The 115,343-nt window shown below is 60.1% G+C and carries 92 protein-coding genes, 3 tRNA genes, 1 other RNA gene and 2 pseudogenes (2 of these 98 running past the window's edge); 41 read left to right on the top strand and 57 right to left on the bottom strand.

Translation table 11 applies throughout. The features are described from left to right. The 4 genes in view from AC1M7R_RS15375 to AC1M7R_RS15360 are tightly spaced (at most 10 nt apart) and all read left to right on the top strand, a layout consistent with a single transcriptional unit that may run on beyond the window. Window positions 1-746, top strand: partial view of an ABC transporter permease subunit gene (locus tag AC1M7R_RS15375; protein ID WP_072388476.1) — the 3' portion only. Its footprint begins 265 nt before the window's first position; the window shows 746 of its 1,011 coding nt (coding positions 266-1,011); the start codon falls outside the window, past its left edge; its stop codon occupies window positions 744-746. 10 nt (window positions 747-756) lie between these two features. Further along, window positions 757-1,668, top strand: a complete 912-nt coding sequence (locus tag AC1M7R_RS15370; RefSeq protein ID WP_072388478.1) for an ABC transporter permease subunit — start codon at window positions 757-759, stop codon at window positions 1,666-1,668. A gap of 10 nt (window positions 1,669-1,678) precedes the next feature. After that, a complete protein-coding gene (locus tag AC1M7R_RS15365) occupies window positions 1,679-2,647 on the top strand; it encodes an ABC transporter ATP-binding protein (RefSeq protein ID WP_072388480.1) in 969 nt (322 codons plus the stop codon). Then, complete coding sequence (locus AC1M7R_RS15360; RefSeq protein WP_072388482.1) at window positions 2,647-3,627, top strand: peptide ABC transporter ATP-binding protein; 981 nt, start codon at window positions 2,647-2,649, stop codon at window positions 3,625-3,627. Before AC1M7R_RS15365 ends, AC1M7R_RS15360 begins: the two co-directional genes overlap by 1 nt. Before the next feature lie 186 nt (window positions 3,628-3,813). Here the strand turns inward: AC1M7R_RS15360 and AC1M7R_RS15355 are convergent, their stop codons facing one another. The 6 genes from AC1M7R_RS15355 to AC1M7R_RS15330 form a co-directional block, all read right to left on the bottom strand. Further along, window positions 3,814-4,275 carry a hypothetical protein gene (locus AC1M7R_RS15355; RefSeq protein WP_337349502.1) on the bottom strand — a complete coding sequence of 154 codons (462 nt, stop codon included), beginning with the start codon at window positions 4,273-4,275 and terminating at the stop codon, window positions 3,814-3,816. Window positions 4,276-4,445: 170 nt separating this feature from the next. After that, window positions 4,446-4,673 (bottom strand): hypothetical protein, encoded by a 228-nt coding sequence (locus AC1M7R_RS15350; protein WP_072388486.1) that lies wholly within the window; start codon window positions 4,671-4,673, stop codon window positions 4,446-4,448. A 200-nt stretch (window positions 4,674-4,873) separates the two neighbouring features. Further along, window positions 4,874-6,157, bottom strand: a complete 1,284-nt coding sequence (gene dctM, locus AC1M7R_RS15345) for a C4-dicarboxylate TRAP transporter large permease protein DctM (RefSeq protein WP_072388488.1) — start codon at window positions 6,155-6,157, stop codon at window positions 4,874-4,876. Next, window positions 6,154-6,786, bottom strand: coding sequence for a TRAP transporter small permease (locus AC1M7R_RS15340; protein ID WP_072388490.1), 633 nt, complete (start codon window positions 6,784-6,786; stop codon window positions 6,154-6,156). The genes dctM and AC1M7R_RS15340 overlap by 4 nt, the downstream gene beginning before the upstream one ends. A 66-nt stretch (window positions 6,787-6,852) precedes the next feature. Next, on the bottom strand, window positions 6,853-7,848 hold the full coding sequence (locus AC1M7R_RS15335; RefSeq protein ID WP_072388492.1) for a TRAP transporter substrate-binding protein: 996 nt from the start codon (window positions 7,846-7,848) through the stop codon (window positions 6,853-6,855). Window positions 7,849-8,131: 283 nt separating this feature from the next. Continuing rightward, on the bottom strand, window positions 8,132-9,715 hold the full coding sequence (locus tag AC1M7R_RS15330) for a peptide chain release factor 3 (RefSeq protein ID WP_072388494.1): 1,584 nt from the start codon (window positions 9,713-9,715) through the stop codon (window positions 8,132-8,134). A gap of 351 nt (window positions 9,716-10,066) precedes the next feature. Here AC1M7R_RS15330 and AC1M7R_RS15325 point away from each other — a divergent pair, with 351 nt between their 5' ends. The 5 genes from AC1M7R_RS15325 (at window position 10,067) to AC1M7R_RS15305 (ending at window position 15,263) form a co-directional block, all read left to right on the top strand. Next, window positions 10,067-10,783 (top strand): ABC transporter permease, encoded by a 717-nt coding sequence (locus AC1M7R_RS15325; protein WP_072388496.1) that lies wholly within the window; start codon window positions 10,067-10,069, stop codon window positions 10,781-10,783. Between the two features lie 24 nt (window positions 10,784-10,807). Continuing rightward, a complete protein-coding gene (locus AC1M7R_RS15320) occupies window positions 10,808-11,701 on the top strand; it encodes a glycine betaine ABC transporter substrate-binding protein (RefSeq protein WP_072388498.1) in 894 nt (297 codons plus the stop codon). A 12-nt stretch (window positions 11,702-11,713) separates the two neighbouring features. Beyond that, entirely contained in the window at window positions 11,714-12,406 is a 693-nt protein-coding gene (locus AC1M7R_RS15315) for an ABC transporter permease (RefSeq protein WP_072388500.1), read from the top strand. 123 nt (window positions 12,407-12,529) lie between these two features. Further along, on the top strand, window positions 12,530-13,687 hold the full coding sequence (locus AC1M7R_RS15310; protein ID WP_072388502.1) for an osmoprotectant ABC transporter ATP-binding protein OsmV: 1,158 nt from the start codon (window positions 12,530-12,532) through the stop codon (window positions 13,685-13,687). Between the two features lie 412 nt (window positions 13,688-14,099). Further along, window positions 14,100-15,263 carry a type III PLP-dependent enzyme gene (locus AC1M7R_RS15305; RefSeq protein ID WP_072388504.1) on the top strand — a complete coding sequence of 388 codons (1,164 nt, stop codon included), beginning with the start codon at window positions 14,100-14,102 and terminating at the stop codon, window positions 15,261-15,263. Window positions 15,264-15,351: 88 nt separating this feature from the next. Here the strand turns inward: AC1M7R_RS15305 and AC1M7R_RS15300 are convergent, their stop codons facing one another. Continuing rightward, window positions 15,352-16,116, bottom strand: a complete 765-nt coding sequence (locus tag AC1M7R_RS15300; RefSeq protein WP_072388506.1) for a tetratricopeptide repeat protein — start codon at window positions 16,114-16,116, stop codon at window positions 15,352-15,354. A gap of 3 nt (window positions 16,117-16,119) precedes the next feature. After that, on the bottom strand, window positions 16,120-16,800 hold the full coding sequence (locus AC1M7R_RS15295; protein ID WP_072388508.1) for a Fe2+-dependent dioxygenase: 681 nt from the start codon (window positions 16,798-16,800) through the stop codon (window positions 16,120-16,122). Between the two features lie 209 nt (window positions 16,801-17,009). On the opposite strand from AC1M7R_RS15295, the gene AC1M7R_RS15290 reads away from it, so the two are divergent. Then, complete coding sequence (locus AC1M7R_RS15290) at window positions 17,010-19,328, top strand: TonB-dependent receptor (RefSeq protein ID WP_490609732.1); 2,319 nt, start codon at window positions 17,010-17,012, stop codon at window positions 19,326-19,328. A 190-nt stretch (window positions 19,329-19,518) separates the two neighbouring features. Continuing rightward, window positions 19,519-22,044, top strand: coding sequence for a PepSY domain-containing protein (locus AC1M7R_RS15285; protein ID WP_176776499.1), 2,526 nt, complete (start codon window positions 19,519-19,521; stop codon window positions 22,042-22,044). Window positions 22,045-22,176: 132 nt separating this feature from the next. Here AC1M7R_RS15285 and AC1M7R_RS15280 read toward each other — a convergent pair whose 3' ends face one another. From AC1M7R_RS15280 to ptsP, 4 genes are all read right to left on the bottom strand, one after another. Further along, window positions 22,177-23,718: an alkaline phosphatase D family protein gene (locus tag AC1M7R_RS15280; protein WP_072430740.1), complete on the bottom strand. Its 1,542-nt coding sequence runs from the start codon at window positions 23,716-23,718 to the stop codon at window positions 22,177-22,179. 202 nt (window positions 23,719-23,920) lie between these two features. Next, on the bottom strand, window positions 23,921-25,663 hold the full coding sequence (locus tag AC1M7R_RS15275; RefSeq protein WP_072430739.1) for a PTS fructose-like transporter subunit IIB: 1,743 nt from the start codon (window positions 25,661-25,663) through the stop codon (window positions 23,921-23,923). Window positions 25,664-25,677: 14 nt separating this feature from the next. Then, window positions 25,678-26,619, bottom strand: a complete 942-nt coding sequence (gene pfkB / locus AC1M7R_RS15270) for a 1-phosphofructokinase (protein ID WP_072388519.1) — start codon at window positions 26,617-26,619, stop codon at window positions 25,678-25,680. Then, window positions 26,619-29,483, bottom strand: a complete 2,865-nt coding sequence (gene ptsP / locus AC1M7R_RS15265; RefSeq protein ID WP_072388521.1) for a phosphoenolpyruvate--protein phosphotransferase — start codon at window positions 29,481-29,483, stop codon at window positions 26,619-26,621. The genes pfkB and ptsP overlap by 1 nt, the downstream gene beginning before the upstream one ends. A 292-nt stretch (window positions 29,484-29,775) precedes the next feature. Here ptsP and cra point away from each other — a divergent pair, with 292 nt between their 5' ends. Further along, a complete protein-coding gene (gene cra / locus AC1M7R_RS15260; protein WP_072388523.1) occupies window positions 29,776-30,771 on the top strand; it encodes a catabolite repressor/activator in 996 nt (331 codons plus the stop codon). A gap of 18 nt (window positions 30,772-30,789) precedes the next feature. Beyond that, window positions 30,790-31,566 carry a TatD family hydrolase gene (locus AC1M7R_RS15255; protein WP_072388525.1) on the top strand — a complete coding sequence of 259 codons (777 nt, stop codon included), beginning with the start codon at window positions 30,790-30,792 and terminating at the stop codon, window positions 31,564-31,566. 37 nt (window positions 31,567-31,603) lie between these two features. Here AC1M7R_RS15255 and AC1M7R_RS15250 read toward each other — a convergent pair. The 4 genes and pseudogenes from AC1M7R_RS15250 to AC1M7R_RS15235 form a co-directional block, all read right to left on the bottom strand. Beyond that, window positions 31,604-32,176, bottom strand: a pseudogene (locus AC1M7R_RS15250) (methyl-accepting chemotaxis protein); the annotation flags it as partial. 1,749 nt (window positions 32,177-33,925) lie between these two features. Beyond that, window positions 33,926-34,762, bottom strand: a complete 837-nt coding sequence (gene ampE / locus AC1M7R_RS15245) for a regulatory signaling modulator protein AmpE (protein ID WP_072430737.1) — start codon at window positions 34,760-34,762, stop codon at window positions 33,926-33,928. After that, entirely contained in the window at window positions 34,759-35,319 is a 561-nt protein-coding gene (gene ampD / locus AC1M7R_RS15240; protein ID WP_072458702.1) for a 1,6-anhydro-N-acetylmuramyl-L-alanine amidase AmpD, read from the bottom strand. Before ampD ends, ampE begins: the two co-directional genes overlap by 4 nt. Window positions 35,320-35,383: 64 nt before the next feature. Beyond that, the gene (locus AC1M7R_RS15235; protein WP_072388533.1) at window positions 35,384-37,588 is read right to left on the bottom strand and encodes a DUF1631 domain-containing protein; all 2,205 of its coding nucleotides are present in this window, start codon (window positions 37,586-37,588) and stop codon (window positions 35,384-35,386) included. 292 nt (window positions 37,589-37,880) lie between these two features. Here AC1M7R_RS15235 and nadC point away from each other — a divergent pair, with 292 nt between their 5' ends. After that, the gene (gene nadC / locus AC1M7R_RS15230) at window positions 37,881-38,729 is read left to right on the top strand and encodes a carboxylating nicotinate-nucleotide diphosphorylase (RefSeq protein WP_072388535.1); all 849 of its coding nucleotides are present in this window, start codon (window positions 37,881-37,883) and stop codon (window positions 38,727-38,729) included. 39 nt (window positions 38,730-38,768) lie between these two features. Here nadC and AC1M7R_RS15225 read toward each other — a convergent pair whose 3' ends face one another. After that, window positions 38,769-39,074, bottom strand: coding sequence for a DUF6388 family protein (locus tag AC1M7R_RS15225; RefSeq protein ID WP_072388537.1), 306 nt, complete (start codon window positions 39,072-39,074; stop codon window positions 38,769-38,771). A gap of 300 nt (window positions 39,075-39,374) precedes the next feature. Here AC1M7R_RS15225 and AC1M7R_RS15220 point away from each other — a divergent pair, with 300 nt between their 5' ends. Further along, entirely contained in the window at window positions 39,375-39,923 is a 549-nt protein-coding gene (locus AC1M7R_RS15220) for a hypothetical protein (RefSeq protein WP_072388539.1), read from the top strand. 11 nt (window positions 39,924-39,934) lie between these two features. On the opposite strand, the gene AC1M7R_RS15215 is transcribed toward AC1M7R_RS15220, so the two are convergent. The 16 genes from AC1M7R_RS15215 to rlmE form a co-directional block, all read right to left on the bottom strand. Continuing rightward, a tRNA-Thr gene (locus AC1M7R_RS15215) sits at window positions 39,935-40,010 on the bottom strand. 125 nt (window positions 40,011-40,135) lie between these two features. Next, window positions 40,136-42,241 (bottom strand): polyribonucleotide nucleotidyltransferase, encoded by a 2,106-nt coding sequence (pnp, locus tag AC1M7R_RS15210; protein WP_072430735.1) that lies wholly within the window; start codon window positions 42,239-42,241, stop codon window positions 40,136-40,138. Between the two features lie 175 nt (window positions 42,242-42,416). After that, complete coding sequence (rpsO, locus tag AC1M7R_RS15205) at window positions 42,417-42,686, bottom strand: 30S ribosomal protein S15 (RefSeq protein ID WP_039592311.1); 270 nt, start codon at window positions 42,684-42,686, stop codon at window positions 42,417-42,419. A gap of 142 nt (window positions 42,687-42,828) precedes the next feature. Beyond that, window positions 42,829-43,746, bottom strand: a complete 918-nt coding sequence (truB, locus tag AC1M7R_RS15200) for a tRNA pseudouridine(55) synthase TruB (protein ID WP_072388543.1) — start codon at window positions 43,744-43,746, stop codon at window positions 42,829-42,831. A 3-nt stretch (window positions 43,747-43,749) separates the two neighbouring features. After that, window positions 43,750-44,145, bottom strand: a complete 396-nt coding sequence (gene rbfA, locus AC1M7R_RS15195) for a 30S ribosome-binding factor RbfA (RefSeq protein WP_072388545.1) — start codon at window positions 44,143-44,145, stop codon at window positions 43,750-43,752. 160 nt (window positions 44,146-44,305) lie between these two features. After that, on the bottom strand, window positions 44,306-46,825 hold the full coding sequence (gene infB / locus AC1M7R_RS15190; RefSeq protein ID WP_490609731.1) for a translation initiation factor IF-2: 2,520 nt from the start codon (window positions 46,823-46,825) through the stop codon (window positions 44,306-44,308). A gap of 27 nt (window positions 46,826-46,852) precedes the next feature. Then, complete coding sequence (gene nusA / locus AC1M7R_RS15185) at window positions 46,853-48,334, bottom strand: transcription termination factor NusA (RefSeq protein WP_072388549.1); 1,482 nt, start codon at window positions 48,332-48,334, stop codon at window positions 46,853-46,855. A 59-nt stretch (window positions 48,335-48,393) separates the two neighbouring features. Then, complete coding sequence (gene rimP / locus AC1M7R_RS15180) at window positions 48,394-48,852, bottom strand: ribosome maturation factor RimP (RefSeq protein WP_072388755.1); 459 nt, start codon at window positions 48,850-48,852, stop codon at window positions 48,394-48,396. Window positions 48,853-48,991: 139 nt separating this feature from the next. Further along, a tRNA-Met gene (locus AC1M7R_RS15175) sits at window positions 48,992-49,068 on the bottom strand. A gap of 97 nt (window positions 49,069-49,165) precedes the next feature. After that, window positions 49,166-49,251, bottom strand: a tRNA-Leu gene (locus AC1M7R_RS15170). Between the two features lie 22 nt (window positions 49,252-49,273). Then, window positions 49,274-49,657 carry a preprotein translocase subunit SecG gene (gene secG, locus AC1M7R_RS15165; RefSeq protein WP_072388551.1) on the bottom strand — a complete coding sequence of 128 codons (384 nt, stop codon included), beginning with the start codon at window positions 49,655-49,657 and terminating at the stop codon, window positions 49,274-49,276. Window positions 49,658-49,661: 4 nt separating this feature from the next. Continuing rightward, window positions 49,662-50,417 (bottom strand): triose-phosphate isomerase, encoded by a 756-nt coding sequence (gene tpiA, locus AC1M7R_RS15160; RefSeq protein WP_072388553.1) that lies wholly within the window; start codon window positions 50,415-50,417, stop codon window positions 49,662-49,664. A 66-nt stretch (window positions 50,418-50,483) separates the two neighbouring features. After that, window positions 50,484-51,821 (bottom strand): phosphoglucosamine mutase, encoded by a 1,338-nt coding sequence (gene glmM, locus AC1M7R_RS15155; RefSeq protein WP_490609730.1) that lies wholly within the window; start codon window positions 51,819-51,821, stop codon window positions 50,484-50,486. Between the two features lie 16 nt (window positions 51,822-51,837). Next, complete coding sequence (folP, locus tag AC1M7R_RS15150; protein ID WP_072388557.1) at window positions 51,838-52,689, bottom strand: dihydropteroate synthase; 852 nt, start codon at window positions 52,687-52,689, stop codon at window positions 51,838-51,840. A gap of 8 nt (window positions 52,690-52,697) precedes the next feature. Continuing rightward, a complete protein-coding gene (gene ftsH, locus AC1M7R_RS15145) occupies window positions 52,698-54,608 on the bottom strand; it encodes an ATP-dependent zinc metalloprotease FtsH (protein WP_072388559.1) in 1,911 nt (636 codons plus the stop codon). Between the two features lie 191 nt (window positions 54,609-54,799). Further along, window positions 54,800-55,450, bottom strand: a complete 651-nt coding sequence (gene rlmE, locus AC1M7R_RS15140) for a 23S rRNA (uridine(2552)-2'-O)-methyltransferase RlmE (RefSeq protein WP_053152126.1) — start codon at window positions 55,448-55,450, stop codon at window positions 54,800-54,802. A gap of 106 nt (window positions 55,451-55,556) precedes the next feature. On the opposite strand from rlmE, the gene AC1M7R_RS15135 reads away from it, so the two are divergent. Then, the gene (locus AC1M7R_RS15135; RefSeq protein ID WP_072388561.1) at window positions 55,557-55,865 is read left to right on the top strand and encodes a YhbY family RNA-binding protein; all 309 of its coding nucleotides are present in this window, start codon (window positions 55,557-55,559) and stop codon (window positions 55,863-55,865) included. Between the two features lie 13 nt (window positions 55,866-55,878). On the opposite strand, the gene AC1M7R_RS15130 is transcribed toward AC1M7R_RS15135, so the two are convergent. The 8 genes from AC1M7R_RS15130 to grpE all read right to left on the bottom strand — a co-directional run bounded on the left by AC1M7R_RS15130 (window position 55,879) and on the right by grpE (window position 66,356). Further along, entirely contained in the window at window positions 55,879-56,283 is a 405-nt protein-coding gene (locus AC1M7R_RS15130; protein WP_072458704.1) for an MFS transporter, read from the bottom strand. 28 nt (window positions 56,284-56,311) lie between these two features. Further along, window positions 56,312-56,788, bottom strand: a complete 477-nt coding sequence (gene greA, locus AC1M7R_RS15125; protein WP_072388757.1) for a transcription elongation factor GreA — start codon at window positions 56,786-56,788, stop codon at window positions 56,312-56,314. A gap of 2 nt (window positions 56,789-56,790) precedes the next feature. Then, the gene (gene carB, locus AC1M7R_RS15120) at window positions 56,791-60,012 is read right to left on the bottom strand and encodes a carbamoyl-phosphate synthase large subunit (protein WP_072388565.1); all 3,222 of its coding nucleotides are present in this window, start codon (window positions 60,010-60,012) and stop codon (window positions 56,791-56,793) included. A 105-nt stretch (window positions 60,013-60,117) separates the two neighbouring features. Next, window positions 60,118-61,254, bottom strand: a complete 1,137-nt coding sequence (gene carA / locus AC1M7R_RS15115; protein WP_072388567.1) for a glutamine-hydrolyzing carbamoyl-phosphate synthase small subunit — start codon at window positions 61,252-61,254, stop codon at window positions 60,118-60,120. A 256-nt stretch (window positions 61,255-61,510) separates the two neighbouring features. Continuing rightward, window positions 61,511-62,317 (bottom strand): 4-hydroxy-tetrahydrodipicolinate reductase, encoded by an 807-nt coding sequence (gene dapB, locus AC1M7R_RS15110; RefSeq protein WP_072388569.1) that lies wholly within the window; start codon window positions 62,315-62,317, stop codon window positions 61,511-61,513. 9 nt (window positions 62,318-62,326) lie between these two features. Next, window positions 62,327-63,451: a molecular chaperone DnaJ gene (dnaJ, locus tag AC1M7R_RS15105; protein WP_072388571.1), complete on the bottom strand. Its 1,125-nt coding sequence runs from the start codon at window positions 63,449-63,451 to the stop codon at window positions 62,327-62,329. Between the two features lie 319 nt (window positions 63,452-63,770). Beyond that, window positions 63,771-65,687 (bottom strand): molecular chaperone DnaK, encoded by a 1,917-nt coding sequence (dnaK, locus tag AC1M7R_RS15100; RefSeq protein ID WP_072388573.1) that lies wholly within the window; start codon window positions 65,685-65,687, stop codon window positions 63,771-63,773. A gap of 102 nt (window positions 65,688-65,789) precedes the next feature. Further along, window positions 65,790-66,356, bottom strand: coding sequence for a nucleotide exchange factor GrpE (gene grpE / locus AC1M7R_RS15095; RefSeq protein ID WP_072388575.1), 567 nt, complete (start codon window positions 66,354-66,356; stop codon window positions 65,790-65,792). Window positions 66,357-66,599: 243 nt separating this feature from the next. Between grpE and recN the strand changes: the two genes are divergently transcribed. Then, complete coding sequence (gene recN, locus AC1M7R_RS15090; protein WP_072430731.1) at window positions 66,600-68,273, top strand: DNA repair protein RecN; 1,674 nt, start codon at window positions 66,600-66,602, stop codon at window positions 68,271-68,273. A gap of 54 nt (window positions 68,274-68,327) precedes the next feature. Here the strand turns inward: recN and fur are convergent, their stop codons facing one another. After that, window positions 68,328-68,732 (bottom strand): ferric iron uptake transcriptional regulator, encoded by a 405-nt coding sequence (gene fur / locus AC1M7R_RS15085; protein WP_072388579.1) that lies wholly within the window; start codon window positions 68,730-68,732, stop codon window positions 68,328-68,330. 97 nt (window positions 68,733-68,829) lie between these two features. Here fur and AC1M7R_RS15080 point away from each other — a divergent pair, with 97 nt between their 5' ends. After that, window positions 68,830-69,357, top strand: coding sequence for an outer membrane protein assembly factor BamE (locus tag AC1M7R_RS15080; RefSeq protein ID WP_072388581.1), 528 nt, complete (start codon window positions 68,830-68,832; stop codon window positions 69,355-69,357). 61 nt (window positions 69,358-69,418) lie between these two features. Here AC1M7R_RS15080 and AC1M7R_RS15075 read toward each other — a convergent pair whose 3' ends face one another. The 3 genes from AC1M7R_RS15075 to AC1M7R_RS15065 are packed head-to-tail and all read right to left on the bottom strand — an operon-like array spanning window position 69,419 to window position 71,572. Further along, complete coding sequence (locus tag AC1M7R_RS15075; RefSeq protein ID WP_072388583.1) at window positions 69,419-69,721, bottom strand: RnfH family protein; 303 nt, start codon at window positions 69,719-69,721, stop codon at window positions 69,419-69,421. Beyond that, window positions 69,718-70,161: a type II toxin-antitoxin system RatA family toxin gene (locus AC1M7R_RS15070; protein WP_072388585.1), complete on the bottom strand. Its 444-nt coding sequence runs from the start codon at window positions 70,159-70,161 to the stop codon at window positions 69,718-69,720. The genes AC1M7R_RS15075 and AC1M7R_RS15070 overlap by 4 nt, the downstream gene beginning before the upstream one ends. A 7-nt stretch (window positions 70,162-70,168) precedes the next feature. Beyond that, the gene (locus AC1M7R_RS15065; RefSeq protein WP_072388587.1) at window positions 70,169-71,572 is read right to left on the bottom strand and encodes a sodium-dependent transporter; all 1,404 of its coding nucleotides are present in this window, start codon (window positions 71,570-71,572) and stop codon (window positions 70,169-70,171) included. 118 nt (window positions 71,573-71,690) lie between these two features. Here AC1M7R_RS15065 and smpB point away from each other — a divergent pair, with 118 nt between their 5' ends. Further along, complete coding sequence (gene smpB, locus AC1M7R_RS15060) at window positions 71,691-72,173, top strand: SsrA-binding protein SmpB (RefSeq protein ID WP_072388589.1); 483 nt, start codon at window positions 71,691-71,693, stop codon at window positions 72,171-72,173. Between the two features lie 115 nt (window positions 72,174-72,288). Here the strand turns inward: smpB and AC1M7R_RS15055 are convergent, their stop codons facing one another. Then, complete coding sequence (locus AC1M7R_RS15055) at window positions 72,289-73,056, bottom strand: GntR family transcriptional regulator (RefSeq protein WP_072388591.1); 768 nt, start codon at window positions 73,054-73,056, stop codon at window positions 72,289-72,291. A 263-nt stretch (window positions 73,057-73,319) separates the two neighbouring features. Between AC1M7R_RS15055 and AC1M7R_RS15050 the strand changes: the two genes are divergently transcribed. From AC1M7R_RS15050 to AC1M7R_RS15000, 11 genes and pseudogenes are all read left to right on the top strand, one after another. Further along, window positions 73,320-75,011 (top strand): lactate permease LctP family transporter, encoded by a 1,692-nt coding sequence (locus AC1M7R_RS15050; RefSeq protein WP_072432028.1) that lies wholly within the window; start codon window positions 73,320-73,322, stop codon window positions 75,009-75,011. Between the two features lie 150 nt (window positions 75,012-75,161). Beyond that, window positions 75,162-75,986: a (Fe-S)-binding protein gene (locus tag AC1M7R_RS15045; RefSeq protein ID WP_337349880.1), complete on the top strand. Its 825-nt coding sequence runs from the start codon at window positions 75,162-75,164 to the stop codon at window positions 75,984-75,986. Continuing rightward, window positions 75,983-77,440 carry a LutB/LldF family L-lactate oxidation iron-sulfur protein gene (locus AC1M7R_RS15040; RefSeq protein ID WP_490609729.1) on the top strand — a complete coding sequence of 486 codons (1,458 nt, stop codon included), beginning with the start codon at window positions 75,983-75,985 and terminating at the stop codon, window positions 77,438-77,440. Before AC1M7R_RS15045 ends, AC1M7R_RS15040 begins: the two co-directional genes overlap by 4 nt. Continuing rightward, window positions 77,437-78,108: a LutC/YkgG family protein gene (locus tag AC1M7R_RS15035; RefSeq protein ID WP_072388599.1), complete on the top strand. Its 672-nt coding sequence runs from the start codon at window positions 77,437-77,439 to the stop codon at window positions 78,106-78,108. Before AC1M7R_RS15040 ends, AC1M7R_RS15035 begins: the two co-directional genes overlap by 4 nt. Beyond that, a complete protein-coding gene (locus AC1M7R_RS15030; RefSeq protein WP_490609728.1) occupies window positions 78,105-80,915 on the top strand; it encodes an FAD-binding and (Fe-S)-binding domain-containing protein in 2,811 nt (936 codons plus the stop codon). The genes AC1M7R_RS15035 and AC1M7R_RS15030 overlap by 4 nt, the downstream gene beginning before the upstream one ends. Window positions 80,916-81,029: 114 nt before the next feature. Further along, the gene (locus AC1M7R_RS15025; protein WP_072388604.1) at window positions 81,030-81,320 is read left to right on the top strand and encodes a PA2433 domain-containing protein; all 291 of its coding nucleotides are present in this window, start codon (window positions 81,030-81,032) and stop codon (window positions 81,318-81,320) included. A 96-nt stretch (window positions 81,321-81,416) separates the two neighbouring features. Then, window positions 81,417-81,810: a transfer-messenger RNA gene (gene ssrA / locus AC1M7R_RS15020) on the top strand. Window positions 81,811-81,993: 183 nt separating this feature from the next. After that, window positions 81,994-83,249: pseudogene (locus AC1M7R_RS15015) on the top strand (integrase domain-containing protein). A gap of 138 nt (window positions 83,250-83,387) precedes the next feature. Beyond that, the gene (locus tag AC1M7R_RS15010; protein WP_490609727.1) at window positions 83,388-84,548 is read left to right on the top strand and encodes an STY4528 family pathogenicity island replication protein; all 1,161 of its coding nucleotides are present in this window, start codon (window positions 83,388-83,390) and stop codon (window positions 84,546-84,548) included. Between the two features lie 58 nt (window positions 84,549-84,606). Further along, on the top strand, window positions 84,607-84,909 hold the full coding sequence (locus tag AC1M7R_RS15005) for a transposase (protein WP_076405275.1): 303 nt from the start codon (window positions 84,607-84,609) through the stop codon (window positions 84,907-84,909). Beyond that, a complete protein-coding gene (locus AC1M7R_RS15000; RefSeq protein WP_076405277.1) occupies window positions 84,906-85,742 on the top strand; it encodes an IS3 family transposase in 837 nt (278 codons plus the stop codon). The genes AC1M7R_RS15005 and AC1M7R_RS15000 overlap by 4 nt, the downstream gene beginning before the upstream one ends. A gap of 34 nt (window positions 85,743-85,776) precedes the next feature. On the opposite strand, the gene AC1M7R_RS14995 is transcribed toward AC1M7R_RS15000, so the two are convergent. From AC1M7R_RS14995 to AC1M7R_RS14980, 4 genes are all read right to left on the bottom strand, one after another. Beyond that, window positions 85,777-86,007: an AAA family ATPase gene (locus tag AC1M7R_RS14995; protein WP_490609726.1), complete on the bottom strand. Its 231-nt coding sequence runs from the start codon at window positions 86,005-86,007 to the stop codon at window positions 85,777-85,779. A 698-nt stretch (window positions 86,008-86,705) separates the two neighbouring features. Beyond that, entirely contained in the window at window positions 86,706-90,617 is a 3,912-nt protein-coding gene (locus AC1M7R_RS14990; protein WP_490609725.1) for a hypothetical protein, read from the bottom strand. 482 nt (window positions 90,618-91,099) lie between these two features. Then, on the bottom strand, window positions 91,100-91,960 hold the full coding sequence (locus tag AC1M7R_RS14985; protein ID WP_490609724.1) for a DUF4435 domain-containing protein: 861 nt from the start codon (window positions 91,958-91,960) through the stop codon (window positions 91,100-91,102). Beyond that, window positions 91,957-93,363 carry an AAA family ATPase gene (locus tag AC1M7R_RS14980; RefSeq protein ID WP_490609723.1) on the bottom strand — a complete coding sequence of 469 codons (1,407 nt, stop codon included), beginning with the start codon at window positions 93,361-93,363 and terminating at the stop codon, window positions 91,957-91,959. The genes AC1M7R_RS14985 and AC1M7R_RS14980 overlap by 4 nt, the downstream gene beginning before the upstream one ends. A 1,250-nt stretch (window positions 93,364-94,613) precedes the next feature. Between AC1M7R_RS14980 and AC1M7R_RS14975 the strand changes: the two genes are divergently transcribed. After that, window positions 94,614-96,332 (top strand): hypothetical protein, encoded by a 1,719-nt coding sequence (locus AC1M7R_RS14975; protein WP_490609722.1) that lies wholly within the window; start codon window positions 94,614-94,616, stop codon window positions 96,330-96,332. Beyond that, a complete protein-coding gene (locus tag AC1M7R_RS14970; protein ID WP_490609721.1) occupies window positions 96,325-97,380 on the top strand; it encodes a hypothetical protein in 1,056 nt (351 codons plus the stop codon). The genes AC1M7R_RS14975 and AC1M7R_RS14970 overlap by 8 nt, the downstream gene beginning before the upstream one ends. Before the next feature lie 147 nt (window positions 97,381-97,527). Here AC1M7R_RS14970 and AC1M7R_RS14965 read toward each other — a convergent pair whose 3' ends face one another. The 3 genes from AC1M7R_RS14965 to AC1M7R_RS14955 form a co-directional block, all read right to left on the bottom strand. Continuing rightward, complete coding sequence (locus AC1M7R_RS14965; protein WP_490609720.1) at window positions 97,528-98,127, bottom strand: hypothetical protein; 600 nt, start codon at window positions 98,125-98,127, stop codon at window positions 97,528-97,530. Further along, on the bottom strand, window positions 98,124-98,837 hold the full coding sequence (locus tag AC1M7R_RS14960) for a hypothetical protein (protein WP_490609719.1): 714 nt from the start codon (window positions 98,835-98,837) through the stop codon (window positions 98,124-98,126). The genes AC1M7R_RS14965 and AC1M7R_RS14960 overlap by 4 nt, the downstream gene beginning before the upstream one ends. A gap of 107 nt (window positions 98,838-98,944) precedes the next feature. Further along, on the bottom strand, window positions 98,945-100,117 hold the full coding sequence (locus AC1M7R_RS14955) for a hypothetical protein (RefSeq protein ID WP_490609718.1): 1,173 nt from the start codon (window positions 100,115-100,117) through the stop codon (window positions 98,945-98,947). 199 nt (window positions 100,118-100,316) lie between these two features. On the opposite strand from AC1M7R_RS14955, the gene AC1M7R_RS14950 reads away from it, so the two are divergent. Continuing rightward, complete coding sequence (locus tag AC1M7R_RS14950; protein ID WP_490609717.1) at window positions 100,317-100,928, top strand: hypothetical protein; 612 nt, start codon at window positions 100,317-100,319, stop codon at window positions 100,926-100,928. 144 nt (window positions 100,929-101,072) lie between these two features. Here the strand turns inward: AC1M7R_RS14950 and AC1M7R_RS14945 are convergent, their stop codons facing one another. After that, window positions 101,073-101,777 carry a DUF6602 domain-containing protein gene (locus tag AC1M7R_RS14945; protein WP_490609716.1) on the bottom strand — a complete coding sequence of 235 codons (705 nt, stop codon included), beginning with the start codon at window positions 101,775-101,777 and terminating at the stop codon, window positions 101,073-101,075. A 610-nt stretch (window positions 101,778-102,387) separates the two neighbouring features. Continuing rightward, window positions 102,388-102,801, bottom strand: a complete 414-nt coding sequence (locus tag AC1M7R_RS14940; protein ID WP_315641695.1) for a hypothetical protein — start codon at window positions 102,799-102,801, stop codon at window positions 102,388-102,390. 294 nt (window positions 102,802-103,095) lie between these two features. On the opposite strand from AC1M7R_RS14940, the gene AC1M7R_RS14935 reads away from it, so the two are divergent. After that, a complete protein-coding gene (locus tag AC1M7R_RS14935) occupies window positions 103,096-103,635 on the top strand; it encodes an AAA family ATPase (protein ID WP_490609715.1) in 540 nt (179 codons plus the stop codon). A gap of 94 nt (window positions 103,636-103,729) precedes the next feature. Here AC1M7R_RS14935 and AC1M7R_RS14930 read toward each other — a convergent pair whose 3' ends face one another. Then, on the bottom strand, window positions 103,730-104,647 hold the full coding sequence (locus AC1M7R_RS14930; protein WP_072388629.1) for a LysR substrate-binding domain-containing protein: 918 nt from the start codon (window positions 104,645-104,647) through the stop codon (window positions 103,730-103,732). A 185-nt stretch (window positions 104,648-104,832) separates the two neighbouring features. Here AC1M7R_RS14930 and AC1M7R_RS14925 point away from each other — a divergent pair, with 185 nt between their 5' ends. The 7 genes from AC1M7R_RS14925 to AC1M7R_RS14895 all read left to right on the top strand — a co-directional run bounded on the left by AC1M7R_RS14925 (window position 104,833) and on the right by AC1M7R_RS14895 (window position 112,877). Beyond that, complete coding sequence (locus tag AC1M7R_RS14925) at window positions 104,833-106,353, top strand: ABC transporter substrate-binding protein (protein WP_072388632.1); 1,521 nt, start codon at window positions 104,833-104,835, stop codon at window positions 106,351-106,353. Window positions 106,354-106,456: 103 nt separating this feature from the next. After that, complete coding sequence (locus tag AC1M7R_RS14920) at window positions 106,457-107,374, top strand: ABC transporter permease (protein WP_072388634.1); 918 nt, start codon at window positions 106,457-106,459, stop codon at window positions 107,372-107,374. A 9-nt stretch (window positions 107,375-107,383) separates the two neighbouring features. Then, complete coding sequence (locus AC1M7R_RS14915) at window positions 107,384-108,286, top strand: ABC transporter permease (RefSeq protein ID WP_072388636.1); 903 nt, start codon at window positions 107,384-107,386, stop codon at window positions 108,284-108,286. A 16-nt stretch (window positions 108,287-108,302) separates the two neighbouring features. Further along, on the top strand, window positions 108,303-109,319 hold the full coding sequence (locus AC1M7R_RS14910; protein WP_103894000.1) for an ABC transporter ATP-binding protein: 1,017 nt from the start codon (window positions 108,303-108,305) through the stop codon (window positions 109,317-109,319). Then, a complete protein-coding gene (locus AC1M7R_RS14905; RefSeq protein WP_490609714.1) occupies window positions 109,316-110,305 on the top strand; it encodes an ABC transporter ATP-binding protein in 990 nt (329 codons plus the stop codon). Before AC1M7R_RS14910 ends, AC1M7R_RS14905 begins: the two co-directional genes overlap by 4 nt. Further along, on the top strand, window positions 110,302-111,726 hold the full coding sequence (locus AC1M7R_RS14900; RefSeq protein WP_076405602.1) for a M20 family metallopeptidase: 1,425 nt from the start codon (window positions 110,302-110,304) through the stop codon (window positions 111,724-111,726). Before AC1M7R_RS14905 ends, AC1M7R_RS14900 begins: the two co-directional genes overlap by 4 nt. After that, window positions 111,723-112,877 (top strand): M20 family metallopeptidase, encoded by a 1,155-nt coding sequence (locus AC1M7R_RS14895; RefSeq protein ID WP_072388643.1) that lies wholly within the window; start codon window positions 111,723-111,725, stop codon window positions 112,875-112,877. The genes AC1M7R_RS14900 and AC1M7R_RS14895 overlap by 4 nt, the downstream gene beginning before the upstream one ends. A 119-nt stretch (window positions 112,878-112,996) precedes the next feature. On the opposite strand, the gene mdeB is transcribed toward AC1M7R_RS14895, so the two are convergent. Next, window positions 112,997-115,343, bottom strand: the 3' portion of a protein-coding gene (mdeB, locus tag AC1M7R_RS14890; protein ID WP_490609713.1) for an alpha-ketoglutarate dehydrogenase. It continues 350 nt past the right edge of the window; the window shows 2,347 of its 2,697 coding nt (coding positions 351-2,697); its start codon lies beyond the right edge, outside the window; its stop codon occupies window positions 112,997-112,999.

Raw genomic sequence — 115,343 nt, 5'->3', positions numbered from 1 at the left:
GGACCGAGTTCAGCTCCCTGTTTCCCGCGACCCTGGAACTGTCCATGGCCGCCCTGTTGTTCGCCGGTATCCTGGGCCTGCTGGCCGGGGTGATCGCGGCACTCAAGCGAGGGTCCCTGTTCGACCATGGGGTGATGGGCGTCTCCCTGGCGGGTTATTCCATGCCGATCTTCTGGTGGGGCCTGATCCTGATCATGTTCTTCTCGGTGTCCCTGGGCTGGACCCCGGTGTCCGGACGGATCGACCTGCTCTACGACATCGAGCCGAAAACCGGCTTCATGCTGATCGACACCTTGCTGGCCGATGAGCCGGGCGCCTTCCTCGATGCCTTGCACCACCTGATCCTGCCGGCCATCGTGCTGGGCACCATTCCGCTGGCGGTGATCGCCCGGATGACCCGCTCCTCGATGCTGGAAGTGCTGCGCGAGGACTACATCCGTACCGCCCGGGCCAAAGGCCTTTCGCCGGCGCGCGTGGTATTCGTCCACGGCCTGCGCAACGCGCTGATCCCGGTACTGACCGTGGTCGGCCTGCAAGTCGGCACCCTGCTGGCCGGCGCGGTCCTGACCGAAACGATCTTCTCCTGGCCGGGCATCGGCAAGTGGCTGATCGAAGCCATCGGCGCCCGGGATTATCCCGTGGTGCAGAACGGCATCCTGTTAATCGCCTGCCTGGTGATTCTGGTCAACTTCGTCGTGGACATCCTCTACGGCTTTGCCAACCCACGTATCCGTCACCAGCGCTGAGATCAAATCAATGAGTACTCCAACTACCTCGGTAGCAGTCGATCAAAGCCTGCTGTACCCGTCCCCCTACAAAGAGTTCTGGCAGGCGTTTTCCCGCAACAAGGGCGCCGTGGCCGGGCTGATGTTCATGATCCTGGTGGTGTTCTGCGCGATCTTCGCGCCTTGGGTCGCCCCCCATGACCCGAGCGAGCAGTACCGCGACTTCCTGCTGACTCCGCCGGCCTGGCTCGAAGGCGGGCAGATCCAGTTCCTGCTGGGCACCGACGAACTGGGTCGCGACCTGCTGTCGCGCCTGATCCAGGGTTCGCGCCTGTCGCTGCTGATCGGTTTGTCGTCGGTGGTGATGTCGCTGATCCCGGGCATCCTGCTGGGGCTGTTCGCCGGGTTCTTCCCGCGGGTCCTCGGCCCGACCATCATGCGCCTGATGGACATCATGCTGGCCCTGCCTTCGCTGCTGCTGGCCGTGGCCATCGTCGCCATCCTCGGCCCAGGCCTGATCAACACCGTGATCGCCATCGCCATCGTTTCCCTGCCGTCCTACGTGCGCCTGACCCGCGCCGCGGTGATGGGCGAACTGAACCGCGACTACGTGACCGCCGCACGCCTGGCCGGCGCCGGCCTGCCGCGCCTGATGTTCATCACCGTGCTGCCCAACTGCATGGCGCCGCTGATCGTCCAGGCCACCCTGAGCTTCTCCTCGGCGATCCTCGACGCCGCCGCCCTGGGCTTCCTCGGCCTTGGCGTCCAGCCGCCCACCCCGGAGTGGGGCACCATGCTGGCTTCGGCCCGCGACTACATCGAACGCGCCTGGTGGGTGGTGAGCCTGCCCGGTTTGACCATTTTGCTCAGCGTGCTGGCAATCAACCTGATGGGCGACGGCCTGCGCGATGCGCTGGACCCGAAACTCAAGAATGCCGCCTGAGGAGATTCCCATGTCACTGCTAGAAATCAAGAATCTCAACGTCCGCTTCGGCGATGCCAACGCCGTTCCAGTGGTCGACGGCCTGGACCTGACCGTGGAAAAGGGTGAAGTGCTGGCCATCGTCGGCGAGTCGGGATCCGGCAAGTCCGTGACCATGATGGCGTTGATGGGTCTGATCGATCATCCCGGTATCGTCACGGCCGACGCGCTGAACTTCGACGGCAAGAACATGCTCAAGCTCAACAGCCGCCAGCGTCGGCAGATTGTCGGCAAGGACCTGGCGATGGTGTTCCAGGACCCGATGACCGCGCTCAACCCCAGCTATACCGTGGGTTTCCAGATCGAGGAAGTGCTGCGCCTGCACCTGAAGATGACCGGCAAGGCGGCCCGCAAGCGCGCCATCGAACTGCTGGAAAAAGTCGAGATCCCCGGCGCCGCCAACCGCATGGACGCCTACCCTCACCAACTGTCCGGTGGCATGAGCCAGCGCGTGGCGATTGCCATGGCCATCGCCGGCGAACCGAAGCTGCTGATCGCCGACGAACCCACCACCGCCCTGGACGTGACCATCCAGGCCCAGATCATGGACCTGCTGCTGGCGTTGCAGAAAGAGCAGAACATGGGTCTCGTGCTGATTACCCACGACCTAGCCGTGGTGGCCGAAACCGCCCAGCGCGTGTGCGTGATGTATGCCGGGCAGGCCGTGGAAGTGGGCAAGGTCCCGCAGTTGTTCGACATTCCCGCCCACCCGTACAGCGAAGCGTTGCTGGCGGCGATTCCGGAACACAGCATGGGTGCCGAGCGCCTGGCCACACTGCCGGGCATCGTCCCCGGTCGCTACGACCGTCCCCAGGGCTGCCTGCTGTCGCCGCGCTGTCCGTACGTGCAGGATAACTGCCGCCAGCAACGTCCCGCCCTCGACCCGAAAACCAACAGCCTCGCCCGCTGCTTCTACCCGTTGAACCAGGAGGTGGCGTGATGGCCGTCGTACTTACCGCCCGTGACCTGACCCGTCACTACGAAGTGTCCCGCGGCATGTTCAAGGGCCACGCCACCGTGCGCGCCCTCAATGGCGTGTCGTTCGAACTGGAGGCCGGCAAGACCCTGGCCGTGGTGGGCGAATCCGGTTGCGGCAAATCCACCCTCGCCCGGGCCCTGACGCTGATCGAGGAGCCGACCGCCGGTTCCCTGAAAATCGCCGGGCAGGAAGTGGCCGGCGCCAACAAGGCCGAGCGCAAGCAGTTGCGCAAGGACGTGCAGATGGTGTTCCAGAGCCCCTATGCGTCCCTCAACCCACGGCAGAAGATCGGCGATCAACTGGCCGAGCCGTTGTTGATCAACACCAGCCTGTCGGCTTCCGAACGGCGGGAAAAAGTCCAGGCGATGATGAAGCAGGTGGGCCTGCGCCCCGAGCATTACCAGCGCTATCCGCACATGTTCTCCGGCGGCCAGCGCCAGCGCATCGCCCTGGCCCGCGCCATGATGCTGCAGCCTAAGGTACTGGTGGCGGACGAACCGACTTCGGCCCTGGACGTGTCGATCCAGGCCCAGGTGCTGAACCTGTTCATGGACCTGCAGCAGGAATTCAACACCGCCTATGTGTTCATTTCCCACAACCTGGCGGTGGTGCAGCACGTCGCTGACGATGTGATGGTGATGTACCTCGGCCGTCCGGTGGAAATGGGCCCCAAGGAAGCCATCTACAGCCGCCCGCTGCACCCGTATACCCAGGCGCTGCTGTCGGCTACCCCGACCATCCATCCGGACCCGAACAAGCCGAAGATCAAGATCGTCGGCGAGCTGCCCAACCCGCTCAACCCACCACCCGGCTGCGCCTTCCACAAGCGCTGCCCTTACGCCACCGAGCGCTGCAAGACCGAAGAGCCGGCCCTGCGCCTGCTGGATAACCGTCAGGTAGCGTGTCACTACGCCGAGCAGTTCCTCGGCGGTGCGGCATAAGAGCCTGATTGGAAGGGCGGTATTGTCTATCAATGACACACCGCCCTTGTGGCGAGGGGATTCATCCCCGTTGGGCTGCGCAGCCCCCCTGAAAACTGACCATTCAATGTTCCAGACAAAAATCATGTCTGAAGTTTTGGGGGCTGCTTTGCAGCCCAGCGGGGATGAATCCCCTCGCCACAGGGTTCAGGCCAAGGCAAACCGCTGACGCATGCTCTTACCCCAGGGCGATGCCCCAATGGCCTGCCCCTCTCCTTTAATCCACACAGCCTGCCCATCGAGATTGACTTCAAAATTGAACCCCAGCAGCACCTGCCATTGCGCTGAGTCGGACGACGTAAAATCCACCCGCTCCCGGGTAATGGAACCGCCCTGCCAGTCCATGGTTCGCTCTCCCGCGATCTCATAGTAGGCGCCCGCGCCTTCAATAGAAGGAAACCGATAGACCTTCGGCTCCCGACCGCGCTCGGGAATATAGAAGATCAGCTCTCTCTGACGCCTATCGCCGCCTCTCCAACTGGCCTGGATCACAAAATCCTCACTGCTCTCGTCAGCCATCAACGTGAGCGAAGTTGAATCAAACGCGACGCCGCCTACCCATCCCTTCAAGTATCCCATCGCTTGTGCTGATTGGTCGTTGATGCTCATTTTTCTGCTCTCCACTCCCAGCTGAATCGCATTCGAGTTATAAGAGCCAACCGCACAAGCGTCTACTGTCAGACCTGACAGTGAATGATGGGTTTACCCGGACGCACACATAAAAAACGCCCTGTTACCAGGGCGTTTTTTATTGAAAGCAGCGAACCGCGACGCCTGGATCAGGTCTGGCTATCGCCCTCTTCATCCGTATCGATGGACGAGTCGTCATCGTCCGTATCGCCGGATGTCCCTTCGTCATTCGTCGCGATCATCATCGCGCCCTGCGTCACCTGGCCATTGAGCGCCTGCTTGTCATGTTCATCGCACTCGGCCCAGGCGAGCGATGAACCGAGGGACAGCATCACCAGCACTTTCAATACGAACATCATGTGCAGAAACCTGTTCATAGCCGATTCCTCTTGTCTGAAATGAAGCCGTGACCCGACGGCATCCGGGATACCACTCCCCTAGAGGCTGGCTCCTAAGGATTAGGACGCGCAACCCGAGGCAGAATGCCCTGAACCTACAGACCACTTTCGAATAACGCTTATTTCCAAGCGTTATGCTGTGTAGCGGCCCGCAGGCCGGTCTCCCGACAGAATCAGGCTCAGCTCATGCCCATCCAGTTAGGCAGCACCAGGGAAATCCACGGCACATAGGTAATCAGGACCAGGAACGCCAGCAGAATCATCAACCAGGGCATGGCCGCCCGAATGGTGGCGGGCAGGGACATGCCGGTCACGGCAGACGTGACGAACAGATTCAGCCCCACCGGCGGCGTGATCAAGCCGATTTCCAGGTTCACGACCATGATGATGCCCAGGTGGATCGGATCTATGCCCAGCTTCATGGCGATGGGAAACAGGATCGGTGCCAGGATCAGGATGATCGCCGAAGGCTCCATGAACGCACCGGCAATCAGCAGCACGATGTTCACCACCAGCAGGAACGTCACGGGGGTCAGGCCGGCATCGAGCACCCACGCGGTGATTTGCTGCGGCAATTGCTCGGTGGTCAGCACATGAGCGAAGAGCATGGCGTTGGCGATGATGAACATCAGCATGATGCTCAACTTGGCCGATTCCAGCAGCACCTTGGGCGTCTCGCGGAACGAGAGGTCCTTGTAGACGAACAATGCGATGAACGCCGAGTACACCGCAGCCACGGCGGCCGCCTCGGTCGGTGTGAACATTCCTGAATAGATCCCGCCAAGAATGATGACCATCAGCAACAGGCCCCAGATCGCCTGGCGCGCGGTGCTCAGCCACTCCCGCAGTGTCGCCCTGGGCATGGCCGGCAGGTTTTTCTTCACCGCGACGATGTAGATCGCCACCATCAATGCAAACCCCAGCAGCAGGCCTGGGACGACACCGGCCATGAACAGCTTGCCCACCGACGTTTCTGTCGCGGCGGCATAGACCACCATGACGATCGATGGCGGGATCAATATCCCCAGGGTGCCAGCATTGCACACGATGCCCGCCCCAAACGCCTGTGGATAACCCGAGCGCACCATCCCCGCAATGGCGATGGAGCCAACCGCCGCCACGGTTGCCGGGCTGGAGCCCGAGAGTGCCGCAAACAGCATGCACGCCAGCACCGCCGCGATCGCCAGCCCGCCACGGATATGTCCGACGCAGGCGTTGGCGAAATCGATCAGCCTTCGTGCCACGCCGCCCGTGGTCATGAACGCACCCGCCAGCAGGAAGAATGGAATCGCCAGCAACGTATAGTGTTCGGACGTTTCGAACAGCTTGATCGCCAGCGAACGCACCGAGTCGGGGCTGAAGAAGATGATGGTCAGCGAACCGGCCAACCCCAACGAAATCGCAATGGGCACGCCGATGAACATCAGCACGAACAGCGCCACGAACAGGAAGGCAATGGTCATGGTCTGTCTTCCTCGTGTTCGGTCAGCTTGACGGCTTCGGCCGCTTCATCGGCCAGGCCCAGGCCCGTCTGGCGATTGCCCAGGATCCGGACAAGAATTTCGGCGAACCGGATGAACACCAGGGCGAAGCCGACCGGCACGATCAGGCCGATGTGCCATTGCATGATGCCGAAATGGCCCAGGTCCTCGGCGCCGATCTGGGCAATCATCAGGGTGTTGATCCATTCGAAGCTCGCCACCGCCAGCAACCCGGCGTAAGCGAGGCAGCACAGGCAAGCGATGACACCGATGAAGCGTTGCACCGGCTTGCTGGCCAGTTTCACCAACGCATCGACACCGATGTGCCCGGCGGTGCGGACACCGTAGGACAGCCCGAAAAAAATCAGCCAACCAAACAGTGCCTTGGTCAGGGACGTGCTCCAGGTCATGGCCTGAGCCATGGCCATGATGGAATCGCCCGTGGCGAACAGCAGCTCACTGGCGCCCGGCCAACGGTCACCCAGGCTGTAGAAGACGCTGTAGAGATTGTTGAGCACCACATAGACGAAGGTAACCAGCGTCATGGCGGCGAGGAGGAAGGCGATGAACCCTTCCTCGAAATGTTCCCAGGTGCGCCGAAGGGCGTTCATGGCGTGACCTCTGCTGTGGAAGACGACGACAGGCCGACGCTGCCGGACGGCAGCGCGGCCAACCAATCACTGGGCCTTGTTGGAGGCTTCGGCCGCCTTGATCAGGTCAGCGCCGATATCGCTTTCGAACTTTTTCCACACCGGCTTCATCTTGTCGCGCCATGCGTTGCGCTCTTGCGGGGTGAGCGTAATGATCTCGGTGGTCTTGGCGTCGAGGATGCGCTGCTTGTCGTGCTCGTTCAGTTGCGCCGCTTCCTTGTTCACGTGGGCAGTGACTTCGACCAGGATCTTGTCCAGCTCAGTGCGGATGTCAGCCGGCAGGTCGTTCCAGAACTTGGTGTTGGTGATCAGCATGTAGTCGAGTAAGCCGTGGTTGGACTCGGTGATGTACTTCTGCACTTCATGCATTTTCTGGCTGTAGATGTTCGAGTACGGGTTTTCCGCACCGTTGACCACACCGGTCTGCAACCCTTGGTACACCTCGGCAAAACTCATCTTGCGCGGGTTGGCATTGACGGCCTTGAACTGCTCCTCCAGAACAGCCGAAGCCTGTACCCTGAATTTCAGGCCACGCGCATCCTTGGGTTCGCGCAGCGGTTTGTTGGCCGACAACTGTTTCATCCCGTTGTGCCAATAAGCCAGACCCGTGATGTTCTTGCTCTCCATGGACTTGAGCAACTTCTGCCCCTCGGGGCTCAACTGAAAACGGTCCACCGCGGCAATGTCATCGAACAGGAACGGCAGGTCGAACAACTGCACCGTCTTGGTGTACTGCTCGAACTTGGCCAGCGAGGGCGCAATCATCTGCACGTCCCCCAACAGCAGGGCTTCCATTTCCTTGCCGTCGCCGAACAGCGAGGAGTTGGGGTAGACCTCCACCTTCACCTTGCCTGGCAGCCGCTCTTCCACGAGTTTCTTGAACATCAGCGCGCCTTGGCCTTTGGGCGTCTGCTCGGCGACCACATGGGAAAACTTGATGACCACCGGATCTGCGGCCATGACCGTGCTCAACGCACTGAGGGCCAACATGCAGACGAGCGCTTTCCATACAGGTTTGAACATGGCAGGACTTCCTCTTGGTTTTATTTTTTTCGTACGGCTCATTCAAAACGCGGTGCACGGCGAAACAATCTGAGTCTAGGCAGAAAAACGGCTTGCCGGAGGGCGATGAAGATTTTCAAACGGTTGGCGAACAAACGCCGCAGGGGAGGCAAGCCACGGAGGCAGGCCCCTATGACGCGCAGATTCGGATCTGATGGGATTTTTCGGCGATTCGACGGTATCGCCTGGATGACTTGGAATGGGGGAGCCAGGCCAGCCCCCCCATTTTTTGCCGCTTTGACGTTTAGTGATGCTCGCGGGTCGCGCGGAATTTCACATCCGGCCAGCGCTCTTCCATCAGCGCCAGGTTGACCCGGGTCGGTGCCAGGTAGGTCAGGTGACCGCCACCGTCCAATGCCAGGTTTTCCACGGCCTTGTTGGAAAATTCCTCGAGCTTCTTCTTGTCGCTGCAATCGACCCAGCGGGCCGAGTACACGGTGATCGGCTCATAGGAACATTCGACCTTGTATTCCTCTTTCAAGCGACTGGCGACCACATCGAACTGCAGCACACCCACGGCGCCGAGGATGATGTCGTTGCTGCGCTCCGGGAAGAACACCTGGGTGGCACCCTCTTCGGCCAGTTGCTGCAAGCCCTGGCGCAGCTGCTTGGACTTGAGCGGGTCCTTCAGGCGTACGCGGCGGAACAGCTCCGGGGCGAAGTGCGGGATGCCGGTGAAGCCCAGGGTTTCGCCTTCGGTGAAGGTGTCGCCGATCTGGATGGTGCCATGGTTGTGCAAACCGATGATGTCACCGGCGAAGGCTTCTTCCAGCTGCTCGCGTTCCGAGGAGAAGAAGGTCAGGGCGTCGCCGATGCGCACGTCCTTGCCGGTGCGCACGTGGCGCATCTTCATGCCTTTCTCGTATTTGCCCGAGCAGATGCGCATGAACGCGATACGGTCGCGGTGCTTGGGGTCCATGTTCGCCTGGATCTTGAAGATGAAGCCCGAGAACTTCTCCTCCACCGGTTCCACGGTGCGCTCGTTGGCAACCCGTGGCAGTGGACGCGGGGCCCAGTCCACCACGGCATCGAGCACATGGTCCACGCCGAAGTTGCCCAGGGCGGTGCCGAAGAACACCGGCGTCATCTGGCCGTCGATGAAGGCCTGCTGGTCGAATTCGTGGCAGGCGCCCTGCACCAGCTCCAGTTGCTCGATGAAGCGTTCGTACTCGTCCCCCAGATGTGCGCGCGCCTCGTCGGAGTCCAGGCGTTCGATGATCTTGGTTTCAGTGCGCTCGTGGCCGTGACCGGCGGTGTAGACGATGATGTAGTCGCCAGCCAGGTGGTACACGCCCTTGAAGTCGCGGTAGCAGCCGATCGGCCAGGTGATCGGCGCCGCCTTGATCTTGAGCACCGCTTCGATCTCGTCGAGCAGCTCGATCGGATCACGGATGTCGCGGTCGAGCTTGTTGATGAAGCTGACGATCGGGGTATCGCGAAGGCGGCAGACGTCCATCAGGGCGATGGTCCGCGGCTCGACGCCCTTACCGCCGTCGAGGACCATCAGCGCCGAGTCCACCGCCGTCAGGGTGCGGTAGGTATCCTCGGAGAAGTCTTCGTGGCCCGGGGTGTCGAGCAGGTTGATCATGTGATCGCGATACGGGAACTGCATCACCGACGTGGTAATCGAGATACCCCGCTGCTTTTCCATCTCCATCCAGTCGGAGGTGGCATGACGGTCGGACTTGCGGGATTTCACCGTGCCGGCGACCGCAATGGCCTTGCCCATCAGCAAGAGCTTTTCGGTGATGGTGGTCTTACCCGCGTCGGGGTGGGAAATAATGGCGAAAGTGCGGCGTTTCGCGACTTCGGCGGCCTGTTTGGTCATGGGAAATCGCCTGGCAGGTGGTTCAAAAAAGGGCGGCGAGTATAGCCCAAAACCACTGCCCTGGACCACCGTACGTAAGGGCAGCCCCCGCCCGGACGCCCAATCTGCCGGAGCCCGACGACATCCCGGGAGGGAACCTTTTCGACAGCACGCACGTCCACTCCCCTGTTACGGCTTCGCCAGGGCCTGAAAAATCAGCACGTTAGCCTGGCGAGGCTGCGCTCATGGCTCCAATGACCTGCCGTTCGCCGGCATTGGCAGAGCCGCTTCTCGCGCCCCTTTTCCCGACACCCCTCATGGGGCTGCCGCCAGGGAAAGCGGGTGCCGACCGAAAGAAAAAGGAGTCCGCCTGTGGCTATCCGCTATGGCAAAGGGCTGACAGGAGGCGTGGTCGTCGTCGCGCTCCTGGCCCTGTTGGTCCACTGGATCGGCATCGATACGATCCAACATTATCGCGACGACTTGCTGTTCTATCTCCAGGCTCACCTGATGCTGGTCGTGGTTTCCATGCTGGCGGCCCTGGTCGTCGGCCTTCCCGCCGGCGTCGTCCTCAGCCGTCCCGCCATGGCCGGGCGCGCCGAGCGCTTCATGCAACTGTTCAACATCGGCAACACCGTGCCGCCCCTGGCCGTACTGGCCATCGCCCTGGGCATCCTGGGCATCGGCAGCGGGCCCGCCATCTTCGCCCTGTTCCTCGCCTCGCTGCTGCCCATCGTGCGCAACACCTATGAGGGTCTGAAGAACGTCCAGGGTTCTCTCAAGGAAGCCGCCACCGGCATCGGCATGACCCCGCGCCAGGTGCTGTGGAAAGTCGAGCTGCCCAACGCCGTGCCGATCATCGTCGGCGGCGTGCGCGTGGCACTGGCCATCAACGTCGGCACCGCACCGCTGGCCTTCCTGATCGGCGCCAACAGCCTCGGCAGCCTGATCTTCCCCGGCATCGCCTTGAACAACCAGCCGCAACTGCTGCTCGGCGCGGCCTGCACCGCCCTGTTGGCGCTGCTGCTCGACGGCCTGGTGACACTGGCCAGCCGCCTCTGGCTGGAACGCGGCCTGCGCCCGTCATAAACCGGGTTGGATAAAGGAATCGTGATGAAGAAGACAAGCTTGTTGCTGGGCTGCCTGCTGCTGTTCGCAGGGATAGCCCAGGGCGCGGAAAAACCACTGATCCGCCTCGGCGCCCGGGTGTTCACCGAACAGACCCTGCTGGCGGAAATCACTGCCCAGTACCTGCGCGCCAAAGGCTACGACGCGCAGATCACCGGCGGCCTGGGCAGCAACCTGGCCCGCAGCGCCCATGAGACCGGGCAACTGGACCTGCTTTGGGAATACACCGGGGTGTCACTGGTGTCCTACAACCATGTCACGGAAAAACTCGACAGCGCCCAGTCCTATGCCCGGGTGAAAGAACTCGATGCGAAAAAAGGCCTGGTCTGGCTTTCGCCGTCGAAATTCAGCAACACCTACGCACTGGCCTTGCCCGAGAAAGTCGCCCGGCAGTACCCGCAGATCAACAACATCAGTCAGCTCAACGCCGTGCTGCAGGCCGAAGCCGACGACAATCACCTGGTGGCGCTGGATACCGAATTCGCCAACCGCTCCGACGGTCTGGCGGGCATGGTGGAACAGTACGGCATGAACCTGACCCGCAAGAACATTCGGCAGATGGATGCGGGCCTGGTCTATACCGCGCTGCGCAACAGCCAGGTATTCGCCGGGCTGGTCTACACCACCGATGGCCGGCTGAACGCCTTCAAGCTGAAACTGCTGGAAGACGACAGGCACTACTTCCCCGACTACACCGCCGCGCCGGTGGTGCGCCAAGCCTTCCTTGACGCGCATCCGCAACTGGCTGCCCAGCTCAAGCCACTGGCCGAACTGTTCGATGACCAGACCATGCGGCAGCTCAACGCCCGTGTGGACGTCGACCACGAGAGCCCTTCCGCTGTCGCCGCCGATTTCCTGCGCCAACACCCAATCGACTGAGGAGGAAAAGTCATGGAATTATTGAACGCCTTTTCCCATCTCGACTGGCAACAGGTCCTGCACCTGACCTGGCAACACATCACCCTGGTCGGCATTGCCGTGACCCTGGCGATCGTCATCGGCGTACCGCTGGGCATTTTCATGACCCGTTTCCCTGCCCTCGCCGGCCCGTTGCAGGCCAGCGCCACCGTACTGCTGACGATTCCGTCGATTGCCCTGTTCGGCCTGCTGCTGCCGTTCTATTCCACTTTCGGCCAGGGCCTGGGACCGCTGCCGGCGATCACCGCAGTGTTCCTTTATTCCCTGTTGCCCATCATGCGCAACACCTACCTGGCCCTCACGGGCGTGGAGCCGGGCATCCGTGAAGCCGCCCGAGGCATCGGCATGACCTTTGGCCAGCGCCTGCGCATGGTCGAACTGCCCATCGCCGTGCCAGTGATCCTGGCCGGTGTGCGCACCGCCGTGGTCATGAACATCGGCGTCATGACCATCGCCGCCACCATCGGCGCCGGTGGCCTGGGCGTGCTCATCCTCGCTTCCATCAGCCGCAGCGACATGTCGATGCTGATCGTCGGCGCCGTGCTGGTCAGTCTCCTGGCCATCTTCGCCGACCTGCTCCTGCAATGGCTGCAACGCTCGCTGACAAGTAGGGGGTGTTCGCCGCAAATGACGGGCGCGCCGACGCCCCACAAAGCGCAAGACTAGGCGCGAGGAGAGAAGTTTGGTTTTTTCAAATGAACGACGAGCAACGACGGATTGCGCTTTGTGGGGCTCGGCTCCAACGCGCCCGTCATTTGCGGCGAACACCCCCTATACAGGACTCCTCAAATGATCGAACTTCAAAACCTCAGCAAAACCTTCAAGAGCAACGGCAAGGACGTCAAGGCCGTGGACTCGGTGAACCTGACCGTCAACGAAGGCGAGATCTGCGTGTTCCTCGGGCCGTCGGGCTGTGGCAAGAGCACCACCTTGAAGATGATCAATCGCCTGATCCCGCCCACCTCGGGCAAGGTATTGATCAACGGCGAAGACACCACCAACCTGGACGAAGTGACCCTGCGCCGCAACATCGGCTACGTGATCCAGCAGATCGGCCTGTTCCCGAACATGACCATCGAGGAAAACATCACCGTGGTCCCGCGCCTGCTGGGCTGGGACAAGCACAAATGTCACGACCGCGCCCGCGAGCTGATGAGCATGATCAAGCTCGAGCCCAAGCAGTACCTGCATCGTTATCCCCGTGAACTGTCGGGTGGCCAGCAGCAGCGGATCGGGGTGATCCGCGCCCTGGCGGCCGATGCGCCGTTGCTGCTGATGGACGAACCCTTCGGCGCGGTGGACCCGATCAACCGCGAGATGATCCAGAACGAGTTCTTCGAGATGCAGCGGGCACTGAACAAGACCGTGATCATGGTCAGCCACGACATCGACGAAGCCCTCAAGCTGGGGGACAAGATTGCGATCTTCCGTGCCGGCAAGCTGATCCAGTGCGATCACCCGGACACCCTGCTGGCACATCCGGCGGATGAGTTTGTCAGCAACTTCGTCGGCCAGGACAGCACCCTCAAGCGCCTGCTGCTGGTCAAGGCCGAGGACGCGGCGGACAACGCGCCGTCGGTCAGCCCGCAAACGCCGGTGGCCGAAGCGCTGGAGCTGATGGACGAGCACGACCGCCGCTACGTGGTGGTCACCTGTGCCCAGAACAAGGCCCTGGGTTATGTCCGACGTCGCGACCTGCATCGCCAGACCGGCACCTGCGCCCAGTTCCTGCGTGAGTTCAATGCCACGGCGGCGTATGACGAGCACCTGCGGATCCTGCTGTCGCGCATGTACGAGTTCAACCGCTCGTGGCTGCCGGTCATGGACGCCGAGCGGGTGTTCCTCGGAGAAGTGACCCAGGAATCCATCGCCGAGTACCTGAGTTCCGGTAAGTCCCGTGGGGGCAAGACCAGCATCGTTTCGCCGGCGGAGATTGCGCAGGTCTGATCACCCCAACGAACCCACAGTTTCCGGGGCGGTCACCAAAATGGTGTCTCTGCCCGAAACGCACCGATTATCCATCCAGCGGGAACATCAATCCGTCACACAGGTCGGTTACATCAGGAGCTGTCGCGCGCCGCACGACAGACGCGTGCAAAAACGCGACATTTTTAGTTGATCTCAGGCCCCTCACGCCCTAAAGTTCGCGCCGAACGTCCATGCTGGAAACGATCCATCCGGCTCAAGTACTGACGACGAGACAGCAAGGCCAAGGGAACATGCGTCCCATGGCCTTTTTGCTTTCGGCGACATGCCTTGGGAAGTAGGCGAACCAAAGTGGGGATACGGAGGACGTTCACGAGGGCTGCCAGCCCTCAAACCCATTGATCCTGATGTTTGCCAGTAGGAGTCCCAACGTATGTCGATCCAGGTCGAAGATTATTTCGCGCGCGAAACCTTTCAGAAAATGAAGGCTTTCGCCGACAAGCAGGAAACCCCGTTCGTAGTGATCGACACCGCGATGATCGCCCAGGCCTATGACGACCTGCGCGCCGGTTTCGAATTCGCCAAGGTCTACTACGCCGTCAAGGCCAACCCGGCGGTGGAAATCATCGACCTGCTCAAGGAAAAGGGTTCGAACTTCGACATCGCCTCGATCTACGAGCTGGACAAGGTCTTGAGCCGCGGTGTGGGACCCGAGCAGATCAGCTACGGCAACACCATCAAGAAATCCCGGGACATCCGCTACTTCTACGACAAGGGCGTGCGCCTGTACGCCACCGACTCCGAAGCCGACCTGCGCAACATCGCCAAGGCCGCGCCGGGCTCGAAAGTCTATGTCCGCATCCTCACCGAAGGCTCGACCACCGCAGACTGGCCGCTGTCGCGCAAGTTCGGTTGCCAGACCGACATGGCCATGGACCTGCTGATCCTGGCCCGTGACCTGGGCCTGGAACCGTACGGCATCTCGTTCCACGTCGGCTCGCAACAGCGCGATATCAGCGTCTGGGACGCGGCGATCGCCAAGGTCAAGGTGATCTTCGAGCGTCTGAAGGAAGAAGATGGCATCGTCCTGAAGCTGATCAACATGGGCGGTGGCTTCCCGGCCAACTACATCACCCGCACCAACAGCCTGGAAACCTATGCCGAGGAAATCATCCGCTTCCTCAAGGAAGACTTCGGCGAAGATCTGCCGGAAATCATCCTCGAGCCAGGCCGCTCGCTGATCGCCAACGCCGGCATCCTGGTGAGTGAAGTGGTGCTGGTGGCGCGCAAGTCCCGCACCGCGGTGGAGCGTTGGGTGTACACGGACGTGGGCAAGTTCTCCGGCCTGATCGAAACCATGGACGAAGCCATCAAGTTCCCGATCTGGACCGAGAAGAAAGGCGAGATGGAAGAAGTGGTCATCGCCGGCCCGACCTGCGACAGCGCCGATATCATGTACGAGAACTACAAGTATGGCCTGCCACTGAACCTGGCCATCGGCGACCGCCTGTACTGGCTCTCGACCGGAGCCTACACCACCAGCTACAGCGCCGTGGAATTCAATGGCTTCCCGCCGCTGAAGTCGTACTACGTATAACGCGTCGCTGGCCTGAGCTGAAAAAGCCCGTGACGGTTGTCACGGGCTTTTTTCATGCCTGCGATCCGGTCGATGTCCCCCCTGGCGCTCAAGCGCGAGCCGAATCTTCCAATACACCCAGCCGCGCCTGGTAGGCCTCGATGAGTGACCCCAGGCCGGGCAACCGGGCGCCCTGCAGGATGGGCGTGGCGCGGCGAAGGAAGTTCAGATTGCCGGCGTGCAGCGCACGCCACAACCACACCAGGCCCTCTTCGAACTGTCCTTGCGCCAACAGCACGCAACCGTGGCTGAACTGCCCACGAAAATCGCCGGCCTCGGCCGAACACCGGTACCAGTATGCTGCCGCCGACGGATCCGCCGGACAGTGGCGACCGTCTTCCAGATAACGCCCCAAGAGATTCATCGACTTGGCATGGCCCAACTCCGCGGCTCGCCGATAGAGGGCCAGGGCTTGAGCCTGGTCTTGCATCACGCCGCGCCCGGTGGCCAGCAGGTTGGCGTAGTTGTACATCGCCCAGTCCAACCCCGCCTCGGCGGCCAGGCGATAGTGCGCTGCGGCGGTGGCGGCATCGCTGGCGCACCCCCAACCGTGTTCATGACAGCGCCCCAGCATATTGCGCGCCATCAGGTGTCCGCGTCGGGCCGCGATGCCGAACCAGCGCACCGCCAGCGGTTGGTCTTGGGCGATGCCACGGCCGTCGAGCAGAATCTGCCCCAGCAAAGCCTGGGCATCGAGCACGCCCTGGCCGGCGGCGAGCAGAATCGCCTGGGCCGCTCGCGAAGGGCTGTCGTCGAGCATGGCAGCCCAGTCGTTAGCGTCGAGCACCTGCTGGCGGCGCAGACGCAAATCCATGCCCTATACCTCTACCCAGCGACGCAGCAGATTGTGGTAGGTGCCAGTCAGGCGGATCAGCGAGGGGTGGTCGGGCATGTCGCGGGTCAGCTCCTGGATCGCCCCGTCCATTTCGAAAAGCAACGCTCGCTGGCTGTCTTCGCGTACCAGGCTCTGGGTCCAGAAGAAGGAGGCATAACGCGCGCCGCGAGTGACCGGGTTGACCTTGTGCAGGCTGGTGCCTGGGTAAAGCACCATGTCCCCCGCCGGCAGCTTGACCCGCTGGGTGCCATAGGTGTCCTGGATTTCCAGCTCGCCGCCGTCGTAGTCCTGCGGATCACTGAAAAACAGCGTGGCGGAAAGATCGGTCCGGACCCGCTCGGCGCTGCCCTTGGGCTGACGCACCGCGTTGTCGATGTGAAAGTCGAAACTGCCGCCGGCGGTGTAGCAATTCACCAGCGGTGGAAACACTTTGTGGGGTATCGCCGCCGACATGAACAGCGGGTTCTGCCACAGCCGCTCGATCATGGCCGCGCCAATCTCCTTGGCCAGAGGATGGCCTTCGGGCAGTTGCAGATTGTGCTTGGCCTTGGCCGATTGATAGCCGGCGGTGATCTTTCCATCCGCCCACTCGGTGTGCTCCAGCGCCTCGCGGATGCGCTGCACTTCTTGTGGAGAAAACACGCCGGGAATGTGCAGCAACATGACATCGGGCCCTGTGGATAAAATTGGGCGCAAATGATAGTGATTATTATTGACTGTGCACAACCTCCATGACGTTCCAGAACTCAAAACCGTATGAAATCTGTGTAAATAAAATGTAAAGCCATCTCAAATAGCAATGTATCTCAATTGATATATAAAACCATTTACCCTATATTCCGCCGCCTCGAAACCCTGGGGAGGGGAATTTCATGTCGCGTCAATCGATACAATTACCAGCCAATTCGCCGCGTTTGCTGGCGTCCGCCATCGGCGTCGCCCTCAGTGCGACATCCGTGACACAAATGGTTCAAGCGGCACAAAACAACGATGAGCAGGCCCCGCGCGAGGCCATTTCCCTGGAAGCCACCAGCATCACCGGCGAGATTCAGGACAACGCTTCCTATCAGGTCGAGAAAGCCTCGTCGCCCAAGTACACCGCCCCGCTAGTGGAAACGCCGCGCTCGGTGACGGTCATCCCGCAGCAGGTCCTCAAGGACACCGGCGCGCTCAACATGCAGGACGCATTGCGCACAGTGCCGGGCATTACGTTCGGTGCCGGGGAAGGCGGCAACCCCCAGGGCGACCGTCCGTTCATCCGGGGTTTCGATGCCCAGGGCGACACTTACCTGGACGGCGTGCGCGACACCGGTTCGCAAAGCCGTGAAATCTTTGCCGTGGAGTCCATTGAAGTCAGCAAGGGCCCGAATTCGGCCATTGGCGGACGCGGCGCCGCAGGTGGCACCATCAACCTGGTGAGTAAAAAAGCGCACCTGGGGAATTCCTTCGACGGTGGCTTCACCTGGGGAACCGACCAGACCCAGCGCTATACCCTGGATGGCAACTACCAGTTCAGCGACACCGCCGCCGGCCGCCTGAACCTGATGAGCCACGAAAGCAACGTCGCCGGCCGCGACAAGATCAACTACGACCGCTGGGGCGTTGCCCCTTCGCTGGCGTTCGGCCTGGGCACCGACACCCGGGTCAACCTCGACTACTACCACTTGGAAAGCAATGATCTGCCGGATGCTGGCATCCCCTACTCCATGCCCGCATCGGGCAGGACGGCCGATCGCAACAAGTCCAATCCGGACAAGCCCAACGACGGCGGCGACAGCAGCAACTTCTACGGCCTGACCGACCGTGACATGCGCAAGACCCGGACCGACACGGCGACCTTCGCCATCGAGCACGACCTGAACGATGCGCTGACCGTCAAGAACACCCTGCGCCACGGCTCCAGCATGCAGGATTACATCCTGACCCAGCCCGACGACAGCAAGGGCAATGTCAACAACGGCAGCGTCTGGCGCCGGGCCAATACCCGGGTCAGCAATGTCGATACCACCACCAACCAGACCGACCTGTTCGGGGATTTCTACATCGCCGGCTTCAAGAACAGTTTCTCCACCGGCATCGAGCTGAGCCGCGAGAAAGGCGAGAAATCCTCCTATACCGTCAACACCGACACCGTGCCCGGCACGACTGCCGCGAACACCAACTGCACGCCATCGACGATCGGGGCACCGAGCGGCTACAACTGTACGTCGCTGTCCAACCCGAACCCGGACGATCCATGGAACGGCAGGATTGCCCGCAACTATGCCGGCACCGACACCACCAGCGTCACCCGTGCGATCTACGCATTCGACACCCTGGAGCTGTCACCGCAATGGCTGCTGAACATGGGCCTGCGCTACGACCACTTCGACACGAAATACAAAACCTACAACGCCGCCGGCACCACCACGTCCAAGGGCGATGACGTGAGCGAATTCGTCACCGGTCAGTTGGGCCTGGTGTGGAAACCCGCGGACAACGCCAGCCTCTATGTCTCCTACGCCACCTCGGCCACACCGCCGGGCAACATGGTTGGCGAAGGCCAGGAAGGCAATCCGCTGGGCGGTACGCCGGACCGCAACGGCAACCTGCTCAAGAGCGACATGGAGCCGGAAACCACCAAGAACTACGAGATCGGCACCAAGTGGGACCTGCTGGGCAGCCGCCTGTCGTTGACCGCCGCGGTGTTCCGCACCGAGAAGGAAAACGCGCGGGTCCAGGTCGATACCACCTCGTACGAGAACGCTGGCAAGACCCGTGTCGATGGCATCGAGCTTTCGGCCAGCGGCAAGATCACGGATAAATGGCAGGTGTTCGCCGGCTACAGCTACCTGGACAGTGAACAGGTCGATGGTGGCCCCTTGAGCGTCACCGACGGCAACCAGCTACCCAACACGCCGAAAAACAGTGCCAGCGTCTGGACCACCTATGCGGTCACACCGAAGCTGACCCTCGGTGGCGGCGCCTTCTATGTCGACGACGTGTTCGGCAACGTCGCCAACACCACCATGGTCGATTCCTATGTGCGCTACGACGCCATGGCCAGCTACAAGGTCAGCAAGCACCTGGACCTGCAACTCAACGTGCAGAACCTGACGGACGAAACCTACTACGACAAGGCACTGGGCAACCACTTCGCCAACCAGGCAGCCGGACGGACCGCGTTGGTGAGCACCAACTTCCATTTCTGACCGGCAGCCATACGGCTCGTGGCGAGGCAGCCTGCTCTCGCCACATGTTTCCAACAGCCGGCCAACAGCGTGCCCGAGCCCCGTTCATACGAATGATCGGGGCTTTTATACGTGTTTATGAATGCTTCTCGATAACACACGGCATAATACGCGCCGTGATGAAACGTAATACATGAACAAGGCGAGCGATGTGTTGAAGAAAACCCTGTTCCAGTTGCACTGGTTCTTTGGCATCAGTGCCGGCCTGGTCCTGGCATTCATGGGCATTACCGGTGCGGCGGTGTCGTTCCAGGATGAGATCCTGAGGGCATTGAACCCCCATGTGCTGGTGGTCCCGAAACAGCCGGCCGGCGTCCTGCCGCCGGCCGAACTGGTGGAACAGATCGAAGCCGCCTCCGGCAAGACCGTGAACATGCTCTGGGTCGAGACCGACAGCGGCAATGCCGCGCGGGTGATCTTCACCGCCCCGCCCGGGGAAAAACGCGGGGCCATGCGTTATTTCAATCCCTACAACGCCCAGTTCATGGGCGACGTGGTGGGCCAGGACTTCTTTGTCCTGGTGCTCAAGCTGCATCGCATCCTGGCCCTGGATGACGTGGGCCGGCAGATCACCGGGGCGTGCACGCTGATCCTGGTGTTCTTCTGCCTGTCCGGGCTTTATCTGCGCTGGCCGAGGCAATGGAAGAACTGGCGCGCCTGGCTGACCCTCGACTGGGCGAAGAAAGGCCGCGGCTTCAATTGGGACCTGCACTCGGTGGCCGGCACCTGGTGCCTGGTGTTCTACCTGCTGGCCGCCCTGACCGGCCTGACCTGGTCGTACGAGTGGTACAACAAAGGCGTGACACGTCTGCTCTCCGACTCACCCAAGGACGAAAGGGTGCGCAACCGGGGGCCGGCACCGGAAGGCCCGCCGCCGGTGGCCGACTACCGGGCCATGTGGAGCAGCATCTACAGCCTCGCAGGGCCGGACCTGTCCGCCTATAACGTACGCATGCCACCGGTGGCCGGGCAACCGGCGACGGTGTTCTACCTGCTGAAGAATTCGCCTCATGATCGCGCGTTGAACCAGATCATGCTCGACCCGGCCACCGGCGCCATCACCCGACACAGCCGCTACAGCGACAAGAGCCTCAAGGCACAACTGCTGACCAGCGTCTATGCCCTGCATGTCGGCAGTTATTTCGGCCTGCCCGGGCGGATCCTGGTGACGGTTGCCGCGCTGGCCATGCCACTGTTCTTCATTACCGGCTGGTTGCTGTACCTGGACCGTCGTCGCAAGAAACGCCAGGCCAGGCAGGCGCGCCAGGCGCTGTCCAGCCAGCACGGCGATGCGCCGGCCTGGCTGATCGGGTTCGCCAGCCAGAGCGGCTTCGCCGAACAACTGGCCTGGCAGACCGCCGGTCAACTCCAGGCCGCCGGGGTGCCGGTGAATGTCCGGCCGCTGGCCGGCGTCAGCGAACAGGACCTGAGCCACTCCACCCATGCCTTGTTCGTGGTCAGTACCTTTGGCGACGGTGAAGGACCGGACAGCGCCCGTGGGTTCGAGCGCAAGGTGCTGGGCCAGACCCTGAGCCTGGAACGCCTGCACTACTCGGTGCTGGGCCTTGGGGATCGACAGTACGAGAACTTCTGTGGCTTCGCCCGGCGCCTGCACGCCTGGTTGGCCGAGCACGGCGGCAAGACGTTGTTCGCCCCGGTGGAAGTCGACAGCGGCGACCCGTACGCCCTGCGTCACTGGCAGCAGCAATTGGCCGAACTGACCGGCCAGGCGCCGGCCGATACCTGGAAAGCCCCCGACTTCGAAAACTGGACGTTGAACCAGCGCACTCTGCTCAACCCCGACAGCAGCGGCTCGGGCGTGTACCTGTTGGGGCTCACCGCCCCTGGCCCGAGCAGTTGGCTGGCCGGCGACCTGGTGCAGGTGTTGCCACGCAACGACCGCTGGGCCATCGAGCAGTTCCTCGATGGCCTGGGCATCGCCGGCAATGCCAAGGTGCAGGTCGACGGCCTGCCGCACAGCCTGGAACAGGCCCTGGCCACCCGTCAGTTGCCGGCCAACCGCGCTCACCTGGTGGGACTGCATGCCCAGGCCCTGTTCGATGCATTGGCGCCCCTGGCCATACGCGAATATTCCATCGCCTCGATCCCGGCCGATGGCTCGCTGGAGCTGATCGTACGCCAGGAACGCCACGCCGATGGCAGCCTGGGCATCGGCTCCGGCTGGCTCACCGAACACGCCCCGCTGGGCAGCGCCATCACCCTGCGCGTGCGCCGCAACAGCGGTTTCCATCTGCCGCCCCAGGGCGTACCGATGATTCTGCTGGGCAATGGCACGGGCCTGGCGGGCCTGCGCAGCCTGCTCAAGGCCCGGGTCGCCGAGGGCATGCAGCGCAATTGGTTGCTGTTTGGCGAACGCAACCGCGAACACGATTTCCACTGCCGCGACGAGTTGCAGGAATGGGTGACCTCCGGCGACCTGGAGCGCCTGGACCTGGCCTTTTCCCGGGATCAGGAACAGAAAATCTACGTCCAGGACCGCCTGCTGGAATCGGCCGCGCTGCTCAAGCAATGGATGGCCGACGGCGCGGTGATCTATGTCTGCGGCAGCTTGCAAGGCATGGCGTCAGGGGTGGATCACGTGCTCAACCTGGTGCTGGGCCGCGAGGACGTGGAACGGCTGATCGAGCAGGGGCGGTATCGGCGGGACGTCTACTGATCCTGGCCGCAACATCGACCCTGTGGGAGCGAGCTTGCTCGCGATAGCGCAGCTTCAGTCAACGCCTCATTGACTGACACACTGCCATCGCGAGCAAGCTCGCTCCCACAGGGGGCGTTGCATGGCTGACATTCAAACCGGCTGCAACTTCTTCTCGAATACCGCCACCCCTTGCAGATCCCGCAGCACCACGCTCATCTCCCCGCTCTGCCCGTCGATGTTCACCTCACCGAAGAACTGGTAGCCGGCGAACGGCGAGGTGTTCTGCGCTGGCGGGGCCTTCTGGAACACCACCTCGGGCCCGAAGGTCTTGTCCAGGGCGTTGGGTCCGAAGCTGCCAGCATTCAAGGGCCCGGCGACAAACTCCCAGAACGGCTCGAAGTCCTGGAATGCGGCCTGCTCCGGGTGGTAATGGTGGGCGGCGCAATAATGGACATCGGCGGTCAGCCAGACGTAGTTGCGCACTTGATGCTTGCGCAAGTAGCCGAGCAGCTCGGCGATTTCCACCTCGCGCCCCTGGGCCTGGCCCGGGTCACCATTGGCAACCGCCTCCCAGCGCGGTACACCGGGGCTGACCTCCCCGTCAGGCACACCCAGGCCGATGGGCATGTCGGCGGCGATGACTTTCCATTGGGCACGGGACTGCTTCAATTCGCGCTTGAGCCAGTTCAGCTGCTCGCGGCCAAGGAACGGTTTGGCTGCGCCCAGGTTGGCGTCGTTGGCTTCGCGGTAACTGCGCATGTCCAGCACGAAGACATCCAGCATCGGCCCATAGCCGAGCTTGCGGTAGATCCGCCCGCCGCCGTCGGCCTTCTGCAGGCGCATCGGCGCGTATTCCAGCCAGGCCTGCCGTGCACGCCCCACCAGGGTGTGGATGTCCTTGGTCTGGTAGCGCTCATCCAGCTGTTTACCGGGTGACCAGTTGTTCACCACTTCGTGGTCGTCCCATTGCCAGATCTGCGGCACCTCGGCATTGAAGCGCCGCAGGTTCTCGTCCATCAGGTTGTAACGATAGTTGCCACGGTATTCATCCAGGGTCTCGGCGACCTTGCTCTTGGCTTCGGTGGTGAGGTTGCGCCAGATACGACCGCCTTCGGTGGTGATCTGCGCCGGGACCGGACCGTCGGCATAGATGGTGTCGCCGCTGTGGATGAAAAAATCCGGCAGGCGCAGGCGCATGGCCTCGTAGATCCGCATGCCACCGATATCCGGGTTGATACCAAAGCCCTGGCCGACGGTATCGCCGCTCCAGACAAAGCGGATGTTGCGCTTGAATTGCGGCACGCTGCGCAAGTGACCGAGCCAGGGTTCGCTGGCAACGCCATATTGGGCGTCTTCGAAACGCACGCGATAGAACACAGCCTGGTCGGGCGGCAATCCGCTGAGCTCCACCCGCGCCGTGAAATCGCTGCGGCTGTCCACCACAGGCGAAACGACCTGCCGGGGGTTGTGGAACCGGCTGCGGGTATCCCATTGCACCACCATCCGTGCCGGACGATCGCAACGGCTCCAGATCATCGCCCGGTCACCGCGCAAGTCGCCGGACTGCACGCCGTCGGTGATCAGCGGACGATCCTTCACCGAAGCGATCACTGCCGGTGCCAGCCCCGGCAATAACAACCCCGCCCCCACGGCTTGAATCACACGACGACGGCCCCGGTCGAATTCGCTCATGGTGTTCTCCCTTGAAATGGGAAAACTAAAGCATGGGTGTGTGAAGTGGGTGTGACAGGGAATTCATGCCCGCCCCAAAAGCAATGTGGGAGCTAGCGTGCTCGCGATGGCGGAGTGTCAGGCAACCCAGTTGTCCACCGATACACCGCTATCGCGAGCAAGCTCGCTCCCACAGGGGAATTTCATTGTTTCAAAGAAGCGATCAGGCCTTGGCCGGCTCCAACGTCATTTCCACCCCCTCAGGCCGCTTGAGCAACGCATACACCACCGCCGTCAGCAAGCTACCCGCCACGATCGCCAGCAGGTACAGCAGCGCATGATTGATGGCATTGGGGATCAGCATCACGAACAGACCGCCGTGGGGTGCCATGAGTTTGCAGCCGAAGTACATCGACAACGCACCGGTCAGCGCACCACCGGCAATGCTGGCCGGAATCACCCGCAACGGGTCCTTGGCAGCGAATGGAATGGCACCTTCGGAGATGAAGCACAGCCCCAGCACCAGGGCCGCCTTGCCGGCCTCGCGTTCGGTCCGGGCGAACTTGCGCCGGGCGATGAAGGTGGCGATACCCAGGCCAATCGGCGGCACCATGCCGGCGGCCATGGTCGCGGCCATCGGTGCGTAACTCTGGGAAGCCAGCAGGCCCACCGAAAACGCGTAGGCGGCCTTGTTGATGGGCCCACCCAGGTCGATGCACATCATCGCGCCCAGCAGCACGCCCAGCAAAATGGCATTGGCGGTGCCCATGCTATCGAGGAAATGGGTCAGGGCATCCAGCATGCCCGCCACTGGCTTGCCCACCACGTAGATCATCACCAGGCCAGTGAACAGGCTCGCCAGCAGCGGGATGATCAGGATCGGCTTGAGCGCTTCCAGGCTCTGGGGCAGTCGGGCGTAGCGATTGATCGCCTTGGCCGCATAACCGGCCAGGAAACCGGCGATGATGCCGCCGATGAAGCCGGCCCCCAGGGTGCTTGCCAGCATTCCACCGATCATTCCCGGCGCCAGGCCCGGACGGTCGGCGATGGAATAGGCGATGTAGCCGGCCAGCAGCGGCACCATCAGCTTGAACGCCGTGTCGCCGCCAATCTGCATCAGCGCGGCCGCCAGGGTGCCAGGCTCCTTGAAGGCCTCGATGCCGAACACGAACGACAAGGCGATCATCAAACCACCGGCCACCACCATCGGCAGCATGAACGATACGCCGGTCAGCAGGTGCTTGTAGGCGCCGGTCTTTTCCGACTTGGCCGGGGCGCTGGCGCCGCTCGAGGCGCTTTCCTGGCGACCTTCGACCAGCGCTTTGTTCAGCGTCGCTTCGGCCTGTTTCAAGGCCACGCCAGTGCTGCAACGATAGATCTTCTTGCCAGCAAACCGCTCGGTGGCGACTTCAATGTCGGTCGCCAGCAGCACCACGTCCGCTTCGGCGATGGCCTCGGCGCTCAACGGATTGCGCGCACCGACCGAGCCCTGGGTTTCCACCTGCAGGTCGTAGCCCAGTTTCGTCGCCGCCTGCTGCAAGGCTTCGGCGGCCATGAAGGTATGGGCAACGCCCGTTGGGCATGCGGTGATGGCAACCAGGCGCGGGGCACGCTCGGCCGACGCCGCCGGTTCTTGTGCGAACGCGTCGGCCTCGCCCAGAACCTCAGCTTCTACGGCGCCACGACGCAGCACCGCATCAACGTCCTGCAGGGCCTGGGCCGGTGTGCTGCGAAATACCCGCTTGCCGACAAATCGCGACAGATCCACCGGGCCGCTGGCAACCAGCAAGATCCATTCGGCGGCTTCAAGGGTCGCCGTCGACAACTGGCGTTCCGGATGGGTCGCGTCATGCACCTCGACGCTGGTGCTCCATCCCTGGCGCTGGGCCGCCGCGTCCAGCAGGCGGGCGCACAACACACTGGTGACCATGCCGTTCGGGCAGGCCGTCACAATGGCTAGTTTCATACTTGCGAACCCTCTTATTGTTCTGTCAGGGGGCGCACGCGCACGCCCTGTTCAAGCGACGCCAGCAACGCGGTGTCACGGATGCCGAAACCGATCTGCGTCACGGCCATGGCGGCGATGGCCGTGGCGGTGCGCAGGGTCTGCTCGGGGGTGTGCGCGCCCAGCAGGCCGTGGAGCATGCCCGCCAACAGCGAGTCCCCGGCGCCCACGGTGCTGGCGACGGTGACCCGGGGCGGCGAGGCATGTAGCGCCGATCCGGCACTGAACCAGTTCACCCCGTCGGCGCCATGGGAAATCACCACCTGCTCGACGCCCTGTGCGTGCAGGCGCTGCGCAGCCTCGACCTGGGCCGATTCGCTCACTACATCACACCCCAGCGCATCGGCCAGCTCCTCGGTGTTCGGCTTGATCAGCCAGGGGCCGGCCGCCAGTGCGACGCGCAAGGCTTCGCCGCTGGTGTCCAGGGCCACTTTCAGGCCGAGTGTCTTCAAGCGCGTGATCAGGGCTTGCAACCATTGCGGGCTGACCCCACGGGGCAAGCTGCCCGCCACCACCACGGCATCGTGACCGGGGGCGATCCGTTCCAGCCGCTCGAGCAATGCCTGTTGCGCGGCGTCATCGACCTTCGGGCCCGGACCGTTGAGGTCCGTGATGCGCCCATCCTGCTCGGCCAGCTTGATGTTGCTGCGGGTTTCACCGGGCACCCGGATAAAGGCATCGGTAAAGCCGCGCTGGGCGAACAGCGTCTCGAACGCCTGGGCGTTGTCTTCGCCGAGAAAACCGCTGACGGTCAGCGTATGCCCCAGGTCGGCCAGGACCTGGGCCACGTTCACGCCTTTACCGGCGGCGTGGCTGTGCATGGCATCGCTGCGGTTGACCTGCCCCGGCTCCAGACGCGCCAGTTCCACCGTGAGGTCGAGCGCCGGATTGAGGGTCAGGGTAAGAATCTTCGCCATTACAGCGCCTCCACTAATGTGCGCACGTCATTGGCGCTGCCCACGGCCAGCGCCTCCTGGGCGAGGGCTTTGGCCTGTTCGAGGGTCAATTCGCGTACCCGTGCCTTGACCTCGGCGATGCTACGGGCTGAAACACTCAGTTCGTCCACACCCAGGCCTACCAGCACCGGCACCGCCAGCGGGTCGGCCGCCAGCTCACCGCACACACCGACCCACTTGCCGTGGGCATGCGCGGCGCGCACGGTGATGTCGATCAGTTGCAGCACCGCCGGGTGCAGGCCATCGGCCTGGGCCGAGAGGCTCGGGTGGCCACGGTCGATGGCCAGGGTGTACTGGGTCAGGTCGTTGGTGCCGACGCTGAAGAAATCCACTTCCTTGGCGAGTACCGGGGCCAGCAGCGCAGCGGACGGCACTTCGATCATGATCCCCAGCTGCAGGTCCGCCACAGGGATTTCCCGGCGCAGGCGCTCGGTCATGTCCCGGGCCTGGCGCCACTCTTCGACGCTGCCCACCATGGGAAACATGATCCGTAGCGGACGGTTGTCCGCCGAACGCAGCAAGGCCCGCAATTGCGCCTCCATGATCTGCGGACGCTGCAGGGTCAGACGAATGCCCCGCACGCCGAGGAAAGGGTTTTCCTCTTTGGCTATCGGCCAGTACGGCAGCGGCTTGTCGCCCCCCACATCGAGGGTGCGCACCACCAGTGGTCGACCGGCCAGGCCGTCGAGCACCTTGCGGTATTCGGCTTCCTGGATGGCCTCGTCCGGCGCCTGGGTGTGGGCCATGAAAATCAGCTCGGTGCGCAACAGGCCGATGCCCTCGGCGCCCTGCTCCACAGCGCTGGCGACCCCGGCGCTTTCGCCGATGTTGGCGAACACTTCCACCGCGTGGCCATCACGGGTCAATGCCGGTTGGTGACGCTGTTGGGCGGCGACCTTGAGGCGCTGTTCGCGGGTGTCGCGCTCCTCGACAGCGCGTTGCAAAGTGGCGGCGTCCGGATCGACATGCAGGCGGCCGCGCTGCCCGTCCAGCAACAATGGCGTGCCCGGCGCCAGCAGCAACACCGCGGCGCCGGCCCCCACCAGCGCCGGGATGCCCAGGGCACGGGCGACGATAGCGCTATGGGCAGTGGCGCCGCCCCGGGCGGTGAGGATCCCGGCCACGCGGCTCGGATCCAGACGAGCCACATCGGACGGCCCCACTTCGTCCATCACCAGGATGTACGGCTGCTCGGGTTCGTTCGGGGTTTCGACGCCACACAGTTGCGCCAGCACCCGACGGCCAACGTCCCGCAGGTCGGCGGCCCGCTCGGCCAGCAAGGCATCCTGCAAGGCCTCCTGCTCTTTGGCGGCGGCTTCGATCACGCCCATCCACGCCGCCTGCGCACTCTCGCCCAGCTTCAAGCGGGTGTCGACTTCGTCGGTCAGCTCCGGGTCGTCGAGCATTTCCTGGTGGGTGATGAAGATCTCGCGAACAGCCTTGGCCTTGGCGCGTTCGATCAGGCCCTGGATGTCGCGCCGCACCTGGCTCAAGGCGTTCTGCAGGCGCTCGCGCTCGATGGCCGCCGATTCACCGCGCAGCGGATAGTCGATGGCCTGCAGTACCTGGATATGGGCCGGGCCGATGGCGATGCCCGGGGCGGCGGCGACGGCCTGGATCAGGCTGCCGGATTCAGGCGCCAGCATGACGGTCGCGACCTCGGCCATCACGGTTTCCCGTGGCGCACTCGGTGGCGGCAACGGTTCGACCTCTTCGCCCAGGCCTTCTTCAATGGCCGCCAGCAGTGCCGGCAACGCATCGTTGGCAATGCTCGGTTCGGCAATGAACTCCAGGACCTGGCCGCGCCGGGCGCCCAGGCTCAGCAGCTTGCTCAGGCTCTTGGCCGACACGGCGCTGTCCTGGCCATCGACGATCCGCACGCGAATCTCGCCTTCGAAGCTCTTGGCCAGTTGCGCGAGGATCTTGGCCGGACGCGCATGCAAGCCATGGGCATTGGCCAGGCCGATGCGGGCGCTGGGCCAGTCGGCGGGCAACTCGCCGCCCAGCACTTCCAGTACCTTGCGACTGCTGGTGGCCCGCCCCAGTTCGTGGCCGCGCCCTTCGATCAACAACGCACACAGGCGTTCGAGCAGCGCCTGGTGCGCCTCGCCGAGACTGGCCAGGCAGAACAACCCGCTCAGGGGCTGGCCGAGATAACGGATGGGTTTGTCCGGCGTCACGAACGCCAGGCCCGGACGCTTGACCGTCTGTTCGCTGTGCAACCACCACAGGCCATCGCCCAGGGGCAGCGCATCGACTTGCTGCAAGACCCCGGCAAACCCATTGCTGACGCAATCGGCCTGGCGCAGCAGGCGGGCGCCACGCCAGACCAGTTCTTCGAAATCATCGGCCGACACACCCAGGCCGATCATCTGTGCGTCCAGGGCCAGTTCCTGTGGCGCCCCTTGCAGCAGCTTCAACAGCGCCTCGGCAGAACTGGCACGGCGCAGGGCCTGGCCCAGGTCGGTCTCGCCCAGGGCCCGGGTCAGCAATTGCAGCAAACGCAGGTGTTCGTCGGATTTGGCCGCGATGCCGATCGCCAGGTAGACGATCTGTCCATCGCCCCAATCCACCCCGTCGGGGAACTGCAGCAAGCGCACGCCCGTGGAGTGAACCAGGTCGCGGGTCTGCGGCGTACCGTGGGGAATGGCGATACCTTGGCCAAGAAAGGTCGAGCCCTGTGCTTCGCGGGCCTGCAAGCCGGCGAGATAACCTTCGGCCACCAGGCCATCGGCAACCAGTTTGTCAGCGAGCAATTGCAGCGCGGCGGCTTTATCCACAGCCGTCTGGGCCATGGATATCTGCTCTGGATTGAGCTCGAGCATGCTTTCTCCTTTTTGGCGTCCGGTGGTCGCCAGGTATTGTTTTGAATGAATCAGCTTAGGCTTTGTACCCTAACGCGACAGGACAGCATTTGGCGGGATCGCGGCAGAGTCGCCAAAATTTCTGTCAGCCTTGAAAATACGCTTGCTGAAACGTTTAATCTAGAAAGATTGGCACGTTACTCGATAATCTTTCATCCTTGAAGTGCAACTTGTCGAAAGCGTCCGTCACCCACAATCGGGTAGGATGGCTGCTCATTGTCGGGGCAACCTCGAAAAAACAAGGAAAACCGGGTTGAAACTCAGTGATATCGCCCAACTGGCCGGTGTGTCCGTCACCACCGCCAGTTATGTCATCAACGGCAAGGCCGAACAGCAACGCATCAGCAACGCGACCGTCGAGCGGGTGCGCGCGGTGGTCGAAGAACACGGCTTCACGCCCAACCCCCAGGCCGCCGGGCTGCGCAGCCGGCACACCCGTACCCTGGGCTTCATCCTGCCGGATCTGGAAAACCCCAGTTACGCCCGCATCGCCAAGCTGCTGGAACAAGGCGCCCGGGCCCAGGGCTATCAGTTGCTGATCGCCAGCTCCGACGACGCGCCCGACAGCGAGCGCCAGCTCTTGCAGCTGTTCCGCGCCCGCCGCTGCGATGCGCTGATCGTCGCCAGCTGCCTGCCCGCCGGCGATGACAGTTATCGCCAGCTGCAGGCCAAGGGCATCCCGATCATCGCCATCGACCGGGTAATGGAACCGGCCCACTTCTGCTCGGTGATCAGCGACGATCGCCAGGCCAGCCTGCAATTGACCCGCAGCCTGCTGGAAACACAGCCCCGGCAGATCGCGCTGATCGGCGCTCGCCCAGAGCTGAGCATCAGCCAGGAACGGGCCGCCGGTTTTCGCCAGGCACTGGCCGGGTTCGACGGCCAGGTATTGATCGAACACGGCGAGTCGTTCAGCCGGGAATGCGGTCGCCAGTTGATGGAGGAGTTGCTCGAACGCCTCGGTCACTTGCCCGATGCACTGATCACCACGTCCTACGTCCTGCTGCAAGGGGTGTTCGACGCCCTGCACGACTTCCCGCTCAAGGCGCGCCCGCTGCGCCTGGGTACGTTCGGCGACACACAACTGCTGGACTTCCTGCCACTGCCGGTCAACGCCATGTCCCAGCAACATCAACTGATTGCCGACAAGGCACTGGAACTGGCCCTGGCAGCCATCGAAAACGATGAATACCAGCCGGGTGTGCAAGCCATCGCGCGGACATTCAAACAGCGCATCCACCAGGGTTGAGCATTTCAGGGCCGGAACATGGAGCTGATCGACACCCACACCCACCTGGACTTTCCCGACTTCGACGCGGACCGGCCGGCGCTGCTGGCCAATAGCCGCGCGCTGGGCGTCCGGGAGATGGTGGTGCTGGGGGTGCATCGGGACAATTGGCAGCGCGTCTGGGACCTGGTGCAGAGCGACCCGGACCTGCACGCCGCGCTGGGCCTGCACCCGGTCTACCTGGACCAGCATCGCGCCGACGACGTGACGCAACTGCACGACTGGCTGGACCGCCTGGCCGGGCATCGGCAACTGTGCGCGGTAGGTGAAATCGGCCTGGATTACTACATCGAAACCCTCGACCGCGAGCGCCAGCAGACGCTGTTCGAGGCGCAGTTGCAACTGGCGGCGCAATTCCGCCTGCCGGCGCTGATCCATGTACGCCGCAGCCACGCCGCCGTGATCGCGACCCTCAAGCGCTTCGCCCTGGAACGCACAGGCATCATCCACGCCTTCGCCGGCAGCTACGAAGAGGCACGCGAATACATCAAGCTAGGCTTCAAGCTTGGCCTGGGCGGTGCCGCGACCTGGCCCCAGGCCCTGCGCATGCACCGCGTGCTGGCGAAACTGCCCCTGGACGCCGTCGTGCTGGAGACCGACTCACCGGACATGGCGCCGGCGATGTTCCCCGGTCAGCGCAACAGCCCTGCGCATCTACCGGCTATCTGCGAGGCACTGGCCGGGATCATGGCGGTCACGCCTGAGCGACTGGCCGAGGCCAGCACCGCCAACGCCCGCCAACTCTTCAACTGGTAAAACCTGTGGGCGCGAGCAGGCTCGCTCCCACAACGGTCTACACCCGAAACGCATTGATCAATTGCTTGAGCTGCACCACCTGGGCTGACAATGCCCGGCTGGCATCCTCGGTCTGGTGTGCACCTTCGGCGGTGCGTTCGCCGGCGCGGTTGATCTCGACGATGTTCTGGTCGATGTCATGGGCCACGGCCGTCTGCTGTTCCACGGCGGCGGCGATCTGCTGGTTCTGGTCGACGATCATGCCCACGGCGCCGAGGATATTTTCCAGGGCCTGCTGGACCTGTTCCGATTGGCCTACCGTGCCGCTGGCCATTTCATGACTGGTGCCCATGGCCCGGACCGCAGCCCCCACGCCGCCGTGCAGGCGACTGATCATCGCTTCGATTTCTTCGGTCGATTGCTGGGTGCGCTTGGCCAGCGTCCGCACTTCGTCGGCCACCACCGCGAAGCCGCGCCCCTGCTCACCGGCCCGGGCCGCTTCGATGGCGGCGTTGAGGGCCAGCAGGTTGGTCTGCTCGGCGATGCTCTTGATCACGTCCAGCACGCGGCTGATGGCCTGGCTGTCGGTCGCCAGTTGATTGATGACCTGTACCGACTGGTCGATCTCGCTGGCCAAGCGGGCAATGCTGCCCTGCTGGGACTCCACCAGGCCACGGCCGCTGAGGGTTTCGTCGTTGACGCTGTGGGCGCTGCTGACCGCCGCCGCGGCGCTGCGAGCCACTTCCTGGGCGGTGGCCGACATCTGGTTCATGGCCGTGGCCACCAGCTCGATCTGGCTCCGCTGGCCGGCAACCGCCTGGTTGCTGCGGGCCGAGACGGTTTCCACCTGCCCGGCCTGGCGCTCCACCTCGGCGACCGTGCGGCCCACCTGTTCGATCAGGTCGTGGATCTTCGCCACCGTGCCATTGAACACCGCGCCCAATTCGCCCAGCTCATCCTTGCTGCTGGCCACGAAGTTGACCGTCATGTCCCCGGCCGCCACCTTGTCCATCATCTGCCCCAGGCGCTGGAGCGTCGTACGGGTCGAGGCATAGAAGCCGGCGTACAGGTAGAAAATCAGCAGGAATACCGCCGCCAGCGCCACGGCTTGCAGCACCATGTGGCTGCGATTCTGCTCCAGGCGATGCTGCAGTTGGGCGCCGAGAAAGCCCAGGGTCGATTCGTTCAACCGGTAGGTCTGGGCCATCAGCCCACTGACCTGATCGTAGAAGGCCGACCAGGGTGCATCGAGGGTGTCGGCCATCACCACTTGTTCTTCGATCAGTTCCGCCGCTTGCCTGAGGGTGTTCTTGCTGCTGGCCGCCGGCTCGGCCAACGCCTGCCCGGCTGCCTTGCTCGAGCCCAGGGCGTCCTGCAATTTCAGATCGTATTCGCCCTGAAGCTTTTCGACCTGTGCCAGCCACTCGTCGAACCGGGTGCTCGACGAGGAGTTGAGAAACCCCAGCCCCAGGGATGACGCGCCCAACGCGCGGCCTTCACCCAGGATCTGGGTCACGTTGGGAGTCACAGCGGTGATCAGTTCGCTGAGTTGACGGATATCACCCTGCCCATCGCGGCTCAGGCCTGCCTGGCTGGCGATGATCTGGCTCAGCATTTGCGCGCTATTGAGCAGCTTGCCGATCAAGGCGCTTTTGCTTTGCAGGGAACTCTCGGCCTGCTGGGCCTTGAACGCAGCGACCATTTCGTCGCGCTTGGCAACGAAGGCCTCTGCCTGCTCGGGTTCCACGGCCATGGCGGTCATGCCCTGCAGGCGGGCGAGGACCTGTTGTTCGAGCGTGCCGATCTTCGCTTCCACATCGCCGGCCTTGCCGGATTGGCCCAGGCTGGCATTGATCTGCACCAGGTTGTTCAGGGTTTCCAGGTCGCGGCGCAGGCTCAGGCTGCTGCCCAGCAGGTCGAGGCTCTGCAACTCCACATGGGTGCCCTGCAATTCCCGATAGGACTCGCGCACCAGAAAGAAGTTGGTCACCAGCATCGGCACTAGAAACAACACACTGATCAGGCTGAACTTCATGCCAAAGCTCAGACGGTTCATCAGGGCGACGGCGGGCCAGAGCAAACTCTTCACAGGAAAGCCTCCCGGTAGTGTTTTTATTTTTATGAGCACGCGCACAGCGACAGCAGAAAGCCACCATTGGTGGTGCTGTCCCTGTATAGCCTAAATCGGAAGGAAGATTTGTAACTTAAGGTTAACGGGAACGATCGTGAGGCGATCCCGCGTGCCGGGGGCTTGCTGCAGCCGGCCTGCGAAGCAGATCCCGGGGCGCTTCAAGAAATGCCCACGCACGTTCGCGATTGCCCGCAACCGGGCGCAGGCAAGCCCTCGGGTCACAGGCCTGGCGGCGTGGTCTCGCGCCCGTCAGGCCAGTACGGTCCACACCGCAAACCCGGCGTACCAGAGCACCGCCGCACGCAGCAGCAACTCCCAGAGCCGATCCAGGTTATTGATGCCCTCGGGCCCTGCCAGGGGAGCGGAAATTTCCCCAGCCGCCAGGCCGACCTTATCGATCAGTTGCGCAGCACTGATGTTCCAGTTCAGCAGTTCATGCAGCATGATCCGGCTGACCCCGACGAAGTTGCCCACCAAGGCGAAACTGGCCGCCAGCAGCCGGACCGGCACCCAGTCGAAGGCATGGCGCAATTGCGCCGCCCGCTCCGCCACGCCAGGGTTCTGGCTATGTTCGGCAGCCAGCGCCAGCAAGCGATAACTCAGGGCCGCCACCGGCCCCAAGAGGAAGTACCAGAAGATCACCGCAAAAAAGCTCTGGTAGGCCTGCCACAGCAGATGGCCCTGGACCCTGCCCAGCAATTGCTCGCCATTGTCGGCTTCGATAGCCAGGTCGCGCTTGGCCACATGAGTCGCCGCCTGCAGGTCTTCGCGTCGCCAGGCATCGCGAAAGGGGCCCAGCTCGGCCAGCAGGTCACCGCGTCCCAGGCTGTAGATCACCACCAGCAAGTGCACCGGCAATGCCAGCAGACCATAGGCCACCGGCTCCAGCACCCACAGCAACAAGGCCAGCAACGCCACGGGGGCCAGTACCATCACTCCCAGCACCAGCCACGGCCGATTCACCCAGCGAGGGCTCGCTTCGATCCTGTTCAGCTCACGCAGCCATCCGCCGTCGCGCTGGATCCGCTGGCGCAAGGCCGAGAACTTCTCGATCCACACCGCCAGCAGCAACACCAGAAAACTCATTGTCCTTCCCCTTCTGTCAGGGCCGCACGGTAGCGTGCCCAGTCGAATGCCGGCCCCGGGTCAGTCTTGCGGCCCGGCGCAATGTCGCTGTGCCCGCAGATGCGCTCTACAGTGATCGAGCTGAACGCCGCCTGCAACTGCCGTGTCAGGTCCACCAGGGCGGCATATTGCGCGTCGGTGAAAGGCAGGTCGTCGGTGCCCTCCAGCTCGATGCCTATGGAGAAATCATTGCAGGTCTCCCGGCCTTCGAAGCACGAAACCCCGGCGTGCCACGCACGCTCTAGACAAGAGACGAACTGGGTTATGGCGCCATCACGCTCGATCAGGAAATGCGCGGAAACGCGCAGGTCGGCGATACCGGCAAAATAGGGATGTTCCGTGACATCCAGGCGATTCTGGAAAAATTCCTGGACCTTGCCCGTGGCGAACTGGGCAGGCGGCAAACTGATGTTATGGATCACCAGCAGGGAAATCTCGCCCTCGGGGCGCGCATTGAAGTTGGGCGACGGGCAATGACGCACGCCGTGGCACCAACCGCTCGCGGGGTCCAGCTGCATACAGGTTCCTTCGATGACGACGATCAATGCCGCCAGTATGCCGTGATCGGCCTCGCCAGCGCGATCACTTGCCGCGATTGAGTTGTCGCAGGTTGCCCAGCACGGATTCCAGGGCCCTGTCGAACAGCAGGGTGTCGTCCAGTACCCGTGCCGCTCCGCGACGGAACTCCAGGGCCAGGCTGGTACGGCTGTGCTCCTGCACCTTGAGCCCGGTGCGGTTGACGAAAACGTATTTGCCGGTGCTCTCGATGATCGCCGCCAGCTTGCAACGCAGGCTGTTGTCTTCATCCTCCTGGAATTCCACCCAGCTTCCCAGGCGCAACTGGTCGACCTGGCGCAGCCCTACGTCATCGGCCGGCAAGCGAACCGCCGCGCTGTCGGCTGGCGCCTTGTGCGGAGGCCGCAAGACAATTCTTTCCTTCACTTCGATCATTTCCGGCGAATCGGACGCCTGGGCCTGCTCCGTGGCCTGGCCCATGCGCTGCAGCGCCTGCACATGCAGGAGCTCCAACTCGCTGAAAAACTCGCTGGTGGCGAACGGATCGAACGCCGAACGGCTCAGGCCCTCGCGCAGCGCCTTGAGCAACTCCGGCACCATCGCCAGCAAGCGCAGGCCGGCATCGGATTCGTCGTGGTACTGGACGCTCCAGATCAGTTGCTCCAGGGTCAGGACATCGGCGCGCCACTCGGCGGACTCCTCGCCATGCTTGAAGCCGGTCAACAGCAGCACCTGGCTCCAGGCCTGCTGCACAAACTCCACCACGGCCAGGGGCAGGGTCTTGCCCAGCATCACCTGGTTCAATACGCCTTCGACCCGTAAACGCGCCAGCTCGGCCTTCGCCCGCCCCTCTTCGGCGTCACGAATGCGCTGTTCGAGCAGCTCACAGCGACGCCGCTCGTCGCTGGTAAAGGCCAGGAAATCCGCCAGCACTTCGGAAAAGATCGCCGGGTCATCGATGAAGTCGTTCAGCAAGCGCTGGACCACCTGTTCGATACGCACGTAGAGATTGTCCCGCTGATGATCGTCGCAATCGCCCCAGCCCATGGCTGCGTCGGCAATTTCATTGAGCAACCGTCGAGCCGGATGATTGCCGCGGCTGAAGAAACTCTTGTCCAGCACCGCCACCTTGAGCATCGGGATCTGCAGGCGGCCGATCAGCGCCTTGAGGGTCTCGGGCAGGTTATGGTCGTCGAGAATGAACTCGAACATCATCGAGATCAGGTTGATCACATCTTCATCAGCACCTTCGACCACCCGAGACTTGCCACTCTTGACGCTGACACGGGTGAGCAGTTGTTCGAGCTGGCTGCGCAGGTCGAACTCATCCTGCTGGGTGGGCGCTGGCACATACTGCTGCAGGTGGGACAGCAGACGCAGCAGGTCCCGAGTGGAAATCGGCTGGGCCGGCGCACTGGGCTCCAGGGTCGGCGCCACGCTGCCTCGCACCTGCGCCAGCAGCTTCTGCAACGCGGCGAACACCTCCTGCACGCTGTCATCGACTTCAGCGACCGTCGGCCTGGCTGCCCTTTCCGGCAAGGATCGGGTGGGCTCCTCGATGCGATCCGACGCCCGCCGGGAGGGCGAAATCTTGAGGTCCGGCAGAATGCCCGTGGCGGCCAGCAACTGGTTGGCCTCGGCATAGAGCTGGTCGCATTCGCTGAGCACATAACGCTCGAACAGCTTGAGCAGGATCAGCTTGACCTTGATTCCCACCCCCAGGTTGCGCCCGGCCTGCAGGAAGTTTTCACACAGCAGTGCGGGGCTCAGAGGATTCTGCGAATTGGCCATGGGCCGGGCCAGCAGCACGCTGAGGCGTGCCGTCAACTGATCCAGGGAAGCTCCGTCGCGGCTCAGCACCCGAGTGACCATGGCCTCCACCGCCAGGTGGCGCTCCAGGTCGTCGCGGCTCGATCGCGCCTGGGCCAGGGCCGGCGTCAACGTAGCCTGGGTCAGGTCGTACTGGGCCAGGCTGACGAACGCCTCGAAAAACTGCTCGATGAACTCGCGCTCGATGCTTTTGCGTTTCAGGCGCAAGTCGCGCATGGCTTCGAAGTACAGGTTCTGTTCGACATCGTTGCGCGCCCGGTCGGCCATTTCGAACAATGTGTCGTCGGCGTTATCGAACAACCCTTGCAAGCCCAGGCGCAGTTGCTGGGCGGCCTTGTCGCGGACCTGAAGCAGAATCACAGGCAAACGGGCGAGCGGCGAACGATTCGCCTGATCGGTAGAAACCTTGTGCAAAGGCACTACATTCCCGTCGTTGTGCATCCTGGCCTCCTGAAACGGTGTTCTTCGGTCGTAAACGTCAAAGCCATGACGTCAATCGAAAGGCGGATTATCTGGTAAAAGAACCCCGTCGCACCAGAGGACTCTGTGACCCAGCTCGAAATACATCGAAATAAGTGACCGGAAAATCGGGAAAATGTTGCGCGCAGGCGACCAAATGCAGGTCGCCAGCCCCAGGACGACATGACAATCAGGGGCGCCGTCGGGAAGGAACAATGCTTGTGGGACAGGACACTGGCCCTATAATCGGGCCACTTTGTCTGTGGAGCCCGTTATGCCGAACCTACGTCTCGCCGACCTGACCGCTGAAATCGAAGCCAATGTGCGCCGCGCGTTGCTCGAAGACGTCGGCAGCGGCGACATCACCGCGCAACTGATCCCCGCCGAACGCCTGGCCAAGGCCACCATCATTACCCGGGAAGCCGCGACCATCAGTGGCACCGCCTGGGTCGATGCCGTGTTCCGGCAACTGGATCCGCGCGTGGCGGTACATTGGCAGGTGCGCGACGGCGACCGGGTCAGCCCCGACCAGGCGCTGTTTCACCTCGAGGGCCCGGCCCGCTCGCTGCTGACCGGCGAACGCAGTGCGCTGAATTTCCTGCAGATGCTCTCGGGCGTGGCCACCCGGGCTCGCTACCTGGCGGACTTTGTCGCCGGCACCCAGGTCAAGCTGCTGGACACCCGCAAGACCTTGCCCGGGCTGCGCCTGGCCCAGAAGTACGCAGTGACCTGTGGCGGCTGCCACAACCACCGCATCGGCCTCTACGATGCCTTCCTGATCAAGGAAAACCACATCGCGGCCTGCGGCGGCATCACCCAGGCCATTGCCGCCGCCCACAAGATCGCACCGGGCAAACCGGTGGAGGTCGAGGTCGAAAGCCTGACGGAATTGAAGGAAGCCCTGGCGGCCGATGCCGACATCATCATGCTCGACGAACTGAGCCTGGACGACATGCGCGAGGCCGTACGCCTGAACGCCGGGAAGGCGAAGCTGGAGGCCAGCGGTGGCATCAACGAAAGTACCTTGCGTCCGATTGCCGAGACCGGCGTGGACTACATCTCGATCGGCGCAATGACCAAGGATGTGAAAGCCGTGGATCTGTCGATGCGACTGAGCCTTTGATACGAAAAAACGCCAGCCCCGAAGAGGCTGGCGTTTTTCTCAGACCACCAGATTATTCATCTCGCAGTACTCTTCCCACTCCACGCCCAACACCTCGGCCGCTTCCTTGTGCAGGGCCAGGCGCTGCGCCTCGAACTCCTCAGGCGTGCTGGTGTACTTGAGCGTCAGTTCCCAAGGCTGCAGCCCCTGGGCTTCGGCTTCGTCCTCGAACGCCCACTGGATCTGGTCTTTCTGATCGTCGGCGCTCAGGTCCTTGATTTCTTCCATTAACTGAGGCGTATCCAGGGCGTATTTGCGCAGGGCTTCTTCGTGTCTGGCTTCTTGCGTCAGTTCTTTAGCCGTCATGTCGTTCTCGCTGATCGGAGGAATGGGGATGGGTCTGGATCATCAAGGATCTCTCTGACGCAGAAAACCGTTAACAAGCCCGGTTTACCTGGCCTTCGGAACCATTCGGGATCATCTGAAAACTGCTGGGCGATACACATGCAGCACGAATATAGGTTGTTTTACCGACGATTTACACGGCTCTTTACATCTATCCCACAAAAAAACCTGTGCAGAAGAAATCGAGCGGGCCCTGGAACATCTGTCAAAACAACCAGTCATAGCCATGTGCCACACCGGCAAATCACAAGGACCCCAGCGATGCGCAGCTTTGCGAAACGTTCGTCAATCCAACTGGCTACCGCAACTTTGCTGCTCGGCAGCCTGGCCCTGGCCGACATCGCTCACGCGGCGGTTGAAGTTTCTTCCAACGGGCCGTCTTACTCCGACGTCATTCCTGCCCTTCATCATGAGGCGTTTGATAAGTACACACTCGTCAGGACCAACATCAGCGCCAGTGCCTTGGAAAACCTGCCAAAAACCGTGAAGGACAATGCCGACGAACTGGAAAACCAGAAGCGCACCCTCGCCGAGCAGGCCCGCCAGATCGAGGAGCTCAAGCGCAACAGCGGCTCGAGCTCCACCTCCAGCAGCAGGGAGATTGACGATCTCAAGCGCACCATCAAGGAACAGGAACGCGAACTGAGCGACCTCGGCAAGCAAGTGGAGGAACTCAAGCGCAATGGCGGGTCCAGTGCGAGTGCGAGCAACAGCGAAATTTCCTCGCTGAAACAGGAACTCGGCAACCAGGATCGCGAGATGGATCAGCTCAAACGCACAGTCGAGGAATTGAGCCGGAAGGTGAAGTAGCGGAGGGATGATGGTGCCCGAGACAGGAATCGAACCTGCGACCTTCGCGTTACGAGTGCGCTGCTCTACCGGCTGAGCTACACGGGCGGTGGCTAAACCTAGCATCGTCGCCTGTGGCCAGGCAACCCGCGACAAAAGGATTTTCGCCACACAGCAAAACGCCCCGAACCAGTCGGGGCGTTTGCTTGTTCAGCGGTCAGGCGCGGGGGTGATTAAACGCCCGATGCCTTGGCTGCTGCGACGTCCTTGATGGACAGCTTGATACGGCCGCGGTTGTCCACGTCCAGTACCAGCACTTCCACTTCCTGGCCTTCCTTGAGGATGTCGGTCACTTTCTCGACGCGAGCATCGCTCAGCATGGAGATGTGAACCAGACCGTCCTTGCCCGGCAGGATGTTGACGAAGGCGCCGAAGTCGACGATGCGCTCGACCTTGCCGACGTAGATCTTGCCGATCTCGGCTTCGGCAGTGATGCCCAGGACGCGCTGGCGTGCAGCCTCTGCCGCTTCCTTGGTTTCGCCGAAGATCTTGATCGAACCGTCGTCCTCGATGTCGATCGAAGCCTTGGTTTCCTCGCAGATCGCACGGATGGTCGCGCCGCCTTTACCGATGACGTCACGGATCTTGTCGGTGTCGATCTTCATCGCGATCATGGTCGGAGCGTTTTCCGACAGTTCGGTACGGGACTGACCGATGACCTGGTTCATCTGACCGAGGATGTTCAGGCGCGCTTCCAGGGCCTGGCCCAGGGCGATCTCCATGATCTCTTCGGTGATGCCCTTGATCTTGATGTCCATCTGCAGCGCGGTCACGCCCTTGGCGGTACCGGCTACTTTGAAGTCCATGTCGCCCAGGTGGTCTTCGTCGCCCAGGATGTCGGTCAGGACGGCGAACTTCTCACCTTCCTTCACCAGGCCCATGGCGATACCGGCAACCGGCGCCTTCATCGGAACGCCTGCGTCCATCAGTGCCAGGGAAGCGCCGCAGACCGAAGCCATGGAGCTCGAACCGTTGGACTCGGTGATTTCCGAAACCACGCGGATGGTGTACGGGAACGAATCGGTGTCCGGCAGCATGGCCTGGACGGAACGGCGGGCCAGGCGGCCGTGACCGATTTCGCGACGACCGGCGCCACCCATGCGGCCACACTCGCCCACCGAGAACGGCGGGAAGTTGTAGTGCAGCATGAACGGGTCTTTCTTTTCGCCTTCCAGGGTGTCCAGCAGTTGCGCGTCACGGGCGGTGCCCAGGGTTGCAACGACCAGGGCCTGGGTTTCACCACGGGTGAACAGCGCCGAACCGTGGGTCTTCGGCAGCACGCCGACTTCGATGTTCAGCGGACGTACGGTGCGGGTGTCGCGACCGTCGATACGTGGCTTGCCGTTGACGATGTTTTCGCGAACGGTGCGGTATTCGATTTCGCCGAAAGCCGCCTTGACGTCGCTGGCCGATGGCTGGCCTTCTTCGCCGGAGAACCGCGCCACTACCTGGTCACGCAGCTCGCCCAGGCGCGCATAACGGTCGGCCTTGATGGTGATGGTGTAGGCCTGGGAAATCGCTTCGCCGAACTCGGCACGGATCGCGCCCAGCAGCTCGGTGGCTTCCGGTTGCGGCGCCCAGGTCCAGGTTGGCTTGGCAGCTTCGGCGGCCAGTTCCTTGACGGCGTTGATCACGACCTGGAACTCGTCATGGGCGAACAGTACGGCGCCCAGCATCTGGTCTTCGGTCAGTTCCTTGGCTTCGGATTCAACCATCAGCACGGCTTCGGAAGTACCGGCCACGACCATGTCAAGGCTCGATGCCTTCAGTTGCTCGTAGGTCGGGTTCAGCAGGTAGCCGGTGCTTTCGTGGAAGGCCACGCGGGCAGCGCCGATAGGACCGTCGAAAGGAATGCCGGAGATCGCCAGCGCGGCCGAGGTACCGATCATCGCAGCGATGTCCGGATCGGTTTTCTTGCTGGTGGAAACGACGGTGCAGACCACCTGCACTTCGTTCATGAAACCTTCAGGGAAAAGCGGACGGATCGGACGGTCGATCAGGCGGGAAGTCAGGGTTTCCTTCTCGGAAGGACGGCCTTCGCGCTTGAAGAAACCACCCGGGATCTTACCGGCGGCGTAGGTCTTTTCCTGATAGTGGACAGACAGAGGGAAGAAGCCCTTGCCTGGATCGGCCTGCTTGGCACCGACAACGGTCACCAATACGCTGACGTCGTCGTCAACGGTGACCAGCACTGCGCCGGATGCCTGACGGGCGATACGGCCAGTCTCGAGGGTAACGGTCGACTGACCGAACTGGAATTTCTTGATTACCGGGTTCACGGTGTCCTACCTTCTTTGTGGCTCTTGGGGAAACTTGTCTTCTTGCGAAATTCTTGGGCAGTGCCGGGAATCGGCCCAACGACTGTCCAGATAAAACTTGAGGCTGGGAGCCTGCCGGTCGCCGACGCGAACGCGGGCAACTGGCAGACAACCAACCTCATAGCGCAATCGCTGATTAGCGACGCAGGCCCAGGCGGCCGATCAAGGTGCTGTAACGATTGACGTCCTTGCCCTTGAGGTAGTCCAGCAGCTTGCGACGCTGGTTTACCATGCGGATCAGACCACGACGGGAGTGGTGATCTTTACCGTTGGCCTTGAAGTGACCTTGCAGTTTGTTGATGTTGGCGGTCAGCAGTGCAACTTGCACTTCTGGCGAACCAGTGTCACCAACAGCTTGCTGGTAGTCGGTCACGATCTGAGCTTTTTCTTCAACGCTGAGTGCCATGTGGCTTTCCTCTTGTTCAAGGTACCGTTTCCGAGGAAACCGCACCAACAGGCCAGGGACAGATCCCTGTATCTATAAATGAGTGATGACCGTGCCTGTTGACAGCCACACTCGCCCGCCTGCTTACACAGACGGGTTCCGGTCATTCCGACCGAATCAATCGACGTGGCGCAATGCGCCCGTCTTCGCTCACTTCACCGATACCGATGAAGCGACCGTTGTGATCCTGTACCCGTACCATGCCGAATTTCGGCGCGTCTGGGGCGCGTACCGGCTGGCCGTTGAGCCAGTAGAAAGCGCTGTGTTCGGAGAATTGCAGCAGCGGCCAATCCAGCAAGCCACTGTCCGATGGCATCAGGAAACGGTCCACCGCTTCATTGCCACCTTCGGCATGTGCCGCTTCCAGCTCTTGCAACGTGACCGTCTGGGCCAGCGCGAAAGGACCGGCCTGGGTCCGTCGCAGTTCTGCCACGTACGCACCACAGCCGAGCTGCTCACCGATATCCTCCACCAGGGTACGGATATAGGTGCCTTTGCTGCAATCCACGGCAAGCCGGACAGTATTACCGTCAAAAGCCAGCAATTCCAAGCGCGCAATAGTAACAGAACGCGGTTCACGCTCCACTACTTCGCCTGCACGAGCCAGCTTGTACAGCGGCTGTCCGTCCCGCTTGAGCGCGGAGTACATCGGCGGTATCTGACTGATTTGCCCGCGGAAACGCGGCAGTACCGCTTCGATATCCGCCTGACCAACGGTCACCGGGCGCTCGCGCAAAACCTCGCCTTCGGCATCTGCCGTGGTGGTGGTCTTGCCCAGTTGCGCCAGGGTTTCATAGCCCTTGTCGGAATCGAGCAGGTACTGGGAGAACTTGGTCGCCTCGCCGAAGCACAACGGCAGCACGCCGGTGGCAAGCGGATCGAGGCTACCGGTATGCCCGGCCTTCTCGGCATTGAGCAGCCAGCGAACCTTCTGCAATGCCGCGTTGGAGGTAAACCCCAACGGTTTGTCGAGCAGGATGATGCCGCTCACGTTACGACGGATACGTTTGACCTGAGCCACCGGTTACTCCTTGGTGTCTTCGGGTTCAGCCGCGTGCTGACTGTCTTCAGCCACGGCGCGCTCGATCAGGGCCGACAGATGCGCCCCGCGCGCGACACTTTCGTCGTAGTGGAAATGCAACTGTGGAACGCTGCGCAACTTCATTTCGCGGGCCAGCTGCATGCGCAGGAAGCCGGCGGCCGAGTTGAGCACCTTGATGCTCTGGCCGATGTCTTCAGCATTGTCCTGGCCCATCACGGTGATGAAGATCTTCGCATGACCGACGTCACGACTGACTTCTACCGCGGTGATGGTCACCAGGCCGACGCGTGGATCCTTGACTTCGCGACGGATCAACTGCGCCAGCTCACGCTGCATCTGATCGCCGATGCGTTGGGTACGGCTATATTCTTTTGCCATGTCTTGTTACCTGTTACTGCCCCACGGTGAAACCCGCAAGGTCTGAAAGCGGCAAACGCCCGGCCTGGCAAAAAGCCGGACCGGGCGTTGCGTTTAGAGTCCGCCGGCGACGGCGCGCATGTGCATGCGGCCAGCCACCAGGGCTCTTGAAGTGCGCGAGTCAGAGGCTGCGAGCAACCTGGACCTTCTCGAAGACTTCGATCTTGTCGCCGACCTTGACGTCGTTGTAGCTCTTGACGCCAATACCGCATTCCATGCCGGCACGTACTTCGGAAGCGTCATCCTTGAAGCGACGCAGGGATTCCAGCTCGCCTTCGAAGATCACGATGTCTTCACGCAGTACACGGATCGGACGGTTACGGTGAACGACACCTTCGATCACCATGCAACCGGCGATCGCGCCGAACTTCGGCGAACGGAACACATCGCGTACTTCGGCCACGCCCAGGATGTTCTCCCGCACGTCGCTGCCCAGCATGCCGGTGAGGGCTTTCTTGACGTCTTCGATGATGTCGTAGATCACGTTGTAGTAACGCATATCCAGACCTTCCTGCTCGACGATCTTGCGAGCGCCGGCATCGGCACGCACGTTGAAGCCGAACAGTACAGCGTTGGAAGCCAGCGCCAGGTTGGCGTCGCTTTCGGTGATACCACCGACGCCGCCACCGACCACGCGCACCTGCACTTCGTCGTTGCCCAGGCCGTTCAATGCGCCCTGCAAGGCTTCCAGCGAGCCACGGACGTCGGACTTGAGGACGATGTTGAGCGTCTTCTTCTCTTCCTGGCCCATGCTTTCGAAGATGTTTTCCAGCTTGCCGGCGTGAGCGCGAGCCAGTTTGACTTCGCGGAACTTGCCTTGACGGAACAGAGCCACTTCACGGGCTTTCTTCTCGTCGGCCACAACGCTCATCTCGTCGCCAGCGTCCGGGGTACCGTCCAGGCCGAGGATTTCGACCGGAATGGCCGGACCGGCCTCCTTGATGGCCTTGCCGTTCTCGTCGAGCATGGCACGCACGCGGCCATAGTTCGAACCGACCAGCACCATGTCACCCTGACGCAGCGTACCGTCCTGAACCAGGACCGTTGCCACCGGACCGCGGCCCTTGTCCAGGCGCGATTCGACTACGACACCACGGCCAGGAGCCGATGGCGTGGCGGTCAGTTCGAGCACTTCAGCCTGCAGCAATACCGCTTCGAGCAGCTCGTCGACGCCAGTACCCATCTTCGCGGAAACCGGGACGAATGGCGTGTCGCCACCCCAGTCTTCGGAGGTCACGCCGTGAACCGACAGTTCGCTGCGGATGCGATCGAGGTCGGCACCCGGCTTGTCGATTTTGTTCACCGCCACCACCAGCGGAACACCGGCCGCCTGGGCGTGCTGGACAGCCTCGACAGTCTGAGGCATCACGCCGTCGTCCGCCGCGACCACCAGGATCACGATGTCGGTCGCCTTGGCACCACGGGCACGCATTGCGGTAAACGCGGCGTGGCCCGGGGTATCGAGGAAGGTGACCATGCCACGTTCGGTTTCAACGTGGTACGCACCGATGTGCTGGGTAATGCCGCCGGCTTCGCCAGCCGCTACCTTGGCGCGACGGATGTAGTCGAGCAACGAGGTCTTACCGTGGTCGACGTGGCCCATGACGGTCACGACCGGTGCACGAGGAACCGCTTCACCTTCGAACTTCAGGGACTCGGCCAGGGAATCTTCCAGGGCGGTGTCGCTGATCAGGGTCACTTTGTGGCCCAGCTCTTCGGCAACCAGTTGGGCAGTTTCCTGGTCCAGTACCTGGTTGATGGTGGCCGGGGTACCCAGCTTGAACATGAACTTGATGATTTCAGCAGCCTTGACCGACATCTGCTGGGCCAGGTCGCCCACAGTGATGGTCTCGCCGATCTTCACTTCGCGCACGACAGGACCGGTAGGGCTCTGGAAACCGTGGGCGTTGCGCTTCTTCAGCTTGGCCTTGCCACGACCGCCGCGACGGAAGCCATCGCTTTCTTCGTCGGTGGTGCGTGGAGCAACCCGCGGGGCCGGTGCCTTTTCCTTGACCGACGCGCGATGAGGAGCATTCTTGCGCTCGCCATCACCACCACGACGGTTTTCGTCGGCACGCGACTTGTCCGGGCGACGCTGTTCGTCACGCTTGCGGATATCCGCCACAGGGGCTGGAGCCGGAGCCAGTACCGGCGCGCTTTCACGCACAGGCTCGACAACCTCGGCAGGTTCCGCGACCGCTTCGACCGGAGCGGCTTGCTCCGCAGGAGGCTGGCGACGCGCTTCTTCTTCGGCGCGGCGCTTGGCTTCTTCTTCAGCCTTCTGGCGCGCAGCATTTTCCGCTGCACGACGTTCTTCCAGCTCGCGTTTGCGCTCGGCTTCGATTTCTTCCGGGCTGCGCTGCACGAAAACTTTCTTCTTGCGCACTTCTACGCTGATGCTCTTGCTACCGGCAACACGCAGGGTGCTGGTAGTTTTACGCTGCAGCGTGATCTTGCGCGGTTCTTCCACTTTTGCCTTGTGACTGCTCTTCAAGTGAGTCAGCAGGGACTGCTTCTCACTGTCGGTCACATGTTCCTCGGCGGCGGTGTGCGGCAGACCTGCCTCACGCATCTGCTGCAACAGGCGCTCTACCGGTGTTTTGACCTCATCGGCCAGTTGTTTCACCGTGACTTGCGTCATGCACTTCTCTCCTCAGGCCGCGCCTAATTACTCGAACCAGTGGGCTCGGGCGGCCATGATCAACTTGCCGGCACGATCATCGTCAATGCCGTCGATGTCGAGCAGATCGTCAATAGACTGCTCGGCCAGGTCTTCGCGGGTAATTACGCCGCGCACCGCCAGTTCCATCGCCAAATCCTTGTCCATACCCTCAAGCGAGAGCAGGTCTTCGGCCGGATGGGCGTCTGCCAGCTTTTCCTCAGTAGCGATGGCTTTGGTCAACAAACGATCCTTGGCCCGAGCGCGAAGCTCGGTGACGATATCTTCGTCAAAGCCATCGATGTTGAGCATCTCTTCCACCGGCACGTAGGCAATCTCTTCCAGGCTGGTAAAGCCTTCATCCACCAGCACCTGCGCCAACTCTTCATCGACTTCGAGCTCTTCGATGAAATTGCGCAGGATGTCGCCGGTTTCAGCTTGCTGTTTGGCCTGGATGTCCGATTCGGTCATCACGTTCAAGGTCCAGCCTGTCAGTTGGCTGGCCAGACGTACGTTCTGACCACCGCGACCGATGGCCTGGGCCAGATTGTCTGCGCCAACGGCGATGTCCATGGCATGGGCATCTTCGTCGACGATAATTGCCGCCACTTCGGCAGGCGACATGGCATTGATCACGAACTGGGCCGGGTTATCGTCCCACAGCACGATGTCCACGCGCTCGCCGCCCAACTCGCCGGATACGGCCTGGACACGCGAACCGCGCATGCCGATGCAGGCACCTTGCGGGTCGATACGCTTGTCCTTGGAACGGACCGCGATCTTGGCACGCGAGCCCGGATCCCGGGAGGCGCCCATGACTTCGATCAGGCCTTCGGCGATTTCCGGCACTTCGATGCGGAACAACTCGATCAGCATTTCCGGCGCGGTACGCGACAGGATCAACTGCGGGCCGCGGTTCTCGGTGCGGATTTCCTTGAGCAGCGCACGCAGACGCACCCCCACCCGGAAAGTCTCGCGGGAAATGATGTCTTCCCGAGCCAGCAGCGCCTCGGCATTGTTGCCCAGGTCGACGATCACGTTGTCGCGGGTAACCTTCTTCACGGTGCCGGAGATGATTTCACCCAGCTTCTCGCGATAGGCGTCGACGACTTGCGCACGCTCGGCTTCGCGAACTTTCTGCACAATGACCTGCTTGGCAGTCTGTGCAGCGATGCGACCGAACTCGATGGATTCGATCTTTTCCTCGACCACGTCACCCACCTTGGCGCCAGGATGCGTTTGCGCAACCTTGCTCGGCCAGGTTTCGATCGCCGGGTCATCCAGGTCGGCTTCCTCGACTACCGTCCAACGACGGAACGTCTCGTAGGCACCGGTGTGGCGATTGATCTCCACACGCAAGTCAACTTCGTCTTCAAACCGCTTCTTGGTAGCAGTGGCCAGAGCCAACTCCAGCGCTTCAAAAATCACGCCAGCCGGTACGCCCTTTTCATTGGATACCGACTCAACAACCAGCAGTACTTCTTTGCTCATCGTACGCCTCGCCTTTCGCAAGCCATTGGATCCGCGGGATCCGCAGTATCTGGCACGTATCAGTCAAAACTGGGAATAATGTTGGCCTTGTCGATCATATCGATCGGCAACAGGAACTCATGGTCATCTACCTGCACCACGACGTCCTGCTCTTCTACACCGCGCAGAAGGCCTTGAAAGTTGCGTCGTCCTTCAAAAGGCGAGCGCAGCTTGATCTTTACTTGTTCCCCGGCAAACGAGGCAAACTGTTCGAGAGTGAACAGAGGGCGCTCCATGCCAGGCGAGGAAACTTCAAGGGTGTATTCGCTGCTGATAGGATCTTCAACATCCAGTACACCGCTGATCTGACGGCTGACGATGGCACAGTCGTCCACCAGCACGCCGCCTTCCTTATCGATATAAACGCGCAACAGTGAGTGGCGACCTTGAGCCGAAAACTCAATACCCCAGCATTCATAGCCAAGGGCCACGACCACCGGGGCCAACAAGGCCTGCAACTGTTCTAGCTTGCTCGACACCTGAACCCCCTCGTGCATGTTTGTGCATGCTGTGCAAATAAAAAAAAATGGGCGAATCGCCCATCCCTGAAACGCCGTTGAACAGCGGCGTTGTAAAGTGTCCAGCTAACAAAAAGCCCCTTGGAAGGGGCCCTGAAACTGGTTGCGGGAGCCGGATTTGAACCGACGACCTTCGGGTTATGAGCCCGACGAGCTACCAGGCTGCTCCATCCCGCGACAAAGCTGGGGCAAAAGTATACGACTGATCCCTTATAGGGTCAATGTAACCTTCCACCTACAAGAAAGCCCGCAACTGCGGGCTCTCCTGTTCAATTGGTACCGAGAAGGGGACTCGAACCCCTACACCCTATGGGCACAACCACCTCAAGGTTGCGTGTCTACCAATTCCACCACCTCGGCAAATACTGCGCTTGAAACCTTCTTACTTCTGCTCTTGAGCTGGAGGCACGTCAGTCGCCGAGTTGGCCGACTTTTGCTCTTGAAGCACCGGGACATCATCAGAAGCCGGTTGTTGCTTTGGTACTTCCAATACTGCCGGGTTTGGCAAACCTACTTGAGTCAGCTCTTGAGCTTTCTCTTTAGCAAAGTAACCTAACCCTAAGCTGGTCAAGAAGAAACCGGCGGCGAGTATAGCAGTAAACTTACTAAGAAAGGTAGAGGAACCTTGGCTTCCGAATACAGTATTTGAAGCACCTGCACCGAAAGACGCACCAGCATCCGCACCTTTACCCTGCTGCAGCAGTACGAGAGCAACTACACCCAGTGCACCCAGCAGATGAAAAACGACTACGACTGTTTCCAGCATTTTTTCAGTTTCCCGCGGCGCGACAGATCGCACCGAACTCATCTGCATTCAGGGACGCTCCACCAATGAGCCCCCCATCGATATCCGGCATGCCGAACAGTTCGGCCGCATTGGCCGCCTTCACGCTGCCGCCGTATAGAAGCCGCACACCTCGTGCCACTTCAGAATTCTCTTCCGCCAACTGCGCGCGGATGGCGGCGTGCACATCCTGCGCCTGTTGCGGCGAAGCCGTCAGCCCGGTACCAATGGCCCAGACAGGCTCGTAGGCAATGACTGCCTTTGCAAAAGCACCGACACCCAGGTCTTCGATGATGCTGCCGAGCTGACGCCCTACAACCTCAATGGTCCTGCCGGCCTCACGATGCGCGAGGGTTTCCCCTACGCACAACACCGGGATCAGACCACAGGCCTGAGCTGCAGCAAACTTGCGGATCAAGGTCTTGTCCTGCTCGCCCATGATCTGGCGACGCTCGGAATGCCCAACCAGGACCAGGGAGCAGCCTGCATCCACCAACTGACTCGGCGCAATCTCGCCCGTCAACGCACCCTGCATGGATTCCACCGCAGAGTTCTGCGCGCCGACCGAGATCGACTTGCCTTTCAAGCCATCAACCACTTGGTTGATATACAAGCAAGGCGGGAATACCGCGACATCAACACCGCTTGGCAAGGCCAGATGACGAAGGCCGTTGATCAGCTCAGCGACGCTGGCGCGGGTACCGTGCATCTTCCAGTTACCAGCTACCATAGGGCGACGCATGCTGTACCTCGTCGGTCAAAGTGGGCGCAGATGTTACCCAACCGATTCATGACTGGCAAGCCGAATTCAGGCAGAAACTTCACTAACAAGCTTCGCCAGCTCTTCGGCATAACCGCGGACCTGTATTTCATCCTCGCCTTCGACCATGACGCGCACCAGGGGCTCCGTACCGGACTTGCGCAGCAACACGCGCCCACGTCCCGCCATCGCCCGGGTCACGCGCTCGCTGGCCTGCTTGACCGTCTCATGCTCGAGCGGGTTCGCACCACCACCGAAACGCACATTGATCAGCACTTGCGGGCATTTGCGCAACGCTTGACGCGATTGGGCCAGACTTTCATTGCGCGCCTTGAGCGCCATCAACACCTGCAAGGCGGCGATGATCGCGTCGCCGGTCGTGGTGTGGTCGAAGCACACGATATGGCCGGAGTTTTCACCACCGATGACCCACTCGCGCTCCAGCAGCTCCGAAATGACATAACGGTCGCCGACGTTGGCTCGCACGAACGGGATATCCAGGTCCGCCAGGGCCAGCTCGAGCCCGAGATTGCTCATCAGAGTACCGACCACACCGCCCTTCAGCTTGCCGCGCTCATGCAGATCGCGAGCGATGATGAACAGCAGCTCGTCCCCATCCACGACCGTGCCGGTGTGATCGACCATCAGGACCCGATCGCCATCGCCATCGAAGGCGATCCCGATATCGGCCTGCTCTGCCAGGACCGCAGCCTGCAAGGCGTCAGTATGGGTGGAGCCACAGTTGTGGTTGATGTTCAGCCCGTTCGGCTGGGCAGAAAGCACCACGACATCGGCACCCAATTCGCGGAATACACTCGGTGCGACTTTATAGGTGGCGCCATGAGCGCAATCGACGACGACTTTCAGCCCGGAGAAGCTGGTACCGGTGGGCACGCTGCCCTTGCAGAATTCGATATAGCGACCCGATGCGTCGTTGATCCGCGATACCTTGCCGATCTTGCTCGACTCGACCACCGTCATCGGGGTATCCAGCAGCTCTTCGATCATCAGCTCGACTTCGTCCGGCAGCTTGGTGCCCTTGCCGGAGAAAAACTTGATGCCGTTGTCATCATGGGGATTATGAGAAGCACTGATGACGATACCCGCCTGCGCATGGAAGGTACGCGTCAGGTAGGCAATGGCCGGCGTCGGCATCGGCCCCAGCAGCATCACATCGGCACCCGCCGAGGTCAGACCAGCCTCAAGAGCCGACTCGAACATGTAGCCGGAAATGCGCGTGTCCTTGCCGACCAGCACCTTGCAGGCGCCCATCTTGCGGAACGCCATGCCAGCGGCCCAGCCGAGCTTGAGCATGAAATCAGGTGTAATGGGGTACTCGCCGACCCGACCACGAATGCCGTCGGTGCCAAAGTATTTCTTGCTCATAAGTGCTCCGTCATTCTTATTCGGCTGATTCCACCGCTGCGATCATCCGTACGATATCCATCGTTTCGGCCACATCATGCACCCGCAGCAGGCGCGCGCCTTTTGTAACAGCCAGGGCCGCGAGCGCAAGACCGCCATACAGGCGCTCTCCCACCGGTCGACCCAGGGCATTGCCTATCATGCTCTTTCGCGAGACGCCGACCAACAACGGCCGCCCCAGGGCATGCAATGCCTCCATGTGCTTGAACAGGCTCAGGTTGTGAGCCAAGGTCTTGGCAAAACCGAACCCGGGATCCAGCACGATCTTTTCGGCAGGGATACCCGCCGCGACGCACTGCTTCAGGCGTTCCGCGAGGAACTCGCCCACCTCCCGGGTCACGTCACCATAACGAGGATCGTCCTGCATGGTTCCGGGCTCGCCGAGCATATGCATCAGACACACCGGCAGGCCGGTAGCCGCCGCGGCATCCAGGGCTCCATCGCGCCGCAAGGCGCGGACGTCATTGATCAGCCCCGCCCCAAGTCGCGCGCTTTCGCGCATGACCGCCGGCGTGGACGTATCGACCGAAATTATGACATCAAGTTCGCGATGGATGCGTTCGACAATCGGCGCCACCCGCTCCAGCTCTTCGACGGGCGAGACGGCTCGTGCGCCCGGCCGGGTCGATTCGCCGCCAACATCGATCAGCGTCGCGCCGGCCGCCACCATGCCTTCGGCATGCCGCAGCGCAGCATCGAGCTGGCTGTATCGGCCACCATCGGAAAAGGAATCGGGGGTGACATTGAGAATGCCCATGACATGCACACGGGCCAAATCAAGAACCCGGTTGCCGCAAAGCAACCGGGTCGAGGACTGTACAGAAGTCATTTCAAGCCTTAGACATCAGCAGCCGGACCACCGATCGGTGTTTCCGGGCGCTCGCCCTGTACCGCTGGAGGAGTACCTGGAGTACCGGTACCACCCGACCAGTCGCGAGGTTCACGAGGAGGACGGCCCGCCATGATGTCGTCGATCTGCTCGGCATCGATGGTTTCATATTTCATCAACGCATCGGCCATGGCATCGAGCTTGTCACGGTTGTCCGTAAGGATCTGCTTGGCGGTGCCGTAGCACTGGTCGATGATGCTGCGTACTTCGGAGTCGATCAGCTTAGCGGTATCACCCGAGAAACTGGCGTGCTGGCCGGTACCACCACGACCGAGGAACACCTCGCCCTCTTCTTCCGCATACATCAGAGGCCCCAGCTTTTCGGACAGGCCCCACTTGGTGACCATGTTCCGGGCAATCTGGCTGGCACGCATGATGTCGTTGGACGCCCCGGTGGTCACACCATCGAAGCCCAGGGTCATTTCCTCGGCGATACGACCGCCGTACAACGAACAGATCTGGCTGATCAAGGCACGCTTGGACAGGCTGTAGCGATCCTCTTCCGGCAGGAACATGGTCACGCCCAGCGCACGACCACGGGGGATGATCGAAACCTTGTAGACGGGATCGTGCTCAGGCACCACCCGGCCCACGATGGCATGCCCCGCCTCGTGATAGGCGGTGTTGCGCTTTTCCTTTTCCGACATGACCATGGTCTTGCGCTCGGCGCCCATCATGATCTTGTCCTTGGCCAGCTCGAATTCCTTCATTTCCACGACGCGCTTGCCGGAGCGGGCGGCGAACAACGACGCCTCGTTCACCAGGTTGGCCAGGTCGGCACCGGAGAAGCCCGGCGTGCCGCGAGCGATGACCGCAGGAGCAACGTCGTCACCCATTGGCACCTTGCGCATGTGAACCTTGAGGATCTGCTCCCGACCACGAATATCCGGCAGCCCTACCACGACCTGGCGGTCGAAGCGGCCTGGACGCAACAGTGCGGGGTCGAGCACGTCAGGACGGTTGGTCGCGGCAATCACGATGATGCCGTCGTTCATTTCGAAGCCATCCATCTCCACCAGCAACTGGTTGAGGGTCTGCTCGCGTTCATCGTGACCGCCACCCATGCCGGCGCCACGGTGGCGACCAACGGCGTCGATTTCGTCGATGAAGATGATGCATGGCGCATGCTTCTTGGCCTGTTCGAACATGTCGCGAACACGGCTGGCACCCACGCCGACGAACATCTCGACGAAGTCGGAGCCGGAAATCGTGAAGAACGGCACCTTGGCTTCGCCGGCAATCGCCTTGGCCAGCAAGGTCTTGCCGGTACCGGGCGGGCCGACCATCAGCACGCCACGAGGGATGCGGCCACCCAGGCGCTGGAACTTGCCCGGATCACGAAGGAATTCCACCAGCTCGCCGACTTCTTCCTTGGCTTCGTCACAACCAGCGACGTCAGCCAGCGTGGTCTTGACCTGGTCTTCGGAAAGCAGGCGCGCCTTGCTCTTGCCAAAGCTCATCGGCCCGCCCTTGCCTCCGGCACCGCCCTGCATCTGGCGCATGAAGAACATGAACACCGCGATGATCACCAGGATCGGGAAGCTGGCTACCAGGAGCTGGGTCCAGATACTTTGCTGCTCAGGCTGCTTGCCTTCGACCACGACATGGTTGTCCACCAGGTCGCCGATCAGGCCATTGTCCTGGATGGCCGGACGAATGGTCTTGAAGCTGTCGCCATCGGTACGCTTGCCGGTGATCACATAGCCATCGACGGCAACGCGCTCGACCTTGCCATCCTTGACCTGCTGAATGAAGTCGGAATAGTTGAGGGTCTGCGGCTCGTTAGGGCTGGAGAAGTTGTTCATCACCGTCACAAGGACAGCGGCGATGATCAACCACAGGATCAGATTCTTTGCCATGTCGTTCAATTAACTACCCTCTGAAGCTGGCTCCGCTGACGGCGCGCGCCTCGCATGATATTCACCGGCCTAACTTACTACATTACCTACGACCCTGGCAGGCGCCGTCTGTAACCCTTTGTGAAACTTTGACCGCATAATTTTCGTTACGCGACGTTTGCAATGCGAAATAAAAAAACCTATCGACCCTTTCAAAGACGCTCATCGCTGGCCGAACCCTCGATCCCGCGGAAGCCACGCGCCAACAGATACTGTTCGCGGGAGCGGTCGCGAGACGACAATGGCTTGCGCATCTGCACCTTGTCGAACAACTTGCGGATGCCCTTGTGGTATTCGTCGAAGCCTTCGCCCTGGAAGACCTTGATCAGAAAATCACCGCCTGGACGCAGAACCCGCCCGGCGAGATCCAGGGCCAGTTCGCTGAGAAACATCGCACGGGGCATGTCGACAGCCGCCAATCCACTCATATTGGGGGCCATATCGGAAATCACAAGGTCCACCTGCGTATTTCCGACGGCCTCCAGGATTTTCGCCAGCACGGCGTCTTCTGTGAAATCGCCCTGGATGAAGGTCACATCGGGGATGCTGTCCATCTCCAGGATGTCGGAAGCGATCAAGCGACCTTGCCCGCCAATCAGACGACTGGTCACCTGGGACCACCCGCCAGGCGCCGCGCCGAGGTCGATCACGGTCATGCCGGGACGGATGAGCCGGTCCTTTTCCTGGATCTCCAGCAGCTTGTAGCTGGCACGCGAGCGATAGCCGTCTTTCTGCGCCATCTTGACGTATGGATCGTTGAAATGCTCTTTGAGCCAGTTCTGGCTAGTCTTGGAACGGGCCACAGGCCACCTCTGAATAAAAACGGGTCGTGATTAAGTGGGCGGTCCCGGACGCGCTCGGGTAAACTGGCCGCCGCTTTTTTACAAGATCAGACGCAGGGGTCAGATTATGCCGCTCACTCAAGAGCAGAAGAAACAATACAAATCCATTGGCCACCATCTGAAACCGGTTTTGACTGTGGCTGACAACGGTTTGACTGAAGGTGTACTGGCCGAGCTGGAACGCGCCCTGAGCGATCATGAGCTGATCAAGATCAAGCTCAACATCCTCGATCGCGAAGCCCGCCTGGCTGCCATCGCTGAACTGTGCAAGGCCGGCAAGGCCGACCTGGTGCAGGTCATCGGCAAGATGGCGTTGATTTATCGCAAGAATTTCAGCGTCAACAAGCAACTGTCGAACGTTCACCGCTTCAAGTAACGCCAATCAAAGCTCAAGGGTGCGCTTCGCGTACCCTGCCGCTCCACCCCGGAACCGGCTGCAGCACCAGCACCAAGCCAGAGAAACCCAGCACCAGGTAACTGAATACCTGCCACCGACTCGCATCCGGCCAGCCGAGACGCACCGCGAAGAACATCCCGCACGCATACAGCGCCATGAGCAGCAACTGCCCACGAATGTCGCGCCATAGGCTCGAAAGGCCCTCGACCTGAACCAGTACCAAGGCCTGGAATACGACACACACTGCCGAGAAGATGACCAGCAGCAGCGTCAGCATGCCAGCTATTTCATCGATCAGCAGCGGCGCCAGGCCGATCCGACCCAGCACCGGCAGCATACCGATGTGCAGCAACCAGAGGCCGCCCACCCATAACATCTGGGTCAGCTGCCAAAGCATGGCGCCCGCTTTAAGCAGGCGGCCTCGCTCAGATGTGGCGGACTTCGACAATCTCGTACTCGATGACGCCACCCGGCGTCTTTACCGCGACCACATCCCCTTCCTCCTTGGCAATCAAGGCGCGGGCGATGGGCGAACCAACGGATATCTTGCCGAGCTTGATGTCTGCTTCGTCCTCACCAACGATCTGGTAGGTCACGCTTTCATCGGTTTCGACGTTGGCGATTTCCACGGTGGTACCGAAAATCACCTTGCCCGTATGCTCAATCGTTGTGACGTCGATGATCACGGCGTTCTGCATGCGGCCTTCGATATCCCGGATACGCGCCTCGACCATGCCCTGTTCCTCGCGGGCGGCATGGTATTCGGCGTTTTCCTTGAGATCGCCCAATTCGCGGGCCTCACCGATAGCCTGGCTCAAGCGCGGACGCTCGACCTTGGTCAGGTGGGCCAGCTCGGCTTCCAGGGCGCGAGCGCCCTGAACGGTCATGGGGTACTTGGTTATGCTCATGCCTTCAATCCTGCATGTAGATCCTGCAAGCGGCGCACGGTCTTCTCGGGACCGAACTTGAGCGCTTCGCAGATCGCTTCGCCCGCAGCAATGGTCGTTGTGCAATAGATCTTGTGCTGCAGTGCATTGCGACGAATGGAATAGGAATCGGCGATCGACTGGCGACCCTCAGTGGTGTTGATGATCAGCGTGACTTCGTCATTCTTGATCATGTCGACCACATGCGGACGCCCTTCGGTCACCTTGTTCACGCGGCGCACTTTCAGGCCCGCCGCCTCGATCACTTTGGCGGTACCGGCAGTGGCAACCACTTCGAAGCCCAAGTTGATCAGATCACGGGCCACGCCTGCAACCAGTGGCTTGTCGTCATTACGCACGCTGATGAACGCCGTGCCGCCTGTTGGCAGGACTTCGCTGGCGCCCATCTGGGCCTTGGCGAAAGCCTCGCCGAAGGTGTCGCCCACCCCCATCACTTCACCGGTGGACTTCATTTCCGGGCCGAGGATCGGGTCCACACCAGGGAATTTGGCGAATGGGAACACCGCCTCTTTCACGCTGTAGAAGTTCGGAATGATTTCCTTGGTGAAGTTCAGTTCGGCCAGGGTCTTGCCGGCCATGACGCGCGCCGCGATCATCGCCAGGGAAACACCGATGCACTTGGACACGAACGGCACGGTACGGGACGCGCGCGGGTTGACCTCGATGACGTAGATGTCTTCGCCCTGAAGCGCCAGCTGCACGTTCATCAGGCCGACCACACCCAGTTCCAGGGCCATTTTCTTGACCTGCTCGCGCATTTCGTCCTGCAGGTGCGCCGGCAACGAGTACGGCGGCAGCGAACAGGCCGAGTCGCCGGAGTGAACGCCAGCCTGCTCGATGTGCTGCATGATCGCGCCGATCACCACGTCCTTGCCGTCACAGACCGCATCCACGTCCATTTCGATGGCGCAGTTGAGGAAATGGTCCAGCAGCACCGGGCTGTCGTTGGACACCTGGACCGCTTCGCGCAGGTAGCGCTTGAGCTCTTCCTCTTGATAGACGATTTCCATCGCCCGACCGCCCAGTACATAGGATGGACGCACCACCAGCGGATAACCGATCTTGGCGGCGGCACGAATCGCTTCGTCTTCGCTGCGCACGGTGGCGTTAGGTGGCTGACGCAGGTTCAGGCGCTCGACCATCTGCTGGAAGCGCTCACGGTCTTCGGCGCGGTCGATCGCATCCGGGCTGGTACCGATGATCGGCACGCCGGCGGCCTCCAGGGCACGGGCCAGTTTCAGCGGCGTCTGGCCGCCATACTGGACGATCACGCCCTTTGGCTTCTCGACGCGAACGATTTCCAGCACGTCTTCCAGGGTCACTGGCTCGAAGTACAGGCGATCGGAGGTGTCGTAGTCGGTGGATACGGTTTCCGGGTTGCAGTTGACCATGATGGTCTCATACCCGTCGTCGCGCAGGGCCAGTGCGGCGTGTACGCAGCAATAGTCGAACTCGATACCCTGGCCGATCCGGTTCGGACCGCCGCCCAGGATCATGATCTTGTCACGGCCCGATGGCGCCGCCTCGCACTCTTCCTCGTACGTGGAGTACAGGTAGGCGGTGTCGGTGGCGAATTCGGCGGCGCAAGTGTCGACGCGCTTGTAGACCGGGAACACTTCGAGCTTGTGGCGATGCGCACGCAGGCTCTTCTCGGTCACACCCAGCAGCTTGGCCAGGCGCATGTCGGAGAAACCCTTGCGCTTGAGGCGGAACATGGTATCGCGGTCGATACTGGACATGCCCAGGGTCTTGACCTTCTCCTCTTCCTTGACCAGATCTTCGATCTGCACCAGGAACCATGGATCGATCATGTTCATGCCGAAGATCTGCTCGACGGTCATGCCGGCACGGAAGGCGTCGGCCACGTACCAGATACGCTCGGCACCCGGCACGGTCAGCTCGCGCTTGAGCTCGCTCATGCTTTCCGGGTTGTTCAGGTCGACCTTCGGATCGAGACCGCAAACACCCACTTCCAGGCCACGAAGCGCTTTCTGCAGGGATTCCTGGAACGTCCGGCCGATGGCCATGACTTCACCCACCGACTTCATCTGGGTCGTCAGGCGGGCGTCGGCCTTGGCGAATTTCTCGAAGGCGAAACGTGGCAGCTTGGTAACGACGTAGTCGATGGACGGTTCGAAGGATGCCGGGGTCTTGCCGCCGGTGATGTCGTTCGACAACTCGTCCAGGGTGTAGCCGACGGCCAGCTTGGCGGCGACCTTGGCGATCGGGAAGCCGGTCGCCTTGGAGGCCAGGGCCGACGAACGGGACACCCGCGGGTTCATCTCGATGACCACCATCCGGCCAGTGTTCGGGCAGATGCCGAACTGGACGTTGGAACCGCCGGTTTCCACGCCGATCTCGCGCAGTACCGCCAGGGAGGCGTTACGCAGGATCTGGTATTCCTTGTCGGTCAGGGTCTGGGCCGGCGCGACGGTGATCGAGTCACCGGTGTGCACACCCATCGGGTCGAAGTTTTCGATGGAGCAGACGATGATGCAGTTGTCCTTTTTGTCGCGGACCACTTCCATCTCGTACTCTTTCCAGCCGATCAGCGATTCGTCGATCAGCAGTTCCTTGGTCGGCGACAGGTCCAGGCCACGGGAGCAGATCTCTTCGAATTCTTCACGGTTGTAAGCGATGCCACCACCGGTGCCACCCATGGTGAAGGAGGGACGGATGATGCAAGGGAAACCGAGGCGCTCCAGCACGGCGTTGGCTTCTTCCATGCTGTGGGCGATGCCCGAGCGCGGGCATTCCAGGCCGATGGATTTCATCGCCTTGTCGAAACGCGAGCGGTCTTCGGCCTTGTCGATGGTGTCGGCATTGGCGCCGATCATTTCCACACCGAACTTCTCCAGGACGCCTTCACGCTCGAGGTCCAGGGCGCAGTTCAGCGCGGTCTGGCCACCCATGGTCGGCAACAGCGCGTCCGGGCGCTCCTTTTCGATGATCTTGGCAACGGTCTGCCACTTGATCGGCTCGATATAGGTGGCGTCGGCCATGGCCGGGTCGGTCATGATGGTGGCCGGGTTGGAGTTCACCAGGATGACGCGGTAGCCCTCCTCGCGCAGGGCCTTGCAGGCCTGGGCGCCGGAATAGTCGAACTCGCAGGCCTGGCCGATGACGATCGGGCCAGCGCCGAGAATCAGGATGCTTTTTATGTCTGTACGTTTTGGCATGGGTTTGTCACTCAAATCCGCAGGTCTGTCGGCTAGGCCGTCGAACAATCTTTGAAGCGCCCGCAGGGGCCTCCGCATGCGGGGCCGCCCTCGGGCTTCACGCGGTCAGCGTCGCTTGGCCATTTCATTGATGAAGCGATCGAACAGCGGAGCCACATCGTTCGGGCCCGGGCTGGCTTCAGGGTGGCCCTGGAAGCTGAAGGCGCTCTTGTCGGTTCGCTCGATGCCTTGCAGCGTGCCATCGAACAGCGACTTGTGGATTGCCCGCACATTGGCCGGCAGGGTCGCTTCGTCCACGGCGAAGCCGTGGTTCTGGCTGGTGATCATCACGACACCGGTATCCAGGTCCTGGACCGGGTGGTTGGCGCCATGGTGGCCGTGGCCCATCTTCAGCGTCTTGGCGCCCGAGGCCAGGGCCAGCAACTGGTGACCGAGGCAGATGCCGAAGACCGGAATCTCGGTTTCCAGCACATCCTTGATCGCCTGAATTGCATAGTCGCAAGGCTCGGGGTCGCCCGGGCCGTTGGACAGGAACACACCGTCGGGCTTGAGGGCCAGGACGTCGGCCGCCGGGGTCTGCGCCGGGACCACGGTCACACGGCAGCCGCGCGCCACGAGCATGCGCAGGATGTTCAGCTTGACGCCGTAGTCGTATGCAACGACGTGGTACGGCAATTCGGACGCTTCGATCGTCGGATGGCCGTCGATCTTCAGGTCCCAGACCGAGGAGCACCACTCGTACTGCTGCTTGGTGCTGACCACCTTGGCCAGGTCCATGCCCTTCAGGCCAGGGAAGCCTTGGGCGGCGGCGATGGCCGCTTCTTCGCAAATGTTGTCTCCGGCCATGATGCAGCCGTCCTGCGCGCCTTTTTCCCGGAGGATGCGAGTCAGGCGACGGGTGTCGATTCCAGCGATCGCCACGACGTTGTTGGCTTTCAGGTAGTCGGACAGGGACATGGTGTTACGCCAGTTGCTCGCTACCAGCGGCAGGTCACGGATGACCAGGCCAGCGGACCAGACACGATCGGACTCGGCGTCTTCCGGCGTGGTGCCGGTGTTGCCGATGTGCGGGTAAGTCAGGGTAACGATCTGCTGGGCGTAGGAAGGATCGGTAAGAATTTCCTGATAGCCGGTCATTGCGGTGTTAAACACCACCTCACCAACGGTCTGACCGTCGGCTCCAATGGCTTCGCCGCGAAAAATGCTGCCATCAGCAAGGGCGAGTATGGCTGGCTTAGTCAAGAAGACCTCCCGTAAATAAAGCCTGAAAGGGCGATCGCAGGTTGTAAAAAAGCGGAGTGACGTATGGACACGTCACCCCGCTTCTTTACACTGAATTATTCTGCGCGCTTTTAGTGGACACACTAAAGCTGTAGCTTACAGAAAAAGGCTTTTTTGGTCCACCGCTAATGAGCCTTAAAGGCAGGGGAATGCGACAGGGCGTCGCGAAGCGGTGCAAAACGGGGCTCAGTGTAACCCGAACCCCGCCTCGAAGACATCAACGCAGGTCGAGGACGTCCTGCATGTCGTACAGCCCAGGCTCGCGCCCATCCAGCCACAGCGCGGCACGCACGGCGCCCTTGGCGAATGTCATCCGACTGGAAGCCTTATGGGTGATTTCCAGACGCTCGCCTTCGGTGGCGAACAGCACGGTATGGTCACCTACCACATCCCCGCCACGCACGGTCGCGAAACCGATGGTGTCCCGCTCCCGCGCGCCGGTGTGCCCCTGGCGCCCATAGACCGCCACTTCCTGCAGGTCACGCCCCAGCGCATCGGCAATCACTTCCCCCATGCGCAAGGCGGTGCCCGATGGTGCATCGATCTTGTGCCGGTGATGCGCCTCGATGATTTCGATATCCGCATCATCCCCCAGCACGCGAGCGGTCAGGTCGAGCAATTTCAGCGACAGGTTCACGCCGACGCTGAAGTTCGCCGCGAACACGATCGGAATATCCTTGCCAGCATCCGCGAGCAATTGCTTCTGCGCGGCATCCAGGCCAGTGGTACCGATGACCATGGCCTTACCGTGCTTGCGGCAGACGGCGAGGTTCTTCAGCATGACATCCGGCAGCGTGAAATCGATCAGGACATCGAACTCGTCCAGCACCTTTTCCAGGCCACCGGACATCGGGACACCGATACGCCCAAGGGAGGCCAGTTCACCGGCATCAGCCCCCACCAGGGTGCTGTCAGGCCGAACGATGGCCGCCGTCAGCCCCGAGAGCGGCGAACGCTGCTGCACGGCCTCGACCAACGCCTTGCCCATGCGCCCTGCAGCGCCCATCACAGCTATACGTCGCATGCGACCTCCTTACAGATCGCCGAAGAAGCGCTTCACGCCTTCGAACCAACCGGTGGTTTTCGGTGAGTGACTGTTGTCGTCGGCCAGCGAGCTGCGGAACTCTTCCAGCAATTCGCGCTGACGACGACTCAAATTCACCGGCGTCTCTACCGCGACACGACACATCAGGTCACCGGCACCGCCGCCACGCACGGGAGCGACGCCCTTGCCGCGAATCCGGAACTGCTTGCCGGTCTGCGTCCCCTCGGGGATCTTCAGCTTCACCCGGCCATCCAGGGTCGGGATCTCGAGCTCGCCACCCAGCGCCGCGTCGACGAAGCTGATCGGCACCTCACAGAACAGATGCTTGCCGTCGCGCTGGAAGATCGAGTGCTCACGCACGTTGATCACCACATACAGGTCGCCAGTCGGGCCACCCTGGGCACCCGCTTCGCCTTCACCGGACAGGCGGATGCGGTCACCGGTATCGACACCGGCCGGCACCTTGACCGACAGCGTCTTGTATTCTTCGACACGGCCTTCGCCATGGCAGGAATCGCACGGGTCGGAAATGATTCTGCCTTGGCCATGGCAACGCGGGCAGGTCTGCTGCACCGAGAAGAAGCCTTGCTGCATGCGAACCTGACCGATACCGCCGCAGGTCGGGCAGGTAACCGGCGAGGACCCTTTCTTGGCCCCAGAACCGTCGCACGGCTTGCAATTGACCAGCGTCGGCACGCGGATGTTGACGGTGGTGCCGCGCACCGCTTCTTCCAGGTTCAATTCCAGCGTGTAGCGCAAGTCGCTGCCACGCTGGGCGCCGCCCCGGGCACCGCCGCGACCGCCACCGAAGAAATCACTGAACACGTCGCCGAAGATATCGGAGAAGTTCTGACCGCCGAACCCGGCACCGCCACCGCCCATGCTCGGATCGATACCGGCATGGCCATACTGGTCGTAAGCCGCACGCTTGCTGGAGTCGGACAGCACTTCGTACGCTTCGTTGGCTTCCTTGAACAGCTCCTCCGACGCTTTATCGCCGGGATTACGGTCCGGGTGATGCTTCATTGCCAGGCGACGATAAGCCTTTTTCAGCTCCGCCTCGCTGGCCCCCCGCTCTACACCCAATACTTCGTAAAAATCACGCTTCGCCATTAGTCTTTGCACTCTTATAGGACGTCCGGCAAAACTCTCCTGAGCCTCGCCCAACTCGTTGAGCCCCCAAAACAGGCTCGGACCCAACGCCGATTCAACGATCCTGGTCTTAAATCTTTCAGCCAGGTACCCGGCCAAAACGCAGCGTCTGTCGTTCGGAAAGCAGGAGCATTCCCGATCACGCCACCAGCACCCGAACGCTGTCGCATGCTGTAAAAATTCGTTGGCTCCAGACACGCCAACGCGGGAGCAAGCCCCCGCGCGGCGACATCCTACCAGTCACCGCACAAACGCAGTCAACCGGCCGACCAACAAGCAATTACTTGTTTTCTTTCACTTCTTCGAACTCGGCATCGACGACATCGTCAGCCTTGCCAGCCGACTCGCCTTGCTGCGCAGCACCTTCAGCCGGCTGAGCCTGTTCGGCGTACATCTTCTGGGCCACTGGAGCGGAGACTTTGGACAGCTCCTCGATCTTCGCTTCGATGGCAGCCTTGTCGTCGCCTTTGACGGCAGCTTCCAGGGCAACCACGGCCGCTTCGATCGCAGTCTTCTCTTCAGCGGTCACTTTGTCGCCGGCATCCGCCACCATCTTGCGAGTCGAGTGCACCAGCGCATCACCCTGGTTACGGGCACTGGCCAGCTCTTCGAACTTGCGGTCTTCCTCGGCGTTGACCTCGGCATCGCGAACCATCTGCTGGATTTCTTCCTCGGACAGACCGGAGTTGGCCTTGATCACGATCGACTGAGTCTTGCCGGTAGCCTTGTCCTTCGCACCTACGTGCAGAATGCCGTTGGCGTCGATGTCGAAGGTCACTTCGATTTGCGGCACGCCACGTGGAGCCGGTGGAATCTCGGCCAGGTCGAACTTGCCCAGGGACTTGTTCTGGGCAGCCTGCTTGCGCTCACCTTGCAGCACGTGGATGGTCACCGCGCTCTGGTTGTCGTCGGCAGTCGAGAACACCTGGGATTTCTTGGTAGGAATCGTGGTGTTCTTCTCGATCAGCGCAGTCATCACACCGCCCATGGTTTCGATACCCAGGGTCAGCGGGCTGACGTCGAGCAGCAGAACGTCCTTCACGTCACCGGCCAGAACGGCGCCCTGGATGGCAGCACCCATGGCAACCGCTTCGTCCGGGTTAACGTCCTTGCGTGGCTCCTTGCCGAAGAAATCGGTAACCAGCTTCTGGACCAGCGGCATACGGGTCTGACCGCCGACGAGGATCACGTCGTTGATCGCGCCAACGTCGATACCGGCATCCTTCATCGCGATGCGGCAAGGTTCAATGGTGCGCTGAACCAGGTCTTCAACCAGTGCTTCGAGCTTGGCACGGGAGATTTTCACGTTCAGGTGCTTAGGACCGGTGGCGTCTGCGGTGATGTACGGCAGGTTCACGTCGGTCGACTGGCTCGAAGACAGCTCGATCTTGGCTTTCTCGGCAGCTTCCTTCAGACGCTGCATCGCCAGCGGGTCACCCTTGAGGTTCATGCCGGTTTCTTTCTTGAACTCGTCGACCAGGTAGTCGATCAGGCGGATGTCGAAGTCCTCGCCACCGAGGAAGGTGTCACCGTTGGTGGCCAATACTTCGAACTGGTGCTCGCCATCGACTTCCGCGATTTCGATCACGGAAACGTCGAAGGTACCACCACCCAGGTCATACACGATCACGGTGTGATCGCCCTTGGCCTTGTCCATGCCGTACGCCAGGGCGGCGGCAGTCGGTTCGTTGATGATACGTTTTACGTCCAGGCCCGCGATGCGGCCGGCGTCCTTGGTAGCCTGACGCTGGCTGTCGTTGAAGTAGGCCGGTACGGTGATGACCGCCTCGGTCACAGCCTCGCCGAGGTAATCTTCGGCGGTCTTCTTCATTTTCTTCAGGATTTCAGCCGAGATCTGTGGCGGAGCCATTTTCTGGCTGTTCACTTCGACCCAGGCGTCACCGTTGTCGGCCTTGGCGATCTTGTACGGCACCATCTTGATGTCTTTCTGAACGACTTCTTCGTCGAACTTGCGACCGATCAGACGCTTCACCGCGTACAGGGTGTTGTGCGGATTGGTCACTGCCTGGCGCTTGGCCGACTGGCCCACCAGGATTTCGCCGTCGTTGGCGTACGCGATGATCGACGGCGTGGTACGCGCGCCTTCAGCGTTTTCGATAACCTTGGCCTTGCCGTTTTCCAATACGGAGACGCACGAGTTGGTGGTCCCCAGGTCAATACCGATGATCTTGCCCATGTTAACTCTCCCGGAACTTGGATTTTGTTGCCGCAGCAGTGGTGGCTAACTGCGGTAGCACTTAAACGCTTGACTTCTTAAATGGGGCCGCTGCGCCCGATTTCAAGCCTGCTCGTCGATAGAAGGTGAAACCGGTGCCGGCGCCTTGCTGACCACGACCATGGCCGGACGCAACAGGCGGCCGTTGAGCAGGTAGCCTTTCTGGAAAACTTTCAACACGCTGTTAGGCTCGACGTCGGCACTTTCCTGCATCGCCATGGCCTGGTGGTGTTCGGCGTTGAAGGGTTCGCCGTGAGGATCGATGGCTTCCAGCTGATAACGCTTGAGGGTGTCCTGGAACATCTTCAGGGTCAGCTCGATGCCTTCGCGCATCGGACGAATGTTCTCGTCGTCCGGGCTGGACAGTTCCAGGCCGCGCTCCAGGCTGTCGATGATCGGCAGCAGGTCGCCGGCAAACCGCTCCAAGGCGAATTTGTGAGCCTTTTCAACATCCTGCTCGGCGCGACGGCGAACGTTCTGCAGGTCGGCTGCGACACGCAACGCCTGATCCTGCGCACCCGCCAGTTGCTCCTCGAGCACTTGCACACGTGCCGCCAGGTCTTCGCCCGAATCCTGGGGAGCCTGATTGGCGTCTAGATTTTGCGTATCCGGTGTCTGTTCGTCAGCCATAGATTTCTCCTTTCAATTTCGTCCGCGAGGCTCGACTCGCGCTTCTGCCCCCGTATATGGGGCCGGGTTTTCCAGCTTCAAGGGCCGACCGACGAATTGACCTTACAAAAAACAGCTGCATATCTATTACCGGTCGCGCTAAGAAATCCCACTACCCAAGCAAATCGAGCTAAGCGAAGGCATTGTCAGTCGAAAACAAAACACTGTATAAATAACCAGACCTGAAGCCTGGGAGCGGCCTTTATGCTGGTTCACCTGTCCGTACACAATTACGCCATCGTCGAACACCTCGACCTTGAACTCGATCGAGGCATGAGCGTGATCACCGGTGAAACCGGCGCCGGCAAGTCCATCATGCTGGACGCCCTGGGCCTGACCCTGGGCGACCGCGCCGACAGCGGCGTCGTGCGGCCCGGGGCGGACAAGGCCGACATCCTGGCCACCTTCGACCTGGTGGATATCCCCGAGGCCAGCGCCTGGCTGGCCGAGCGCGACCTGGATACCGACGGTCTCTGTATCCTGCGCCGGGTCATCACCGCGGAGGGGCGTTCCCGGGGCTACATCAATGGCACGCCCTGCCCCCTGGGTGATCTCAAGGCCCTTGGCGAGCTGCTGATCGACATTCACAGCCAGCACGAACACCAGTCCCTGCTCAAGACCGATACCCATCGCCGCCTGCTCGATGAATACGCCGGCGCGACCGACCTGGCCCGCCAGGTCCAGCTGGCCGCCCAGCGCTGGCGCCAGACCCGGCAGGAACTGGACCGGCTCTCCAACTCCGGCGACGAACAACGTGCCCGCCATCAATTGCTGAGCTACCAGCTCGAAGAGCTGGAAAACCTGGCGCTGGGTGAAAACGAGCTGGAGGAGCTGGAGCAGGAACACAAGAACCTGACCAATGCCGAAACCCTGCTGGGCATCTGTCGGCAAGTGGTCGAGCAATGCAGCGAAAGCGATTCGGGCAACGTCCTCAGCGCCCTGACCGCCAGCCTGAACCGGCTCACCAGCGTGAACAATTCCGTCGGCTCGCTGAGCGAAGCGACCAACCTGCTGACCAGCGCCCAGATCCAGGTCGAGGAAGCCGTCGGAGAACTGAACCGGTTCCTCGATCACTTCGACGCCGACCCGGCGCGCCTGCAATACCTGGAAGAACGCCTGGACACGATCTATACGCTGGCCCGCAAGCACCGTGTCCAGCCGACCGACGTCATCGAGCTGCAACAGCGCCTGCTCGATGAACTCGAAACCCTGAACGCCAACGATGAATCCATCGAACGCCTGGGCGACGAACTGGCCTCCTATGCCCGCCACTATCAGGAAAAGGCCAAGGAGCTCAGCGAGCTGCGCCACCAGGCCGCGACGAAGCTGGCCAGCGCCGTGGAGCAGGAAATCCAGCGCCTGGGCATGCCAGGCGGCCGTTTCACCATCGAATTGCACCCCAACGCCGGCGACGAACTGCAGCCCAACGGACTGGAGCAGGTGGAGTTACTGGTCAGCGCCAACCCGGGACAACCGCTCAAGGCGTTGGCAAAAGTCGCATCCGGCGGCGAATTGTCTCGGATCAGCCTGGCCATCCAGGTCATCACCGCGCAGACCTCACGCGTACCGACCCTGGTATTCGACGAGGTGGACGTGGGCATTGGCGGTCCCACGGCGGAAATTGTCGGTCAGCTGCTACGCCGTTTGGGCGAACGCGGCCAGGTCCTGACGGTGACCCACCTGCCCCAGGTTGCCGCACAGGGGCATCAGCACCTGTTTGTCCACAAGGTAAGGGGCGAGGAAGACACTCGTACCGCCGTGTCCAAGCTCAACAAGAGCGAGCGAGTCGAAGAAGTGGCGCGCATGCTCGGGGGCATCGACCTGACCAAGGAGTCCTTGGCTCACGCGAAGAAAATGGTCGTCGCGACAAAAATCTGAAGAGCTGAAATGTAAAAAGGCGACCCCAGGGTCGCCTTTTTACATTTCGAAAGCTTATTTCTTTTTACGTACGTGCAAGACGAGATGGTGATCGATCAGCTCGAAACCATAGTCTTCAGCAATTGCTTTTTGCAGCTTTTCGATTTCAGGACTGACGAATTCGATGACCTCACGGCTTTCCACGTCCACCATGTGATCGTGATGTTCCCCGTCAGCCAGTTCGAAAACCGCATGACCGCCATCGAAATTATGACGAGCCACAAGCCCGGCAGCCTCGAATTGAGTCAGTACACGGTAAACCGTGGCCAGACCGACGTCCTCGCCAGCTTCCATGAGGGCCTTGTAGACGTCTTCGGCACTCATGTGCCGCTGCTCGGCGGAGTCGAGCATTTGCAGAATCTTGACCCTTGGCAAGGTCACCTTGAGGCCTGCTTTGCGTAGTTCGCTATTTTCAACCATGGTCAGCTTTCTCGCGATGCTGCTTCGCAGCTTCTCTTAATGCGGGTATGATCGGCGTTTACGTTGTCCCAGCCAAGATAGTGGAAGTCGCCCACCGATGCAAAACACCAAGCTCTTGCTAACCAGTTTCACCTTCGTGGGACTGCTCGCACTCGCCGGTTGTTCATTCCCCGGGGTTTACAAAATCGACATCCAGCAGGGCAATGTCGTCACGCAGGACATGATAGACCAGTTACGCCCCGGAATGACCCGTCGGCAAGTACGGTTTATCATGGGTAACCCCCTGTTGACCGACACGTTCCACGCCGATCGCTGGGATTATCTCTACAGCTTGCAGCCTGGCGGCGGTGAGCGCCAGCAGGAACGCATCAGCGTTATCTTCAATGCCAATGACCAACTCGTCAGCCTGTCGGGCGATTTCATGCCTGGCGTAAGCCGTGACGAAGCCATCATGGGCAAGGAAAGCGGTACTACCGTCACCGATCCGACCAAGAACACCGAGCAGCAGGAATCGGAAAAACCGGCCAAGCCAGGCTCGTTGCTGGACCAGATCCAGAAGGACGTCGACAGCGTCGAGACCGTACCGGTCCCGACACCGGAGCCACTGGACACGTCGCCGCAATAAACCGCATCTAAATAAAAAACCCGGCATGCCGGGTTTTTTATCGCCTGTAAAACAGCCTTGGCTACTTACTGGACTGACGCGCCTGGGCGGCCTTGGCCGCACGCAAGCGGCGGATCTCTTTCGGATCTGCCAGCAATGGTCGATAGATTTCGAGCCGATCGCCTGCCTGCACCACCTGGCGTTCCGGATCGGCAACCACCTTGCCGAAGATACCGACCGGACAGGTCGCCAGGTCCAGTCCGGCAAACGCCTGGGCCATGCCCGATGTTTCCAGCGCGGTGCGCACCGTGGTCCCCTCCGGCACGGCAAAGCCCCGCAGGACCTGACGCTCGGCGGTGGCATACACCACTTCTATCTCGATCAACGCTTGAGCTCTGCGTTCTGCTTGGCGCGCTGGCAGAACGCATCGACCAGGGTGTTGGCCGCCTGATTGAACAACGGCCCCAGCGTGGCCCGCACCAGCGGCCCCGCATAGTCGAACGAGAGATCCAGGCTGATCTTGCAGGCCTTGTCACCCAACGGCTTGAACACCCAGATGCCATGGAGCTGATTGAAAGGCCCCTCTTCCAGGTTCATTTCAATGGATTGTCCCGGCACCAGGGTATTGCGCGTGACGAAATGCTGGCTCAGCCCGCCCTTGGCGACATTGAGGCTGGCGCGCATGTGGGTTTCGGAGCTTTCAAGCACCTCGGCCGATGAGCACCAGGGCAAGAACTGCGGGTAGCTCGCCACATCGTTGACCAGGTCGTACAGCGCCTGCGCCGGGTAGGGCAGCAAGGCCGAGCGTTGAATATGTGTCGTCATGTAAGCGTCACTTCCACAGCTGGGCGGCAAACACTACGAGGATGCCGATGGGCGCCACGTAGCGCATCAGGAACAGGCTCGCGGCGAACAGCACCGGGCTGCGCAGCGACAACTCATCGCGTACGGCTTCACGCCCCATGATCCACCCTGCAAACACTACGAAACACAAGCCTCCCAGTGGCAGCATGATCCGCGAGGTGAAGAAATCAATCACACCGAAGAAATCCAGCCCTCCGGTCGCTCCCCATTGATAGAGGCGGAACAGCCCGTCTTCGTTCACGAAAAACTTGGCCTGCTTCCATATATTGAAGGAAAACACCGTGCCCAGGCCAACGAACCAGCAGGTGAAGGCCAGCCAGAAAGTCACCCAGGCACGACTGAGACGGGTCCGCTCAACCAGGTAAGCCACCATCGGTTCCAGCAGGGAAATAGCCGAGCTCCAGGCAGCGATGGCCACCAGGACAAAGAACACCACCCCCATCAACTGGCCGAACGCCATGCTGCCGAAGGCAAAGGGCAGGCTGACAAACATCAGTCCCGGCCCTTCGCTGGGGTTCAGGCCCGCCGCGAACACGATCGGAAACAACGCCACACCGGCCAGCAACGAGACAAAGGTGTCCAGCAGCGCGACCCCGACCACCGTCCTGGTAAGGGAGGCGTTCTTGGGCATGTAGGCGCCATAGATCATGATGGAGCCAACCCCCACGCTCAGAGAGAAAAACGCATGCCCCATGGCTGGCAGCAAGCCGTCCATGACCTTCTCCGGAGAGAAATCGAACATGAAGTGCAGGCCTTCCATGAAGTGCCCGGTGGTCATGCTGTACCCCAGCAGCACCAGGATCATCACGAACAGCAAGGGCATCATGATCCGCAGGCTGCGTTCCAGCCCCGCAACCACGCCCCGGGCGATCACCACCGCCGAGAGGACCATGAAAATCGTGTGCCAGAGGGTCAGTCTCCAGGGATCGGCAATCACATTGCCGAAGTAGGCGCCCACCTGATCGGGCGGCAAGCCCTGGAAGTCACCCCGCCCCATGTTGATGATGTAGTCCAGCGACCAGCCGCCCACCACACTGTAGAACGACAGGATCAGCAGCGCCGTGATCATCCCGGCGAAGGCACCCCAGGACCACTTGGCCGAGTGCCCCGCCGTCACCGCCAACACCTTCAAGGCGTTGGCCGGGCTCTGCCGGGCGCGACGACCGATGAGGGTCTCGGCCAGCATCACCGGCGCGCCGATGAGCGCGATGCAGGCCAGGAACATCAGTACGAAGGCTCCGCCACCGTAGACGCCGACCATGTAGGGGAATTTCCAGATACTACCCAACCCCACGGCCGAACCGGTGGCGGCGAGTATGAAGACCCAGCGGCTAGCCCAACTGCCGTGGACAGAGACCTTGTCTGTCGACATCGTTATCACGCCCAAGCGTTCAAAAAAGAGGCCGCATTGTCCGGGATTCACTCAACGTGCTCAAGCGTGCTGCTTCACCGTAGCCGACACGCACGCAACTGCCTATAATGCCGCCCCTATGGCTAAACAGAAGAAACACCCCACAGGGACCATCGCGCAAAATAAAAAGGCGCGACACGACTACTTCATCGAACAACGTTTCGAGGCCGGCATGGTCCTGGCCGGTTGGGAAGTAAAGAGCCTGCGCGCGGGCAAGGCGCAACTGGTCGACAGCTACGTGCTGCTCAAGGACGGCGAGGCCTGGCTGCTGGGCAGTCATATCACCCCGCTGACCACCGCCAGCACCCACGTGATCGCCGACCCGGTGCGCACCCGCAAATTGCTGCTCAACAAGCGCGAGCTGGAAAAACTCTTCGCCGCCGTACAGCAGAAGGGTTACGCCTGTGTCTGCACGTCGTTCTACTGGAGCAAGCACCTGGTCAAGTGCGAGATCGCACTGGGCAAGGGCAAGAAGGAATACGACAAGCGCGACACCGAGCGCGAGCGCGATGCCGGGCGCGAGCTGCAGCGCGCCGTGCGCAACAAGGGCAAGGAAGACTAGCCTTCGCGAGATTGCATGTGGGAGCGAGTCTGCTCGCGACTGCAGTGGATCAGTAAACATTGTTTTGACTGACACACCGCATTCGCGCGCAGGCTCGCTCCGACAGGTTTCATCACTATATTCCCTTGCGCCGTTCCGCCCGCGCCACCCGCTGCGCTTCCTGACGCACTTCGTCCAGCACTTCCTGCACATACAGAATATGTCGGCTGGACACTTCTCGCGCTTGCTCGGCGTGCCCGTCCATGATCGCCTGATACAACTCACGATGCTGGCTGATCAGCATGTCGCGGGTTTCGCTGCGCTGCTTGTACATGCCGCCGATGTTGGTCACCACGTTGCGCTTGAGCAGATCGAACAGTCCACGGATGGTGTGCAGCAACACCGCGTTATGACTGGCCTCGGCGATTGCCAGGTGGAAACGCGCATCCGCCGCGCCCTCCTCCGCTCGACTCACTTCGTCGTGGCGAGCATAGCAATCCTGCAACTCACCGAACGCCGCCGTCAGCCGCTCGCGGTCCACCTCCGTGGCCCGCAACGCGGCGTAATAGGCACAGGAGGCCTCCAAGGTGTGACGAAACTCCAGCAGGTCCCGTTGCGCCTCGGGGTTGCTTTCCAACAGCAGCAACAAAGGGTCGCTGAAGGTCGAACCCAGCGACTCCACCACATAATTGCCACCGCCCTGGCGACTGACCAGCAGTCCCTTGGCGACCAGTTTCTGGATCGCCTCGCGCAACGAAGGGCGTGATACGCCGAACTGATCGGCCAGGGTCCGCTCGGCCGGCAGCCGTTCGCCCGCTTTCAGCGTGCCTTCAAGGATCATTCCTTCAAGCCGCTCGACAATATCGTCAGACAAACGGCGCTGACGAATCTGATCAAACCCCATAACTGATTCTCCACGGTCCCGACGGCTCGCCGGGCTCTCTATTCTGGCCTATCCGGGCCTCGACCACACCCACCAGACGCCATCGGCCCGAGCGGAGCAGATGCGATCTGCACCGCTTATTCGACGAAAGTTTTGTGGGCGGCAAATTGACACACGACAACCAAGGCTTTTACCCTAGCCAACAGCGCTTGTAAATTGGTCTTACCAATTATCCAAAACCGCTGACCAGTGCCTGACCAACAACAATTAGGGGCCCACCCACCATGCAAACCTGGCAACAGCTCTACAGTCCGCTCGGCAGTCTCGGCTTGTCCGCTCTCGCGGCCGTCATCCCCATCGTTTTCTTCTTCCTGGCCCTGGCGGTGTTTCGCCTCAAGGGACATGTGGCCGGCAGCATCACCCTGGCCCTGGCGATTGCCGTAGCGATCCTTGCCTTCCAGATGCCAGTGGACATGGCGCTCGCCGCCGCCGGCTATGGTTTCGCGTACGGCTTGTGGCCGATCGCCTGGATCATCGTCGCCGCCGTGTTCCTCTACAAACTGACGGTCAAGAGCGGCCAGTTCGAGGTCATCCGCAGCTCGGTGCTGTCGATCACCGATGACCAACGCCTTCAAGTGCTGCTGATCGGCTTCTGCTTCGGCGCATTCCTGGAAGGTGCCGCCGGCTTCGGCGCACCGGTCGCCATCACCGCCGCCTTGCTGGTGGGCCTGGGCTTCAACCCGCTGTATGCCGCCGGCCTGTGCCTGATCGCCAACACTGCGCCCGTCGCGTTCGGCGCGCTGGGCATCCCGATCATCGTGGCCGGCCAGGTCACCGGGATCGATGCTTTCAAGATCGGCGCCATGACCGGTCGCCAACTGCCATTGCTGTCGCTGTTCGTGCCGTTCTGGCTGGTGTTCATGATGGATGGCCTGCGCGGCGTCCGGGAAACCTGGCCGGCGGCGCTGGTGGCGGGCTTGAGCTTCGCCATCACCCAGTACTTCACCTCCAACTTCATCGGCCCGGAACTGCCGGACATCACCTCGGCCCTGGCCAGCCTGATTTCCCTGACGCTGTTCCTGAAAGTCTGGCAACCCAAGCGCACCGCAGGCGCCCAGATCGCCGGCACCAGCGTCGGTGCGGCCGTCGCCAGCGTCGGCGGCTTCGGCCAGCCTCGCAGCACAGTCGCTTCCCCCTACAGCCTGGGCGAAATCATCAAGGCCTGGTCGCCCTTCCTGATCCTCACCGTTCTGGTCACGATCTGGACCCTGAAACCGTTCAAGGCGATGTTCGCCGCGGGCGGCTCGATGTACGGCTGGGTGTTCAACTTCGCCATCCCGCACCTGGACAAGATGGTGGTCAAGGTCGCGCCCATCGTGGTCACCCCCACCGCCATTCCCGCCGTGTTCAAGCTCGATCCGATTTCCGCCACCGGCACCGCGATTTTCTTCTCGGCGCTCATCTCCATGCTGGTGCTGAAAATCAATTTCAAAACTGGTCTGACCACTTTTAAAGAGACGTTCTTCGAGCTGCGCTGGCCGATCCTGTCCATCGGCATGGTGCTGGCGTTCGCCTTCGTCACCAACTACTCGGGCATGTCCTCCACCATGGCCCTGGTGCTGGCCGGTACCGGCGCGGCGTTCCCGTTCTTTTCGCCGTTCCTGGGCTGGCTGGGCGTGTTCCTGACCGGTTCCGATACCTCCTCCAACGCGCTGTTCAGCTCGTTGCAAGCCACCACCGCTCACCAGATCGGCGTCAACGACACCCTGTTGGTGGCGGCCAACACCAGCGGCGGCGTGACCGGCAAGATGATCTCGCCGCAATCGATCGCAGTGGCCTGCGCAGCAACCGGGCTGGTAGGCAAGGAGTCTGACCTGTTCCGTTTCACCCTCAAACACAGCCTATTCTTTGCAACGATCGTCGGCTTGATCACCTTGGCCCAGGCCTACTGGTTCACCGGCATGCTGGTGCATTGATCAAGACAGGCAACACTGAAAGAACCGACGCCGAACCACGATTCGGCGTTTGCTATCGATAACCGGGTCTGCAAGGCTGCTGAAAGATATCCCCTCTATATTCAGCAGCCTCAGCGGACGGATAACCGGGACCACCCGGAGACACGCCTGATGAGCGAGCTTTTTTACAACGCCGTGCCGAACGCGACCCGTGTCGCCCCGCCATTGCCCGAACCCCGGCAGTACCCCAGCGAGAAACCGCGACGGGTCTACCTCTTCGGGACCTGCGTGGTGGACCTGTTCTATCCCGAAGCCGGGATGGACGCGATTCACCTGCTGGAGCGTGAAGGCATCCGGGTGGAGTACCCGCAAGGGCAGACCTGTTGCGGGCAACCGGCCTACACCTCGGGATACACCGAGCAGGCCCGGACGGTGGCGCGAGCGCAGCTGGCCCTGTTTGCCGAAGACTGTCCGGTAGTGGTGCCATCGGGATCCTGCGCCGGCATGATCCGCGAGCACTACGCCGATCTGTTCAAGGACGAGCCCGACACGCTCCGGCAGATCCAGGCCCTGGCCGCACGGACTTATGAGCTGGCGGAGTTCCTGCTGTTCGTCTGCAAGGTGCAGCTCAAGGACAGCGGGCAGCCGACGAAGGTCGCGTTGCACACGTCCTGCTCGGCACGACGGGAAATGAACACCCACCTGCACGGCCGGGCGTTGTTGGCGCAGTTGTGCAACGTGGAACGAGTCGAACACAGCCACGAAAGTGAATGCTGTGGTTTTGGTGGGACCTTCAGCGTTCGCATGCCGGATATTTCCGGAGCGATGGTGGCCGACAAGACCCGGGCGCTGAAGGAATCCGGCGCGCATCAGGTCGTCAGTGCCGACTGCGGTTGCCTGATGAACATCAACGGCGCGTTGGAAAAACAGCAGGAGGCGCTGCGCGGCCAACACTTGGCAAGCTTCCTCTGGCAGCGTACCGGAGGTGTGGCATGAGCACGCCGACGCTGATTCCCACCGTTGAGGTGTCGGAAGATTTTCGCGCCCGGGCCCACAAGGCCCTGGACGACACGCAACTGCGAAACAACTTTCGCAGTGCGATGGATTCACTGATGACGAAGCGGGCGACGTCCTTCAGCGACGCCCACGAAAGGGAACACCTGCGGGTGCTGGGCAATGCGGTCCGCGCCCGTGCGTTATCGAAGCTGCCCGACCTGCTCGAGCAGCTTGAAAGCAACCTGACCCGCAACGGTGTGAAAGTGCACTGGGCGGAAACGGTGGACGAAGCCAATGGCATCGTCCTTTCGATCATCCGCGCTCACGAGGCGCGGCAAGTGATCAAGGGCAAATCGATGGTCAGCGAAGAGATGGAGATGAACCATGTCCTCGCGGCTCAAGGCATTGAATGCCTGGAATCGGACATGGGCGAGTTCATCGTCCAACTCGATCACGAGAAGCCTTCACACATCATTATGCCGGCGATCCACAAGAATGCCGGTCAGGTCGCGTCCTTGTTCCACGACAAACTCGGCGTGGAGTACACCAAGGACGTCGACCAGCTCATCCAGATCGGCCGCAGGGTCTTGCGGCAGAAATTCTTCGAGGCCGACATCGGCGTCTCGGGCGTCAACTTCGCCGTCGCCGAGACCGGTACGCTGCTGCTGGTGGAAAACGAGGGGAATGGACGGATGTCCACCACCGTTCCACCGGTGCACATTGCCGTGACCGGCATCGAGAAAGTGGTGGAAAACCTGCGGGACGTGGTGCCGCTGCTGTCGCTGCTGACCCGCTCCGCCCTCGGCCAGCCCATCACCACCTACGTCAACATGATCTCCGGCCCGCGCAAGGCCCAGGAGCTGGACGGCCCCCAGGAAGTCCACCTGGTGCTGCTGGACAACGGACGCAGCCAGGCCTTTGCCGACAGCGAACTGCGCCAGACCCTGAACTGCATCCGCTGCGGCGCCTGTATGAACCATTGCCCGGTCTATACCCGAATCGGCGGCCACGCCTATGGCGAGGTTTACCCAGGGCCTATCGGAAAAATCATCACGCCCCACATGGTCGGCCTCGCCAAGGTGCCGGACCACCCGAGCGCCTCCTCGCTGTGCGGCGCCTGTGGCGAAGTGTGCCCGGTGAAGATCCCGATTCCGGCCTTGCTGCGCCGGCTGCGGGAAGAGAACGTCAAGGCACCGGACAGCCCCCACCAGGTGATACGCGGCCAGGGCAGCAAATATTCGCCCAGGGAACGGTTCATCTGGAATGCCTGGGCCCGGCTCAACAGCTCGCCGCGGCTGTACCGGCTGTTCGCCTACCTCGCCACGCGCCTGCGCGCCCTGACGCCCCGCAACGTCGGTCCATGGACCCAGAACCACAGCGCCCCCAAACCCGCCGCCCGCTCATTGCATGACCTGGCCCGCGAACACCTGAACCCGCAGGGAGACCGTCGATGAGCGCCAAGCAGAATATTCTCGCCAAGCTGCGCAAAAGCCTGACCGGCACCACGCCGGTTGCCGACAACTTCGATGTCGAGCTGGTGACCCAGACCTATCGCTATGCGCCTGAGGAACGCATCCCTCAACTGCGTAAGCTGATGGAGGCTGTGCACACCGAGATCCACCTCACCAGCGGCGAAGGTTGGCCAGCGTTGCTGGCGCAGCTACTGCGCGACCGTCAGTTGCCCAGCCTGCTCATTGCGCCGAGCACACCACACGGGCAAAGAATCACGCAATTCTGGGCGAACAATCCGGACCTGCCACCTCTCAAGGCCTACGACCGGCCGGTGGAGGAATGGAAAGCCGAGCTGTTCAACGACACCCCTGCCAGCCTCACCGGCACCCTCGGTGCCATCGCCGCCACCGGCAGCCTGATTCTCTGGCCAACGCGGGAAGAGCCCCGGTTGATGAGCCTGGTGCCACCGGTGCATTTCGCCCTGCTCAAGGCCAGCGAGATCCGTGACAACTTCTACGAAGTGCAGCAGGAATTCGCCTGGGCCCAAGGCATGCCCACCAACGCCCTGCTGGTGTCGGGCCCCTCGAAAACCGCCGACATCGAACAAGTCCTGGCCTACGGCGCCCACGGCCCGAAGGATCTGGTGGTACTGATTCTGGAGGACCAATGACCCTTCCGGCCCCCTTTCTGCGTGACGTACACCAACTGATTCCACCCAAGCGACGTTTCGAAGACCCGCTGTCGACGCTGGCCTTCGGTACCGACGCCAGCTTCTACCGGCTGATTCCCAAACTCGTGGTGCGGGTCGAGAGCGAAGACGAAGTGGTGGCGCTGTTGCAACTGGCCCAGCGCGACCAGGTGCCCGTCACCTTCCGTGCCGCCGGCACCAGCCTGTCCGGACAAGCCATCAGCGACTCGGTGCTGATCGTGCTTGGGGACAACTGGAACGGTCGCGAGATTCGCGAACAAGGCTCCCAGATCCGTTTGCAGCCCGGCGTGATCGGCGCCCAGGCCAACGCCTGGCTGGCCCCGTTCGGGCGCAAGATCGGTCCGGATCCGGCGTCCATCAACGCCTGCAAGATCGGCGGCATCGTCGCCAACAACGCCAGCGGCATGTGCTGCGGCACGGCCCAGAACACCTATCACACCCTGGCCGGCATCCGCCTGGTACTGGCCGATGGCACTCGCCTCGATACCGAAGACGACAGCAGCGTGGCGGCCTTTCGCACAAGCCATGGCGACCTGTTGGAGCAGTTGACGACCCTCGGTCGCGAAACCCGCGCCAACACAGAACTGGCCGCCCGAATTCGCCATAAATATCGTCTGAAAAATACCACCGGCCTGTCACTCAACGCCCTGGTGGATTTCGACGATCCTCTGGACATCCTGAGCCATCTGCTGGTGGGCTCCGAAGGCACCCTGGGCTTTATCAGCGCAGTGACCTACAACACCGTTGTCGACCACCCGCACAAGGCATCGGCGCTGATCGTGTTCCCGGATGTGGAGACCTGCTGCAACGCGGTCACCGTCCTGAAAAGCCAACCCGTATCGGCAGTGGAACTGCTGGATCGTCGCAGCCTGCGTTCAGTGCAGCACAAACCCGGCATGCCCGATTTCGTACAACACCTGTCGCCCCAGGCCTGTGCCCTGCTGATCGAATCCCGCGCGGCTTCGTCATCCCTCCTACAGGAACAGCTCGCCCGGATCATGGCCTCCCTGGCCAGTTTCCCGGTGGAAAAACGCATCGACTTTACCGAAGACCCGAAGGAAAACGCCCGGCTCTGGGCCATCCGCAAGGACACCTTCCCCGCCGTGGGCGCGGTGCGCAAAACCGGCACCACAGTAATCATCGAGGACGTCACGTTCCCGGTGGAACAACTGGCCGTGGGCGTGAATCGCCTGATCGAACTGTTCGATAAACATCACTACGACGAAGCGATCCTGTTCGGACACGCACTGGAAGGCAATCTGCACTTTGTCTTCACCCAAGGTTTCAACAACCCGGAAGAAGTCGCACGCTACCAGGCGTTCATGGATGACGTGGCCCATCTGGTGGCGGTGGAGTTCGGCGGCTCGCTGAAGGCCGAACACGGTACCGGACGCAACATGGCGCCGTTCGTCGAACTGGAATGGGGCAGCGATGCCTACCAGCTGATGTGGCGCCTCAAGCGTTTGCTCGACCCCAACGGCATCCTCAACCCCGACGTGGTCCTGAGCGAAGACCCGCAGATCCACCTCAAGCACCTCAAGCCGCTGCCGGCCGCCGACGAGATCGTCGACAAGTGCATCGAATGCGGCTTCTGCGAGCCGGTGTGCCCATCCAAGGACCTGACCTTGAGCCCGCGGCAGCGCATCGTGATATGGCGCGACATCCAGGCGAAAAAACGCTCCGGCATCGACACTTCGGCGCTGGAAACGGCCTATCAATACCAGGGCATCGACACCTGCGCCGCCACCGGGCTGTGCGCCCAACGTTGTCCGGTGGGCATCAACACCGGCGAGCTGGTGAAAAAACTGCGAGGGCGTACCGCAACCCGTAAGAAAACCGCCGATTGGCTTGCGAGTAATTTCGCCACTGCCTTGCAGGGTGCCCGCTTCACGCTGCACGTCGCCAATGGCGCGCGCATGCTGCTGGGAGCGCCGCGCCTGACCCGTCTGTCCGGTGGGCTGAACCGGTTGTCCAAAGGCCGGGTTCCGCAATGGACCAACGCCATGCCGCAGCCGGAACGCCCCATCCGCTTCAGCCCCGCTGTGGCGGACGAACGCCCGAGAGTGGTGTATCTGGCTGCATGCGTATCCCGCGCCATGGGGCCGGCCGCAGGGGACAAGGAACAGACGTCCCTGTACGAAAAGACTCAACGGCTGCTGGAAAAGGCCGGTTATCAAGTCGTCTTTCCGGACAATGTGGACAACCTGTGCTGCGGCCAGCCATTCGCGTCCAAAGGGTATGCCGAGCAAGCCGAAGACAAACGCCAGGAAATGATCGGCGCCCTGCTGCATGCCAGCCGTGGCGGGCTCGACCCGATCTACTGCGACACCAGCCCCTGCACGCTGCGCCTGGTCCAGGACCTCGGCGACGTACGCCTGGACCTGTACGACCCGGTGCGTTTCATCCGCACCCACCTGATGGACCGCCTGGAGTTCACGCCACAGGAAGCCCCGATCGCCGTGCATGTCACCTGCAGCACGCAACACCTGGGCGAAAGCCAGGCCCTGATCGACCTGGCGCGCAAATGCAGCAAGAACGTGGTGATCCCCGAAGGTATCCACTGCTGTGGCTTTGCCGGCGACAAAGGCTTCACCACCCCGGAACTGAACGCCCATTCACTGCGTACCCTCAAGGACGCCGTGCAGCACTGCAGCGAAGGAATTTCCACCAGCCGCACCTGTGAAATCGGCCTTACGCAACACGGCGCCATCGACTACCACGGGCTGGTCTACCTGGTGGACCGAGTCACCCAGGCCAGGGCGAGGTAAAGAAAAATAGAACCCTGGCGAACGCCCGCAGTCCATTGATCAAGTCCCGCAAACGCGGGACCTCCCTCAATTGGTAGTACTGATGGCGTGAGCCTTCGGTTCAAGGAGAGACACATGAAACGCTCTGCACTGCTAGGTCTGTTCGTCACTGCCTCCATCCTCGCCTCCCCCTCGTTCGCCGCCGGCGGCTCGGACGACTTGTGCGAGACCAATATCAAAACCATCGAGAACGCCAAGACCCAGGTCCAGGGCTCCGACCTCGAAGCGCGCGTCGAGGCCAGCCTCCAGCAAGCCAAGGCCCACCAGGCCCAGCACAGTGAGGAAGGCACCAAGAAATGCATCAGCGAGACCACCCAGACCCTTCAGGAAATCCAGAAGGTGAGCAAGGACGGTAAAAGCTCCTGACCGTTGACGGCCAACCTTCGGGTTGGCCTCCGGCCCGGATTGGCGTACACTCTGCACACGCCTGCCGCTCCAATGCTCTACCGGAGTGACAGGTCCGGGGCCGTTCAGGATTCGACGCCGGTTGCGAAACTTTAGGTGCATGCCGAGTTGGTAACAGAACTCGTAAATCCACTGTTGCAACTTCCTATAGTTGCCAATGACGAAACCTACGGGGATTACGCTCTCGCTGCGTAAGCAGCCTTAGCTCTTCCCTTCTGGTACCTTCGGGTCCAGCAATCATCAGGGGATGTCTGTAAACCCAAAATGATTGTCATATAGAACAGAATCGCCGTGCAGTACGTTGTGGACGAAGCGGCTAAAACTTACACAACTCGCCCAAAGCACCCTGCCCGTCGGGTCGCTGAGGGTTAACTCAATAGACACGGCTACGCATGTAGTACCGACAGCGGAGTACTGGCGGACGGGGGTTCAAATCCCCCCGGCTCCACCATTTCATCATCTAAAGACGTCCACGGACGTCTTTTTTTGTGCCTGAAACCCAGTAAATACGGGGGTTTCACCGCCATTGGGCTCCATAGCACTTCACGCAGATCCATTTTGAAATGTATTCCAAGACGTATTCCAAGCCTTCGGCTGGTAAATTTTGGAATACACAAACAGCGTTGGAGTACCCATGGGAGCCCTAGCCACACGCCTTTCAGACGTAAAAATCAGAGCCGCCAAACCCCAAGCCAAGGACTACATACTGACCGACGGCAACGGCCTCCAGCTGCGAGTCCGCGCCAATGGTTCAAGGCTATGGAATTTCAACTACGTTCATCCCGTGACGAAAAAACGGATCAACATGGGGCTGGGTACATTCCCTGAGCTCAGCCTGGCTCAAGCGCGAAAACGCACCGTTGAGGCCAGGGAATTGGTCGCCCAGGGACTGGACCCCAAAGAGCAGCGCGATGCCGATCGCCAAGCGAAAAAAGCCGCGACAGAGCACACCTTTCAAACGTCGCGACGGCCTGGTTTGAACTGAAGAAAGATTCCGTAACAACCGCCTACGCTGAAGACATTTGGCGCTCGCTCACGCTGCACGTCTTCCCGGATTTACACGCGACCCCAATTTCCGAAATCAGCGCTCCGCAGGTTATCAAGTTGCTTAAGCCACTTGAGACCAAAGGCAGCTTGGAAACGGTCAAGCGCCTGACACAACGCCTCAACGAAATCATGACTTACGGGGTGAACTACGGACTCATTCATGCCAACCCCCTGAGCGGAATTCGATCGGTCTTCAAAAAACCAAAGAAGAAAAATATGCCGGCGCTCCCCCCCGATGAGCTCAATGAACTCATGGTGGCAATTGCCAACGCCAGCATCAAAAGAACCACCCGGTGCCTCATCGAGTGGCAACTCCACACGATGACTCGGCCAGCAGAAGCTGCGACCACCCGATGGGCTGACATCGACTTCAAGAAGAAGATCTGGACGATCCCAGCGGAGCGCATGAAGAAACGTCGCACACACATCATCCCGCTCACGGAGCAAGCTTTGGCACTCCTGGAAGCCATCAAGCCCTACAGCGGACACCGGGAGTACGTGTTTCCCGCCGACCGTAATCCTCGCACCCATTGCAACAGACAGACCGCGAACATGGCGTTGAAACGGATGGGCTTCGAAGGGCGTCTGGTCAGTCATGGAATGCGCTCGATGGCGAGCACCATCCTCAATGAAAAGGGTTGGGACCCGGAGCTGATCGAAGTTGCGCTTGCCCACGTCGATAAGGACGAGGTACGTAGCGCCTATAACCGAGCGGACTACATTGAGCGCAGACGGCCGATGATGCAGTGGTGGAGTGAACACATCCAGGGAGCAGCTACCGGCAATCTCTCGGTATCAGCAACCATCGAAAGCAATGATCGGAAAGTCGTCGCCATACGCTGATGAAGGACTGTCATCGGCGATATGGAACAGCGATAAATCCGGTGGTGATGCAAATCGTATTGTCGAGTTACACGAAGGTTGATCCGCGATGAGATGCAGAGGAACGGGCCGTCGTGGCCCATACCTCGGAGTCATCTCATGGCAGACCTACGCACTCACCAGAACTCACAAGACCAAGATCCTCTGAGCGCTACCTTGACGGCGCTCATGCTCGATCAGCGCCTTACCCCGTTGGAGCGCAATGGCTGGCAGGTCCTGCGCATGCTTCGCACCGCTGATGGCCTCAGTCCGCTCGTGAACATGGGGCAGTTACGCCGCTATCTCACATGTACTCCCTGTGGGCAGCGAGCTGGCGCTGCCACGGCTTGGCGCGCTTTAGCGGTACTGCGGCTTACAGGATGGATCAGCTTCGTAAGGCAACATTGCGATCTCCTGACTGGCAATGTTCAAAGCGTGCTGTATCGAGTCAACGAGCGCGCCCTAAGCTTCCATGAAGCTTGTGCTCTCGACGACAGCCTGGAGGAGCTTATGGCTACCTGCATCAGCCATGAAAACAAACAAATCAAGCATCTTGCCGAGCACGTTCTGGCGACTTCTGAGCAGACGCCTGAACATCCCCCCATTGCCAGTCGGGACCAACGGAACAAAGACGATGAACCACCGCCCTCCGCGCCTTCGCGAAAGCGTTCTAGGGTCAATCGAACATCCACACCCACTGCTTCCGCAAACAGATCGACCGTTACACGGCAGGCCAAACAGACCCGCCAGATACCTCAAGAGCAACACCGTACGTATAAGACGTATTTATACAAAGAAGAACGTACGTACCGCGCGCATACGCGTGAGGAAAGCGATTCATCGTCACTCCCCCTGGCCTTGCCGCCATGCCTTGTCAGCGCCAAAGCAGACCAGCAACGAGACGTGCTAGCGGCCTTGAAACGGTTGCCGTCACACCATCGCCAGGACGTGCTGGACGAACTACAGGCACGCAGCCAAAGCGGCACAGTACGCAATGTCGTCGCCTATTTCTTCGCCCTAGCGAAGCGTGTGTTGGCCGGCGAGTTTCACTTGTGGGCCGGCCGTAAAAAACAGAATCAAGCTGGCGAGCCAGTTGCAATCCAGCCCGCCCCCCGCGTTTGCACAGAAGCGCTCAAGAAGCCACCAGAGCGCTCGGCATGGCGCGAAATTGGCCGGCCACACATTGCCAACATGCGAGAAATCCTGGCCGGTCCTAGGGGGGCTGGAGACTTGGCGGCACAGGTGATGAAAGACAAAGGGTGGCAGGCTGAACTGGCCTAATGATTTTGGACACTTCAATCGGGCGCTATGATGGCGCTCAAATCTGAGGTGTTTGGCTATGCGTAAATCTTATTCCAGGGAATTCAAGCTCAAGGCTGCCAGCTTGGTGCTGGACGAGGGCCAGTCGGTCCCAGAGGTCTGTGCCAGTTTGGATATTGGCCCAACGGCCTTGCGCCGTTGGGTCGATCAGGTGCGTCAAGAACGCTTGGGCTCAACCCCGCAAGGGGCCAAGGCGATTACCGCCGATCAGCGAGAGATTCAGCAGCTCAAAGCGTTGCTCAGGCAAAAAGACCTGGACATTGAAATCCTAAAAAAGGCCAGTGCTCTCCTGCTTTTGGACTCCAAAGATCATTCTCGTTGATCGATGAGCTGGACGAGCAGTACGGCGTTAACAATTGCTGTCGGGCGTTTGGAGTCAACCGCAGCAGCTTTTACGCTTGGCGGCAGCGCCAAGGCAAGGTGAAGCCTGAGCGGGAGAAACTTAAAGCCGTGCTGGTCGAGCATCACAAGGAATCCAGAGCATCCGCGGGGGCTCGCACCCTTTCCAAGGAGCTGCAAGCAAAGGGGCATCGTGTCGGGCGACATATGGCTCGCAGTTTGATGCGTGAAGCCGGTGTTGCGAGTCGGCAGCGTCGACGGCACAAGTACAAATCTTCCGGTGTGGAAGCCCTGGTGACGCCGCACCTGCTCAAACGCAAGTTTGATGTCACGGCGATCAACCAGGTGTGGTGTGGCGATGTGACGTACATCAAGGTCGGCAATCGGTGGCTGTATTTTGCGGCTGTTCTGGATTTGTACGCTCGCCGGATCGTGGGCTGGTCTTTCTCGTTGATTTCTGACGCCGCGCTGACTTGCGAGGCACTGCGGATGGCGGTCGAGTTGCGAGGCCGCCCAAAGGGAGTGCTGTTTCATTCTGATCAAGGCTGCCAGTACACCAGCCATAAATTCAGGAATGAAATAAATAGGCACGGGCTTGTGCACAGCATGAGTCGTAAAGGTGAATGCTGGGACAACGCCCCAATGGAGCGTTTTTTTGGAAGCTTGAAGTCGGAGTGGGTGCCAGAGAATGGTTACAACTCGGAGCACGAAGCTCGTGTGGATATACAACGTTATGTGATGCGTTACAACAACGTCAGGCTCCATAGCTACAACGACTACCGGTCGCCGGTAGCTATGGAGAAACTGGCGGCGTGAAACCTTAACTGGTGTCCAGAATTACTTGACCAGTTCATGCTCCCTCCTCCACGGACGGGAACAGATAACTCCCGTTGTAGAAATCGTGCTCGTCTATCGGCGGAAATCGATTGAGTCGATCTGGGCTTAATACAAGATCCAGAGCCTCGCAGATGGTGCTTTTCCCTACGTTATTCGTTCCTACAAACAGAGTGTGACCTTCGAAGAAAAGGCTGGCTGATCGAATTCCGCGAAAATTCTCTATGGTGAGTTTGACGACATTCATTCTGATCCCTCAGCTTGGCTCACGTGCCACTATCTTAGTAGCATCGGATCAAATAGCTGAGGATTTTGAATAAGAATACTCGGAAAGGTCCCTCCACTAGGTTAAGCGTGCTCCCCTTAGGTCAGCAACACGCATCAGCAGATGATTGCCGCCAAAAGGAGATCTATGAGGTAACTCCGTTCTCAAGCCGACCAATTAGGTCCAGCGCATCGTGCAGATCAACATCTACAGGGCGCATGTAGCCAAGCCCCCGGCTGGTGTCTATAACCTTTGGGCAGCCTGCTCTTCATCTTTGAAAGGTGCTGTTGCGGCCTTCAACAGCTCAGGATCAATGTCGATCTTCAATTTTTTACTCCAAGCTGAGGTAGGCGCAGTACATCAACGCTCATTACGAAGCAAATCTGATGATGGTCTGGATCCATCCGACTGCCAAACCGCGGTACGCTGAGGCTTTTCATTAGCCGCATTTGAGTCAAACGAGTCTCGTGGGTAATTGCACACCACCTGTCCACCCGTTTGCATTGCCCTTGCCCACTGATTGGCATTCGACTTGAGCAGTCGTTTGCGTGGAATTTGACCAGAAAATCGGGTGGCCGTGACCGGCAGAAATCGGCCAGGAGCAGTCCTCCAGTGCGGCCTTTCTGACGAGAGTTTGAGGCGGTAATGCGGAAGTTCAGCAATGGCTACTTTGCAGCAGATCAGTCCTGGGCAGGAATCCAAAGGGCTCCACCGCGCCACGGCCCATGTTGAGCACGTGGGTGTAGGTCATGGTTGCCATTGCCGAGTTGTGCACTGTGCTCACCTGTGCGCTGACATTCGAACAAGGTAAGCCCTAGGACGAATGACTCGATGACTTCGATAGTCTGGGTCCGCTCGCCGTGCAGCAGCCTTGCGGCGGCATTCGCAATCGGGAATTCGCCTTGAAGAGCGGCATCCACGAGCTGCAGGCCAGCCCCCTTGATGTCATCCGTGAGCGCCAAGTTGCTCCAAGCCTCTCTCGCTTCGTCGAGAGTCTTGGAGACCGCCCGATAGATGCGTTCCTCCTCGGGCGTCCTGGTTCCCTTGCTGCTCCAGTACGCGTCAATGCCCTGGAGCTCTGCCAACGGGTTGGTGAGACGAGTAAATGCGTTTAGCGAATCCATCGGAGCTGCCTTTAGTCCTGCGGCGGCGCACCAGGGTTGCGCCAGTTCATTTGGTAGAACCGGGAACAGCCTGTCGAAGCCAGATGTAGCGAGGCTCGTCAATCCGAGCCTGTTCATGACGGGCAGGACGCAAATCTTGCGCCCGCCTTCAATGAGAGCACGCCAGGCTGGCCAGCCACTCGCCAAGTCCACGCCTGTTCCATCGGTGTTCACAGGCAAGGTGACCAGCACATCCGCAGGCGGCCACACCTCGGGAATGGTGGCCTCAGCCAGTAGATGAACGCCTATGCCAGGGCTAATGGCGGTCAGCTCGGTCCTTAGCCTACCTTCCAAGTTATTGAGCTCGGCTTCGCGATATCGGCGCGCGGCGAGTGCCGCCTTGCCAAGCGCACTCCCCTTTGGTGCCGTCCGAGAACGGTGGGTGAGAAACGGATGCCGCCCTCTTTTCTCAGACTCACCGGCCATCGTCTGCAACATTTCCACCAGGCGCTGTAGCTCATCCAACTCTCTGGGAGCCTCGATTGACAACACACCCCATGACTCCTCTGACGCCGCAGTAGCGATGCTCTTCTGTATATCGCTAAGCCAGCTCATGTAGGCCGGGGCACCCTGCGGTAGCTCAAGAAACCTCCGGACGAGATCGGTGGAGCAACTGGACAGGATCGATGGCAGCCTCGGCCACCTCTGGACCCCAGCAGCTAGCGGCTCCTCCTGTGGCGCCACCAAGCTGATAGCAGCGTCGTATACGCGCCCCAAGGCGTTGAGCGCCGTGGCATCGGTATTCCCTCTGAACTGCCCATCAAGAAGCGCTCTGAGGTTAGGGACGAGCAGATTGAGCAGATCCAAGCATTGCGCTAGATAGGCGGTGTAACTCTCAGTAGCCAAGTAAGCGTTGAGTATGGCCAGCCACGCCCGATTACGGGCGACTTGCTCGGGCGCGGGAACGTTCGCCCTGGGCATGCGTTTGCGAGCAAGCGGGTAGTCTTCGACTGTGGACGGGACGATGACCCCGTCAGCTCCGAGCGCGTCGCTGGACACAATATCTGCTGCCGGTGTCAGCGCCAGCAAGGCCTCACAAGTCTGATACACGTCGTGGTTAAGGTCGGTCTGCACGGAGGGTGCTACAAACCAGATGTCTGAGCGAACCTCTTGACCTTCCTCACATGGGCTCAGACTCGGCGCCTCAGCCCAGGCCACATTGTCGGAGAAGCGCTGGAACAACGTGTCTTGCCCTACTGCATTGACCCAACTGATCGCCAGCGCCCTGTCGACCCTTGCTGTGACTTGGAGTAGCGAAACTACGGTTTGAAAGTCCGCTTCGACGAGCGGAGGGGAAAATGCGGCCAGCTCTCCCAAGTGCGAAGTCGGGATGACTTGACCGAGTAGCGAAGCCATGAGCCGGGTCAAGTCTCCCACGCTGCTCGCCACCTGGAGCGCGCGGCGCAGATCCCTTGGAGCTAACCGAGCCAAAAAGCGAGCGGTCAAACCTGAAGCGATGACCTCAGTCCTAATTCCAGTAAAGCGTCGGGATGCGGGTACCATCGGACCGATATCCGGAGGCTCGATGTCGCCAATCGCGAGTCCCGCAGGCATCCCCTGAAACGACTTCGCCATCGCTTGTGCTTCAGCGGTTTGGAGCCAACGCCTGATCACTCGATGCGCGTTCGTGCGGTCCAGCCCTGTCAAAATCGCGCCGAGGAGCGCCGGTGTCGGTGCTGCCTCCAACCTAAGCGCCAAGCCTTCAATTACTTCGTCATCGCATCCCTCGTGCCTGGAGAGTGTGCGCTCGAGGAACCGAGACATCTCGGATACCGGCACCAGCCAAACCGCAGTTGCGGCCGTAGTCGACAACAAGGGCGGTGGGAACTCGTGAGACAGGCGAAGGAGCTCTGCAGATCTCAACTCATGCAGTCCCACGATCCTGCCGTCATGTGCGTCTTGAACCAGGTGCTCATCCTTGAGTCTGGTCAGCGCGAGCGAGACCGTGGTCGCGGGCTTGGACAAGACGCGAGGCAGCGCTGACACCTCGGCATTGCAACCCGCGGCGTTCACACAAGCCACCACTCTCAAGACATCCAGCTCGTCGTGTCGAGTGACGTCGTTAATACGCGCCGCAACCTGCGCGTGCAGCGTCTCGCTCAATCGATGCCCCTGGGTAAGCACGTGGGTGTACTCAAGCAGGTGGCCAGCCGCCAGCGTCCAAGGTTCTCGCCATCCTTGCCAAGCGGTTTGCCCTCTATCCCTCAGCTCTCGCCACACTCGTTCAGCCAGAGTGTCGTCGCCCTGAACCTTGACTTGGGCAGCGCGACGGCTATCTACCAGCGGGTAGCGATCCTCCTCTCGTACAGATGCCAAGAGCAGCAGCCCGGGAGTGCGATTTACCTCCGCAGTCAACGCGGTCCAACCCTCCGAGAACCCTCGGCCCACGTCATCGATGATGAAGCCGACGGGTGCATCTGCAGTCGCTCGTCTGGAGCGCGCAAGCTGGACAAGTGACGCAATGGCTGCCGGCGGCAGGCGCTGAATCTGAAACCAACGCACTGCGTGGCGACTGGCGTACGCGGCCTCCCAAAGGACTGCTGACTTTCCTGAGCCGGAAGCGCCGTGAATGAGCACGTTTCTGCGGCTCTCCAGTCCCTCTAGAACGGCTGCACGGAGCTCAGGGCGTTCCACAACGAGTCCTGCGGCTACGTGCGATGCCTGCGCATTGACACCCAAGTAGAACAGCGGGTCCTCATCGGGCGTCAGGAAATCCACAGCTGAACAAAAGCCCTCGGTTAGCGCTGCCTCGAATACCGCTGATGTCATAAGCGGCCGTAGCGCGTCGAACCGCTGCTGAACATCAGACACGGCAAGCCCAAGATAGGCGTTTGCCGCGCGTGTGCCGTTGTCATCAGATAGATGCCCCACCACGCCCAAGAGGTCCGCGAAGTACATCTCGGCTTCGAAGGAGGTGCAGGCCTGCCTGGCCGAAATATGGGCTACTGCGCTTCCGCGAGGGTCAGGCAGCACTAGCACCTTGGTTCGCGCAATGAGGTCAGCCAGCCCCTTGCGTCCCTTCAGCTTGACTATGACGGCCGGATAGGCGGAAAGGTCCTGCAACTGGCGGATGGCAGCGCGGCGTTCACCAACATTACTCTCGAGCACCAGCAAAAATTGGTCGTCAGGTTGAAGCCCCTTTCCATCCCACATTTTCATGACGAAGCCCGCCACTGAGCGAGGTGAAAACGGGCCCATGTGGTCGCGTCGTGACTTGACCTGCGCGAGCGTTCTAGCACTGGCCGTCCGGAGCTCAAGATCGTCACCCCCTTCAGGGACGACGCTGCCGTACCCAAACTGGCCGACAAAGCCTTCCACGGCAAGGCTTGCCGCAACCGCATCCTGATATCGGAACCCACGTCCCGCATGAGAGCCAGCTCTTGTCGCCAAACCAAACCTCCCTTTTCGATGGCCATACAAATTCGTCACGCGTTCGTTCCAAGCGACGGCTAGAGGGCGATATCTCTTAAAGACGTTACCCCTCAAAGTGCAAGTTCTGAAGCAGGGGACGCGAGGAGCATGATGTCGTATAACCTTTCATCGAGCGGTAGTCCAAACTGCGAGCCGGCTCCGTCTACTCATGTTAAGCGTCGAACGAAAGTTTACAGGCGTCTAGCTTGACGGATGAAAGGCCACTCCCGTTACAAAGGAGATGTTATCAACCTGAGGATGAATGTCCGCTAGGTTGTCAGCCGCCTTGGGCTACAGGCAGCAACCGGCCAAAATCCACCAGTCTCGAACGGCAGTAATCGACCCAAAGCCGCCTGTGTTGAGGAGCAACAAAAGCTACAAGCTGCAGGTATGAGAAGCAAATATGAGCCAGCGCGATCACGTTGGATTGATCTAGTGCTAAATGAAATGGCACTAGGAAGCCTCTACCGATATTTCCTAGGAATATAGTGTATAGGACCCTAACCATTTCCTAACTGCCGACGGGAAAGAAACTCCACAACTGACCTCAAAACATTTTTGAGGCTAGACGAGTGATGAAGAACTGAAGAGAGCAGCGCCCTCGTATCTTCGACATTATTATATTTTCCTTTTGCCCCAGGCTTTATTTGCATGACTTGCTGCCGAATATATCTTTGAAGCGATGTCTTTAGCATCTTCCCAGGAAACGCATTAATCAAAATTTCAGGATGTCGAAAATTTTCTGCAAAATATTCTTCCGCATCTGCAATATCTTTGGGGGTGGGAGCGAGCCTACTTATTAGCGCCAAAACCTGATCGGAACTCAGTTCCCAAGAATTATTTTCGCAAAGAAACACATCACTCCAAGACTGCTTTTCTTTACCATCCAATTTATGAACGGCATGCCGCTGGTAATAAAATAGAACCTTAATCAGCATTTCTATTGATCGGGTGATTTTTTCAACAAACTCCGTCAAGTCAAACGCTTCAACCGCGTCTTGGAGCCTACAACTTATAGCAAACTTTATAGAGTGCGAAATGACTTCTTCGCAGATAAAATAGTTCTCTATGGAATACCGGTCCAACGCAACAACTCTCGGATCTAAAGTTGAAAAGTCATCAAAATCCTTGTCCACAATGAACATTGCATTATTACTTTTATGCTCTGCCAGAAAATCTTGGATTGGCTTTTTTCCTCCTGAATAAATAACATCAAAATCTACATTTTTTAATTCCATCATCAGGCATGATTCGTAAAGAGGTACGTCATCGCTTCCCTCCACCACAACGAAAGTAAGACGTTTTTGCATTTTCAGACGCCGCATATTTTCTTCGGCAGAGAACGCCCTAACAGTGGTCACTGAACACACTCCTCTAAGTCTATATCTCTTGCTCCTTTCATTCGAATTGCTGGAGAGTGTGTTGCAATAATAACTTGGGATTTTGGAGAAAGCTTAGCGATAGATGGCAATATCATACGTTGCCAATCGAGATGCAAAGAAAGCTCCGGTTCATCTGCGACAAATATCGCGCCTTCCTTCCTGCTAAGCGCTGCACGCCCCAAGATACTTATAATATGTTTTTCCCCCGACGACAGGTCGGACAATCTGATTGGCGAAGTTCTAGTATATACGCTGAGCTCCCCATCCTCAGACACATGAAACCTTTTTTTCGGCTTAAGGTATAAATTAACTTCCTTTTCGTACTCGCTAAAAACCCTTGTAACCTCAAAGCGAGCCGCCTGCATCAACTCCACATCCTCTACAATAGATAAAAATCTATCGTTAAAATTGCTCATTGCTATAAGATTGTAGTATGAGGAATTAAATTTTTGAGCAGCCTCAGCATTTCTTTTTGTTCCAGTTTCAGTTGTATCCAGAGAGCGCATTACTTTAGAAGCGTCGCGAACGTTGTCGTTCAACTGCTTCCAAATAGAAAAATGCTCTTTGATCTTTACTTCCGGGACATTTATCTGAGCTTCGCTTAGCTTTCTAACATAAGCCGAAACATCGACATCCTCCAAAAAATCCGATGTCATAGCTTTGTGTGCACGCGATAGTGCTCTATTACTTAATCTGACTAAGCTTTCATCAATCATTACTTTTTCAATGATTTTTGAGCGCAGGTCATCCAATTTTTCTGTGATTTTTTTTCGAGCAGAGTTTGCTTCGCTGACGAACTGTCGTTCGAGTGAGTTTAATACTTTTACACTAGGGTCTAAAATTTCGGTAATTTGTGATTGGGAAATTTGCTTTTGTCGAAGCATTGATTGCAAAAACTCATCCCCACTATCTCGAGACATGTTTATTTCAGAGTCATGCATTCGCAATAGGGGGACGTGCGTTAAATTCAATTTTTCGCGAATAGTAGCTCTAAGTTCTTCAGGTGAGTTCTCGTCTAGTCGATCAGATACCTTCGATACGCCGCTTCTAAACTTTATGTCAAACGCGTACGTGACATTGTTTTCAAATTCATAGTAAAGACTCACCAGCCCTTGAAGTCTGCGCGAGCGGGTTAATAGTAGATATTTGAAAGGTCGGACCTGTCCGGTCTTGGCAAGAAAAATTGTAATAGAGCCAAAAGAAATTCTAGCCAGCGGCTCTAAATCGACGGATAAGGAGTTGACAATCAAGTTAATAATTGTCGTCTTGCCCGTGCCGTTTGGGCCGAATATACAATTGCACCCCTCTGATAGATCTATCTTATAATTGTTGCCCACTTCAAATAAGTCTGAAATTACAACGCGCCTAATATAATAATCCAATTTCACATCCCTGATTTTATTGAGTCGGCAGCAATATCAAAAAGCCATATGTTTTATAGGAGTATATACGCTGTTTGCATGCGCTTCCACACTGGCGCCCTTACGAATTTCCAGTTCGGGTTGGCGGAGTGAAAACGTATGCACCGCCCTACTTCTATCGATGCATTGAATGGCCGCTTCTGGCCGATTTCTGCCTGTTGCGAAGGGCAGCCTCTGACCGTGAGCCACAGTCCTCGAAGGGCCGCTATGGGCTCCGACTACCACGTTGTGACTGCTAGTTATCATCCGCCCCAGACCTTCAACAGAAAGCTCTCGGTCAACCTACGTTGTTGACTTGCTCGTGCGATTCACGGCGTTAATCGGCAAGGCAGCTCCATGCTCCGCCTTTTTCACAAGCTCCCTGCGCAGGCGTGGCATGGGAACCATGCCGCACCTGCGCAGGGAGCCGACAAGGCCGAAGGCCGCGTCAGTACCACAGGCAATGGATAAATATGCACCTACCGCAGACGGCTTTTGTCCACGGACGCGCAAGTCATGAACCGGGCCGTCACTGCAAACCGCAGTGACGGCCCAGCCGACGCCCCAACATCACGGGCAAACCCCCACCCCTAAAGAGTGAGGCATACATGATGATGCCCCCATACACTGACCCAGCAAAAACCTAAGACGACAGGTTCAAGAGTCGTCATCCCAACAGCGCAAGACTCCTGCAAGCACTGATCCAGCAGGATGGAGTTAGCCAGGTATGTAAGGTTCCAGAAGCATACCGCCCCCTACCCATGGGGTGGAGCCGCCTTTGTCTATCGGATTTATTCCGTGATGCGCCGCTACTGCACCGTCCTAGGCAGCGGGCCTTTACACAATGCCGACTGCTTCCACTACAAACCATCAAAACCACCTGTCATTCGATAGGTGGTTTTTTTGCGACCTCTTCCGCGATACGTGTGGGCGCGTGTGGTGAAAACGCGGGCATACCAAACAGGGACTGGCCAGGTTAAAGGGAGGAAGTCAGGCCTGGCACCCTCTACTGAGGCCACGGATGGGCAAAGGCTAGAGTGGCCGCCGGCGGCCCTTATGATTTCTCGCAATAGCAGCTCTCGACCGGCCGAAGTCGGTCAGAAGCGGACATTGATTAGCACCCCGGGCGGGGCTGCATAATGAGGTGCCAGATTAAGCGTTTGATACTGAGTAGTTTCGGAGCCAGGAACCGCCGTTGGCGCTGAGCCACTGAGTACGATATTGGAGGTCGTATGCTTCAGATTGCCACTGGAAAGCTCTTCAGTCTCCCCGTAGGGTGGGAAAACCTGTTGCGAGGCATGCTCTATACCAACGCCAATTTAGAGAGTGAGGTTGTAGTAGAAACGGCAGCGGGAAAGCTGATTCCATCTTCACGAAGCTCGATTCAGCCGACTGTAGTCGTCTATGAGATGCAGGAAAGGATGGAGGCAGAGGAGAAGGCTCCGGGAGTACTCGTGTCCTGCACCGCTGAGCCCTACCTCAGCGATTTTGCAGTTGTGACGTCATTTGCACTGAATTGCGTATGTTCACCAGATATCGATCTAGCTCGGCGCCTGACTAGTGGGAAAAAGGGCTTAGCAACTCATGCATCTCCGCATCAATTTGTCAGTCGCTTCTTCGAGCCAGAGATTTGGTGTAAGCCTGAGGAAGTGGCTTTCCTCCAGGAGTTTGTTGGCCGGCTAATCGGGTTGCCGCGTCAGACATATCTCGGTGTGATGAGAGCGATCCGGACGTACATAAACGGTATGCATCGGATCGCGGATGACCTGGAGTTGGCGTACACGCTGCTGGTGGCATCAGTAGAGTCGCTAGCGCAGGATTTTGATGGTCATGAAAGCGATTGGGCTTCCTATGACGAGCGAAAGCGGCAAGCAATTGACGAGGCTTTGACAGATGCGGATGAAGCGGTGGCACAAAGGGTTCGGGATGCACTGCTAAGAGTGGAGCATACTGCCCTGGCGCGCCGCTTCCGCGAGTTCGCGATTGCTCATACACCGCCCGAATATTTTCGCGACGTATCGTTGGCCCCAGGCCAGGCGCTCTCCAGCACCGACATTGCCGAGGCCTTGACCATGGCCTATCAGGCCCGCTCCAAATACGTACATCAGTTAATGCGACTCCCTACCGTAGTTGTGCTTGGTCATGGCTATAGTGAAACAGTGCTTCACGAGCGCAAGGCTTACTTAACCCTCCAAGGGTTATCCCGCTTGATGCGCAACGTGATCATTAAGTTCGTTGCTAGCCAGCCATCATTAGATCGAGAGCCATACCCTGGCTACTACTTGGAGCGGACCAACATCATTCAGCTGCGCATGGCCCCGCAGTATTGGGTGGGTAATGCGGAAGGAGACCTACTAAGTACTGGGCGAAGCAAGCTTGAGGGGTTTCTAGAGCAATTGGTTCCTTGCCAGTTGGGTGAGGAGGGAGCGGTGCTTACAGACCTGCGCCCGGTCCTAAGTGCGGTAGCTGATATCGTATTGGGCGCTAAGAGAGATCCGCGCTTACCGTACCTGGCGCTCTATACACTCTTTAACATGGTGGTCCCTGTAGAGCAGAAGGCGCCTGTATCTGAGGGGATAGAAAAGCTGATCCGTCAAGACCTATCGCAGCCCTCACCGGAGGCTCTCCTAGTACACACGGTTGCAGGTAAGGTTCCCGGGTGGACATTGGAGGTGCACGATCAAACCATCAAGAGCTATCTCAAACGACGTGGCTCTCCTAGTGGACTACGTTTTCCACGATTTTATGAAGCAGCAGTTTCTCTGGATTTAGCAGAGCGGTACCGGATGGCGGACGATATGGCGAACTGCCGCCGGCTGGTAGCGCTCGCAGTAGAGAGTCATCCTGGGCATCAGCGCTTACTTGAGTTGGAAGCCAGTATCGACCCGGACACACCAATCCATGGGGCTGATGTTCTGCTACCTCGCTCGGAACCTGGCACCGATGACTGATCAAAGCCACAACGAGTTTATGGCTCGCTATTTCGCGGATATGAAAGAGGAGTCTCGCAAGCAGCTTGCCGCAGCAGCAGATCTGATTGCTCGGTTCACTGTTATGGCTGAATCGAAAGGGGTGATCCTCAGCGCTGACTCGTTCGAGTACGTCCAAACCACCGGAATTGTCGCTAAGGCGAAAGGCATTGCTAGGAAGCTTCTAGGGCCAATAACTGCAGAGCGTGATGGGCTACTGCCGTTCAACGATATTGCGGCACGGCTACCCCCAAACCACTTTGGTGGTGGGTGTTTTGCTGGTCCTGACTTTATTTTGATGGCCCACCCCTGTTACCGCCGCAGCATGAGCCTAGTGAACAACTGGGCCCCGCGGTTTATAGAGCTGTTCTGGGGATTCGACGGTCCCGGGATAGAAAAATACATAGCCCTCGACGAAGACCGGGTTCGGATCGATGTTGACGGTGGGCGCTACTTCGAAGCCGACACGTGGTTCGGCGCACCTTTTGACGATGACATCGGGAATATAAAACCCGGTATCGTCAAGCTGCGACCTCCTCTGGACCTCGATTCGATAGATCTCTCGATGTTCTTCGCTGATGCCTATTGCCTAGACATCAAGTGGAGCGAGTCGGATGGAATCAAGTCGTTCCAAGCCCTGGAGATGAAGACGGAGAGCGTCAGGGTCGAGGTCGAAGGGCAGCATTACTTCCCTGCTCGGTACCTGCATGCCGAGTACGACCTCAAGGCCGGCTGCTTCAGGCACTTCGATGGCGCGATCCAGCTCTTTACGGAAGATGAGTATTTTCAGAGGCGGGATTCTGACTTCAACATGGTCATGAAGAATTCAGCGCACATCAAGGCAAGGTCGACCAAGGTCTTCAAGATCAATGGCCCGCTGAGAACAAAAGACTGGGTCGAGTTCTGCAGTCAATTTCTTGCGAAAAACCCGCTTGCCTTCGAGTACTTCACCGGTGAGTACCCGAAGCACCTCACCGAGATCATCGAAAACATCAGGACGCGTTTGTCGTTACCTGCTGGCGGATCCTAGCTACTACGGATGGGTGCAAAAAAGCCCGCCTTGAGTGGGCGGGATTTCAGATGTCTCCAAGGGGAGGCTAGGGGCCAACAAAATCTCGGAGCAAGCTGCCTGAAGGTACATGGGGCCGCTTCCCTAAGACTAATGATTGGGTGTTGATTATCGACTATACGGCACAGCGTAGGACCTAGACTGATCGTTCGGCCCGTAGATCTCTCCATCTGATCTGAAACAGGGTTTTTCGCGTTTCAAGGTCCCCACTATGCACGTGTGCCACTCTAGGTTGACACCTCTGCGCTCAAGCTCGGCTGCCTTGGTTTTCATCTCAGCAATCTGTGCGCGCCGAAACGCGAGCTCTGCTTGGCTCGGCAGTAGGGGGCCAACCAGAAGCCATGCTGTCGCGCCAATGGCTACCAGAGAAACGACAAGTACCGCGAAGGTCTTCAGGCCAAGCATCCGGGCCGCGCTTTTATACTGCCTAGCAGCCTGGTCGGCTGCCTTGTTCGCCTGGACGAATTTCTCAGACAGCAAAGCTGCAGCCTTGGTAGCGGTTTCATCAGCAATGAGAGAAAGGTCTTTTCTCGCAGAGATGATTTGAGCAACGACTTCAGCCTGCAGTTTTCTCAGGGCAGCGACTGCTTTGTCGGCCTCATCCTGGGTGTGTAGTCCAGCAGAGAGCAACGAGGTGAGTACCTCGGCTTGAGCACGGATTTTCTCGTCGTAAGATTCGTACTCACTTGCAGTAATAGGGGCTCTCATCCCAGGCCTCGATCGAATGACTTATGTTTGGCGAGCTCTTTTGCTTTTGTTTTTTCAAGTGCTAGCCGGTGATTTTGCTCGGCTCGTTCGAACCGCTCCTTTGCCCATGCTCGAAGCGTCATGTTGAGCTCCAGCATGTCCTCCAAGGGTGCGAATTTCAGTACCCCCCCAGGTTCAGCCAAAAGCAGCAAGCCACCAGACCCCGAGGCCTCAGAGCCGTTGACGGTCTTAACTGTCAGGAGGTAGTCGCGGATCTGCTTGCCGGTGAAGTTGGAACGCTGAAAGGCGATGGCCTCAGCTGTTGATTGAACGAGGTCTTGGAGTCGACCGACCCTCGCTCTATCCCTTGGGAATGCATCCAAGTAGGAAACGGTGAGGAGTCCAAGCGAATCTTCGGTGGACTTGGTCTCAACATACCAATGCACCTCACGGGAAATATCGGTGAGCTGTTTCTTTTCGATGGCAGCCTTAAGCCCAGCGTGCTTACCCCGTTCCTTGCGCAGATCCGCTCCTTCTGCCTTGAACTCCAGGAGGCGGGCCACACCACCGAAATTCAACAATACGTCGGCTAGCAACTGATCGGCAGGGGTTTGCTGGAGCAAATTGATCGATCCTAGCGCGGCGCGCTTTGAGCCTTGCTGGAAATCACGGATGGCATAGCCAAGGGCAAACAAGAAATTCCCGATGGTGATGTTTTCGTAAAGCTTCATTCAGTGCGCTAAATCCTTAGGGCGTGATAAATAAGGGCGACAAACAGCCACCCGCGCTTAAAGCTCATCAGCTTTTATCACTGGCCAGGTGCACCGCGGCCGCCGCGCTATTCGTCTTCCGGCCAGCAGGTGGGAAGCCCGAGCACCTCAGCGAGCGAAAAGCCGTCGCACCTTTGCAACCGATCCCCGCTAACGATCGCGTGAGGCATCGTTTTCAATGCTTCAGGGAGTGGATGCGTAGCCCATGGATTGAGATAGATCGTGTGGCGTCGTGAGGAGAGCGAGTATGCGGTCAGGTCGTTGAAAATCCATGCGCCGCTAACACGCCTGGCTCGAGGTCCGGATGGACCAAGCCATGCACCATTTGGAACACGAGTAAATCTGACTTCTTTCTCCGGATCTAGAGCATCCAGAACGTACTGCTCCTGCCCGTATAGCGCGCCCATTTCGTCAATTTTGTCGAGATGGAACGAGCCGAAATTCACTGCTACCAAAAGAGGCTTGTCGAGGTCGCCGTACTTTGCGCCCTTGAACTTGATGGCGTCCCGAATGGGTGACCACTGATCAATGAGCCCCGCGCCGCCATCAAGCATGCCGATCAATGTACGGGACTTACCGCGGGCCTCAGGCTTAAGTGGATAGGCACGGAGGCGCACTTGCCATCCTTCATGTGCCCAATCGCGTGTGGGGGCTGAGTCCAAGCCTCGGCTTTCAGCTTCAGATCGAACCCTATCGGGGTCGAGTGAATCCAGCCATTTCAATGTGGCGGCGAGCAGTTTCTTACCGCTTGGCTGAGTATCGGGTATGCCGTCGTATTCAACGAGGACCATGAAATTAGGGTGGCTCGCCTTACCCAGTGCATCGAGCGTTGAACCAATCATTGCTTCCGCTGCAGGAACAGACTTGTCCCGAACCGAAGCAAGAACAGCCTCGAGATAGAACTCTTCGCCACTGGGGGTAGTGACATGAAAATCAGGGCGTGCCTTTGACCCACTCGGTAGCTCAGGGTGGGGGGACAAGGCGTAACCCAGTCGAGCCAAGAACGCATAGAGCGCGACTTCGAACACTGCGGACTTGAAGTGCGTGTCGTCGCCGCATTTGAGCCGAGCGACTAACTCGTCTCGCTCCTCCTGTGGATATTCCCCCACGAGGCCTTCCAGGTAGTGGCGGACTCGCTCCATTTCCGGTCGAGCTGAGCGATCCAGGAAGGCAAAATTACTCTCGCGGTTCGTTTTGGGGGTGGCATCGGTACGCTGATAGGCAGTGAAGATCATGTTCAAATAGTCACATGGAGCTGCCCGGCTAGCAGGTACGCCCTTGGTAGCCGGTTGCGCGGATGGTTGCTGGATGCGATGGTAACAAGCCGCGCAGAATAACCCAGTAGATTATCGACCAACTGCGGGCTCGCTGTGAACGGTCTGTTGAGAGAAAAAGTGAAAATGCATCTCTGGTGCCCATTTTGTTCGGGGTGGAAGTTATATGTACGTTTATAAGGACGAAGCTACCGCTCTGCTACGTGAGTCAGCCGACAGCATGGCGACGACAATTGAGAGGCATCGCGACAAGCTTTTTGACTTGCTCAACGAGACAGATTGGGCACTGGTTATCAAGCTGCACGCGACCCTCGAGGCCACGGTAACGCAGCTTGTTGTTGCTTATACCGCTGACGAGCTCAAGCCAGTAGTTGAAAGGCTACCTCTGTCAGATGCTCAGGTAGGGAAGGCAAAAATGGGGGTGGATCTCGGTGTTATTGAACCGTCCATGTACACCTTTATCAGGCGATTTTCAGAGCTGCGGAACGATCTGGTTCACGACACCGCGAACATGGACCTTGATCTGAAAGCCTATGTAGACAGCCTGGATCAGAATCAGCGCAAGCGCTGGAAGAAAGCATTAGTTTGGACTGAGGGAGATGAGGGAAAGCGTGCTGAATTGGAATCGGCGATGCTCACAAATCCGCGTACCACTCTCTACATCATGGCCTTCACATTAATTTTGATCTTGGCCACAGCCGCCGAGGAGCCGAAAGCCAAGCGCCAGATACAGGAGTTGGTTGAGAAAACTACTCGCCAGCTGCTCTGTCCAGACTAAAGCGTTATCAGCGTCAGCTGCGGCACTAGATCGCTCAGGTCTAGATGCACCTGCAATTAGATTGTGCCTGAAGTGGCTATTGGCGTACGGCTGCTTTTGGCCGGTAGTTGCCGTTCATTAACGGTCACTACCAGTCAAGAATAGTCAAGAGATATAAGCATCCCAATGCACGCCGCGCATTACTAAACGACCGGTCACCTTTGACAGTAATGCAAGCAAGCGAGCTAGACCTACCCCTGCATCATTGATCTGAATGTACGGAGCAAAACTATCCTGAACCAATAGCACTCCATCGTTCTTAATCAGAATTCCCTTTGTGAGATCTAAATAGACATCTGGCTGACCTGCAGTAGGCAGTTCAGCTAGCTTTCGCTCAATGACATCCAAGGCGGACCCGCCGTATGTGAGAACGACATTTAATACTCTTGCATACGGCCAGTCCAGATCACCTAATTGAACACCCTCTAATGTGCTTGGTACCAACGTGTTGACACTTGCAATGTTGATCGCAATAGTTTCGAGAGTAGATGGTGATATTTGTGTTTTAATTTCAAAAGTTGCTACAGCTCCCTCCTGAAATATAAGATCATGACCACTGGCAAAGGGTAGTCGTGGCATCGACCGTAACATCAGTACGATATCTTGTTGTTTGGACCGCTGCCCACTCGAGTCAATAATCATCCCACTTACAACGCTGGTCATTTCTGGGAGATGCGCAATAAGAAAATCTTGGATAAGACGCTCACGCGCCGAGCCAGCAGTAGCAGAGTGACCTAGCACGTTGCTCATTTCATATTGAGCATTTAATGCTTTCACAGCTCCTTTGCAGTATTCGACTAGCGGTTTCATTAGACAACTCTTTTTTGATTTTACGTAAGCCACGATTCTGAGGGAGTCCAGGAGTGGTTGCAAATGGCCGATTTTTGCCCACCTGCATAGGGCAGCTATTGGCCCTAAGCGGTCGGCCATCAACGTCCGCTTCTGGCCGATTTCTGCCTGTCGTCACCAGCAGCTAACTGCCAACCATGGTTACGAAGTGTGCTGGTCAACTCCGATGCAATCGGTGGTCAGATCGAGTGCAAACGGGTGGCCAATTTCGCACAGTATTCCAATTGGTATTCCAACCAAAATACCAAAATAGATATTAACTTTATAAATCAATAACTTAATTAACGAATTCAAATTACCCCGGCCCACCACTTCATCATCTAAAGACGTCCACGGACGTCTTTTTTTTGTGCCTGAAACCCAGTAAATACGTGGGTTTCAGTGCCATCGAGCGCCACTCCGGCAGCAGCGTCACCTGCGTCCGAGTCTCGCCCTAAATGAATCGTTTCATGATCGCCCCCGATACGATCTAGACGAAAAAAGCTTAGATTATCCTCGGCGTATTCCGGCTTTTGGCCTTAAAGCAAGCTCGCTTTTCATCTGGATTGAAATCATTACCGGAGGGGATTGGTCAGATATTGGCAAGCTGGGGGACAATGGATTTACCCATGCAGTCGACTGCCGCAAAGTATTTACGACCGCTTGAATGGGACAACCTTGCGTGACATTCGCAACAATACTCGTCACTGTATTGGCCATCAGGTTTGAAAAATAGCGTGGCCTCGTTGAGGTCGGTTATTAAAAATCCTTCAGATTTCAAAATCTGTTCAAAACGAGCACGTAGTGAAGAGAGGGCGGTGGGAAGGTGGGGATGACTGTGAAGCTCCTTCGGGTATGGGGTCGCACTCAGTAGATCCACCGTCGCGATCGATTCTCCGGTCGCTTTGAGGGCTTGCAACAAATGTGGGTGTACGTACGACAGACTGCTCGCAGCGTGGTGCGCAATACTTTGACAGACACTACTGAGGCGGCGACGGGAAGGCATTCATTCCTCCTGATCTGGTTTGCGAGCTGCGTCGAGCTGCTGGATTCCTAGAGGCCATATGGTGTCTCAAAACCTGGTCGAATGCCCCCATGTCCGAATCGTTCTAAAAAATTTGTTTTCACACAGCTTGTACCCAAAGCAGTCATCGAACTACTCCGCATCCCGCGTGCTTGTTTTTACACAACCTCGGCCGGAAGCTGCCTGTCATGCTGGCCGCTTGTTATTGACCGAGATAGACATTGACATAAAATCGCCCCCCCAAAAAATCAGCTTGCATAGCGAGAAGGAGCTTCGATGCAACGGGTGATGATCGTTGGTCAACCTGGGTCAGGCAAAAGCACTTTGGCGCGTGAGCTTGGTCGGCGCACGGGTTTGCCGGTCGTTCATATCGACACTATTCACTGGCAGCCAGGGTGGATCGAACGAAGTCGGGACGAGAAGACACAGCTTTGTCTCGATGTAGAGGCCCGAGATTGTTGGATATTCGAAGGTGGCCATTCAGCCACTTGGGACAACCGGCTGGCCCGTGCAGATCTTTTGATATGGATTGATCGTTCGGCGACGCTTCGATTCTTGCGCGTACTGCGCAGAACCCTGCTCCAACGCGGTCAGTCTCGGCCTGACTTGCCGGAGAACTGCCCCGAATTGCTGATGAACCTGCCGGAATTTTTCAGATTCATGTGGCGGACGAAAAAATCAGCGCGAGAAAAGATCCAGCAACTTGTTGCAACAGCGCCATCAGCTTGCCGCGTGGTTTGTCTGCGCTCTAATCGGGATACCGGCATTTTTCTCGCGAGCATTGGAAATTCGACTGTCCAGACTCCGCGAGATTGATCGACGGTTGCCTGATTCAATGCGGAACTGCCATTCACGAGCGGCCGCTCCTGGGCCATAGCTGCCGGTCGTGGCTGCCTTTATTCTGCCCCCCTCAACCACCCTTCCCCTTCTCCAACTCCGCAATCAAAAAATCCCTGAACGCAGAAACCGCCGCCGGTAAATTACGTCCCGCCATGCTCTGCAGTTCGATGCGCCGTGCCTTCATACCTTCATCAAGAATCGGCAAGCATTGAAGTGCCTTGTCGGCCACTTGCTTGTGCAAGGTCATTTCACTGGCGAGGCTGATGCCTCCCTCTTCGCGCACGAAGCTATAGAGCGAGGCCACGTAGTTAGTGGTCAATACCGGGTCGAACAACAAGCCCTGCACGCCGCAACAGATGTCGAACAGTTGCCGTATGGTGGTGTCGGCCTTGGGGAGTGCAATGGGCCAGGGTTGCAACTCGGCGAGGTTGACCGCTTCACGCCCGGCCAAGGGATGAGAATTGGAGACCACGGCGAAGATCGCGCCGCTCAGGACATGTTCGACCTTGATTTCCTTTTGTGGCGTCAGGCTGAAGGTCATCGCCAGGTCGGCTTCGCCGGAGCGTACCTTTTCGGTCGCCTGCGCAGGCGCACAGACCTCCAGGGTGAAATGGATGCCCTGATACTCACGCCTGAATGCACTGATGCTCCTGGGCATGTATTCCAGTGCGAATCCTTCCGAGCAGGCCACGTGTACGTGACCTCGTTGCAAGCCGTGCAGCTCGGTAATTTCCAGCACCACCTGCTCGGCCTCCAGTTGTGACTTGCGCGCATAAGCCGCCAGTCGCGCGCCCGCCTCGCTGAGCACCATGCCCCGGGCACGACGCTCGAACAGGCTGGCATCCAGGGCCAATTCAAGCTTGGAGATCTGCCGGCTCACCGCTGACGCCGCGACGTTCAGCCGTACCGAGGCTTCGCTGATCGATCCGCATCGCGCCACTTCCAGAAAATAGCGCAGTGCCGTGGACTGCACACCATACAGCTGCATCGGCGCCTCCAGGGTTTGCCTTTTCGGCAAAGGAAGTATCGAAATATTATTCTTGTGGCATTGATAACCTTTCCCTACATTCGAGTCCAGATCAAAAAAAATACAGTCTGATCCTTTTCCCTCCTTTGCGCTTTTGCGATTCGCTGCCCTTTGATTCAACCACTCTCGCCAACGGAGACGACGGCATGGGCATCAAAGGTTTCGCCTGCACTATTGCGCTGATGGGCTTCATCAGCAGTTTTCCGGCTCATGCCGGTAAAGCCAACGACACCCTGGTTTACGCTTCCGACAGCGAGCCTGAAAACATCAGCCCCTATCACAACGATCTACGCGAAGGCGTGATTCTCGGTCGGCTGATCTGGGACAACCTGGTCTACCGCGATCCCAAAAGCGGCGAGTACCAACCCATGTTGGCCACGCGCTGGAAACAGGTCGACGACACCACCATCGACTTCGAACTGCGCAAGGGCGTCAAATTTCACAACGGTGACGACTTCACCGCCGACGATGTGGTGTTCACCCTCAACTACGTGGTGTCGCCCGAAGCGAAAGTCGTGACCGTGCAAAACGTCGACTGGATCAAGAGCGCCGAGAAAACCGGTGACTACAGCGTCCGCCTGTATTTGAAGAAGCCTTTTCCTCCGGCTCTGGAATACCTGTCCAACGCCGTTCCGATGTTTCCCAAGCAGTATTTCGAGAAGGTCGGCCTGGCCGAATTCAGTCGCAAGCCAATCGGTACCGGGCCGTATAAAGCCGTATCGGTGGTGGCTGGCGAAGGCGTGACCATGGAGATCAACAAGGACTACTTTCCGGACAGCCCACAAGGCAAACCGCATATCGGCCACCTCAAGTTCCGGGTGATCCCGGATGCCGAAACCCGCCTGGCCGAGTTGATGACCGACGGTGTCGACTGGACCTGGCGCGTGACCCCGGATCAGGCGGTCGACCTCAAGGGCATGCAGAACCTCACCGTGACCAGCGGCGAAACCATGCGCATCGGTTTCCTGATTCTCGATGCCCGGGGCACCTCCACCGAAAACTCCCCCATGAAGAACCTCAAGGTGCGCCAGGCCATCAACCATGCGATCAACCGCAGTGCGCTGGCCACGCAATTGGTGGGGGGCGAAGCCAAGCCCTTGCAGGTGGCCTGTTACCCAGGCCAGTTCGGTTGCGATACCTCCGCGGCCACGGTCTACGACTACGACCCGGCCAAGGCCAGGGCGCTGCTTGCCGAAGCCGGTTATCCCAATGGCTTCGAGACCGAAATCTTCGCCTATCGCGACCGTGATTACGTCGAAGCCATCATCGGCAACCTGCGCGCCGTGGGTATCAACGCCAAGCTGCGCTTCTTGAAGTACGCCGCCCTGCGCGATCAGCAACGTGGCGGCAAGGTGCCCATGTCGTTTCAGGCCTGGGGCTCGTTCTCGATCCTCGACACCTCGGCGTCGGCCGGCACCTGGTTCAAGGGCAATCCGGACGACAACATCAAGGATCCACAAGTCCAGGGCTGGCTGCAGACCGCCGACAACGCCCTCGACCCGCAACTGCGCAAGGACAACTACCGCAAGGCGTTGCAGCGCATCAGCGAACAGGCGTACTGGGCGCCGCTGTTCAACTACTCGATGAACTACGCCTACACCTCCGAACTGGCGTTCACGTCATACCCGGATGAGTTGCCGCGTTTCGTTCAGTCCAGCTGGAAGTAATCCGCAACCGGGCGGATTGATCGAGAGGTGCCGTGGCTGCGACTGACTCGCACCACGGACATCTCCTCACACATGCCATCCATTGGATACGAGGAAACTTGCCATGCTTGGATTCCTTCTGCGTCGGCTGGGCATCGCGATTTGCGTGGCCATTACCGTGTCGGTGATCAGTTTTTCCCTGTTGCACCTGTCCGGCGACCTGGCCACGGCCATTGGTGGACCGGAAGCCACCAGCGAACAGATCGAACAGATCCGCGTGCAATACGGCTTGAACAAACCGCTGCCGACCCAGTACTTCAACTGGCTGGGCGATTTGCTGCGGCTGGACCTGGGCAACTCGTTTTTCTTTCAGGAATCAGTCTACAACCTCGTCGTCAGCCGTTTGCCGATTACCCTCGGGTTGGGTGCCATGGCCCTGGGCATCGCCTTGCTGGTGGCGATTCCACTGGGGGTGCTGGCCGCGGTCAAACGCGACACCTGGATTGACCGACTGGCTTTGAGCATCGCGGTGCTGGGCCAGGCGATGCCCAGTTTCTGGTTTGCGCTGATGCTGATCGTGGTGTTCGCGGTGACGCTCAAGTGGTTGCCGGTGTCCGGCAACTCGACCCTGCTGCATTTCGTCATGCCGGCCATTGCCCTGGGCTACTACGCGACGCCGGCCATCATGCGCCTGACCCGCGCCGGCATGCTCGATGTGCTCGGTTCCGATTACATCCGCACCGCCCGCGCCAAGGGCCTGCGCCCTGCCCGCGTGCTGTTCAAGCACGCATTGCGCAACGCCTTGATTCCGGTCGTCGCGCTGGCGGCGGTGGAGTTCGGCTTCATGCTCGGCGGTTCGGTGGTGATCGAAACCGTGTTCTCCCTGCAAGGCATCGGGCAACTCGCCTGGGACGCCATCGCCCGTGACGATTTTCCGGTGGTACAGGCCGTAGTCCTGCTGATTGCGGTGATCTACATCATCCTCACCTTGCTGGCCGATGTGCTCAACGCACTGCTCGACCCGCGCATCCGCGTGCGCTAGGAGGCTTACATGAGCACCCCCACGACCCTCGCGATCAATGACTACCTGCCACCCCCCAGCAGCCTGAGCCGAGTCCTTGGCAAGAGTTTTCGCCATCGTGGCTTTGCCATCGGCGCGGTGTTGTTGCTGATCATCTTCGCCGGTGCACTGTTCGCCCCGTGGCTGGCCCCCCACGACCCTTATGCGCAAGACGTGATGCTGCGCATGAAACCGCCGGTATGGATGGCCAACGGCACCTGGGAGTACGTCCTCGGCACCGACAAGCTGGGCCGTGACTACCTGTCGCGATTGCTCTATGGCGCTCGGATTTCGCTGTTCATCGGCATCGCGGCGGCGTTGATTTCCGGCTTTATCGGCACCGTGATGGGGCTGTTGGCGGGTTACTACGGCGGCAAGCTCGATGCGTTCATCAGCTACCTGATCACCACGCGGCTGGCGATGCCGGTGGTGATGGTCGCGCTGGCCTCGGCCTCGCTGATGGGCGGCTCGCTGAAAGTGGTCATCGTGCTGCTGGGCTGCCTGTTATGGGATCGCTTCGCGGTGGTGGTCAGGGCTTCGGTGCAACAGATTCGCGATGCTGAATATGTGGCCTCTGCCCAGGCCCTTGGCTGCTCGACCCTGCGCATCCTGGTCAGCGAGATCCTGCCCAATCTGGTCGGTGCGCTGATCGTCGTCGCGACCCTGGAGATGGCCCACGCGATCCTGCTGGAGTCGGCCCTGTCGTTCCTCGGGGTTGGCGTGCAGCCGCCGACGCCGTCCTGGGGCCTGATGATCGCCGAAGGCAAACCCTACATGTTCTTTTCCCCGTGGGTCATCGCCATTCCCGGCGTCGCCCTGATGATTCTGGTGCTGGGCATCAACCTGGTCGGCGACGGCCTGCGCGATCTGATCCTGCCCGACGGCCGCAACTGATTAGAGGAGTCCGGACATGGCACTACTCCATGTTGAAAACCTGCGCGTGGACATCCCCATGGGCAACAGCCCGACACCGGATGACATGCTGCATGCCGTGCGCGGTCTGGATTTCGAAGTCGAGCGCGGTGAAATGCTGTGTATCGTCGGCGAATCCGGCTGCGGTAAATCCCTGACCTCGCTGGCGCTGATGGACCTGCTGCCACGCAAGGCAAAACGCACCGCGTCCCGGCTGACGCTGGACGGCATCGACATGCTGGGCCAGAGCGAGCGGCGCATGTGCGACCTGCGCGGCAATCGTCTGGCGATGATTTTCCAGGAACCGATGACCTCGCTGAACCCGGCCTACAGCATTGGCGACCAGCTCAGCGAAGTGCTGACCCAGCATCGCAAGGTGTCACGCAAGGATGCCCTGGCGCGCGCCGCGCAGATGCTGGAGAAAGTCGGTATCAGCAATGCCACCGAACGCTTGCGCCAGTATCCGCATCAACTGTCTGGCGGTTTGCGCCAGCGGGTGATCATCGCCATGGCGTTGATGTGCGAGCCGGACCTGATCATCGCCGATGAACCCACCACGGCACTGGACGTGACCATCCAGGCGCAGATCCTGCGCTTGATCCGCGATATCCAGAAGGAGTTCGGCCTGGCGGTGATTTTCATCACCCATGACCTGGGGCTGGTGGCCCGGATCGCCGATCGGGTCGCAGTGATGTATGCCGGGGAAATCGTCGAAACCGCCCCCGCCCGACAACTGTTCGAAAACCCACAGCATCCGTACACCCGTGGTCTGCTGACCAGCATTCCAATCCCCGGTCGGACCCGACCGGGCGAGGCCCTGGGTTCGATTCCAGGCCTGGTGCCAAGCCTGGTGGGCGAACAGCAAGGGTGCGCGTTCCGCAATCGTTGCGCCCAGGCGATAGCGGCCTGCGCGCAAGACATTCCCGAAGTCGAGCAGGACGGCCACATGGCGCGCTGCCTGTTCGCCGCACCGGCCCCGGCGCCGATTCGCCTTCAAGAGAGGGCTCGGTCATGAAAAAAGACATCGCATTGGAGCTGTGCGACATCCGTCGCGAGTTCCGGATCAACAACGGCTTGTTCAAACCCGCCGCCACCCTGAAGGCCGTCGATGGCGTTTCCCTGCGGCTGATGCGAGGCGAGACCCTCGGCCTGGTAGGCGAGTCCGGTTGCGGAAAAAGTACCCTGGCCAAGATGCTGCTGGGTCTGTTGCCACCCACCAGCGGCGATGTGCTGGTGGGTGGCAAGCACCTGGCGGCGACGGATCGCAAGGAAATGTCCCGGCACATCCAGCCGATATTCCAAGACCCGTACTCCTCGCTGAACCCTCGCAAGACGCTGCGCGAAATCGTGACCCTGCCGCTGATCGTGCACGACATCGGCAGCCCCGCCGAGCGACGCAAGAAAACCGAAGCGATGCTCGATGTGGTCGGCCTGCCCAAGCGGGTCATCGACAGCTATCCGAGCCAACTGTCCGGCGGCCAACGGCAACGGGTGGCCATTGCACGGGCGTTGATCATGCGCCCTGACGTGTTGATCTGCGACGAACCCACCTCGGCACTGGACGTTTCGGTGCAGGCGCAGATTCTCAACCTGCTGCAAGACCTCAAGCGCGAATTCGGCCTGACCTATCTTTTGATCAGCCATAACCTGGCGGTCATCGAACACCTCGCCGACCGGGTAGCGGTGATGTACCTGGGGCGTATCGTCGAGGAACGCACCCGCGAAGCGTTATTCGCCAAACCCGGCCACCCGTATACCCGCGCCTTGCTGGATTCGGTGCTCACGCCCGATCCGCGCCTGGGCATTCCCGAGATCGGCCTGGGCGGTTCCTTTCCCAATCCGATGTCACCGCCCTCCGGCTGCGCCTTCCATCCGCGCTGTCCGAGCTGCTTCGCCCCCTGCAAGACGGCCTACCCGGCCAATGATCCGATTATCGGCGGCAACGTGCGTTGCCACCTTCACGACAGTCCCGCCCAAACCCTGGAGCTTGTCCACTCATGAGTCGTTCACTGGCCATCAGCAACACCACAGCGCAATTCGATAACGGCGCATTTTTCAACCTGCTCGAACGCAGCGTCGCCTTGCACACTGAAAGCCAGGCAGCGGACAGCCAACCCGAGTTGTATCGCTATCTCCATGAGTTCATCACCCCGCATGTCGAGGCGATGGGCTTCAGCGTCGCTGTCTATGACAACCCGGTGGCAGGGCGCGGCCCGTTCATGATCGCCACGCGCATCGAGCAGCCGCAACTGCCGACCGTGCTCAGCTACGGCCACGGTGATGTGGTACGCGGCTATGAAGCGCAATGGCGTGAAGGCCTGTCGCCGTGGCAGGTCATTGCCGAAGGCGATCGCTGGTACGGCCGCGGCACGGCGGATAACAAAGGCCAGCACCTGATCAACCTGACCGCGCTGGAGCAAACCCTCAAGGCTCGCGACGGCAAGCTGGGGTTCAACGTCAAGCTGTTGCTGGAAATGGGCGAAGAAGAAGGCTCGCCGGGCTTGAATGCATTCTGTGCCGCGCACAGTGAAGAGCTCGCCGCGGATATTTTCATCGCCTCGGACGGACCGCGCCTGGCGGCGTCACGACCAACGATTTTTCTCGGCTCACGGGGGGTGTTCAACTTCGAGCTGGTGGTCAATCTGCGCGAAGGCGCTCATCACTCTGGCAACTGGGGCGGGTTGCTGGCCAACCCCGGGATCATCCTGGCCAATGCCATCGCGAGCATGGTGGATGAACACGGCCGGGTGAAAGTGGCGGGCCTGATGCCTGAATCACTGCCCGAGCCGGTTCGTCAGGCGCTGGCCGATATTGACGTCGGTGGCGGACCGGGCGATCCGGACATCGACGCCAACTGGGGCAACCCCGAGCTCTCCCTGAGCGAAAAGGTGTTCGGCTGGAACACCCTCGACGTCATCGCCTTCAAGACCGGCAACCCGGACGCCCCCGTACACGCGATCCCCGGCAAGGCCAACGCCCACTGCCACATCCGCTTTGTGGTGGACAGCGACTACACGACCTTCATCCCGGCGGTACGTGCCCACCTGGATGCCCATGGTTTCAGCAATGTCGAGGTCAAGCAAAGCCACGTCGAGGTGATGCACGCCACTCGGCTGGACCCGCAAAGCCCATGGGTCGATTGGGCGCTGAGCTCCTTGGCCCAGACCACCGGCAAAAAACCTGCGCTGCTGCCCAACCTCGGCGGTTCGCTGCCCAACGATGTGTTCGCCGATGTGCTCGGCCTGCCCACATTGTGGGTGCCGCATTCGTACCCGGCCTGCTCGCAGCATGCGCCGAACGAGCACTTGCTGGCACCGGTGGTCAAGGAAAGCCTGCAGATCATGGCGGGGTTGTTCTGGGACCTGGGCAACGATGCGGCACGCCTGACCCAGGCGCATCAGTTGCGGGAGCAAATGCAATGAGCGCCACGCCACAACAGGCGCTGGACTGGCTTGCCGACCAGCGCCAAGCCATGGAAACGCTGCTGCAGCGTATCGTCGACACCGACTCCAACAGCTATGACAAGGCGGGGGTCGACGCCGTGGGCGCGCTGCTCGCGGCAGAGCTGGAGGCCGACGGCATCCTGCTCAAGCGCATGCCGGTGGAAGGCTTTGGCGACGTAATGCTCGCCGAAGTGCCAGGCGAACCTGGAAAGCCGGTGTTGCTGCTGGGCCATCGCGACACGGTGTTCCCCAAAGGCACCACCACGGCGCGCGGCTACAGCTGCGATGGCAATCTCGCCTTTGGCCCCGGCGTCGCCGACATGAAAGGCGGCCTGGTGCTCAATTGCTTCGCCCTCAAGGCACTCAAGCGTGCCGGCCCCTTGCCCTATCCGGTGCAGGTCCTGTACACCGGTGACGAAGAAATCGGCTCCGGCAGCGCCAGGCCCCATATCGAACACGCAGCCCGTGCCGCCCGCGCCGTGCTCAATACCGAACCCGGTCGGGCCAGCGGCAACGTGGTCAGCGCACGCAAAGGCGGTGCCACGCTGATCATCGAAGTCAGCGGTCGCGCGGCGCATGCCGGGGTCAACCATGCCGACGGCGCCAGCGCCATCGAGGCCCTGGCACGCAAGATCGTCAAGCTCCACGCCCTGACCGATTACTCGGCAGGCATCACCACGAACGTCGGCTTGATATCCGGGGGAACGTCCAGCAACACCGTTGCTCCGAGCGCCTCGGCGCGGCTGGATGTGCGCTTCATCGAACTCAAGCACTGGGACCGGATCCTTACCGCGATCCTGGCCATCGTCGCCGAAGAAGAACTGATCGGTACCCACGCCATCCTCAAGGAGGCGACAACCTTTCTGCCGATGGAGGCCCGTCACAGCGAACGGCTGTTGCAAATCTACCAACAAAAAGCCCTGGCGCTGGGTTTCAGCGTCGAAGGCGAATTCACCGGCGGTTGCGCCGACTCCGGATTCACCGCCAGCCTGGGCATCCCAACCCTGTGCGGCCTCGGCCCGGTGGGAGGCAAGGTCCACACCGATCGTGAATACCTGGAGCTGGATACGCTGGTACCTCGCGCCCAGGCCTTGGTGGCGACCATCCTGGCTGTTGGCCAGAGCAGTTGAAATAACGGGGCGTCGAGATCAAGGTCCAAAGCAACAAGAGCAGGACACACGTCCAACCTCCATATAGCTGAACCACCGACTTCGCGAGCAACCTCGCTCCCACAAGGGGCAAGCCAGCCTCAAGCGTCCCAAGGGGCCATGGCGTCAACGTCAATGGCGTAGCGCTCAATGGCCTCGGCACAGACGCCGGCCTGCAGCCTCCCCTCTTGCACCAGCGAGGTCAGCGCACTCAGGACGATCTGGTGCCGGTCCACTTCGAAGAACCTGCGCAGTTGGCTGCGGGTATCGCTGCGGCCGAACCCGTCGGTACCGAGCACCGTGTAATAGCCATCGAGATAACTGGCGATCAACTGGGGCAAGGCCCGTACGTAATCGGTACAGGCAATGATGGGCGCCGAGTCGTTAAGGCATTCCTGGACATGACTGCACCTGGCAGGCTGTCCGGGATGCAGTCGATTCCAGCGCTCCACTTCCCGTGCATCACGTGCCAATTCGGTAAAACTGGTCACGCTCCAGACCTGACTGTCGATCCCCCAATCGCTGGCCAGCAACTCGGCGGCGGCGATCACTTCGCCCAGGATGGCGCCGGACCCCAGCAACTGGACACGTCCACGCGCCCCCTCGACTTCATGCCGGGCAAACCGATACATGCCCTGGATAATGGCCTGTTCGACACCTTCGGGAAGGCTGGGCTGCGGGTAGTTCTCGTTCATCAGGGTAACGTAGTAGAACTCGTCCACCTGGAGCTCCAGCATCTGGCGCATGCCGTGATCCAGGATCACCGCGAACTCGCCGGCGAATGCCGGATCGTAAGCCCGACAATTGGGAACCATCGCCGCCATCAGGTGACTGTTGCCGTCCTGGTGCTGCAGGCCTTCGCCACCCAATGTCGTGCGGCCCGCGGTGGCACCGAGCAGGAACCCGCGGGCCCGTTGATCCGCCGCCGCCCAGATCAGGTCGCCGATGCGCTGGAAGCCGAACATCGAGTAGTAGATGTAGAACGGCAGCATTGGCAGGCCATGCACCGAGTAGCTGGTCGCGGCGGCGACCCAGGAGCTGATGGCGCCGGCCTCGCTGATGCCCTCTTCGAGAATCTGCCCGTCCAGGGCTTCTCGATAACTGAGGATCGAACCGATGTCCTCCGGCTCGTAACGTTGCCCCACGCTGGAGTAGATGCCGATCTGCTTGAACAGGCTGGCCATGCCGAAGGTACGCGCTTCATCCGCCACGATCGGTACGATGCGCGGCCCCAGTTGCTTGTCCCGGAGCAAGCCGCTGAGCATCCGCACGAAGGCCATGGTGGTGGACATTTCCTTGCCCTGGGCGGCGATGGCGAACCCGGCGTAATGCTCTACAGCGGGCACGGCCAATGACTCGCAGGCCGAAGGTCGTGCCGGCATGTAGCCGCCCAACGCCTGGCGGCGTGCATGCAGGTAGCGCATTTCCGCGCTGTCGTCGCTCGGTTTGAAGAAGCTCAGGGAGGTGGCCTGCTCATCGGTCAATGGCAGGTTGAAACGGTTGCGGAACGCGATCAACGCCTCACTGTCGAGTTTCTTCTGCTGGTGTACGGTCATCTTGCCCTGTCCGGCGTCGCCCATGCCGAAGCCCTTCTTGGTCTGGGCCAGGATGACCGTCGGTTTCTTGCCCTCGAGCATCGCGCTTTGATACGCGGCAAAGATCTTCACCAGGTCATGACCACCGCGCTTGAGGCGGTCGATCTGCTCGTCGGTCAGGCCTTGGGCCAAGTCCGCCAGGGCTTCGTCCTGACCGAAGAAATGCTCACGGTTGAAGCGCCCATCCTTGGCCGCGAACGTCTGGAACTGGCCATCGACCGTGGCCGACAAGGCCCGGACCAACGCGCCGTCCTTGTCCCGGGCAAACAACCTGTCCCAGTCGGAGCCCCAGACCAGTTTGATCACGTTCCAGCCCGCACCGCCGAACAACGCCTCGAGCTCGTCGATGATGCGACCGTTGCCACGCACCGGGCCGTCCAGGCGCTGGAGGTTGCAGTTGACCACCCAGACCAGGTTATCCAGCCCTTCGCGCGCCGCCAGGGTCAGCGCCGACATACTTTCCGGCTCATCCATTTCACCGTCGCCAAACACGCCCCAGACGGTACGCCCCGAGGTCTTTTGCAGGCCGCGGTGCTCCAGGTACCGCATGAAACGCGCCTGGTAGATCGAGCTGATCGGACCGATCCCCATGGAGCCCGTCGGGAACTGCCAGAAGTCCGGCATCAACCAGGGATGCGGATAACTCGACAACCCCCGGGCGCCATTGGCGCGTGCGCCGATCTCTTGTCGATAGTGCTGCAGATCCTTTTCTTCCAGGCGTCCCTCGAGGAACGCCCGGGCATAGACGCCTGGCGCCGAGTGCGGTTGGTAGAACACCAGGTCACCGCCGTCGGTCGGGGTGCGCGCCTTGAAGAAATGGTTGAAGCCCACTTCGAACAGATCCGCCGCACTG

Source organism: Pseudomonas sp. MS01C9, assembly GCF_058202755.1.
This window is presented reverse-complemented; position numbering and strand designations above follow the sequence as displayed.

Bases quoted from the DNA above. Each gene is read 5' to 3' on its own strand.
- AC1M7R_RS15340 (WP_072388490.1), bottom strand. From the start codon at position 6,786: ATGAACGCCCTTCGGCGCACCTGGGAACATTTCGAGGAAGGGTTCATC.
- AC1M7R_RS15235 (WP_072388533.1), bottom strand. From the start codon at position 37,588: ATGCACAACGACGGGAATGTAGTGCCTTTGCACAAGGTTTCTACCGAT.
- smpB (WP_072388589.1), top strand. From the start codon at position 71,691: ATGGCTAAACAGAAGAAACACCCCACAGGGACCATCGCGCAAAATAAA.
- AC1M7R_RS15225 (WP_072388537.1), bottom strand. From the start codon at position 39,074: ATGACGGCTAAAGAACTGACGCAAGAAGCCAGACACGAAGAAGCCCTG.
- AC1M7R_RS15295 (WP_072388508.1), bottom strand. From the start codon at position 16,800: ATGTTGCTGCACATTCCCGGCGTGTTTTCTCCACAAGAAGTGCAGCGC.
- AC1M7R_RS15135 (WP_072388561.1), top strand. From the start codon at position 55,557: ATGCCGCTCACTCAAGAGCAGAAGAAACAATACAAATCCATTGGCCAC.
- AC1M7R_RS15065 (WP_072388587.1), bottom strand. From the start codon at position 71,572: ATGTCGACAGACAAGGTCTCTGTCCACGGCAGTTGGGCTAGCCGCTGG.
- AC1M7R_RS15010 (WP_490609727.1), top strand. From the start codon at position 83,388: ATGGCAGACCTACGCACTCACCAGAACTCACAAGACCAAGATCCTCTG.
- AC1M7R_RS15315 (WP_072388500.1), top strand. From the start codon at position 11,714: ATGGAATTATTGAACGCCTTTTCCCATCTCGACTGGCAACAGGTCCTG.
- glmM (WP_490609730.1), bottom strand. From the start codon at position 51,821: ATGAGCAAGAAATACTTTGGCACCGACGGCATTCGTGGTCGGGTCGGC.
- AC1M7R_RS15360 (WP_072388482.1), top strand. From the start codon at position 2,647: ATGGCCGTCGTACTTACCGCCCGTGACCTGACCCGTCACTACGAAGTG.
- recN (WP_072430731.1), top strand. From the start codon at position 66,600: ATGCTGGTTCACCTGTCCGTACACAATTACGCCATCGTCGAACACCTC.
- AC1M7R_RS14905 (WP_490609714.1), top strand. From the start codon at position 109,316: ATGAAAAAAGACATCGCATTGGAGCTGTGCGACATCCGTCGCGAGTTC.
- AC1M7R_RS14940 (WP_315641695.1), bottom strand. From the start codon at position 102,801: ATGCCTTCCCGTCGCCGCCTCAGTAGTGTCTGTCAAAGTATTGCGCAC.
- AC1M7R_RS14965 (WP_490609720.1), bottom strand. From the start codon at position 98,127: ATGAGAGCCCCTATTACTGCAAGTGAGTACGAATCTTACGACGAGAAA.
- AC1M7R_RS15305 (WP_072388504.1), top strand. From the start codon at position 14,100: ATGTCGATCCAGGTCGAAGATTATTTCGCGCGCGAAACCTTTCAGAAA.
- ampD (WP_072458702.1), bottom strand. From the start codon at position 35,319: ATGCAGCTGGACCCCGCGAGCGGTTGGTGCCACGGCGTGCGTCATTGC.
- AC1M7R_RS15080 (WP_072388581.1), top strand. From the start codon at position 68,830: ATGCAAAACACCAAGCTCTTGCTAACCAGTTTCACCTTCGTGGGACTG.
- dapB (WP_072388569.1), bottom strand. From the start codon at position 62,317: ATGCGACGTATAGCTGTGATGGGCGCTGCAGGGCGCATGGGCAAGGCG.
- folP (WP_072388557.1), bottom strand. From the start codon at position 52,689: ATGACTTCTGTACAGTCCTCGACCCGGTTGCTTTGCGGCAACCGGGTT.
- ampE (WP_072430737.1), bottom strand. From the start codon at position 34,762: ATGAGTTTTCTGGTGTTGCTGCTGGCGGTGTGGATCGAGAAGTTCTCG.
- AC1M7R_RS15040 (WP_490609729.1), top strand. From the start codon at position 75,983: ATGAGCACGCCGACGCTGATTCCCACCGTTGAGGTGTCGGAAGATTTT.
- AC1M7R_RS15045 (WP_337349880.1), top strand. From the start codon at position 75,162: ATGAGCGAGCTTTTTTACAACGCCGTGCCGAACGCGACCCGTGTCGCC.
- AC1M7R_RS15035 (WP_072388599.1), top strand. From the start codon at position 77,437: ATGAGCGCCAAGCAGAATATTCTCGCCAAGCTGCGCAAAAGCCTGACC.
- AC1M7R_RS15055 (WP_072388591.1), bottom strand. From the start codon at position 73,056: ATGGGGTTTGATCAGATTCGTCAGCGCCGTTTGTCTGACGATATTGTC.
- AC1M7R_RS14995 (WP_490609726.1), bottom strand. From the start codon at position 86,007: ATGAATGTCGTCAAACTCACCATAGAGAATTTTCGCGGAATTCGATCA.
- secG (WP_072388551.1), bottom strand. From the start codon at position 49,657: ATGCTGGAAACAGTCGTAGTCGTTTTTCATCTGCTGGGTGCACTGGGT.
- AC1M7R_RS14915 (WP_072388636.1), top strand. From the start codon at position 107,384: ATGAGCACCCCCACGACCCTCGCGATCAATGACTACCTGCCACCCCCC.
- nadC (WP_072388535.1), top strand. From the start codon at position 37,881: ATGCCGAACCTACGTCTCGCCGACCTGACCGCTGAAATCGAAGCCAAT.
- AC1M7R_RS14930 (WP_072388629.1), bottom strand. From the start codon at position 104,647: ATGCAGCTGTATGGTGTGCAGTCCACGGCACTGCGCTATTTTCTGGAA.
- AC1M7R_RS15365 (WP_072388480.1), top strand. From the start codon at position 1,679: ATGTCACTGCTAGAAATCAAGAATCTCAACGTCCGCTTCGGCGATGCC.
- AC1M7R_RS14910 (WP_103894000.1), top strand. From the start codon at position 108,303: ATGGCACTACTCCATGTTGAAAACCTGCGCGTGGACATCCCCATGGGC.
- ptsP (WP_072388521.1), bottom strand. From the start codon at position 29,483: ATGCTCGAGCTCAATCCAGAGCAGATATCCATGGCCCAGACGGCTGTG.
- AC1M7R_RS15005 (WP_076405275.1), top strand. From the start codon at position 84,607: ATGCGTAAATCTTATTCCAGGGAATTCAAGCTCAAGGCTGCCAGCTTG.
- AC1M7R_RS14945 (WP_490609716.1), bottom strand. From the start codon at position 101,777: ATGAAACCGCTAGTCGAATACTGCAAAGGAGCTGTGAAAGCATTAAAT.
- tpiA (WP_072388553.1), bottom strand. From the start codon at position 50,417: ATGCGTCGCCCTATGGTAGCTGGTAACTGGAAGATGCACGGTACCCGC.
- rpsO (WP_039592311.1), bottom strand. From the start codon at position 42,686: ATGGCACTCAGCGTTGAAGAAAAAGCTCAGATCGTGACCGACTACCAG.
- AC1M7R_RS14925 (WP_072388632.1), top strand. From the start codon at position 104,833: ATGGGCATCAAAGGTTTCGCCTGCACTATTGCGCTGATGGGCTTCATC.
- AC1M7R_RS15310 (WP_072388502.1), top strand. From the start codon at position 12,530: ATGATCGAACTTCAAAACCTCAGCAAAACCTTCAAGAGCAACGGCAAG.
- AC1M7R_RS15355 (WP_337349502.1), bottom strand. From the start codon at position 4,275: ATGAGCATCAACGACCAATCAGCACAAGCGATGGGATACTTGAAGGGA.
- carB (WP_072388565.1), bottom strand. From the start codon at position 60,012: ATGCCAAAACGTACAGACATAAAAAGCATCCTGATTCTCGGCGCTGGC.
- AC1M7R_RS14975 (WP_490609722.1), top strand. From the start codon at position 94,614: ATGCTTCAGATTGCCACTGGAAAGCTCTTCAGTCTCCCCGTAGGGTGG.
- rbfA (WP_072388545.1), bottom strand. From the start codon at position 44,145: ATGGCAAAAGAATATAGCCGTACCCAACGCATCGGCGATCAGATGCAG.
- AC1M7R_RS15025 (WP_072388604.1), top strand. From the start codon at position 81,030: ATGAAACGCTCTGCACTGCTAGGTCTGTTCGTCACTGCCTCCATCCTC.
- AC1M7R_RS14935 (WP_490609715.1), top strand. From the start codon at position 103,096: ATGCAACGGGTGATGATCGTTGGTCAACCTGGGTCAGGCAAAAGCACT.
- AC1M7R_RS14900 (WP_076405602.1), top strand. From the start codon at position 110,302: ATGAGTCGTTCACTGGCCATCAGCAACACCACAGCGCAATTCGATAAC.
- AC1M7R_RS14920 (WP_072388634.1), top strand. From the start codon at position 106,457: ATGCTTGGATTCCTTCTGCGTCGGCTGGGCATCGCGATTTGCGTGGCC.
- AC1M7R_RS14950 (WP_490609717.1), top strand. From the start codon at position 100,317: ATGTACGTTTATAAGGACGAAGCTACCGCTCTGCTACGTGAGTCAGCC.
- AC1M7R_RS14895 (WP_072388643.1), top strand. From the start codon at position 111,723: ATGAGCGCCACGCCACAACAGGCGCTGGACTGGCTTGCCGACCAGCGC.
- AC1M7R_RS14960 (WP_490609719.1), bottom strand. From the start codon at position 98,837: ATGAAGCTTTACGAAAACATCACCATCGGGAATTTCTTGTTTGCCCTT.
- infB (WP_490609731.1), bottom strand. From the start codon at position 46,825: ATGACGCAAGTCACGGTGAAACAACTGGCCGATGAGGTCAAAACACCG.
- AC1M7R_RS15255 (WP_072388525.1), top strand. From the start codon at position 30,790: ATGGAGCTGATCGACACCCACACCCACCTGGACTTTCCCGACTTCGAC.
- nusA (WP_072388549.1), bottom strand. From the start codon at position 48,334: ATGAGCAAAGAAGTACTGCTGGTTGTTGAGTCGGTATCCAATGAAAAG.
- dctM (WP_072388488.1), bottom strand. From the start codon at position 6,157: ATGACCATTGCCTTCCTGTTCGTGGCGCTGTTCGTGCTGATGTTCATC.
- AC1M7R_RS15280 (WP_072430740.1), bottom strand. From the start codon at position 23,718: ATGAGCGAATTCGACCGGGGCCGTCGTCGTGTGATTCAAGCCGTGGGG.
- AC1M7R_RS15070 (WP_072388585.1), bottom strand. From the start codon at position 70,161: ATGACGACACATATTCAACGCTCGGCCTTGCTGCCCTACCCGGCGCAG.
- AC1M7R_RS15350 (WP_072388486.1), bottom strand. From the start codon at position 4,673: ATGAACAGGTTTCTGCACATGATGTTCGTATTGAAAGTGCTGGTGATG.
- pfkB (WP_072388519.1), bottom strand. From the start codon at position 26,619: ATGGCGAAGATTCTTACCCTGACCCTCAATCCGGCGCTCGACCTCACG.
- AC1M7R_RS15335 (WP_072388492.1), bottom strand. From the start codon at position 7,848: ATGTTCAAACCTGTATGGAAAGCGCTCGTCTGCATGTTGGCCCTCAGT.
- AC1M7R_RS15300 (WP_072388506.1), bottom strand. From the start codon at position 16,116: ATGGATTTGCGTCTGCGCCGCCAGCAGGTGCTCGACGCTAACGACTGG.
- AC1M7R_RS14970 (WP_490609721.1), top strand. From the start codon at position 96,325: ATGACTGATCAAAGCCACAACGAGTTTATGGCTCGCTATTTCGCGGAT.
- AC1M7R_RS15320 (WP_072388498.1), top strand. From the start codon at position 10,808: ATGAAGAAGACAAGCTTGTTGCTGGGCTGCCTGCTGCTGTTCGCAGGG.
- AC1M7R_RS15220 (WP_072388539.1), top strand. From the start codon at position 39,375: ATGCGCAGCTTTGCGAAACGTTCGTCAATCCAACTGGCTACCGCAACT.
- dnaK (WP_072388573.1), bottom strand. From the start codon at position 65,687: ATGGGCAAGATCATCGGTATTGACCTGGGGACCACCAACTCGTGCGTC.
- fur (WP_072388579.1), bottom strand. From the start codon at position 68,732: ATGGTTGAAAATAGCGAACTACGCAAAGCAGGCCTCAAGGTGACCTTG.
- AC1M7R_RS15290 (WP_490609732.1), top strand. From the start codon at position 17,010: ATGTCGCGTCAATCGATACAATTACCAGCCAATTCGCCGCGTTTGCTG.
- AC1M7R_RS15275 (WP_072430739.1), bottom strand. From the start codon at position 25,663: ATGAAACTAGCCATTGTGACGGCCTGCCCGAACGGCATGGTCACCAGT.
- AC1M7R_RS15030 (WP_490609728.1), top strand. From the start codon at position 78,105: ATGACCCTTCCGGCCCCCTTTCTGCGTGACGTACACCAACTGATTCCA.
- AC1M7R_RS15130 (WP_072458704.1), bottom strand. From the start codon at position 56,283: ATGCTTTGGCAGCTGACCCAGATGTTATGGGTGGGCGGCCTCTGGTTG.
- grpE (WP_072388575.1), bottom strand. From the start codon at position 66,356: ATGGCTGACGAACAGACACCGGATACGCAAAATCTAGACGCCAATCAG.
- ftsH (WP_072388559.1), bottom strand. From the start codon at position 54,608: ATGGCAAAGAATCTGATCCTGTGGTTGATCATCGCCGCTGTCCTTGTG.
- dnaJ (WP_072388571.1), bottom strand. From the start codon at position 63,451: ATGGCGAAGCGTGATTTTTACGAAGTATTGGGTGTAGAGCGGGGGGCC.
- AC1M7R_RS15330 (WP_072388494.1), bottom strand. From the start codon at position 9,715: ATGACCAAACAGGCCGCCGAAGTCGCGAAACGCCGCACTTTCGCCATT.
- AC1M7R_RS15370 (WP_072388478.1), top strand. From the start codon at position 757: ATGAGTACTCCAACTACCTCGGTAGCAGTCGATCAAAGCCTGCTGTAC.
- AC1M7R_RS15050 (WP_072432028.1), top strand. From the start codon at position 73,320: ATGCAAACCTGGCAACAGCTCTACAGTCCGCTCGGCAGTCTCGGCTTG.